The organism is uncultured Brevundimonas sp., from assembly GCF_963974615.1.
Classification (GTDB): domain Bacteria; phylum Pseudomonadota; class Alphaproteobacteria; order Caulobacterales; family Caulobacteraceae; genus Brevundimonas.
In genome coordinates, this window is the sequence record NZ_CAXBDH010000007.1 from 57672 (window position 1) to 158218 (window position 100547).

The following is a 100547-nucleotide window of genomic DNA, read 5'->3' on the forward strand; positions in this document are numbered from 1 at the left end:
CTGGCCGCCGTCGTCTGGGGAATGGTCGGCCCCGAGCCGCGGCTGACCTACGCCCTGATCGCCGCCGTCTCGGTGCTGATCATCGCCTGCCCCTGTGCGCTGGGTCTGGCCACGCCGATCTCGATCATGGTCGGCGTCGGGCGCGGTGCCCAGGCCGGAGTGCTGATCCGCAACGCCGAGGCGCTGGAGCGGTTCGAGAAGGTCGACACCCTGGTACTGGACAAGACCGGTACCCTGACCGAAGGCCAGCCTTCGGTGACGGCAATCCAGCCGGTCGAGGGCTTTGACGAGGTCGAACTGCTACGCCTGTCCGCCAGTCTGGAGCGGGGCAGCGAACACCCCCTCGCCGACGCCATCGTGCGGGCGGCGACGGAGCGGTCCCTGAGCCTGTCCGAAGCCAGCGAGTTCGACAGTCCGGTGGGCCGCGGCGTCACCGGCCTGATCGACGGGCGTCGCGTGGCCCTGGGCAATACCCGCTATCTGGGCGAGCTGGGCATCAACGTCACGACCCTGGAGACCGGGGCCGAGGCCCTGCGGCAGGATGGGGCCACCGCCATCTTCGTGGCCGTCGACGGCAAGGCCGCCGGTGTGCTGGGGATCGCCGACCCCATCAAGGCCACCACCGCCGAGGCGATCATCGCCCTGAAGGCCGCCGGGCTGCGGCTGGTAATGATGACCGGTGACAATCGCACCACCGCCGAGGCCGTCGCGCGCCGACTGGGCATCGACGATGTGCGGGCCGAGGTCCTGCCGCAGGACAAGGCCAGCGTGGTCGAACAGCTGCGGGCCGAGGGCCGGATCGTGGCCATGGCCGGAGACGGGGTCAACGACGCTCCAGCCCTGGCTGCTGCCGATGTCGGTGTGGCCATGGGTGCAGGTTCGGATGTGGCCATCGAGAGCGCTGGCGTCACCCTGTTGAGCGGTGACCTGCAAGGCATCGTCCGCGCCCGACACCTGTCGAAGGCCGTCATGGCCAATATCCGCCAGAACCTGGTGTTTGCCTTCGGCTACAATTCGCTGGGCATCCCGATCGCCGCCGGCCTGCTGTACCCGAGCTTCGGCCTGTTGCTGTCTCCGGCACTGGCGGCGCTGGCCATGTCGCTGTCATCGGTCAGCGTGATCACCAATGCCCTGAGGTTGCGGGCTGTGCGACTGTAAGCCTAGGTTAGAAAGCCGAATCTTCTGCCGGTTTCGTTGGCTGACTGGCCGGGGAGCCAAACAGAACAGGGAAGCATCGTTCTTGAAAACCCACCAAAAATACAAGGCGGACAGCCTGAGCCTTGCCGGAGCCGTCGCCATGGGTACCGGCGTCATGATCGGCGCGGGGATCTTCGCCCTGACCGGTCAGGTGGCAGAGTTCGCCGGTCCCCTGTTTCCGCTGGCGTTCGTCCTCGCGGCGATTGTCAGCGGATTTTCCGCCTACACCTACATCAAGGTATCGAACAAATACCCGTCGGCAGGCGGCATCGCCATGGTGTTGCAGAAGGCCTACGGCCGGTCGGTCATGACCGGGGCCAGCGCCCTGCTGATGACCTTTTCGATGATCATCAGCGAGAGTCTCGTCGCGCGAACCTTCGGCACCTACACCTTGCAGCTTTTCGGCATCGGCGACAGCAGTCTGCTAGTACCGATCCTGGCCGTAAGCCTGATCCTGCTCGCCTTTGTTATCAATCTCGCGGGCAATGCGGTGGTCGGGGGTGTGTCGAAGGTCGCGGCCTTTCTCAAGGTCGGGGGGATCGCGGCCTTTGCCATCGCGGCCCTGTGGGTCAGCGGACTCGTTTTCCGCTCCTCCGTCTCGTCAAGCGGAGGTGTTGAGGTCGCGACGTCAGCGGGCGGGTTTCTGGCCGGCGTCGCGCTCGCCATTCTCGCCTACAAGGGCTTCACCACCATCACCAACAGCGGCGGTGAGGTGAAGGACCCGAAGCGGAATGTCGGCCGGGCCATCATCATTTCCCTCGCCATCTGTTTCGTCATCTACATGCTCGTCGCCCTGGCGGTCGGCTCGGCCCTGACCATCGACCAGATCGTCGCGGCGAAGAACTATGCCCTGGCCGAGGCCGCACGACCGGCGCTCGGTGAAACGGGCATGCGTCTGACGGTGCTGATTGCGATCATCGCGACCGCATCTGGCGTGCTGGCCAGCCTGTTCGCCGTGTCGCGCATGCTGACCATGCTCACCGAGATGCGCCTGATACCGCATAGCCATTTCGGCTTGCCGGGCGAAAACATCCAGCGACACCTGCTGGTTTACACCGCTGCCACAGCCTCGGTGCTGGCCGCCTTCTTCGATCTGAGCCGGATCGCTTCGCTGGGCGTCATCTTCTATCTGGTCATGGACATGGCGGTTCACTGGGGCGTGTTCAGCCGGCTCCGCAAGGACGTGGAGGCCAAGGCGGCCATTCTGTTGACCGCCCTGATCCTGGACGCCTGCGTGCTGGGGGCCTTCATGGTTATGAAGTTTCAGGCCGACCCGATCATCATCGCCATCGCCCTCACCGGCATTGCCGCGATTGTAGCGTTCGAAAAATTCTATCTGGGCAGAACCGCTGAAAGCGGGGACGGCGCAGACTAGGTTCCTCGACTACCGACCTGGGGGGACCACGATGTCCTCATCGCCGTCCTCGCTTCGGGGCTGGACCGGAGCCTCGTCGTCATCAATCAGGATACGTGCGGCGTCGCCCTGGGGATCGTCGTACTGGTTCGATCGCAGCGACCACAGAAAGGCCGCCACGGCCACCAGACCGAGGATCACCGACAACGGTGCCAAAAACAGCAGTATGGTCACCGGCGCGCTCCAACACGAAAGGCGTTCAGGGTCACCACCAGTGACGACCCCGACATGGCCAGAGCGGCGAACAACGGATTGACGAAGCCGAGCATGGCCGCCGGAGCCGCCACCAGATTGTAGAGGGCGGCAAAGGAGAAATTCTCGAGCGCCCGGCGTCGTGCCGAGCGGGCCACGTCAATGGCTTCCACCACCGTCATCAGCAACTCGCCCGACAGCACCAGATCGGCGGCGTTCTGGCTGGCCTCCAGCGCCGTACCGGGCGCGATGGCCGCATGGGCCCGGGCCAGGGCCGCGGTATCATTCAATCCATCACCGACCATCAGCACCTTGCGCCCCCGGGCCGTCAGGGCATCGATGGCCGCGGCCTTGTCCTGCGGCATCAGACCCGCGCGCCAATGGTCGATATCGACAGCTGCGGCGACTGTCGCGACGGCAGGCGCGAGATCACCGGACAGGATCTCCACCGACAGGCCGCGGGCCCGAAGCGCCGCAATGGTCTCGCGGGCGTCCGGCCGGATGACGTCAGTGAACTGGAAACGGACCCGCGGCAGGTTATCGAGGCTGAACCACAGTTCGGTCTCCCCGGCGGGTTGATCTGACGCACCGACAAAACCGGCGCGGCCCAGACGGGCGCGGCGGCCGTCTATCAGCCCCTCGACGCCAAGACCGGGATGTTCGACGACATCGAGGGCGACCGGCCCCTCACCCGCCGCCCGGGCCAAAGCCCGCGCCATCGGATGCGAAGTCGCCCGGGCCAGAGGGGCGGCCATGACGATATCCGCCATCGACGCCCCGGTCAGGGTCGGCCGCCCCAGGGTCAGGACTCCGGTCTTGTCGAACACCACATGGTCGACCTCGGCCAGTCGCTCCAGTGCCGCACCCGACTTGACCAGCACCCCCTTGCGGAACAGTCGCGACGAGGCGGCGATCTGAACCGCCGGAACGGCCAGTCCCAGAGCACAGGGACAGGTGACGATCAGCACCGCAACGGCGCGGATCAGGGCTTCGCGGGGGTCCAGACCAAAGGCCCAGCCGCCGACAAAGGCCGCCAGTGCCGCCGTGTGCACGACCGGCACATAGAGGGCGGCGGCCCGGTCGGCGAGGCGGACATAGCGGGAGCGGCTCTGCGCCCCGGCCTCGACCAGACGGACGATGGCGGCCAGGGTCGAGTCCTCGGATCGGGCCTCGGCCCTGAGAGTCAGCAGACCGACCGTGTTCAGCGCTCCGGCCCGACACAGGGCCCCGACGGCGACGGTTACCGGTGCGGACTCTCCGGTCAGCAGGCTGTTGTCGAGCACAGCCTGTCCGGATTCCAGAATGCCGTCGACGGGAATGCGTTCGCCCGGGCGGATGCGCAGCCGGTCGCCGGGCTGGATCTCGCCCACCGGAACTGATCGCTCCCGGCCAGTGTCGTCGACGACACTGGCCGCGCTCGCCTGATGCGCCAGCAGATCGCCCGCAGCGCTGCGGGCCCGGGCGCGCAGCGTATGATCGAGCCAGCGCCCGATCAGCAACAGGAACAACAGGGAGATCGCCGCATCGAAATAGGCGTCCCGACCGTGCAGCACAGTCTCGGAAAAGCTGATGACCAAGGTCAGGATCACCCCGATCGAGATCGGCACATCCATATTGGCCCGTCCGGCGCGCAATGAACGCCAGGCCGACTTGAAGAACAGCATGCCGGAGAAGACGGCACAGGGGGCCGCCACCGCGCCCGACATCCACATCATCAGGGTCCGCGTCGCCGGGCCCAGTTCCTGACCGAACAGGCCGGCCCAGAGCGGCACTGAGAACATCATGGCGTTCATGGTCCCGAAACCGGCCACCGCCAGGGCCAGGATCAGTTGCCGACCCTCCCGATCATGCGCCAGCCGGGCAGTCCCGGGATCATAAGGGGTCGCCTGATAGCCGAGCCGGTCGACGGCAGCGATGATGCGGCCCGGATCGCCGCTGCCCTCCCGAAAGCCGACGGTCAGCTTGCCGGTGGACAGGTTCAGGCGCGCCGAGGCGACTCCGGGCAGCTCAGCCACGGCCCGTTCGATCTTCGAGATACAGCCGGCGCAGCGCGCGCCCCGCACCAGAAGATCAACGCCAGCATGGCCGTCCTTGTCCCACCGCAGGAAGGCGGTCAGGTCCGGCCCCGCGACCTGGTCGAGGGTCAGGGCCAAAACAACCTCCGGTCGGCAGCAAAGCTATTTCCATCAGAATCGACGGCCTCAACATGAGTGTCCCATGCGCCGGACAGAGATTTCACTGCCGCGACATAGTGGCCCGGAGCCGTCTCGGTGAAGGTTATCGTCTTGCGATCCTGCTCCGTGGCCGGGCGTTGCAGCAGTCCGGTCAGGGACAGGCCGGTCAGGGGTCCGCCATCGCGATCCAGCACACGAACCTCGACACCGTGCGGAGCCGCTTCGGCACTGGCCCGCCATCCCAGCTGTTGCTGGACTCGATGACGTTCCAACGCGGCATTGTAGATCAAACCGTCCTCATAGGGCCGGACCGCCACCTGACCCGGAAACGTCCGGTAGGCCAGCATCAGGAAGCTCGCGTCGACGGCGATCACCAGGGCAAAAAAGGCCGTCACTCCCGCGGCCACGTGCCAGCCCTTGATGGTGAAGGCGGGTGCGGGCGGTTTTTCCAGCGGGCTCATCGTGGATCGTCCCCATAGAAGAAGGCGGTCGGAATGACCTGATGCTCGTCACCGGCCGAGACCTCGAACGATGCGTCCCGACGGCCACTGGCAACCTGATCGACCGGGACGGTGGCCATGACCCGCACAGCAGAAACCCGGTTGGGCTCGACCCGGACCCGTACCGTTGAGGTCCCCGGATTGCCGGGACTTCTGAGACGCACGCCAGGGATGCCGACGAGCCGGATGTCGACCTGCATCGGTTCAAAGGACCGGTTGGCTACCTTCAACGTATAGCCGTTGCGGATGGCCCCGTCGTGCAAGCGGATGAAGGACGGACTGCGATCGCGCAGAGCGTGAACGTCCAGCTCCCTTCGCACACTGAAGCCCCAGATCATCAAGCCTGAGACCACGGCGAGCAGCAGCCCGTAATAGAGGGTGCGGGGGCGTATCAGGCGGTGCTCGGGCTTGCAGCCCGTATTGCGGGCAGCGACCGCCGCATCGGTATCATAAGCGATCAGGCCGCGCGGCCGCCCGACCTTGTCCATGATCTCGTTGCAGGCGTCGATGCACAGACCGCAGTTGATGCATTCGAGTTGGGATCCGTCACGGATGTCGATACCCATCGGACAGACGACTACGCACTGATTGCAGTCGATACAGTCGCCGCGGCCCTCCCAGCTGTCGGTCTTCTTGTGCGGGCTGCGCGGTTCGCCCCGGTCGTAGCGATAGGTGACCTGGAAGGACTGCTCGTCCAGCATCGCCCCCTGGATGCGCGGCCACGGGCACATATAGGTGCAAACCTGCTCGCGCATATGGCCGGCGAAGACATAGGTGGTGAAGGTCAGGATGGCGCACGACACATAGGCCGTCATCGGCCCGGTACCGACCCAGAAGGTGCGGATCAGCGTCGGCGCATCATGGAAATAGAAGATCCACGCCCCGCCCGTGCCGAAAGCCAGGCCCAGCCACACAGCGTGCTTGCCGGCCTTGCGCCACAGTTTGTTGAAGGACAGCGGAGCCGCATCCAGCCGCATACGCGCATTGCGGTCGCCCTCGAACATCCGCTCGACATAGATGTAGAGATCGGTCCAGACCGTCTGGGGGCAGGTGTAGCCACACCACAGACGCCCGAACAGGGCCGTCACCAGAAACAGGACCAGGGCGGCGATGACCAACAGTCCGGTGAGGAAATACACTTCCTGCGGCCACAACTGGATCATGAAAAAGTAGAAGCGACGCCCCGCGAAATCGACCAGCACCGCCTGGTCCGGCAGGTCACCGGGTCGGTCCCAGCGGATCCAGGGCGTGACGTAGTAGATCGTCAGGGTGACGATCAACAAAATCCATTTGATCCAGCGCCACTGGCCGTGAACCAGCTTGGGATAGATCGGTACCCGGGGTTTGTAGAGCCCCCCCACCTTGGCCTTGGCACGCTGCTTTTCGGCGACAGACACCGGCGCGGAGTTGCTCGCGCGAGTGTCCCTCGTCCGGTCGATGATGATGGTCATGGCGGGGTGGTTTCGCCTTCCGCCCCCTCGCCCCCGCCGGCGTTGACGTACAGATAGACGGCCAGGGCCTTGACCACAGCCGGTGAGAAACGATCCTCCCAGGTCGGCATCACACCGTTGCGACCGTTGGTGATCTGTCCACGAATGGCTTCGCGGGTCGAGCCATAGAGCCATTCCCGGTCGGTCAGGTTCGGCACCCCCATGGTGACGTCTCCGGTCCCGCCGGTTCCGTGGCAGACGGCGCAGTTGTCAGCATAGAGCGGCTGCGCGCGGCCGACCGCGGCCCGATCGGCCGTGCGGCCGGACAGGGCGACCACATATTCGGACAGGTCACCGATCTGGGCCCCGCTGAGAATACCGTCGCGTCCAAAAGCCGGCATCAGCGAGATACGGGTGTCGGCATGGGTCGAACGGACTCCGACCCGGATCGTGTGTTCGATCTCGTCGAGCGAACCGCCCCACAGCCACACATCGTCGCGCAGATTGGGATAGCCGGGCGCGCCGCCGCCGCCGACGCCGTGGCAGCTGGCGCAATTGTCACCGAAGACCGAGCCACCGACAGCCAGGGCATAGGCCTGCAGTTCCGGGTCACGCTCGATCTGCTCCAGCGAAGCCGTCTGGAGGACGACCTCCCGCTGACGGCGATCCGCCTGGAGCGCCTGGAGTTCCCGGGCCACCACGGCCCGGTCGGACTGGTTGAGCGTGCCGTGCGTATAGCCGTGCAGCCCCGGCCAGGCCGGCATCAGCACCCAGTAGATCACCGAGAAAACGATCGAGGCATAGAAGGCCCACAGCCACCAGCGCGGCAGCGGATTGTCCAGCTCGCGGATGCCGTCCCACTCATGGCCGGTCGTCTCGACACCGGAATGTTCGTCGCGTTCGGGTTCAGACATCTTCGCCCTCGTCCTGATCCAGAGGGAGTTGTGAGAGGTGCCGGAACTGGTCGCTGTGCCTGGGCCGGAGCGCATAGGCGATCCCGACGATGAAGATCACGGCGAAATACAGGATGCCGAACTGCTGGGCGAAGCGCGCCAAGACTTCGTAGGTGATCCCGCTCATCGCAAATTCTCCGGGTCTTCAGCCTGATAGGTCCGGAAATCGACCATGGTCCCCAGCACCTGCAGATAGGCGATCACTGCATCCAGCTTGGTCAGGCGCTCGGGATTTCCGTCAAAGTCGCCCTGAACGACATTGGCCCCGTAGCGGCGCCTCAGATCCGAGGTCTCGCTGGCATAAGGATCCGCCTGGGCATTGAGGTCGGCCGCCGCGTTGTCGATCTGTTCGGCCGTATAGGGCACGCCGACCACCAGCAGGGCCTGGAGCCGGGCCCGGACCGCGTGCTGGTCCAGATCCTGATCGGCCAGAAAGCGGTAGGGCGGCATGTTCGATTCCGGCACCAGCGAGCGTGGGTCGATCAGGTGCTCGCGATGCCAGTCATTGGAGTATTTGCCGCCGACCCGCGCCAGGTCAGGCCCCGTGCGCTTGGAGCCCCACTGGAACGGGTGATCGTACATACTCTCGGCCGCGAGACTGTAATGACCATAGCGCTCAACTTCATCGCGCAGCGGCCGGATCATCTGCGAATGGCAGCTGTAACAGCCTTCGGAGACGTAGATGTCGCGCCCCATCTGCTCGAGCGGGGTGTAGGGGCGCACACCCTCAACCTCCTCGATCGTGCTCTCGACCCAGAACAGCGGGGCGATCTCGACGATGCCGCCGATCGAGACGGTGATGATGATGCCGATGACCAGCCACAGGGAGTGACGTTCGAACTTCTGGTGATGCTTCCACATGGGCTGATCCTCACTCGGCCGGTTGCAGCTGTGACGGCACGAAGGTCGTCGGCACCGTCTTGTCGCTGCTGGAAGGCATGCGGATGGTTCGCCACAGATTGTAGGACATGATGAGCGTGCCGCTCAGGAACATCAGGCCGCCGACGGTGCGGATGACGTTCTCGATGTGTTTGGCCGCCACGGTCTCGATGAAGCTGTTGGCGAGGAAACCGTCGGGCGTGTACTCGCGCCACATCAGACCCTCCATAATGCCGGAGACCCACATGGCGGTGATGTAGAGAAGGATCCCGGTGGTCGCGATCCAGAAATGCCACTCGACCAGGGCATTGGAATACAGCCGGTCCTTCTTCCACAGCCACGGGACCATGCAGTAGATGGCCCCGAAGCTGATGAAACCGACCCAGCCCAGGGCCCCCGAGTGGACGTGGCCAACGGTCCAGTCGGTGTAGTGGGACAGGGCGTTGACCGTTCGGATGGCCATCAGCGGCCCTTCAAAGGTCGCCATGCCGTAGAAGGCGATGGCCACCACCATCATGCGCACGACCGGATCGGTGCGCAGCTTGTCCCATGCCCCGGACAGGGTCATCAGCCCGTTGATCATCCCGCCCCAGGACGGCATCCACAGCATGATCGAGAAGGTCATGCCCAAGGTCTGGGCCCACTGCGGCAGGGCCGTGTAGTGCAGATGGTGCGGCCCGGCCCAGATGTAGATGAAGATCAGCGACCAGAAATGGACGATCGACAGGCGGTAGGAATAGACCGGCCGACCGACCCGCTTGGGCACGAAATAATACATCATTCCCAGGAAGCCTGCGGTCAGGAAAAAGCCCACGGCGTTGTGACCGTACCACCATTGAACCAGGGCGTCCTGAACGCCGGCAAAGGCGGAATAGCTGCGACTTTCCAGCAGGCCAACCGGCACCGCGGCGTTGTTCACCAGATGCAGGATGGCGATGGTGACGATAAAGGCGAGGTAGAACCAGTTGGCCACATAGATATGCGGCTCCTTGCGCTTCCAGATCGTGCCGAGGAAGACCAGCAGATAGGCGACCCAGACGATGGTCAGCCAGATGTCGACGTACCATTCCGGCTCGGCATATTCGCGCGACTGGGTGATGCCGGCCAGATAGCCGGTGGCGGCCAGAACGATGAACAGCTGATAGCCCCAGAACACGAACCACGGCCAGATCCCGCCCGCCAGGCGGGCTTTACAGGTCCGCTGGACGACCCAGAAGGACGTGCAGATCAGGGCGTTGCCGCCGAAGGCGAAGACCACACCCGAGGTGTGCAGTGGCCGCAGTCGACCGAAATTCAGCCAGCCGGCATCAGGAAAGTAGAACAGGTCCGGCCATGACAGCTGGGAGGCGATCAACACCCCGACTGACATGCCCACCACGCCCCAGAACATGGTGGCGATGACCCCGGCGCGGATCACTCCGTCCTCGTAGCGCGCCGGGTCAGAACGGAACCGGCCATTGCTGACCCCGATCGTCATCGCCGCCAGCCCCAGTACCGAGGCCGCCATCAGGATATAGCCGTGAAAACGGAACGACGGATCGTCCGTAAATCCGGTCGCGAGCAGGGCCACCACCGCGGCGACGCCAAGAAACAGGAAGAGCATGACCACATCGAACGGTGTGTCATCTCCGGATTTGTCTATCGACATAGGTTGCAGTGGTCCCCGAGGTTGAGTGCTGCTCTGACTGCCCGCAGATCGATGGTGGCGCTTTGATCTGGAACAAAGCCGGAGACGAAACGGCGCGAATCGAGCGGAATGGGTCGCGGGTGTCATCCGGTTCCACCGCCGGACTCCGGCGACTGGACGGAATCGTGATATTATTTTAGGCTTCAAACATGTCGCGGACTTCAACCGTCAAGACAGTCGCCGTCGTGGGTGCGGGTCCGGGAGGCCTGTACCTGGCCATCTCGTTGAAACTGCGCGATCCGGCGCTGGAAGTGGTGGTCCACGAGCGCAACCGGCCCGATGACACCTTCGGCTGGGGCGTGGTGTTTTCAGACCAGACACTGGCCAATCTGAAAGCCAATGACCCGGAGACGGCGGCGACCATCGAGGCGGCGTTCGTGCACTGGGACGACATTGACGTCCACGTTCACGGCCGGACCATCCGCTCGGGCGGCCACGGCTTCGCTGGGCTGGGGCGGATGCGGCTGCTCATGCTCCTGCAGGAGCGGGCCCGCTCGCTGGGCGTCGAGCTGCGGTTTGAGTCCGAGGTGGACGATGCCGGGCGGCTCGAGGCCGACATCGTCGTCGCGGCCGACGGGCTCAACAGCCGAATCCGTAATGACCGTGCCAAGGCCTTCGGCGTCGACGTCGACGTGCGCACCAACAAATACATCTGGCTGGGCACGACGCAGACGTTCGAGGCCTTTACCTTCGCCTTCGTCGAGACGCCGCACGGGTGGATCTGGGCCCATGCCTATCAATTCGAGCCGGGCACCTCGACCTTCATTGTCGAATGCAGCGAGACCACCTGGCAGGGTCTCGGCTTCGACACCATGGATCAGGATGAGACCTGCCAAACCGCCGAGACGCTGTTCGCGGACTGGTTGGGTGGACATGCGTTGGTCAGCAACGCCAAACACCTGCGCGGCTCGGCCTGGCTGAATTTCCCGCGGGTCGCCTGTTCACGCTGGCGGGACGGCAAGGTGATCCTGCTGGGGGACGCGGCCCACACGGCCCATTTCTCGATCGGTTCGGGCACCAAGCTGGCTTTCGAGGACGCCATCCGTCTGGCCCACGCCCTGACCGATGAGGGTGATCTGGACACCGCTCTCGACGCCTATGAGGCCGAGCGCCGGATCGAGGTGCTGAAGCTGCAGAGCGCGGCGCGCAATTCCACCGAATGGTTCGAGACCGTGGACCGTTATGTCGACCTCGATCCGCTGCAGTTTACCTACAGCCTGCTGACCCGCAGCCAGAGGGTCAGCCATGAAAATCTGCGGCTGCGGGATACGACCTTCCTGACCGGAGTGGAGCGCTGGTTCGCGGAGGGCGCGGGGGCTCCCGCTTCGACCGCACCGCCCCCGCCGATGTTCGTACCGCTGCGCCTGCGCGGCCTGACCCTGCCCAATCGCGTCGTGGTCTCGCCGATGTGCATGTATTCGGCCGAGGACGGTCTGGTCGGGGATTTCCATCTGGTCCACCTCGGCGGACGCGCGCTGGGCGGGGCCGGTCTGGTGTTCACCGAAATGACCGACGTCTCGGCCGACGCCCGCATCACCCACGGCTGCGCCGGTTTGTACCGGCCCGAACACCGCGATGCCTGGAAGCGGATCGTCGACTTTGTCCATGGCCAGGGCGCGCGCATCGCCATCCAGCTGGCCCACGCCGGACGCAAGGGGTCGGTCGAACGGCCGTGGGGCGACCGCGCCGATCAACCATTGATCGAGAATGGCTGGCCGCTGATTGCCCCCTCGCCCATCGCATGGTCAGAAGGCGATCAGGTCCCGCGCGAGATGACCCGCGACGATATGGACCGGGTTCGCGATGACTTCGTCCGGGCGGTCGGCTGGGCCGTCGAGGCCGGCTTCGACATGGTTGAGCTGCACTGCGCCCACGGCTATCTGCTGTCGTCCTTTCTGACCCCTGTGTCGAACCGGCGGACGGACAATTACGGCGGCTCCGTCGAAAACCGGCTGCGCTTCCCGCTGGAAGTGTTCGCCGCCATGCGCGCGGCCTGGCCCGACGATCGACCCATGTCGGTGCGCCTTTCGGCCACCGACTGGGTCGATCATGGGCTGACGCCCGAGGAGTCGGTCACCATCGCCCGCGCCTTTGCCGACGCCGGTTGCGACCTGATCGACGTGTCTGCCGGGTCGACCACCCCCGAGGGGGAGCCCGTCTACGGCCGCATGTTCCAGACCCCGCTGAGCGACCGAATCCGCAATGAAGCGGGGGTGGTCACCATGGCCGTGGGCAACATCTACGAGACCGATCACGTGAACAGCATTCTCGCCGCCGGGCGCGCCGACCTGTGCGCTCTGGCCCGACCGCATCTGGCCGATCCGAACTGGAGCCTGCGTGCAGCGGCCGAACTCGGCTGGCGCGGTATTCAGCCTCCAGTCCATTACCGGGCCGGGTTCGCCCAGCTGGCGCGGAACCTCGAAAAGCAGCAACAGGCGGGGCCGGTATGACACGGACACTGGAGGGCCGTCATGCAGTGGTGACCGGGGCGGGCTCGGGCATCGGGCGCGCCTGTGCCGAGCGGCTGGCAGAGGCCGGGTGTCACGTGACCTTGATCGGCCGTCATATCGGGCGGCTGGAGGAAAGCTCCGACCGGATCGGCCTGGAGGCCGCCTTTGTGGCCCCCGCCGATGTGACCGACCCGGATGCCCTGGCCGCCGCGATCGAAGCCGGTCGTGACAGGTTCGGCCCCATCGACATTTTGATCAACAACGCCGGCACCGCCACATCCGCACCATTCCTGAAGACGTCCGCCGACGATCTGCGCGCCATGCTGGCCCTCAATCTCGAGGCCCCGGCCGAGGCCGCGCGACTGGTGCTGCCGGGCATGCTGACGCGGCGCTGGGGCCGGATCGTCAATGTCGCCTCGACCGCCGGACTGAAGGGCTACCCCTATGTCTCGGCCTATGTCGCCGCCAAGCATGGGCTGGTCGGCCTGACCCGCGCCGTGGCGCTCGAGGTCGCCGCCAAGGGAGTCACCGTCAACGCCGTCTGCCCCGGTTTTACCGACACCGAACTGGTCGCCCGTTCGGTCGAGGCCATCACCGGCAAGACCGGCCGCACCGGGGACGAGGCCCGTGCCGCCCTGGCCGCCTCCAATCCGCAGGGCCGGCTGATCACCCCCGACGAAGTGGCCCAGACCATCGTCTGGCTGTGCGGAGACGGGGCCTCGGGCGTCAACGGCGTGGCCGTGCCGGTGGCGGGAGGCGAGCTGTGAGGCCGACCGCCGCCCTGCTGCCCGACCGGTTGGGCGGTGCCCCCGACGGCAAGCGGGCACTCCGTCTCTGGCTGCGCCTGCTGACCTGCACCACCACCATTGAACAGACCATTGCCCAACGCCTGCGCGAGACCTTCGACACCACCCTGCCCCGCTTCGATATGCTGGCGGCGCTCGATCGGGCCGGCGATCAGGGCCTGACCATGGGCGAGGCGGCCGGCATGCTGATGGTGTCCAACGGCAACGTCACCGGCCTGGCGGCACGCCTGAAGGCCGATGGCCTGATCGAGTCCCTGCCGGGCCCGGACCGACGCGTACAGCGCATCCGGCTGACACCCACGGGCCGCACCCGCTTCGCCGCCATGGCCGCGGCCCACGAGCACTGGATCGAGTCGCTGTTCGCCGGTCTGGACGACGTCGAGGCCGAAGACCTGACCCATCTGCTGGAGCGCACCAAGCGTTCGCTGCAACCGAACACGGAGCCGACCCCATGAAGGCGCGCGACTACAAGGCCGAACATTTTCTCTGGTCGGTCGATGACGACGGGATCGCCACCCTGACCCTGAACCGGCCAGAGCGGAAAAATCCGCTGACCTTCGACTCCTATGCCGAGATGCGCGACCTGTTCCGCGCCCTCGTCCACGCCCGCGACTGCAAGGTGGTGATCATCACCGGGGCCGGCGGCAATTTCTCGTCGGGCGGCGACGTGCACGAGATCATCGGCCCGCTGACCGAAATGACCATGCCCGCCCTGCTCGACTTCACCCGCATGACCGGCGATCTGGTCAAGGCCATGCGCGGCTGCCCGCAGCCGATCATCGCCGCGCTGGACGGTATCTGCGTCGGGGCCGGGGCGATCATGGCCATGGCCTCCGACATGCGGGTCGCCACGCCGAAGACGAAGACCGCCTTCCTGTTCACCCGCGTCGGCCTGGCCGGCTGCGACATGGGGGCCTGCGCCATCCTGCCCCGCCAGATCGGACAGGGCCGCGCCTCGGAACTGCTGTTCACCGGCCGCATCATGACCGCCGACGAGGGCGAGCGCTGGGGCTTCCACAACCGGCTGGTCGAGTCCGACGCCCTGATCGACGCCGCGCTGGAGTTGGCCCGGTCGCTGGCCCGGGGGCCGACCTTCGCCCACGGCGTCACCAAGACCCAGCTCAACCTCGAATGGGACATGAGCCTCGACGCGGCCATTGAGTCCGAGGCCCAGGCCCAGGCCATCTGCATGCAGACCCAGGACTTCCGCCGTGCCTTCGAGGCCTTCGCGGCCAAGCGTGATCCGGTGTTCGAGGGGAACTGAGCCATGGCTGCCAAAACTGCGCGCGACACCACCTTCCTCGACTGGCCCTTCTTCGACGATCGCCACCGCGCCTTCGCCGCCGATCTCGAGAGCTGGGCCGAAGCCAACGCCGCCACGGTCAATCTGCACGGCGACCATGATCTGGACGGCGACTGTCGGCGCATCCTCAAGGCCTTGGCCGACGGCGGCTGGCTCAAGAACGCCGTGCCCGACGCCAACGGCAAACTGGACGTGCGCACCCTGTGCCTGACGCGCGAGACGCTGGCGCGCCGCTCGGGCCTCGCCGATTTCGTCTTTGCCATGCAGGGGCTGGGCACCGGCCCGATCAGCCTGTTCGGCACCGACGACCAGAAGGCCCGCTGGCTGCCCGGTGTGGCTTCGGGCGAAACCATCGCCGCCTTCGCCCTGTCCGAACCCGAGGCCGGGTCCGACGTCGCCGCCCTGTCGACCAGCGCCCGTCGCGACGGTGACGGCTGGGTGCTGGACGGGACCAAGACCTTCATCTCCAACGGCGGCCTCGCCGACCGCTACACCGTCTTCGCCCGCACCGGCGAAGCGCCCGGGGCCAAGGGGCTCAGCGCGTTCGTCGTCGACGCCGACACGCCCGGCTTCGAAATCGTCGAACGCATCCCGCTGATGGCTCCGCATCCACTGGCGACGATCCGCTTCGACAACTGCCGCGTCGACGGCGACCGGCTGCTGGGCGAGGCCGGTCAGGGCTTCCGCATTGCCATGGCCACGCTGGACGTGTTCCGCTCGACCGTCGCCGCGGCGGCGCTGGGCTTCTCGCGCCGCGCCTTTGATGAGGCCGCCGCCCGCACCACCGCCCGCACCCTGTTCGGCGCGCCGATGAGCGATCTGCAGCTGGTGCAGGCCTCGCTGGCCGAGATGGCGTTGAAGATCGACGCCTCGGCCCTGCTGATCTACCGCGCCGCCTGGCTCAAGGATCAGGGCGCGCCGCGGGTGACGCGCGAAGCCGCCATGGCCAAACTCTACGCCACCGACGAGGCCCAGGCCGTGATCGACGCGGCGGTGCAGTTGTTCGGCGGCCTTGGCGTCGTCTCCGGAAACCCGGTCGAGCGGCTGTATCGCGAGATCCGGGCCCTGCGCATCTATGAGGGGGCCTCGGAGGTGCAGAAGATCGTCATCGCCCGGCAGGCACTGGCGGCGATGGCGGGAGGGAGCTGATGGCCCGCAGCGCGCATCTCGACCGGTTCGTGCTGGACCACCTGCCGCCGCCGGAGCAGCAGCCCGACCTGATCTTCGACCGCCCCGAGCTGGCCTATCCCGAGCGCCTGAACGCCGGCACCGAACTGCTGCGCCGCGCCGTCGCCGCCGCCGGTCCCGAGGCCCGCGCGCTGATCGACCATGATCTCGAGTTTTCATGGGGCCGGGTCGACGCCATCTCCAGCCGGATGGCGCGGGTGCTGGTCGAGGACATGGGTCTGGTCCCCGGCAACCGTGTCCTGCTGCACAGTCCGAACTCCGCCTGGACGGTGCTGGCCTGGTTCGCGATCCTGAAAGCCGGCGGCGTCGTCGTCGCCACCATGCCGATGCTGCGCGCCGCCGAACTGGCCAGCGTCATCGACAAGGCCCGCATCAGCCACGCCCTCGTCTATGAATCCCTCGTCGCGGCGGTGACCGAGGCGCAGGCGACCGCGCCGTCGCTCGTTCAGGTCATGGACTCGGCGGCGCTGCAGAAGGCGGCGCAGTCGCAGCCGGCGGGCATCGGGTTCGACGCGGTCGACACCGCCGCCGACGACCCCGCCCTGATCGCCTTCACCTCCGGCACCACCGGCCAGCCCAAGGGCTGCGTCCACGGGCACCGCGACATCCTCGCCATGGCCGACACCTTCGGCCGCCATATCGTCGGCCTGACCAGCGACGACATCGTCGTCGGCACCCCACCGATCGCCTTCACCTTCGGTCTCGGCGGACTGGTGGTGTTTCCGGCTGCGGTCGGGGCCGCCACCGCCTTCGCCGCAAAGCCGGGTTTCGACACCTTGGCCGAAACCATCGCCCGCCATCGTGCCACCGCCATCTTCACCGCCCCGACCGGCTATCGGGCCCTGATGAAGCTGACGGACATGCATGACCTGTCCTCTCTGGACACCTGCGTCTCGGCCGGTGAGGCCCTGCCCGCTGCCACCTCCGATGCCTGGTTCGACGCCACCGGCGTGCGCATCATCGACGGCATCGGCTCGACCGAGATGATCCACGTCTTCATTTCGGCCAGCGGTGACGCGATCCGCCCCGGTGCCACCGGCAGGCCCGTCCCGGGCTATGAGGCCCGCATCATCGACGCGGACGGCAAACCCCTGCTGGCCGGTGAGACCGGACGGCTGGCGGTGCGCGGCCCCACCGGCTGTCGCTATCTCGATGACGCGCGTCAGGCGGCCTATGTCCAGGACGGCTGGAACCTGACCGGCGATGTCTACCGCCAGGACGACGACGGCTATTTCTGGTTTGTAGCCCGGGCCGACGACATGATCGTCTCGTCCGGCTACAACATCGGCGCGCCCGAGGTGGAGAACGCCCTGCTGACCCACCCTGCCGTGGCCGAGGCCGCCGTGATCGGCGTGCCGGACGAGGAACGCGGCCAGATCATCAAGGCCTTCGTCGTGCTCGACGCTCCACACACGGCATCTGACGCCCTGAAGTGCGAGCTCCAGACCCATGTGAAGAACGTCATCGCCCCCTACAAATACCCCCGCGCCCTCGCCTTCGTGGACGCTCTGCCCAAGACCCAGACCGGCAAGTTGCAACGCTTCCGGCTCAAGGCGGACGCATGACCGGCCAGATCTTCACCTGCGAACGGCGCGTGCGCTTCGCCGACTGCGACGCCGCCGGCATCGTCTTCTTCCCGCGCTATTTCGAGATGCTCAACGGCGTGGTCGAGGACTGGTTCGCGGGGCCACTGGCGACGTCGTTCCGGACCCTGCACACGGACCTGGGTGTCAGCGTGCCGACGGCAGCGATCGAGGCCCGTTTCATCGTCCCGTCGCGGCTGGAAGACGACCTGACCTTCAGCCTTGGCGTGACACGATTGGGCGGGGCCTCGTGCAGCCTGCATCACCGGATTGCGGCGGGGGACGATTTGCGGTTCGAAGCGACCCAGACCCTTGTTTTCGTCGGACGGTCGCTGAAGCCCGAACCCTGGCCCGAGGCGTTGCGTGCCCGGATCACCCCTTATCTGGAGACCACCGCATGAACCGGGTTTTGTTGCCCGAGGGCTGGCCGCGGCCGAAAGGTTATTCCAATGGCATTGTCGCCGAAGGTCGGATGGTGTTCGTCGCCGGCCTGATCGGCTGGACCCCGGACGGAGCCTTTCCAGACGGCGGTTTCGTGGCGCAGTTTCGTCAGACCATCGTCAATACCCTGGCTGTTCTGGCCGAAGCCGGGGCCGGACCCGAACACATGGTGCGGATGACCTGGTACGTTGTCGACAAGCGCGAATATCTGGCCTGTCTGCGTGAAATCGGAGCGGTCTGGCGAGAACTGATCGGACCCCACTATCCGGCCATGGCCGTGGTCGAGGTCGGGGGGCTGATCGAGGACGCGGCGCGCATCGAGATCGAGACCACGGCCGTGATCGGCTGAGCCTCACCGGCGCGGGCGATCGGTCCCGGAACCGACCCGGATCAGGCGGTCGAACGTGCCGTCGCCAGACTGGCATGGGTCGCACCGGCCGCGGCGGCGAGCACGACCTGTCTCTGTCCCGAAAGACCGAAAATCAATACCCCCTTGGTCGAGGCCCGGCGACCACGCAGCAGGGGCTTTATCCAGTGCAGGAAGGAGACATCGCCCTCAAGCGATTTGGGGGCTTCGTAACAGACGCCGCTGATGTTGCGGTCAGCGGCGATGGGAAGATAGTCCGGGTTTTCGGTGTCCCCACGAACCACGACCCGCATGCAATGGGATTTCAGCTCTGTCAGGGCCGCGGCGGCGCTAACCGGGCTGGCCCCCTCGGCATCAGTCAGCTCGCAAAGAATACCGTGTTCAACCTCCAGCCGCATGGAGGCGAGCATGTCGAATATCTCCCGGGCCCGTTCCTGGTTGGTAATGCTCGAACAGGCGATGGGTACGACAAGAATCGGCACCTCGTCGCCGGCCTGTTCAGCCTGAACCCGGTCGATGCTCCGCGCGATGGCACTGATATCAAGCAGATATTTGTCTCGGCTGGACAAACTGCGTCTTTCGCCGGCATCGAGCAATGCGCCGGTCGCCGTCAGCATGACGCGGCTGTTGACCCGCAACCCGATCTTCTGTCCCGTCTTCAGCTGGATCAACGGTTCCAGCGTGCAGGACACACGGGCCGCGCGACCGTCAGAGAGGCAAAATTCCGTCTGACGCTGTGTTGTGTCGGCAGCGCTAAGCTCTGCCTGGCTCGCCGCCTCATCAGCCGCCGCAGGGTTGAGCCGGTCGCCGAGCACGGAGTCATTTTCAATGCGGGTGACGACGTGAACGATCACGTCTTCATCCTCATATTGTTCAAGGAAGTATGCCAACGCCTGGCGAAGACTGTTCAGGCATATCGCCTGACCGATCCGGGGGTCCGTATCCGGCTGGGTCACCATGATGGTGGTGTCTGAAATTCTGACATAAAGCGCGGTCGCGCTCATCTTGCGCAGAAGCAGCTCTTCGAGATGACTGAACACCTCCTCCTGATGAGCCCGCCAGGTTTTTCGGAACCTGGTCGCAATGCCTTCCAGGGAAATGACGCACACCTTCCCCATGGCGATGAGATGTTTGTCACCAGACCTCGTCAGCGTTGAGAGATCATCGTCTGTAATTTCAGAATTCGGCATAGTATCCAGCAAGAAATACTGCGTTCAGTAGCACCCAACCCTATCAATCCGGTCGAATATCAGGATGTTTCATGATGGCTATCAAATGATTTAGCCACCTCTGCTCCGCAGCATTCTGTCTGCGAGCCTGTGCACAAGAGGGCCACATCCGCCCGTCTGCGGGCCCGGACGTGGATTCGCCCCGGCCGGAGATCACCGGACCGAACTACCCTGCGTCTGCCCCGCATCAAACAGCCGCAAACCTGGGCCCGCACCCGCATCAAGATCAAACACCACGCCAAGGGAGCGGAATGCCGTCATCAAGGCGATCACGGTTCTCGTCGTTGCCTCGATGGGCCCCTTGAACCGCTCCAGACGCTTGATCGTTTGAAGACTCAGGCCCGACACTCGTGCGAGTTCGCTCTGCTCAATCCTGGACAAGGCACGCGCAGCACGGATCTGTTCACCGGTAAGAATACTGTAAGACATGATTGAATCCCAACTATCTCAGACTTCATCTCAAGTCTGGATAGTGACCCAATTCGAATAGGAATTATCCCCCGGGTGATACCGGGGGGGTCCCGGGGGATAGTCGGGAGGGAAATCAGAGGCCGGCGCGCAGCGCGATCTGGACCAGCATCGACAGGTTCTCGGCCCCGGTTTTGTTCATTACATTGGCGCGGTATTCTTCAACGGTTCTGTGGCCGATGCCCAGATCGCGCGCGATCATCTTGTTGGAATTGCCGAGGACCAGTCCCTCCAGAACCTCCCTTTCCCGTCCTGATAAGGAATCGATCGCCTGGCGCGCTTGGCGATTCGCAGCGTCCTGATCAGCGTCGCTGGCCTGGCTATCGATCGCCACCCGGATGCAGCGCAGCAACGCGGTGTCTTCGAACGGTTTTTCGAGAAAGTCGATCGCCCCCTTCTTCATGGCCTCAACCGCCAGGGACACGTCACCATGGCCGGTAATGACCACGACCGGATGATTGACCTCCATGGATTTGAGGCAAGCCATCATTTCAAGGCCATCCATGCCGGGCATCCGTACATCGGTGACGATACAACCCGGAGGCAGATCCGGCGCGACAGCCATAAAGGCTTCGGCACTCTGGTATCCCCGCGCCTCCAGACCGGCGCTCACGAGAAGCAGTTGCAGGGAGGCCAGAACGGCCGGATCGTCATCGATCAGGTGCACCACGGGATCAGGCGGCGACAGCGGCATCCCCCCCTCCGAAAACAGGCAGGGTGAATCTGAAGGTCGCCCCCGGTCCTGGTGCCGGATCCAGCCAGATCTTGCCACCATGGGCTTCAACAATGTCCCTGGAAATCGACAGTCCGATTCCAAGCCCCGCCGTCTTGGTCGAGACAAACGGCTGAAGCAACCGATCGACGACTTCAGGTGCGATGCCCGGTCCGTTGTCAGTAATTTTCACCTCGATGAACCCTCCGACCCGACGCGCGACAATCTCCAATTTCTGTCGGCAGTCGACCTCCTCCATCGCCTCAATGGCATTGCGTATGAGATTGACCAGCACCTGTTGAATCTGGATCGGGTCAATAAAAACCGAAACCAGATCAGGCTCAATATCGACATCGAGCCACCCCTCCGCAGCCCCGACTGTGGCCAGTACCACCGCCTCGTCAACCAGGGATTCGACATTGCATTCCCGACGACGGGACTCATTCTTCGCAACGAAATCCCGAAGGCCACTGATGATCCGTCCCGCGCGCCGGGCCTGCTCAGCGGCCCCCCTCAGGGCATCCCCGACCAGTAGCGGATCCTGCGGATGCTGCTGCATCAGGCGCGCCGAGGCCGACACATAGTTGGAAATCGCGATCAGCGGCTGGTTCAGCTCATGAGCCAGGGCAGACGCCATCTGCCCCATCGCCGTCAGCCGGGACATATGAATGAGCTGGGACTGGAGAGCCGTAAGCTTGTGCTGGGCCGCCAGCTCGTCACTGAGGTTTCGGCAGAAACCGGTGAGGAGTTTCTCCTGGTTCGACCGCCTCGGGGACACCGAAAGTTCGACTTCAAAGGTCGATTCATCTTTCTTCTGCCCCAGCGTAATGCGCGGCCGACCAAACCCGTCATGTTCGCCGTCGCGGGCGGCGGACGCCAGACAGGTCTCGATCACCACGCGCGCTTGCGGCGGAAACAACAGCCAGACGGGGCGGTCCCTGATCTCCTCCGCGCGCCAGCCGAACATCGCCTCTGCGGCGGCGCTGAAGAAATGCACCTTTCCCGATACATCAAACAGAAACACCGCCGCCGGGACACTGTCGAGAATGGCCTGCTGCCGTTCATGTAGTCTGGCTGTTTCCTGACGGGATCGATGATAACGATCGGCGACGAACGCGACCCCTCCACAAAACAGCAGGAAAGCGCCGGCACCAATGCCGCCGACCGGCTGGAAGAAGAGCAGGGCCCCAATCAGAATGAAGGCCGTAGCCGCTGCTATCAGGCCAATTCCGAGGGCCCCGAAAAATCCCCTCAGGATCACAATGAAGGCGACAACCGGCACCATCAGCAGGAAGATCATCTTCGGCGAAAAAATCTCCGCAAAGACGAGGCCGATAAAAAGACTGACCAACAGGGCCGTGGCCGCACCGACAAACGGGATGGTGGTCCGGCTGAATCGGTGCCGCCCGCGTTCCGGCAGGTGCGTGCTCAAAACAAAATCCTGTTCGGTCGCGTTGGCGCTTGGGATTTGAGTCTGCACTTTTTATACGCCAGACCAAAGCGGAAGTCATGACCTTGAGGGATAATTTTAACTCCCCTCATGTACAATGCTCCATGCCGAATGTAATATTTACTTGGGTTCAGAGAACTGAACAACAGCTCTGCGATCTGTATTTTAAACGCCAGATTATCAGTGAACTTAACGTGCCGTTCTACTTTCCATGACCATAAAAACCACGGGTAACCTGGTTGCCCGGCTGTGAAATGGTCGCTCGCCCGTGAAGGGCGGACTGTCTCCAGTTCAATCGCGAACGAGAACCCATGCCGCATTCCCTAGCTACCGTCGCTGAAATCCGAATCCTGGTGGTTGATGATTCAGCCGTCGTGCGGGGTCTGATTTCGCGTCAACTCGCCGCCGAAAACGGCATGACCGTCGTCGGGACAGCGGCCAACGGCGAGCTGGCCTTGTCGGAACTGACCCGGAAGCAGGTCGACATCGTGGTGCTCGATATCGAAATGCCGGTGATGGACGGCCTGACCGCACTGAAACAGATCGTTCAGCTGTACCCCAAGATTCGCGTCATCATGGCGTCGACGCTGACACGCCGTAACGCCGAAATCAGCCTGACAGCCTTGAACCTGGGAGCCGCCGACTATGTGGCCAAGCCTGAAAGCGGACTGGGCTCGGCCGAGGAGTTCAAGCGCGAACTGGCCTCGAAGATACGGGCGCTGGCACCGAAACGCAGCGCCTTCGTTCCCCCGGTGGTCACCCCGGCCGGTGCGCCTGCGGGGACGGTCACAGCGGCTCCGATGGCCCGGCCAGCCGGCCCCCTTCCTGCGGTCGGCACCCGACCGATCAAGACCAAGCCGAACATCATCGCCATCGGATCGTCGACCGGTGGACCCCCGGCGTTGATGAAGGTCTTCGAATCCCTGCGCGGGGCCGTCGAACAGCCGATCCTGCTGACCCAGCACATGCCTGCGACCTTCACTGCCCTGCTGGCGGAACAACTGTCCAGAATCGGTGACCGTCCCTGTGCCGAAGGCAAGGACGGTGAGCGGATCCTGCCGGGCCGCTGCTACGTCGCTCCCGGGGGCTGGCATATGGTCGTGGCCCGCGACGGGGCCCACCCCATCCTGCGTCTGAACCAGGAACCGCCCGAGAATTTCTGCCGCCCGGCGGTCGATCCGATGTTCCGCTCTGTCGCCAAGGTCTACGGCTCGGGCGTGCTCGGACTGATCCTGACCGGCATGGGATCCGACGGAGCCCGCGGCTGCGAGGCCGTTGTTCAGGCCGGCGGCCATTTCGTCGTTCAGGACGAGGAATCCAGCGTGGTCTGGGGCATGCCCGGAGCCGCCGCCGCAACCGGCCTTGCCGATCAAATCCTGCCTCTCAATCAAGTCGGACCCTGGGTCCGGCGTATCTCTGGAATGACCTCATGACCGGCCCCGATTTCGACCATTTCTGTCGCCTGATACGGCAACGGTCCGGCCTCGTGGTCACCCCGGAGAAGGCTTATCTGGTAGCCAGCCGGCTGAGTCCGCTCGCGCGCTCTGAAGGTATGGCCAATGTCGAGGCCCTGCTGGCCACGATCCGCAAGAGCTCGCCCGAGGCGTTGATTCAACGCTGCGTGGACGCCATGGCCACCCATGAATCCTATTTCTTCCGCGACGCCACGCCATTTGAACAGCTGGCGGCCAACGTCCTCCCCCCCATGATCGAAGCGCGACAGACCCAGCGCAGCCTCAGAGTCTGGTGTGCCGCCTGCTCCAGCGGCCAGGAGCCCTATTCGGTCGCCATGATCCTGCAGGAAATGGGGCCGCGGCTGGCCGGCTGGAAGCTGGAAGTCCTGGCCACGGACATGTCCGAGCCGATCCTCCAGAAGGCCAGGGAAGGCGTCTATAACGATTTCGAGGTCAAACGTGGCCTGTCGCCAGAACGGCAGGCACGCTGGTTCAAGCCTGTTCCCGACGGCTGGAAGGTGTCGAGCGTCCTGCAACAGATGGTTCAGTTCCGCCCGCACAACCTGCTCCAGGGCACCACCGGCATGGGCATGTTCGACATCATCTTCTGCCGCAATGTGCTGATCTATTTCGACGTCGAACATAAGCGACAGATCCTGGAACAGATCGGCCGCGCCATGCCGTCCGACGGAGCCCTGTTCCTCGGCAGCGCCGAGACCGTTCTGGGGGTCACCACAGCCATTGAGTCGACGCCGGGTGTCCGGGGCCTCTACCGCAAGGCCGGCATCCACATGGCCAAGTCGGCCTGATTACCGGGCCGCGGCCGCAGACGTCCGCAAGACTTCCCGTTCCTGACACACAGGCCGTTCCGGTTTCCGGGACGGCCTGTTTTGTTTGGCCCTGTCAGACGCCGCCGCCGTAGCGGCGACCTCCCCGGCCCCGTCCCTCAGGCAAGCCCTGCAGTCACCCTACCAACCCCCAACACGAGGGTGCTGTGGGGGGCATGCAAGGCGCAGGTCCCGGACGGGAAGAGGCACCCAACCATCCCCGCGATCACCTGCGCGCCCGCTATCCCCCAAACGAAACCGGCCCGGCCCATCTGACGATGGACCGGGCCGGGTCTTGATGGGCTTGAGCCGATCCCCGGGGCGAACCCCGGGGCCGGTGTCGACTAGAGTAGGCCGTCGACCTCGGTGCTCAGGGCTTCGGCCTGGGTGGCCAGTTCGCCCGAAGCGGTCAGCAGCTGGGCCGAGGCGGCGCTGGTCTGTGCCACCCCTTCGTTCAGGCCCTGGATGTTGGAGGACACTTCCTGGGTACTGGCGGCGGCCTCGGTCACATTGGCCGAGATTTCGCCGGTGGCCGCGGACTGTTCTTCAACCGCACTGGCGATGGCGGCGGCGATTTCTGCCACCTTGCCGATGGTGTCGGCGATGCCCTGGATGGCCGAGACCGATGTGCTGGTCGCCGCCTGCATGGCCGAGACTTCCGAGGAAATCTCGTGGGTCGCCTTGGCCGTCTGGTCGCTGAGGCTCTTGACCTCGGAGGCAACGACCGCGAAGCCCTTGCCGGCGTCGCCGGCGCGAGCCGCCTCGATCGTGGCGTTCAGGGCCAGCAGCTTGGTCTGACCGGCGATGTTGTTGATCAGGGTGACCACATTGCCGATCTTCTGCGCTGCCTCGGCGAGGGTCTGGATCGCCGCCCTGGTGGTGTCCGTCTCGCTCACCGCGCGCTGGGTGATGTTGGTCGATTCTGCGACCTGACGTGCGATCTCGGAGATCGAGGCCGACAACTCTTCACCGGCGGCGGACACGGTCTGCACATTGCTGGACGCGACCTGGGCCGCATTGGCGACGGCCGCGGCCTGGGTGGTGGCTTCGGCAGCGGTGCGGGCCATCGACTCTGCGGTCGCCCGCATTTCCGACGAGGCCGAGGAGACGATGTTCGAGATCTCCTTGACCCGCTCGGCGACCTTGCGGGTCAGGGTAATGTCCGAAGCGTACTTCATCACCTTCATCGGCTTGCCGTTGGCATCGTTGATGGGGTTGTAGCTGGCCTGGATCCAGACCTCACGGCCGCCCTTGGCGATACGCTTGTACTGGCGGGCGTCGTGTTCGCCGCGGTTCAGCTTTTCCCAGAAGGCCTTGTATTCCGGTGCGCTGCGTTCAACCGGATCAACGAACATACTGTGGTGCTGCCCCTGGATCTCGTCGAGTGAGTAGCCGAGGGTGGTCAGGAAGTTGGCGTTGGCAGACACGATCGTGCCGTCCATCTGGAACTCGATGACGGCCTGAGCCTTGCTGATCGCGGCCATCTGATTGGCCAGATCCGTGTTCAGCGCGTCAGCCGCGCGGACCTCGGTGACATTGGACCATTCGAGGGAGTTGCCGACGTGCGCGCCAGCCTCGCTCATGGCCGCGTTGACCGACAGGTGGAAGATCACATCACTGATGTGGATGTCCGTCTCGAACGGCAGCTGCGAGGCGTCCCCCGTCAGGCGACGTTGAATAGCCGGGTCCTTCAGGAAGCTGGAGACGCTGGTGCCGACCAGTTTTTCCGGATCGAACTCGGCGCACACGGTCCGGACGGCACCCGCGGTGCCGCGCATCAAATCGTTGACGCTGTCGTTGGCGTAGAGAACGTTCATCTCACGGTCGACCATCATGAAGGCGGTGTTCATGGTGTCGACGGCACCCTGGGTCTTCAGCCCCTCGGCCCGCTCATTGACCATCTTGGTGATGTCAGTGGCATATTTGACCACCTTCATCGGCTTGCCCGCCGTGTCCTTGATCGAGCAGTAACTAGCCTGGATCCACACCTCGCGGCCGTCCTTGGCGATACGCTTGAACTGGCGCGTGAAGGAATCACCCCTGGCCAGTTGATCCCAGAAGGTCCGATATTCCGGCGTGTTCTTTTCAGCCGGATCGACAAACAGGCTGTGATGCTGGCCGCGAACCTCGGCCAGGGTATAGCCCAGCGTGTTCAGAAAATTGTCGTTGGCGTCCAGAATGGTACCGTCCAGCTGGAATTCGATGACCGCCTGCGATGTGCGGATGGCCTCAACCTGCCCGCGGAAATCTTCCAGCATGGCTTCGAAATTCTCGGCGTCGTCTTTAGTGGCGGTGGCGGTCGACATGGTATGTCCTTTTTGGTGTCTGCCGACCCGAGGGGCGGCGGTGATTTGGGCTAATGGGGCGGCGTCAGGCGGCTAGGCTGTTGGATGTACTGGGCGTGAGCGTGAGAACCTGATCGATGTTCAGAACCAGGAGCAGATCGCCCTCGAGGCGGTAGAGTCCGCTGCACACGCTCCGCCACTGGGGCGACAGGGTTGCAGGGCCCGCTTCATGTTCGCTGGGCTCAAGCCACAGGACATCGCCGACGTCATCAACGACCAGGGCATAGAGCTCACCGCCATGCTCGACGATCACGCTCATGGAGCGATCCTCGGGCTCACGCTGGGGCATGCCCAGACGACAGCGCATGTCGATAGCCGTCACGATACGGCCGCGAAGATTGAGCGACCCGGCCACTTCCGGCGGACTGAGCGGGACCCGGTTGATCGGGGTCTCGGCGATGACATCCTGAACCGACAGGACGGGCACGCCGAAGGCCTGCTTCCCGACCTTGATCGAGACAAGCCCTTCGGTTGAGTCGGTGGCGACCAGTGAGTTTTCGGCCCGGATAGTCATGCGGCTCCTCTCATTTCGCCAAGGGCGCCGGAGACGGCGTCCAGAAGGGTGGTTTGATCCACGCCGCCCGGCCCACCGGATCCGCCGGGGGTGACGGTGTTGTGGAAGGCCAGGCTCAGCAGCGGCGTCTTGTGCCAGCTGGATGCGCGGGCGAATGCGGTGGCGAAGCCCTGGGCCTCTTCCGGGCTGGAGGTGTCGGCCATGATCAGGTGGAACTGCTCACCCGAGTCATAGAGGCCGAGCGCCGCCTCGGGATCCGCCGCCACCGTCACCTCATAGCCCGCCTGGGCCAGAAGCGGCCGGAGCAGCAGCTGGGAGAAGGGACTCTGGTCGACCAGCAGCAGACGCCGGCTGCCGGCACCGGGTGCCGACGGTGCAGCCGGAGCCGCGGAGGCTGCCGCTGCGGTCGCAGCGGCGGCCGTAGCCGTAGCCGTGGCCGGGCTTGCAGCAGGGGCGTTCGCCGGATCGGCAAAGGCGGGGGCCCCCTCTTCCTGAAGGGCCTGACGCCAATAGTAGGGCACGTCGATCAGTTCGGTCGCCACGCCGCCGATGATGAGACCGCCCAGGGCACCCGCACCGTTGGCGGCCATGTCCGTCTTCAATACGCTTTCGACGATATCGACGATCTCATTGACCAGCAGACCGACGGCGCGATCCTCGCGGGCGAAGACCAGCAACGGTCGCTTCTCGTCACCCTCCCAGCTGCTGGCCGGTTCGGCGTCGGAGCCGATAATCGGCATCAACTTGCCGCGATACTGGATGACGCTTCGTCCGTCGATCCACTCGATCTGTTCGGCACCGAGCTCCTCGATCCGCGCCACACTGGCCAGCGGCGCAGCCTTGAGACTGTCGTTGGCCGCCCGGAACACCAGAAGGGCGGACAGGGCCTCGCCCTTGGCGGCATCCTCAAGCGCCTCGTCCACCAGACCGGCCGTCCCCTGTCCGGCCCCTGCTTCGGTCGAAACACCCTTCAGGTCGAGGATCAGAATGACGGCCCCATCCCCGAGAATGGTCGCGCCGGAATAGAGCTTCAGATGCCGCAGCACGGTGGCGACCGGCTTGACCACGATTTCCTCGGTGTCGAACACGCGATCGACGATGACCCCGAAGTTGAACGAACCGACACGCGCCACGATGATACAGGTTTCGCCCGAGGGCTCGCCGGCGGGCTCCAGGCCCAACAGGTCCTGCAGCGAAATCAGGGGCAGGAGCCGGTCGCGCAGTCGCAACACCGCGACCCCGTCGATAAACTCGATGGTGCGTCCCGAGCCATCACTGGCGCTGACCAGCTCGACCAGACTGGATTGCGGCATGGCAAACCGCTCGCCGCAACATTCGACGATCAGGGCCGAGACGATGGTCAGCGTCAGGGGGATGCGGATGGTGAAGGTGGTGCCCTGCCCCTCAACGGATGTCAGTTCGATGGCGCCGCCGATCTTTTCGATATTGGTTCGCACCACATCCATGCCGACACCACGCCCTGAAACAGACGTGACTTCGGAAGCGGTGGAGAGACCCGGCAGGAAGATCAGTTGACGGGCCTCAATGTCGGACATCTGCTCGGCCTGGGCCGGCGTGACGATGCCCGAGGCGAGGGCCTTGGCCCGCAGCTTTTCGGCCGGAAGGCCCCGACCGTCGTCGGAAATCTCGATGACGATGGCCCCGCCCTCGTGGCGGGCCTGCAGGGAGATGCGACCGGATTCGCCCTTTCCGGCGGCCAGTCGCTCCTCGGGGGTTTCCAGTCCGTGGTCCGCAGCGTTGCGGATCATGTGCGTCAACGGATCCTTGATCAGCTCCAGAACCTGACGGTCCAGTTCGGTGTCCTGACCGTGCATGCTGAGATCAATGGTCTTGCCCAGATCCTGGGCCAGGTCGCGGACCAGCCGCGGCAGCTTGGCCCACGCCCCGCTGATCGGCTGCATCCGCGTAGTCATCACGCCTTCCTGCAGCTCGCTGGTCACCTGATTCAGGCGATTCAGGGGAGCTGCAAACGCACTCTCCGGCTCGAGGCGAAGGGTCTGGATCAACTGATTCCGGATCAGGACCAGCTCACTGACGACGGTCATCAGGTGTTCCAGCGCATCGACGCTGACCCGGATCGTCTGCGCCGGCCCTGAAGACTCGGTCTCCGCCTTTGCGGAAACGGCGGGAGCGGACGGCGAGGAAGCGGTTACTGGTGCAGGCATGGGGTTTGGCATGGGGTCCGGTACTGGTGTGGGCGAGGAACTCTCGGCCAGGGAAGCGACATCCGCCGCCGGCAGATCGTCCGACAGAACGTCTTCTTCTTCGTGCTCGGCAGCTTCAATCGACGGCTCTTCCGCCGCCACAGCGGGAAGCTGCACAAGCACCCGGAGCCGCTCCAGCGGCGCATCGGCGATGTCGAGCTCGCGCATGGCCACGACGACCATGTTGAAGACAGATTCGATTTGATGATCCGCGATCAAGCCGTCGGTGACATCCGACATGGCTCGCACGAAAGCGTCCGAGGGCTCCGACTTGCGGGCCTGTCCGCAAAGACTGTCGCGTACCGCGGCCTGCAGGCGATCAGGGTCCAGGTGGCCAAACAAGGGCCCGAGGTCACCCTCGGACTGCATCCGCACCAGAATGGATTCCGTGGCTGCGTCCAGGGTCGCATCGCCGCCAAGCTGTTCGATCAGGTTGCGGCCGTCAGCGGCAGGAGCCGCATCCTTGTCCGCCGCCGCCTCGGACGGCGCAGCGGCCTCGACCTCCCCGCCTTCCAGAAACGCCTCCATGCGTGCGATCAGCGCGGAGTCGTCCCCAGCAGGTTCACTGCCGGTCGCCGCGAGCGCGTCAGTAATGGACCGGATCAGGTCGACTGTATCGAGAACGGCCGAAACCGCCGCCGGCGTCACCGCCAGATCACCGTCCCGGAACGCACCCAGTACGTTCTCGGCGGCATGGGCGACATTCTGCAGGCGCGACAATCCCAGAAACCCGCAGGTTCCCTTGATCGTGTGGATCAGACGAAAGATCCCGCCCAGCGTTTCAGGGTCATCCGGCGACTGTTCGAAACGAACCAGCTCGCTGTCCAGAGCCTCAAGCCCCTCGCGCGTTTCCGCGATGAAATCTGTAACCAGGTCGTCCAATTGCCACCCCCGCTCCGGGATATCCGGATCAAACCGGCATGCTTAACGAGGGGGGATGTTCGGTTAATGTGGGTTTAAGATCGAAGAACCGCGAACTTCGAATTAGCTACAAAGTACTCTGGGTTTAAATATAGAACGCCAGGCACAACCAGGAATTGGACTCGACGCCGACTCTAAACTTGTATTTATTATACCTCAGGGACATTTTCGCGCCCCACAGGCGCTTACGGTCGCTAATAATGGAGTCGCCTCTAAAAATAATCGGCGGAATACAGGGAATGCCTGACCGCTAATCGTAACCGCCTTAACCACTACGTTACGGATCACATAGTAAACGGAGGCCCTAACCGAGACCGAAAGAGAGCTGCGATGGCGGTAGACAAATCCATGAACGTGCTCGTCGTTGACGATTACAAGACGATGATTCGCATTGTTCGCAGCTTGCTGGAGCAGCTGGGTTTCAAGAATATAGACGAGGCCCTCGATGGCCCCTCGGCCCTGGAAAAAATTCGCCAGAATGAATACGGCCTGATCCTGTCAGACTGGAACATGGTGCCGATGACCGGCTACGAACTGCTCCAGGCAGTGCGCGCCGACCCTCGCACCAAGGACACGCCCTTCGTCATGGTCACCGCCGAGGTGAAGACGGAAAACGTCGTGGCCGCCCGTCAGGCGGGCGTAAACAACTACATCATCAAACCATTCACGCTCGCGGTGCTGAAGCAGAAGCTGACCGCTGTCCTTGGGGAGCTCTGACGTGGCCGAAAAAGAAGCACATGCGATCGTTCTGACTGTCCGCGGCGAAATCGAACAGGCCGCAGACACTATATTGTCCGCAGCGGAACAGTGCCTGAAGGATGCCGGCGCGGCCCGTGAGGGCGAATCCGGTGCATTCGATCGTCTCGAACAGTCTCTCTGCGCCATCCTCGAGGCCTGCGCCTTCCAGGACATCACCGGTCAGCGATTGACCAAATTGCACACCATGCTCGACACTCTGTCCGTAAAGGGTGTCGACGCCGACCCGCTACTGAACGGACCCGCCCTTTCCGGGGAAGGTCTGGATCAGGGAGCCGCCGACCGTCTCATGGCTACCCGCTAACTCACCGTCAATCGCCGCTTCATCAAGGCAAACACATTGGCTTCCTCTCGAATCGACCTGCGTAAGTCCAAGGTCCTTCTGGTTGATGACAACCCGCAGTCCCTGGAATTGCTGTCACAGATCCTGACCGGGTTCAGGGTTCGTCAGATCACACCTTGCCGGTCCGCCAGCGAGGCCAAGCCCATGCTTGCGCTCGAACGCTTTGATCTGATTCTCATCGATTTCGACATGGAGGAGGAAGACGGTGTCGCCCTGGTCCGCCATATCCGCTCCCAGGACAAAGAGCCTAACTACACGACCCCGATCGTGGTCATGCACGGCTACACGCCCCATCACATGGTCACCAAGGTCCGGGACGCCGGTGCCAATCTGGTGGTGAAAAAGCCCCTGGCTCCCGGCATCCTGCTGAAACGAATCGAATGGGTAGCGAGAAGCCACAGAGACTTCGTCTCCGCACCGAACTTCACCGGCCCTGATCGTCGCTTCAAGGCCGGCGTGGGCTCGGAGCAGGGGGAGGAACGTCGCGCCGACGCCCTGGCCCTGGTTTCCGATCCCGACCGCGCCCTGTCCCAGGACGACATCAGCGCGCTGTTCGGATAGGGCGACGGTATGAGCAAGGTTCACATATTCCGGCCGGTAAATTTTTTGGCAAACATCTTCAAGACGTCCGATGCACCGACGACGGATCAACTGATTGCCGACGCCACCGTGCGCGTCATCAAGATGGAAGATTCAATCCGCACCTTCGTCGCGGAAAAAATCGCGATCATTGAACCATTCGCCGAGGAAACCGACGAAGCGCTGGATGCCGCTCACCAGACCATCGGGACCTCGGCGATGAACATCGCCGAGGTCGCCGGGGCGGCCAGAATGGAGGCCATCGGAGAGATCGCCCGCGGGATCGCGGTCATGGTCGACGGCAAGAAGGCCCGCGACGTCTGGCACACTGAAGCACTGCGTGTGCATATCCGGGCGCTGAAACGACTCGATACGACCGCCAGCGAGACGAGCGACGAGGACAATCTGATCGCCGAAAACCTGCGCCTGATGCGGACTGCAATCGGTCTGCAGCACTAGGAATTTTTGCTCTAGAGCAAGTGCTCTGGTTTCCCCGCTGAATAGACGTCGAACCTGATGTCACACGGGAAATACCCGCGTCTGTTTGACGACCCCATAAGCAAAGCTGCTGTCGATCGAGGCGATCCCCGGGATGGCGTGAATCCGTCGGCGGATGAAATCCTCATAGGCTTCCAGACTATGGGTCAGGACCCGCAGCAGATAGTCATCCCCGCCAGCCAAAAGATAACAATCCAGCACCTCCTCGATACGACCGATCTGCTGCTCGAAAATCCTTACGCCTTCATCCGAATGCCGCTCCAGCCGAATACGGATGAATACGGTGATCGGCAGACCGCAGGCCTTCTGGTCGACCAGGGCGGTATAGCCGGTGATGACCCCTTCCGCCTCAAGGTTGCGTAACCGCCGCAGGCACGGGGACGGCGACAGGTTGACCCGCTCGGCCAGATCCTGATTGCTGAGCCGCCCATCCTTCTGAAGCTCGCGAATGATCTGACGGTCTTTGATGTCCATTTCGCGAGTCCTCAGCAGGATATGCCAATGAATGGCAATCAGAGGGTCAATATCGCAAGAAACTGCGGGTTCAGCTACGGCATAATAGCCGGAGCACAGGAACTCGCCCATGTCCGACCAATCTTCCGGCTTCGCCACCCGCGCCATCCATTTCGGCTATGATCCGCTGGACGAACAGGGGGCCCTGACCCCGCCCCTGCATCTGTCGTCGACCTTTGCCTTCGAAACGGCCGAAGCGGGAGGCGAGATGTTCGCCGGCACCCGCGAGGGGCATTTCTATTCGCGTATCTCCAACCCGACCACCGATCTGCTGGAGCGACGACTGGCCATCCTTGAAGGCGCGGAAGCCGGCGTGGCCACGGCCTCGGGCATGGGGGCGATCACCGCGGTGCTATGGACCTTCCTCAGCCCCGGCGACGAGCTGGTCACCGACACGACGCTTTACGGCTGCACCTTTTCCTTCCTGCGCCATGGCCTGGCCCGCTTCGGGATCACCGTCACCCACGTCGATATGACCGACCTCCAGGCCGTGGCCGCCGCCGTCAGCGCACGAACCCGGATCGTCTATTTCGAGACACCAGCCAACCCCAACATGCAGCTGGTTGATATCGCCGCCGTTTCCGCCATTGCACGCGCGGCCGGAGCCCGCACGGTGGTCGACAATACCTACGCCACGCCGGTCCTGACCCGGCCGATCGAATTGGGAGCCGACATCGTGGTCCATTCAGCGACCAAATATCTGGGCGGTCATGGTGATCTGGTCGGTGGGCTGGCGGCGGGCAGGACCGATGACATGACCCAGGTCCGACTGGTCGGCGTCAAGGATATGACCGGTGCGGTGATGTCGCCGTTCAACGCCTTCCTGGTTCTTCGCGGGCTCAAGACCCTGCAGGTCCGGCTGCAGCGGCACTGCGGTTCAGCCAGGACTCTGGCCGCCTGGCTGGAGGCTCATCCGGCCGTCGCGGCAGTCCATTATCCGGGCCTGGAAAGCTTTCCCCAGCATACCCTCGCCTGCCGACAGATGTCCGACTTCGGCGGCATGATCGCTCTGGAACTGCACGGGGGGATGGCAGCCGGCGTGCGGATGATGAACCGCCTGAAGATGATCCGTCGTGCCGTGTCTCTGGGCGATGCGGAAACCCTGGTTCAGCACCCCGCCAGCATGACCCATTCGACCTATACGCCCGAGGAACGCCTGCTGCACAAAATCTCGGACGGCCTGGTCAGGCTTTCCGTCGGGCTTGAGGAGGAGGAGGACATCATTGCCGACCTCGCCCAGGCTCTCTCCTAGACTTTCCTCTTGACCTTGGCCCCGGCGGTTGCCGTCGAGCGACGATCAGACCGACGCCGTTCGTCCTTCCGCATGCCCCCGTTCAGCATCATCAATTCCAGCCGAACCTCGATCAATCGCTCCTCAAGGGCCCCAAGGGCCAGAACCACGATCGAGGTGCCCATGGCCGCGGCGGCCAGACCCAGACTGATCACGGGCAAGATATCGGCCAGCATGGCACCTGCCAGCAGGATGAGCGCAAACAGGCTGCCGGAGACGGCCAGTCCGTAGGCTCCCAGAAGTTTCATCAGGGACCGCCGTGGTGCCGAGGCATTGATGCGGTTGCCGGATCGCCGACGATCCTTGCCACGTCGCGCCGCTGGCATCCGACGCTCACCGGACCCGGAACCTGCATCCGCCGCTTCGCCTGCTGCATTCACCTCGATAACCATCGTCATCACCCCGTGGAATTCAGTTAATCAGACGTGTGCCGCCCGGATTTGGCCCCACACCATCAGGTACGGGAACATTGGAAGTCTCGTAACTGGCGTTGATATAGAGGGACGGAGTGCCCTTGAGTTCAAGGTATTTCGCCACAATGACCGTCCCGGCCTGTCGAAGAAAAGCCAACATCACTTCCCGCCAATCGAGCCTGGTTGTTCATCGCCGGAAAGAACGATGCGATCATCGATCTGACCGAAGGGGCGGCATCAGCATTAAGTATTTGTCTTAGCGAAATGGTGCGGGCTGCGCCGTGAAGATGGGAGCGGAGGGCGACATGGCCATTATCGTAATCGTCGACGACGACCCAACCATCTGCATGATCGCGACGGAAATGCTCCGCAGCGAAAACTATGCCATCGTCGAGGCCTCCGACGGTGAGGAGGCGCTGGCGGTCATCTCCATCCTGCCGGTCGATCTGGTCATCCTCGACATGCTGATGCCCCACAAGGACGGTCTGGAAACCATCACCGAATTGAAGGCGACCCGGCCCGACGTGAAGATCCTGGCCATTTCTGCGGGCGGCGGCATGGAGATCAGCCTGTTGCTCCGTACCGCCCTTTCCTTGGGAGCTGACGAAGCCCTGTCCAAGCCCCTGAACAAGGAGAGCTTCGTGCACACCGTTGCCCGGATTCTGGGCGAAGGGGTGGGGGTGCCGGTAGCGGACAGGAACAGCAAGAGCGGTAGCTAGAGCGTTCTCCGTTCTGATCGAGTCGACCAAACCCAAGAAAGTAAGCTGGCACCCGCGTGCGGGTAAATTCCAGGTCCAGCGACGGACCGCGGATCAGTGCCCGCGAAGGTCGCGCCAAGTACCGCCGGTGGTGCCCGGCCAAGGTGTCGCATGATAGACGCCACGGGCGATGGCGCGGGCCAGGGTGTCGGCGGCGACGGCCCCGATCCGGGTCACTTCCAACTGACGCATGGCCCCCTCCGGCAGGGTCTGTTTTTCGGTCGAGACAACGAAGACGATGTCACCGTCGAACGGCGCATGCGACGGACGGATGGCCCGTGCCATGCCGTCCTGGGCCATGATAGCCACCCGTTGACACTCGACCCGGGTCAGGGCGACGTCAGTGGCGATACAGGCGATCGTGGTATTCTCACGCGGCCGCGCTGCGACCTTGGCCAGGCCCCAGTCCTCGACCGCAGCCCTGAGACCAGCCGGGCCCAGGCCACCGAATTCGTCACCGATCTCATAGGGCGCGGCCCAGAAGGTCCTGCCCCCCGGCGCCACGACCGAACCGACGCTGTTGACGGCGACGACAGCCCCGACCGTGTAGCCGGCGGTCATGACCGTGGAGGCTGATCCGATGCCGCCCTTCAGCGATCCGGCTCCGGCTCCGTAGCCCGCGCCTGCCGTGCCCAGTTCGAACCGGTCGGCAGCAGCTTCGGCGGCCGTGACAGCCAGATCACGGTACGGCGGTGTCATGCCCCAGTCCTTGGAGCCGCCATTGGCCAGATCATAAAGGCAGACGGTCGGCACGATCGGTGACAGGGGCACGCCGGGGGCCCCGCCCATGCCATAGCCCCGTCCCCGGGCCCCGAGCCAGGCCGTGACACCGTCCCCGGCCCCAAGGCCATAGACCGACCCCCCCGACAGGACGATAGCGTCAACCTGCTGCACCAGGTTTTCCGGCTTCAGTACATCGGTCTCGCGGCTGGCCGGGCCGCCGCCCCGCACATCGACGGCCGCCGTGGCCGGTGTATCAGCGAGAATGACCGTGACCCCGGTACGCACCTCGACAGAATGAGCCTGACCGACCTTGAGGCCGGGTACGTCGGTGATCAGGTTCATGGGGCCGCTGCGTCCACCATCCGGGTGCAGGCTGGATGAGCTCCGGGCCGAGGCTGTTCCGGCAGCGGCAAGGCCACCCATCAGGCCCATTGAGCCGAGCAGGGTTCTACGGTTCATCGGTCGTCTCCACGGAAAGGGGCACGGTGTCAGTCGACAGGGCCGGAGTCAGTCTATCGCGCGACAGCACCGGCGTCGCCGCCAGAAGCGCGCGGGTGCAGGCGTGGGCCGGCGCGGCGAACACCGCTTCGGTCGCACCCGTCTCGACGATCCGACCGGCCTGCATCACCATCAGACGGTCGGTAATGGACCCGACCAGGGTCAGGTCATGGCTGGCGAACAACCAGGACAGCCCCAGCCGTTGCGACAGCTCGGCCAGCAGATCGAGGACCTGGGCCCGGATCGACACGTCGAGCGCCGACACGGCCTCGTCGAGGGCGATGATCGCAGGCCGGGTGATCAGGGCCCGCGCGATAGCGATCCTCTGCCGCTCGCCCCCCGAGAACTCATGCGGATAGCGATCGGCGTCCCGCGAAGTCAGACCGACCTGATCCAGCATTTCCTCGACCCGACGACGCCCTTCGGCGCGATCCGGTCGTTGCTCCAGCAGATGGAAATTCTCGGACACCAGCTGCTCGACCCGCCAGCGGGGATCAAAGCTGCCCGAGGGGTCCTGAAACACCATCTGCACATGCCGCCGCAGACGCTTCAGGTCCGCCCCCGTGGCCCGGGTGAAGTCCTCGCCCATGACCCGCACAGTGCCGGCCCGTGGACGGTGCAGGCCCAGCACCGTGCGCAACAGGGTCGACTTGCCGCAGCCGGACTCGCCGACGAGCCCGACACTCTCGCCCCGACGAACAACGAAGCTGACATTGTCGACGGCGCGGAACGGAGCCGCGCGCCGGAACAGTCGCATGGCCCCCGGATAGTCGCGAACCAGCCCCTCGACCTCAAGGACCGGTTCACCCTCTGCAGGCGCGGCGCGGCGGACCGGCACGTGCATCGCCGCGCCGAGCAGCCGCTGCGACTCGGCATGGGTCATACCGGTGACAATGCGAGAGGCCCGGGCCTGCTCAACGGTCGTGCCCTTGTGCATCACCGCCACCCGGTCGGCGGTCCCGGCGACGACGGCCAGATCATGACTGATCAGGATCAGCCCCATGCCGTCCTCCCGCACCAGACGCTTCAGCAAACTCAGGATCTGGGCCTGGGTGGTGACATCCAGCGCCGTAGTCGGCTCGTCGGCGATCAGCAGGCGTGGCGTCAGGGCGATGGCGATGGCGATGGCGACCCGCTGACGCTGACCTCCGGACAGTTCATGTGGATAGCGATCCAGCGGAAACCGGTCATTAGCCAGGCCTACCCGCTCGAGGGTTCGCCGGGCGATGACCTGGGCTTCGAGCGGCGAGACCTTGCGGTGAATACGGACGGTTTCCGCCACCTGGTCGCCGATGGTCATCAGCGGGTTCAGCGCCGTCATCGGTTCCTGAAAGACCATGCCGATCTGGTCGCCACGGACCAGACGCATGGCCCGGTCGTCGGCATAGGGAACCGGCGTCTCCAGCACATCGACGTCCCCGTTGACCACGGCGCGCGACGGCAGCAGGCCCATGATCGCCAGAGCCGTCATCGACTTGCCCGATCCGGACTCGCCGACCAGGCCCAGCACCTCACCGGGCGCGACCTCGAGCGAGACCGCATTCAGGATCGGCACCTCATCGATCGAGACCCGCAGATCGCGGACGGACAGGACGGTCATCGCCCGCGCTCCCGTCGGACCCGGGGGTCAAGCAGGTCCCGCAGACCGTCGCCAGTCAGGCCCAAACCCAGAACGATGACGACAATGGCCATGCCGGGCCAGACCGCCAGCCAGGGCGCGAAGTCGATCATGGTCTGGGCTTCACTGAGCATCCGGCCCCAGCTGGGCATGGGCGGCTGGGTTCCCAGTCCGACGTAGGACAGCCCCGCCTCGGCAACGATACCGAGGGCGAACTGGATCGCCGCCTGAACCACCAGCAGGCTCATCAGATTGGGCAGGATGTGCTGCACCGAGATACGGGCCCGAGACTTGCCCGCCGTGCGTGCCGCCAGCACATAATCCCGCGACCACAGACTGAGCGCCGCGCCACGACTGACGCGCGCGAACACGGGGATGTTGAAGATACCGATGGCGATGATCGCGTTGACGGCACCGGGTCCGAACACCGCCGTGATCATCACCGCCACCAGCAGGGCCGGAAAGGCGAAGATCAGATCGTTGGCCCGCATCACCGCCTCATCGACGGGGCCGTGTCGCGCCGCCGCCAGCAGACCCAGCGGCACACCGAGGCCGGCCCCGATACCAACGGCAACCAGGGCCACGGCCAGGGAGTTGCGGGATCCAACCATGATCATCGACAGCACGTCACGACCGAAATGATCGGTACCCATCCAGTGGGCTCCCGACGGCGGCTGCAGCCTGTCGGCGATGTGGATCTCCTCGAATCCGTAGGGAGTCCAGACGAACGAAATCAGCGCCGCCGCGAACACCGTCAGGGTCAGGGTCGCGCCGATGATCAACGCCGGCGGCAGTCGCATGGTCGTCAGGGGACGGATCATCAGCGCTGCCCCCGCAGACGCGGATCGACGGCAACATAGGCCAGGTCGATCAGAAAACTGGCCACCACCACCGCCGCGACCAGCACCATCACCGTGCCCTGCACCACGATCAGGTCACGCTGGGTGATAGCCTGAAACACCAGTCGACCCAGTCCGGGCAGGGAGAAGACATTCTCGATGATGATGCCCCCCGCCAGCAGGAAGGGCAGCTGCAGGCCCAGAATGGTCAGCAACGGAATGGTGGCGTTGCGCAGCGCATGTCGCCACAGCGCCTGGGAACGACTGAGTCCCTTGGCCCGGGCGGTGCGCACATAGTCCTCGTTCATCGTCTCCAGCAGCGCCGTGCGCAGGACCCGCGCCAGGATGGCGGCCTGCGGTGCGGCCAGCGCCACGGCGGGCAGAAGCAATGCCTTCAGCGCCGGCCAGACTCCCACTTCCCAGCCGGGAAAGCCCCCCGCGGCAAACCAGCCGAGATTGATCGAGAACAGCAGGATCAGCAGCATGGCGATCCAGAAATTCGGCAGGGCGATTCCGACCTGGGTCACACCGATCAGGGCGGTGTCGACGGGACTGCCGCGACGGCTTGCCGCAATCAGGCCGGTTGGAACCGCGACGATCAGGGACAGAAGGGTGGCCAGCAGGGCCAACGGAGCCGACACCTGCAGTCGCTCGACGATCAGCTGACCGACCGGGACCTGATAGGTGTAGCTGACCCCGAACCGACCGCTGAACAGCTCTCCCATCCAGCTCAGATAACGCTGCAGGGCGGGCCCCTGGAGGCCCATCTGTTCGCGCAGCGCATCGACCGCTTCCGGCGTGGCATTCAGCCCCATCATATAGGCGGCAGGGTCGCCCGGTACGACCTGCAACAGCAGGAAGATGACCACTGTCGCCGCCAGCAGGGTCAACAGATGACCGGCCAGCCGCCGGGCCAGCCAGGCTGTACCGAAGCGGCCGGCGACCAGCAGCAGCAGGCCTGTCGTTCCGGCCAGAACGATCCAGCCCCAGACTCCGGTAGAGCCCCGCTCGGTCGAGGTCGATCCGGTCGTGCCGGCACCACCGGCAAATGACACGCCGGACACCACATTGGCCGCGATCGGCGCATTGACCCAGAGTCCGCTCAGCCCCGCTTTCCAGATGCCGATGCGCGAGGACTGCAGCAGGAAACCGTTGACGGCATCGTCCGTGATCTTGCGTTGCAACACACCCAGCAGGGCCAGACGGGTGGTCTCGTCGGGTGCGCTTTCGACACGCTCGAGCAGGGCGTCGAAGGCCGCATCGTCATACCCGAAATAATAGTCCTTCCGACCATAGATGCCGTAGTCCATCGGCTCGACATGCTCGACGATGGTCAGGTCGAACTGGTGACGTTTGAACACCTGATCCAGCCACTGGGCCCATTCCAGGTTCTCGATCTTCACCCGGATCCCGACCGCGGCCAGCTGGGCCGCCAGCACCTCACCACTGCGCCGGGCATAGGGTCGCGGCGGCAGACGCAGGGTGACACTGAAGCCGTCCGGATAACCGGCTTCGGCCAGCAGGGCCCGGGCCCGGGCCGGGTCGTGCGGATAGCGGCCGGTCAGATCGACATAACCGGGAGACTGACGGGTATAATGACTGCCGATCGGCTCGCCGAAGCCGAACATGGCCCCGTCGATGATCGCCCGCCGGTCGATGGCATGGGCGACGGCCCGCCGCACCCGCAGATCATTAAACGGGGCAACGCGGTTGTTAATACCGAGGATCACCTTGCCCTCGGAAGCCCCGATCATCACCCGAAAGCGCGGGTCGCTGCGAAAACGGGCGACATTCTCGGGAGCCGGATAGTTGGGAAAGGCGTCGATGTCCCCGGCGCTCATCGCGGCGAAGGCGGCGGTCGGGTCGCTGATAAAACGGAACACCACCGTGCGCAGTTGCGGAGCCGGACCCCAGTAGTCCGGATTACGCACCAGTTGCAGGGCACTGCCGCGTTGCCAGCTGTCAAACCGAAACGGTCCTGTGCCGACCGGCTGACTGGCATTGGACGCCGCTGTTTCGGGCCCCACCATGACGGCGTCACCCCAGCCCAGCAGATAGGCCAGGGCCCCGACCGGTCGCTCAAGCGACAGACGCACAGTCAGGGGATCGACCACCGTCACCGCCTTGATCGGCGCGAACAGGGCCTTCTGGGCATTGGCGGAATCAGGTGCGAGAATCCGGTCCAGCGAGAATTTCACATCGTCGGCATCGAAAGCCGTACCGTCATGAAACCGGACTCCCCGGCGCAGGCGGAACAGCCAGATCAGACCGTCGGGAGACACCTCCCACGACTCCGCCAGGGCCGGCGCGACGGTCCCGGCCGCGGTGATCCGGGTCAGACCCTCGAACACATTGCCGTAGACGACCTCGTCGACTGCGGCCGCGGCTCCCGCCGTCGGATCAAGATTGGGCGGTTCCAGCGGCAGGCCGAGCACCAGCCGGTCACGGGGCGCAGCCGGGCTAACCGAAGCCAGGGCCTGACCCGGCACCAACAGCAGCCCGATCATCAGGGCGAGCAGGAACCCGGCAGCCGGAAATCGTCGGATCAGGAGAGTCATCGCCTTCATGCCCGCCCCTTGTGACAGTGAACCGGTCCGGGGGGGAACCGGAAAACGCACAGCCGGGGAGGCCGGCACGAAGCCACCCTCCCCGGCCCGCCCGTCAGTACTGATAGGTCAGGCGCACGCCGTAGGTTCTCGGTCGGCCCGGCTGGGCGATATCGGCGCTGGTGAAGAAATTCCGCGTCAGGTCGTATTCCTCGTCGAACAGATTGCGGACGAAGCCGGTCACGGACCACTGTCCGGCCTCGGGTGACACGGTCAGGCTGGCATTGGCCAGCCAGTAGGCGGGAACGTCGTACCGGACCCCCAGCCACGACGGATAGTCATCGCGATAGCTGTAGTTGGCCTCGGCCGTCAGGGCGAAGCCACGAACCGACCAGTCATAGGCCGCCGAACCGCCGTAGCTGAGCGCCGGGAACGGGATATCCTGACCCGACTTGTCGACGTAGACAGCCGCGCCGGCAGTGCGGGAGGCGGCGACGTCGAGGTCAAAGAACTCGGTATATTTGCCCTGTTTGTAGCTCAGCGACTGGCTGATGCGCAGATCGGGCAGCGGATGCCACACACCTTCCAGTTCGGCACCGTAGATCTCGGACGAGGGCACATTGGCGAAGCGGCCGACCGGACCGTTGGGGCCATAGACCGCGGTCAGGACTTGCTGATCCGTATAGTCGTAGAAATAGGTCGAGCCGTTAATCTGAAGGGACGGAGCCGGATTGGCCTTGAAACCGACCTCCCAGGCCCGCAGGATTTCCGGGCGGAACGGCTGGATCGATGAGCTCTGCCCAGTGTTGTAGGTGGTGAACCCGCCCGACTTGGCTCCTCGGCTGAACGAGCCATAGATCAGCAGATTGTCGCTGGGCGCGTATTCGAGAGCCAGCTTGCCGGTCAGCGGCGTCATTTCGGTCGAGACCGAGGTCGGCGGCAGGGCCACCGCCCCACCAAAGGCGGCACCGAAGCCCTGGAGGTCGCGAGTCTCCTCCTCGTAGCGCAGTCCGCCGATCAGTTTAAGCGTGTCGGTGAGCGCATATTCGGCCTGACCGAACAGGCTGATCGACTCGACCTGCTGGGCATAGGTGACCTGCCCCCAGGTCCCGAAGATGTCGATGAAGTCGGACGAATAGCGCTCGTCCAATTCCTGTTTCGAATAGTAGACGCCGGCGACCCAATTCAGCGGACCGTCAACCGCCGACGCCAGCCGGATTTCCTGAGAAAAGACGCTCACATCGCTTCCGAAAAAGGTGTCGGCCTCGACCGAGGACGAGGAATCCCAGTCCCCGTACTCGCTGCGGTCCAGGGTCTCGTAGCTGGTGATGCCTGTCAGGCTCATGCCGCCGAAATGCAGGACGGCGCTGAGCGAGCTGCCCCATGACGAATTGTCCCGCCCCGGCTTGGCGTTGATGTCCCGGCCGATCTCGGCGGCGAAGCGCGGTGACAGACCCCAACCCGTGGCGGAATGATCGGTGTCGGCCGGAATGGTGACGCTGCCCGGCCCGCCCCGTCGCGTGGTCAGGGGACTGAACAGGTAGAGGGCCTGGTTCTCGGACTTGTCGATCCCGCCGTGGACGTCCAGCGTCAGCGACAGGGCGTCGTTGGCATCAACGGTCAGCAAGCCACGAACAGCGGTGCGGTCCGCATCACCGATCGATTCCCCGGTGTCGCGATTGTGTTGCCAGGCTCCGCCCTGTTCCGTAGAGGCCGCCAGCCGCCCGCGGGCGTGGTCGCCCAGCGGACCCGAGACAAAACCTTCGGCGCGCAGGGCATCAAAACGACCGTACTCGACCATCACTCCGGCTGTCGGAACCGCACTCGGTCTACGGGTGACAAAGTTGATCGCCCCGCCGGTAGTGTTGCGGCCGTACAGGGTCCCCTGGGGGCCCCGCAGAACCTCGACCCGGTCGACGTCAAAGATCAGACCCTGGGTCATGACCGGCACCGGATAGGCGACCTCGTTCACATAGACACCGACCGTCGGCGCGTTGTTCGAGGCATAGTCCTGAAAGCCGACGCCCCGCAGACGGAACTGGGCCGCGCCACCACCGAAGGCCGGTTCGATCTCCAGATTGGGCGTCGCATACTGCAGCTGGTTGATATTGGAGATGCCGCGATCGGTCAGTTCGTCGCCGGACAGCACGCTCAGAGCGATGCCGACGTCCTGCGCCGCCTGCTCACGACGTTGGGCCGTCACGATGACCTCGTCGATGGTCGTAACGGCCTGCCCCTCCGACCGGACCGGGCTGACCTGGGCCATGGCTGTGCCGGCGGTCGTGGCAAGAAGGACGGCAACAGAAGCGCCTGAAATGAAATGCCTCACGGTCACTTTTCTCTCTGGATGGCCTTATCGAAAGGCATTTACTGATGAACACAGGTGAGGCGGTACGCCCTGGCACTGCCCCTGCGGCTGGGGTGATCGGGGTGGCAAGGCCGGCAAGGGCCGGGGACCCGGATCAATTCGACATATTCAGGGAAACCAGACGGTCAGTAGTGACGATCGGTGCCCGGGACAGCCTCGTAAAGATCACCCATCCGGTTGCGAGTTTCGGTGCAGACACCGGCCGCGCCCTTCGGCACCGCAACATTTGTTTAGGCCGGGCCGGACAAAAACTCCATGCCCTCATTGAAAGAGCTCCAAAGCCAGGCGGCGAAATCACCGGCTTCGGGCCCAAACCCCTTCTGCGCCGCAACATAACCGGATGCGCAGGATGGATTCCGGCGCGCGAATATCCAGCAAAACGCCCGGTCGCCATTTCGGCACCGGTCGTACTACAAACGAACCGTGCCGGATGACCTTGCCTGTATGGGGCTCTTGACGCCGGCCATCCGGACCGGAGTGCCCTACCCATGCCGTCGCTGAAACCGTCCTACCCGCTCTATCTCGCCAACCGGGCAATGTCGCCGAACCAGGATCTTGTCGTCACCGACAAGTTCACCGGCAAGCCCGCCACCCGCGTGGCCCTGGCCGATCCCGCCATGATCGATCAGGCCATCACCGCGGCAGTCCGGGCCACCGGACCAATGGCCGCCATGGCGGCCTATGAGCGCCAGGCGGTCCTTACCCATTGCGTGACCCGATTCCAGGAACGGGCCGACGAACTGGCCTATGCCCTGTGCATCGAGGCGGGCAAGCCGATCCGCGACTCGCGTGGTGAGGTCACCCGGCTGATCGACACCTTCCGCATCGCCGCCGAAGAATCGGTGCGCATGACCGGCGAGGTCCAGCCCCTCGACATCTCCGCCCGGGCCAGGGGCTATCAGGGCATGTGGAAGCGGGTGCCGATCGGCCCCTGTTCCTTCATCTCGCCGTTCAACTTCCCGCTCAACCTCGCCGCCCACAAGATCGCCCCGGCCATCGCCGTCGGCTGTCCTTTCGTGATGAAGCCGGCCTCGCGCACCCCACTGGGGGCGATCATCATCGGCGAGATCCTGGCCGAGACCGACCTGCCCGAGGGGGCCTTCTCCATCCTGCCGGCCACCCGTGACGGGGCCGATCTGTTCACCACCGACGACCGGCTCAAACTACTGTCCTTCACCGGCTCGCCCGAGGTGGGCTGGGCCCTCAAGGCCCGCTCCGGCAAGAAGAAGGTGGTGCTGGAACTGGGCGGCAATGCCGCGGTCATCGTCGATCGCGACAGTGATCTGGAAGACGCCGCCGAACGCATCATCTTCGGGGCCTTCTACCAGTCGGGCCAGTCCTGCATCGGGGTCCAGCGCATCCTGATCCACGCCGACATCTATGCCCCGCTGCGCGACCTGCTGGTGTCGAAGGCCCGCGCCCTGGTTGCCGGTGACCCGAGCGAGGAAGCCACCTTCATCGGTCCGATGATCGACGAGACCGAGGCCTCCCGGCTGGAAGGCTGGATCAATGAGGCAATCACCGCGGGCGCGACCCTGCTATGCGGCGGCGACCGCAGCGGGGCCATGCTGCAGGCGACCCTGATGGAAGGCGTGCCGCGCGGCCAGAAGATCCGCGACGAAGAAGCCTTCGGCCCGGTGGCCATCCTGTCGTCCTTCTCCGATTTCGAGGCGGCCCTGGACGAGGTCAACGATTCCCGCTTCGGCCTGCAGGCTGGCATCTTCACCCGCGACATCCACAAGGCCATGGCCGCCTGGGACCGGCTGGAAGTCGGCGGCGTGCTGATCGGCGACGTGCCCAGCTATCGCGTCGACAACATGCCCTACGGCGGGGTCAAGGACTCGGGCCTGGGTCGCGAAGGCGTCAAGTTCGCGATGGAGGACATGACCGAGATCCGCAATCTGGTGATCCGCCACAGGCCGATCTGACCGATCGTCGGGAAGGGGTGAAAAAACCGATTTCGTAATTGCCGCTGACACAGACAGGATCAGGCCGTGTACGAATGGGGCCGTGCCCCTGACTTCCTGGAAAGCCAAAGATGTCGACGCGCCTGCTACTGATCTTTGTTCCGGATGAGGATGTGCAACGCGCCAGGGTCATTGCCGAAAGACACTCGGGTCGAATCTGGGTGCGACCGGCGGAAGGTCGCATGGAGAGCCTGGCTTGCGTCGTTCAGGGTCGCTACGTGGAGCGAATGGTGGACGCCCTTGAGTTGGCACTGGGTCACCGGCCGGGATTTTGCACCATCGTCCTGCCGACCGAGGCCGTCATTCCGCCACTGTATGAAAGCATCGCCACCATCCGGCCACTGAATCCCGAAAAGCGTCCACCCAGCCGGATTGAGGCCTTCTTCAGTCGGGACCGATTGAGTACCGAAGAACTCTACGACGACATTGAGGAAAGCATACGGCTGAGAGCCAGCTTCCTGCTGACGGTTCTGGTTTCGGCCCTGATCGCCGGCCTCGGCATGCGCAGCGGCCAGACTGCAATCGTGATCGGGGCCATGGTCATCGCACCCTTCCTTGGGCCATCGATCGGCATGGCGATGGCAGCGACGATCGGAGACCACGGCCTGGGCCGTCGCGCCTCTCTGGCGCTGGTGATCGGGGCTGTGACCTGTGTGGCCTTCATGACGCTGGTCGGCGGCATCATCAAAATCGACCCGACCGTTCCCGAGCTGCTGAGCCGGACCCGGGTCAGCCCGGCCGACGTCGTTCTGGCCCTCGCCAGCGGCAGCGCCGGGGTCATCGCCTTCAGTCGGGGATCGGCCTCATCGCTGATCGGGGTGATGATCGCCGTCGCCCTGGTCCCGCCGCTGGCGGCGGCCGGCCTACTGTACGGCTCCGGGAACGGTCATCTGAGTCTTGGAGCCCTGATCCTGTTCGCGACCAATCTGGTCTGCATCAATGTCGCGGGTATCCTGACCTTCCTGTTCCAGGGGCTGGCTCCCAGGAGCTGGCGGATGACGGCGGGGACCCTGCTGGTCTGGCTCGCCCTTCTGGCGGTTCTGATAGCCCTGATCCTGCCTCGCTTCCTGCCCTGAGGGGCCGGTCAAAGGTCGCCGACGGGTCGGCGACCGATGGACGACCGTGCCTCAGGCCGGTGCACCCCATCGCTTGAGCGCCGGGCCGATGGTCCCGCCCTGCACCACCACAGAGAACAGCACCACCATATAGGTGGCGGCTACCAGCACGTCCTTCATCGGACTTGGTGGAAGGGACAGGGCCAGCGCGATGGAGATGCCACCGCGCAGTCCGCCCCAGACCATGACCGGAAAGGCTTGTTTGAACGGCAACAGACTGCGCCAGAACAGCAGAGGCACGCCGACGGACAGGCTGCGCGCCAACAGCACCAGAGGGATGGTCAGCAGACCCAGACCCAGCAGGCCCATACGCTCGGCCAGCACGACGGCCTCGAGCCCGATCAACAGGAACAGCACCGCATTCAGAACTTCATCGACCAGCACCCAGAATTTGAGCAGATAGTCGCGGGTGTTGTCGCTCATCGCATAGCTGACGCCGTGGTTGCCGATAACCAGACCGGCCACAGCCATCGCGACCGGGCCGCTGATGTGCAGGGCGTGGGCCAGGGAATAACCGCCCATGACCACCGCGAGAGTGATCAGCACCTCGACCGAATATTCGTCGATGGCCTTCATGGCGCGATAGGCGATCCAGCCCACGGCCAGGCCGAGGGCGGCACCGCCAAGGGCCTCGACCAGGAACATCTCCCCGGCATGAACCAGCGAGAAGGCTTCGCCACTGACCGCCGAGGCCAGCAGGATGGAGAAGACCACCACCCCGACCCCGTCATTGAACAGGCTCTCGCCGGCGACGGTGGCCTGCAGCCTCGGTGGTACCTTGGTTGTCTTCAACACAGCCATCACTGCCACCGGATCGGTCGGACTGATCAGGGCCCCGAACACGAAACACCAGGCCAGCGGCAGTTCGATTCCGATCATACGCGTCAGCAGGGCCAGTCCTCCCCCGACCAGCAGAGTCGAGAGCACAACACCAAAGGTGCTGAGAATGCCGATCTGCCAGCCCCCGCGTTTCAGCTGGGCCAGGTCGACGTGCATGGCTCCGGCGAACAGCAGGAACGACAGCATGCCGTTCATCAGGGTCTCGTGGAAATCGATGTCACCGAGGAATTCACTGACCGATTCCGACAACCGGCTCTGCGGCAGGACAGCGTCTATGGCGATAACGGCGATCGAGGCCAGGGCTCCCATCACCGTCAGGGCCACTGTGGTCGGCAGCTTCAGATAGCGATGATTGAGCCAGCCCAACGTGGCCGAAAGCACGATCAGGATGGCGGCGGCGTCGAACGGTGACAGGGCGCTGATCATGGGGGCTTCCGCAGGCTGGGATGGTCCCGGGCTTGGTACGGGATCGATCTCCCTGAATAGACCGGGCGCAGCGATGCGGCCAAGCCATATCGCCATGCCGGACGGCCGGGGTCCCGACCCGCCCGTCGGAAGAACGCGATCGGGGTTGGACGGCGGGCGGTCGCCTGTCCTAAGGCTGAGATCGCCTGCCATGAAATACATCAGCACCCGGGGCCACACGCCCACCGTCAATTTCGCCGAAGCGATGCTGTCCGGCCTTGCCCCGGACGGCGGCCTTTATGTGCCCGAGGCCTGGCCCGCGGCCGACGCCGCACTGGCCCGGCCCGGGGTGCCCTATGCCGAGGTGGCGCGATCGGTGCTGACCACCTTTGTCGGCAAGGCCCTGCCCGGCGGGGCCGTCGACGTGGCCGTGTCGCGTCTGGTCGAACGCTTCGACCACGAGGCAGTGACGCCACTGGTCCAGCTGGACGACGATCTGTGGCTGCTGGAGCTGTTCCACGGCCCGACCGCGGCCTTCAAGGATCTGGCCATGCAGCTGGCCGCGTCGCTGATGGAGGCGGCGCTGGACCGGACCGGCAGTCGGCTAACCCTGGTTACGGCCACCAGCGGCGACACCGGAGCGGCGGCGGTGCGGGCCTTTGCCGGGGCCGAGCGCATCCGCCTGATCGTGCTGCATCCCGAAGGCCGGGTCTCGCCGGTGCAGCGGCTGCAGATGACGACGGTCGCGGCCGACAACATCACCAATCTGGCGGTGCGCGGCGATTTCGACGACTGCCAGCGGCTGGTGAAGGGGCTGCTGACCGATGAGACGCTACGGGCACAGGGGCCGCTGAGCTCGGTCAATTCGATCAACTGGGCGCGGCTGGCCGGACAGATCCCCTACTATGTGACGGCCGGTGCCGCCCTGGCCGGACCGGCCCCACGCTTCGTCGTGCCGACCGGCAATTTCGGTGACGCCTTCGCCGGCTGGGCCGCGCGCCGCATGGGTGCGAACGTCGGCGGACTGGTGGCGGCGGTGAACAGCAATGACGCCCTGGCCCGGGTGCTGGCCGACGGTACCTACAGCCGTCGCACCACGGTCGAGACCTACAGCGTCAGCATGGACGTCCAGGCCCCGTCCAATTTCGAACGGCTGGTGTTCGAGGCCACGGATCGTGACCCCGACCGCACCCGTACCCTGTTCGAGACCTTCGCCCGCGAGGGCACGGTGACCCTGGACGACGATCTGCAGGCCCGGCTGCGCACCGAAGTCTCGGCCGAGACCGTCAGTGAGGTGGAGACCCGCGCCGAGATCGCCCACGCCTGGTCGGCGTACGGCCAGATCATCTGCCCGCATACGGCTGTGGCCTTGGCGGCGGCGCGGCGACAGGATCCGGCCGGTGGCCCGGTCGTGGCCCTGTCGACGGCCCACCCAGCCAAATTCCCCGCCGTGGTGTCCGGGGCCGTGGGTTTCGAACCCCGCCGGCCGTCGGTGCTGGAAGGACTGGAGGGGTGCCGCGAATACTGTCGGACGGTCGAGCCCGATCTTGACGCGGTATTGAATGCGATCGGTTGAACTCAACCGTGACCTTTGACCAAATTATCCGCGGAACACCTGCCCTCCGTGTCGGCGTTCAGTCGCAGTCCTGAAAGCCGGAGGTCCGGCAGCGCCCGGCCATCTCCTCGGCCCGGGTGATCTGATCGGCGGTCATGGCTGCAGCAACGATATCGCGGGTTTCGGCTGCATCCTGATTTGCCGTCTCCGACAGGAAGGAGTCGGCCAGACGCATCCACATCAGAGCCCGCACCGGGTCATCCTCCACCCCCAGACCACGGACGTACATGAGTCCAAGATTGAACTGCGCCCTGGCATCGCCGTGGATCGCCGCCGCGCGGAACCAGCGGGCCGCGCCGGCGGCGTCCGGCCCCGTACCGAACCCTTCAAGTGTCATGACTCCCAGAGTGTACTGGGCACCGACGTGCCCGCCGTCGGCCGCCAGACGAAGCCAGCGCGCGCCCTCGACGGCGTCACGGGTCACACCACGCCCCTCAAGATAATACAGACCGAGCCTGTACTCGGCCGCCGCATCCCCCTGTTCGGCTGCCCGCTGCAACCAGTGGGCCGCCTCGACATCATCGGGCGCGGCACCCCGACCCGCGGTCAGAAAGGTGGCAAGGTTCATCTGTGAGTCCAGATGGCCCTGGGCAGCGGCGAGCCGAAACCAGCGAACCGCCTCTGCATCATCACGCGCAACGCCACGTCCACTGGCATAGGCGAAGCCGAGATTGTGCCGGGCATCAGCGCGTCCCTGATCCGCCGCCAGACGGAACAATCGCACAGCCTCAACCTCATCGCGGGCGACGCCACGCCCCTCGAAATAGTAGTTCCCAAGGTTGTTCAGGGCGTCGGCATGCCCCTTATCGGCGGCGAACCGGAACCAGCGGGCGGCCTCGACATCATTCCGAGGGATGCCCTGTCCCAAGGCATGGAGCACTCCGACGGAATAGGCCGCATCAACGTCGCCGGCTTCAGCCTCCTCGGTCCAGATCGCAGCAGCCGTCGCGAATTCTCCGCGCTCATAGGCCTCAAGACCGGCGAATGTGGAATCAACGGATTGCGCCATGGCCGGGCCGGGCGACGCCGCGATCAGCAGCGCCACCATCACGCCAGCCAGCATCACCGTACGAAATTTCATGGCCTCGCCCCGGCAGAAGGCTGTTTTACCCTTCACCTCCCGCCAACAGGATCCGCAATCCGTTGGCAGCTGCCTTCGCCCCAGGTCCGGGCCGATCTGTCCAGGCGCGAATAGGCGAATTGCAGCGTCCGGAGATTCACGCTGGTCGAGCGACCCTCGCCGAGGATCCGCACCTCGTCGCCGACCACGACGCAGCGGTTGACCTCAACAAGAGAACAAAGATCCGCTCCCCAGGTCGGCGTTGCCCCCCCATTCAGGCCCTGCCATCGCGCCGGGCTGGTGCTGATCCGGCTGATCGATTCATCATGACGCGCAGGCTGACTGGGGCGCACCGTGGCCGAAGGGTGGGCGCTGTAGAAGGTCTTGTTGCAGCGCAGATAGGTCCAGCCGGATTGGGCCGAAGCCGCGGCGGGACCCAGCCCGGCGGCGAGGACTACGGTGACGATGAGAAGAACTGGACGCTTCATATTCGCTCCTTTGCAGGACCGGACCGCGAACAAGTCCGGCGATCGCTCAAGAAATTGACCAACTACCGCCGATCCTGCAAGGCGCGGAGAGCCGGGTCACCCTGTGAATTTTAACAGCTATTCCGCCGGTGACGTGCCGCTAGCCTGACTGACGACCGGGCCGCTGGCAGGCCCCATTGGAGCCGATGCGCATGATGTCCATGTCCCGAACCCTGACGCTCGCGACCGTTATCGCCACTCTTCTGGGTCTGTCCGGCTGGACCCGGTCGCCGGTCCCGACTGCCGCGTCGGCCCCGGCCGTGGCCCAGGTCTCGTGCAGCGAACTGACCAGCCGGATGAGCGACACCGCCGAACTGGCCCTGGAGATGGACGAGGTCTGCAGTGCCGGAGACAGCGCCGAATGCGGTGAACTGGCCCAGTGGGTGGTGTGCGAGTTCAATCTCAATGTTCCGGACAACACCCAGTGCCGAAACACCCGGATCGTGCGGGACATGACCCAGATCCTGAATGTGGTCGGTGATCATGCCGATCAACTAAACCGGCTGCAGTCGCGTCGCCTGTTCTTCAATGTCGCCGAAGTCAGCGACCGGCAGCGCGCCCGCGTCTGCGCCCAGGCGGGCGCGGCCAACTACTGATCTGTCTGTTCCAACATCACCCTGAAGGAAACCGACCATGAACCGCATGACCATCGTCATCGCCGCAGCCAGCGCCACCCTGCTGGCCCTTTCCGCCGGTACCGCCAGCGCCGAGGTCCGGAATTTCGACCACGTCGGCGATACCCGCACGGAGGCCTGCAGCAAGGCCAAGGGCGCGGCGGAATCGTGGATGCGTGCCGGGACGCGGTACCGGCTCGACCGGTTCGGCGCATGCGAATGCAGCCAGGAGCGGTACTCTGACGGAACACCGGGCATCTGGCGCTGCAATGTTGACGCCTATTACACGCGGCCCCACTGAACACCCCGCGCTACGGATATCGCCCGGATGAGGGCGAGAGGCTGCCACTGACCTCTCCCCGACGCCGCTGTCCCCCTCTCCCCAACCGCGGGAGCGGGGGCCGGTCGTTAGAGGGAAAGCCCGCAGGGGTGCAAGGCGTTGCTGGCGTGACCACGCTCAGCGCCAGTAGTCGAGGCGGCGCAGGAAGGGGACCGGATCCTTGGTCGTGACCAGGGCGTCCGGATTGGCCTGCAGCCGGTCGTGCAGTCGGGTCAGGGTGAAGCGCACCACCGCGCGCGCGCCCTGATCCGGCAAGGCCGCGCGCTCTGCCGAGGTCAGGGGGCGCACCGATTCATAGCCCGCCAGAAAAGCATCGATCGCGGCCGGCACGACGTCCCCCGCCGCATCGAACCCCCAGGCGTTGAGGGCGATGGCCAGGTCGTAGGCCAGGACGTCAACGCAGGCGAAATAGAAGTCGATGACACCGCTGACCACCCCGTCGTCAAACAGGACATTGTCGGGAAAATAGTCGGCGTGGATCGGGCCGGCCGGCAGAGGGGTGGCGGGCCCGACCGCACATGCCAGCTCGGCCTGCAGTCGATCCAGCATGCGCCGGTCGTCCCCGATGGCCAGACCTTCGCAGGCTTCGACCAGCGACTGGCAGGTGGCGGTTCCCATTGGATCGCTCCGCTGTCCCGGATAGTCGGCGGCCGTCAGATGCAGCTGCGCCAGCGCCCGGCCAGCGGCATTCCGGTCCGCGTGATCCGGCGCTCTCAGCCAATCGCCAGTGCGCCAATCAATGATTGATGCGGGGCGTTCGTTCAGACGCCCGATCCAGGCCCCGGCGCGGTCAGCCATGGGCTGCGGGGCCGGATACCCGCGACGCGCCAGATGGTCGGTCAGACCGAGACAGAACGGCAGCGCGTCCTCGCGCGTGCGATGTTCGAACAGCGTCAGGACGAATCGGCCGGTGGCTGTGTCGAGTCGGTAGTTGGTGTTCTCGACTCCCTCGGCGATCGGCGTCAGGGCCTGCAGTTGCCCGAGGTCATAAGTCTGCAGAAAGGTCCGGGCCTGATCATCCGACACCGGCGTGAACACGGCCATAAGGTCAGCCAGCCGTGTAGGACGTCTTGGTCTGGGTGAAGAAGTCGGCGGCGGCAAAGCCCTGTTCGCGGGCCCCGTAGCTGGACTTTTTCGACCCGCCGAACGGGACATGGTAATCGACCCCGGCCGTTGGCAGATTGACCATGGTCATGCCCGAGCGCGACCGGCGCTGGAAGTCGCGAGCGTGCTTCAGCGACTGGGTGACGATGCCGGCCGACAGGCCGAATTCCGTACCATTGGCGATATCCAGGGCCTCCTCATAGGTCTTGACGCGGACGGTCGAGGCGACCGGACCGAACACCTCTTCGGTGTTGATCCGCATATCGGCGGCGGTGTCGGCGATCAGGGTCGGCTGGATGTACCAGCCCGGCTTGTCGAGGTTCAGGCGTTCGCCACCGGTGACGATGCGCCCACCCTGGTCGCGGGCGATGTCGATATAGCGATAGACACCCTCACGCTGGGCCTCGGACACCGCCGGTCCCATCTGGGTTTCAGGGTCGAGGGCGTCGCCGACGCGCAGCGACTTCACCTTCTCGGCCAAGGCGGCGACGAAACGGTCGTGGATGCCGTCCTGCACGATCAGGCGGCTGGAGGCAGTGCAGCGCTGGCCGGTGGCGAAGAAACAGCCGTCGAGGGCGATCTGCACGGCGCGGTCGAAATCGGCGTCGTCCAGCACGATCAGCGGGTTCTTGCCGCCCATCTCCAGCTGGACCCGGGCCTGTCGTTTGACAGCCCCCGACGCCACCCCGGCCCCGACGCCCTGGGAGCCGGTGAAGGAGATGCCGTCCACCTCGGGGTGGTCGACGATGGCCTGGCCGACGCGACCGCGGCCGATCACCATGTTGAGCACCCCGTCGGGCAAACCCGCCTCATGCAGGATGGCCACAAGCGCCTCGGCCGTGGCCGGGGTCGGGCCCGCCGGCTTGATCACTACCGTATTACCGAAGGCCAGGGCCGGGGCCATCTTCCACGCCGGGATGGCGATGGGGAAGTTCCACGGCGTGATAAGGCCATAGACCCCGACAGCCTGACGATAGGTCTGGACCTCAACCCCCGGGCGGGTGGAGGGCAGGTTCTGGCCGTGCAGGCGCAGGGCCTCACCGGCGAAATATTTGAGGATGCGGGCGGCGCGGGCAGTCTCGCCGATGCCTTCAGCCAGGGTCTTGCCCTCCTCGCGCGACAGCAGCCGTCCGACCGCCTCGCGGCGCTCCATCAGCAGGGTGCCAGCCCGGTCCAGCACATCGGAGCGGACCTCGGGCGAGGCCTCCGACCAGGCGGGAAAGGCGGCCCGGGCGGCGGCCACGGCGGCATTGACCTCGCCCTCGCCGCCGTCGGGGACCCGCGCGACGATCTCGCGTGTATCCGAAGGATTGTGGGATTCTGTGGGGCGGTCGGCCGGGACCTGCGCGCCATTGATCCAGTGGCAGAGTTCAAGCGTGTCGGTCATGGCCATATCCTGTGCAGCGAACCGGAACGACGTCACCGACGCCCCGCCCGTGCTTGATAGGATATGTGGCAGACCGGGTCAGCCCGTCAGCGACGGCAATTCGTCATCCGACCGAACCGGCACCACGCCGTTTCGCCTCCTTGCCGCCCCTTGAGACGTCTCCGGACAGAGGTGCAGCCGGCGGTGCGCCTACATCGCAGCGTGGGTCGGACACCGAGCCAGGGCACGAAACGCGGTCGGTGAAACTGCACCGGTGAGGGAACGGCCGACCCAGCTCTGAAGATTGCGCACAGCCGCGACGTCCAGTCCGTCCGAGCGCTCGCCGCCGGCGATACTTTCGGCGAGAACCTCGGCAATCAGGACGGCTTCCATATCGTCCCGGGGCGGGTGCGCGAGAATGACCCGTTCGGCAAAGATAAAGTCGTCGTCCCGGTCCTCACTGCCCGGCTCGGCGACATCAGCCAGCTCGAGCCACAGTTTGGAGGCCATTTTAAAATTCATCAAAGACACAAAACTCTCCCGGAATCGGTCGGAATCTGCCCGACACATATGGAATAAATAAATCGCCCAACGGCTTTCAGCTCTGCCCCTGCCGCACCCATATTTCGTAGCGACGGGCGAACGGAACCTCGGCCGTGCTGGCCAGCAGTGCCAGCAATATGCCGGCACTGGTCAGCCAGATCATCGTCACATAGGCCCAAGTCATGACCGAGGAATCGAACAGGGTGGCAAAATGGGACAGGAAACCCAGAAGGGCGAACGCGGCCGCCCCGCGAATCCACCAGCGCGCATATTTGAGGGACAGGGCGTAGAAACCGGCGAACAGGGCCCCGTCGGCGAGTACGACCAGCCCGTGCACCCGCCCCCAGTATATCTGGTCCACCAGACCACTGAAAACAAAGCCCGCCAGGACGATCAAGACGCCGATCCGCTCGGGCCGGTCGCCGCGCCACCAGACCAGTCCGGCGATGACAAACGTCACCAGCCAGTAGATCGCCTGAGCGCTGGTTTCGACCAAGGGCACCATTTCTAGAGACATGTGGTTGTGGTGTGCTCATGGTTCATTCCCGTCAAGCGACCCGACGGAGGCGTCCAATGGTTTCCGTAAACCCGCTCCCTTCGGTGGGCTTTGTCTCCGGTCCGCTGAGGCTGGCGGTCCAGTCGATCCTCAGGGCGCGGGCGTCCAGCAACATCTGCCGGTGGGCCCGCACGAGCCGCTTTCGCGCCTTGACGATGATGGGCAGGGTCGCCGTGACGTCTGACAGGGCCACCTGTCCGACCACCGCGCTGATGCCATGCTCCATACGCCCGCGAACCATGGCGCAACCGAGGTCGCCCAGGGCCGCGATGGCCAGGTCGACGGCATGTTCCGCCGCATAGAGCCGGTCCGCGAGATCGCGTCCAAATTGATCGTGGTCCATGATCCGATACTCCTTCACCGGACAGGCCGGTTTCGTTGTGTCGGATCAGCGCGCGCCTAAAGCAGACGGTAACCGAACTGCAGGAGAAAAATCAGGATCAGCACGGCTCCAAAAACAGCGAAGGCCCCAATGATGGCCGACGTGATCACGCCCCCTTGTGGCGGAGGCCTGTAGAAACCGGGCGGCTGATCCAGATTTGTTCCGGCACCGACCCGCCCAATCGGCACGGATCCGGTCTCGACCGCCATCGGGGGCGATGCCCATAGGGGGTTTTCCCCTAACTTCAGGCGGGCGGCCCGGCGAGACCCGACCTCAAGCCGGCGCATGGCCTCGGAAATGTGGAGGCTGACCGTTTTGGGCGAGATGCCGAGAGCCCGCGCCATCTCCTTATCGGTCATATTGGCGGACAGCCTGAGGCACTCCTCCTGCCGGGGCGTCAAAAGACTCTGGCCGAGATTGTCGCATGCGGCAGCGGGGGCGGGCGTTACTGCCTCCCCGTCCAGATCAAAGCCATCGGCGCGCTGCAACATCGCACCCAAGTCCTCCCTGCGCCGTTCGTCCCCACCCGGCCTGACAAGCCCCATGGTCGGAAAAACCGCAACGATATCCGCTAAGTGAAACAGCTCCAGCCGTCGCATTCAAGCCTTTCTAGTCCGGACCGTGGCCGTGGGAGTCCGCCGTAGCGGCCCCGGCACTCCAACCTTCTCCATCCGCACCCTCAAACCAGAAGGGTGCCCGTACCCGTTGCCGTCGGCCGACCTCGTTCATCCGCGTATCGTACAGCCGCCCGTTCGCCACCGTATAGGCGATCGAGGTCGTGTTGCGCAGATCATCGAGCGGATTGGCGTCCAGCACCACCATATCGGCCAGCTTGCCGACTTCGAGCGAGCCGATATCCCGGTCCATGCCCAGCGCCCGGGCCCCGTTCAGGGTGCCAAAGCGCAGGGCCTCCATGGGTGTCGAGCCGCCCTGCTCCATCATCCACATCTCCCAGTGCGCGGCCAGACCCTCGCGCTGACCGTGGGCTCCCAGTTCGACATTGACCCCCTCACGAGAGAGCCGGGTGGCCTCGCGGGCCACGGAAATATGGTTCAGCTCATTCTCCGGGACCTGGATCGGCCGGCGGGCACGACTATCGAGAATGCGCCGGGGCACATATTGTTGCAGGCGGGCGTCGTCCCACACCGGTGTGGTCTGGTACCAGTAGTTCTCGCCCCAGCTGCCGCCATAAGCCACGACCAGGGTCGGGGTGTAGGCGACACTGGTCTGCCGCCACAGCTGGTGCACGTCGTCATACAGATGGGCCAAAGGAATCGCGTGTTCGATGGTGGTGTGACCATCCACGACCATCGACATATTGTGCTGGAACAGCGAGCCTCCCTCGGGAACGACCATCATCCCCAGCTCCCGCCCGGCCTCAATGATTTGCTGGCGCTGGTCGCGGCGCGGCTGGTTGTAGCTCTTGACACTGAAGGCGCCGACCGCGCGCATGCGGCGCAGGTTCGACACGGCATCTTCGAGACTGTCGACCTGGGCAGTAAACCCGGTCTGGGCCCCGTAGAGAATGGTGCCGGTCGAGAATATCCGCGGGGCCACAACGCGCCCGGCACGGGCCAGTTCGCTGTGGGCGAATATCTCGCTGGTGTCGTTGGACGGGTCGTGGATCGTCGTTACCCCGAAGGCCAGCGAGGCATAATCGACCCAGCTCTGCTGCGGGATGATCTCATCAGACCCCATCGACCCGTGCCAGTGGGCATCGATCAGGCCGGGAATGATGGTCTTGCCGGTCATGTCAACGACTGTGGCGTCGCCGGGAACCGTGACCGAACCGCGCGGCCCGATGGCTTCGATACGGTTGCCGTTGACGACCACCACCCCGTCCTCGATCACCTGCTCGCCGTTCATGGTAATCAGCCGGGCCCCGGTCAGGACCATGTGGCCCGTGGGGTGATCGGCATCGGCGGTGAAACTGATGTTGATCCCGGCATCAGCCGGCTTGGGCAGTTCGTCAGGCGCGCCGTCGACGAAGGTGAAGGTCTGGTCGAGATCCCGCGAGAACAGCTCGGGTCCAAGCGACCATTGCAGTCGGTGGGAATCACCTGACCAGTGCAGCCATTCTCCGGCGTCGCGGGTCACCCGGGTCTGCGGCAAGGCCTTGCCGGCGGCACTGAGGCTGACCGGGCGGCCGGTGCTGACGAACGGGGTAACATAGGCGTTGAAGCGTTCGGTCCAGGCGATCCAGTGCTCATCAGGCGACAGGACGAATTCGGCCGCATACTGGGACGTCAGATGGGTACGTTCATCATGGCCGGTCAGGTCGACAGACTTGAAGGCCCGGTTCTCGCCATCACGGCCGGTGAAGAAGATGCGGTCATTGCCAGCTCCGAACCGGGGGGTGATGCCATGATCGGTGACCAGGGTCGCCGCCCCACCTGCCGTGGGAATGCGGTAGATGCCCGGATCGCGACTCCACAGGGCGGTGCGCAGATAACCGTCGCTGGACGTGCGATAGACGATGGTCCGGCCGTCCGGCGAAAAGGCCGGTTCCAGATAATGACCGGGCTGCCGCGTCACGACGCGGCCATTTCCGCCTGAGGCCGGCACCACCCGGATGGTGCCGAGATCGGAGTCACTCCAGGTCGTATAGACGATCGAACGGCCGTCCCTCGACCAGGATGGATACAGTTCGAAATGATCGTTTTGGCGCGTCAGACGGCGCGGCGTGCCGGTCGGCAGGTCGCGGATCCACAGATTGCCCAGAGCCTCGAACACAACCTTGCTGCCGTCCGGCGAGGTGGTGGCCCAGCGGATCATCTTCACGTCAAACCGGTCGGGTGCGACCTCGACCGGGAAACGCACAACGTCCTGCACCCGCCGGGTGTCAGCGACGTGGAAGGGGATGTCGGCGACCGCGTGCGAGGCCACGTCCACGCGACGGATATGGCCGCCGGCCCAGAAGACGATGGCGCTGTTGTCCGGGGTCCAGCTGATGGCCGGATAGACGCCGTGAATAGCCCAGGTCTCCTGAAGGTCGCGATCCAGACCGTCATAGATCGGGGTCTCGCGGCCGGACTCCAGGTCCATCACATACAGAACCGACTGGTAGCGAACGCGGCGAATGAAGGCCAGAGAACGGCCGTCCGGCGACGGGGTCGGCCGGATCGAACCACCGGGACCGGAAACGAACTCGCCAACCTCGCCGGTCTGACGATCGAGGCGCTGAATCACATAAATCTGATCGTTCGGGTCCTTGCTGTATTCGAAGGTTTGCCCGGGTGTGGCGTCGTCGCTGAAATAGAGATAGCGGCCGTCCGGCGAAAAGGCCGGCTCACCGGTGTCCTTCTGCTGGGTGCGGCGTTCGGTCAGCTGCACCCCGCCCCCGCCCGAGCGATGATACATCCACATCTCACCGGCCCCGAGCGACCGGCCCGAGGTGAAATGCTTGCGGCCAACGATGAACTCCCCATCCGGCGACCAGTCGGGCTGGGTCAGCAGACGGAAGCTCTCGTCGCTGACCTGGGTCGGATTGGAGCCATCGCGGTTCATCACCCAGAGATTGTCGCCCCCGCCACGATCTGAGGTAAAGGCGATCCGGCGACCGTCCGGCGAGTATTTGGGCTGCATGTCCCAGGCCACGCCGCTGGCGATGACCCGGGCCTCGCCGCCCGCGATCGGCATCACATAGATGTCACCCAGCAGGTCGAAAACGATTTCGCGGCCGTCCGGACTGACATCCAGCGACATCCATGTGCCTTCGGTAACGTCGAGCGGAATGTCGTGCGACGGTCCTGGTGGAGCCTGAACATCCCATTTGGGGGCCTTGTCCGCTTCGGCGACGGCAACCGGATCCGGCGCTGGCGCGGCCGGCGGCACCGGGCCCAGGGCCGGGTCCGGATCCGGTTCAGCGACCGGCTCGGGCGGAGCCTCAACCGGCGCAGGAGTCGGCTGGGGCGGGGGTGTCTGGGCGATGGCCGGAACGGCAAACATCAAAACGGCAACAGACGTCAGCAACCAACGCTTCATGAAACCTACCCCGGAACTCGCGACAGAAAATCGATACCGCCGAACGTAGCGGTTTGGATATCGGTTTGGCGAGGCCGGATGCATATTCCCCGTCAGCTCGATTGCCAGGCCATTGTTCTGCCCCCCGCTTGTCATGTTGCTGGCGCGGCGCAGGACCGGTGCGAGCGGCTGTCCCGCCGAGGATCAGGGTAGGAAAGGCCGTGACCACCGCTGCGGCGAACAGTCCCGGAAAGAACATCGCGAGACTTCCGGACGAGGCCCCCTCTACCCTGGCAGATCGGACTGTGCGCTGTTGCGCCTGTCATATGTGTTTTCCGAAATCGAACACCGACCACCTATACGAGTAAAACATGCGGCACCGTCGCGCGCAGTCGTATGAATGTGGCGCTTGAACCCCAACTCTTGATAGAGATGGCCACCGCTTGAATGTGAAAGTCAGAGTGTCGTCGTGGTTCTTTATCCCGTGATCATGTGTGGGGGAGCAGGAACCCGGCTCTGGCCCGCGTCCCGTCCTTCCAGGCCCAAGCAATTCCTTTCGCTGATGGGCGGCCGGTCACTATTTCAGGAAGCCGTCGCGCGTGTCGCGCCGCTGGTGAGCGACGGGGCCGAACTGATCGTCGTCGGGGGCGTCACCCACCGGCGCTGGATTGTAGAACAGCTCGCTGAAATCGGGGTCACTGCCCAGGTGCTGCTGGAACCCGAAGCGCGGGATTCGGCACCGGCCATGGCCGCCGCCGCGATCTGGGCCCACCGGAGAGACCCTTCGAGCATTGTCGCCTTCGTCGCTTCGGACCATCACATCCCCGACCATGACACTTTTCGGCACGCCCTGCTCCAGGCAACCGCGGGGGCAGGATCCGGACAGATCGTCACCCTCGGGCTAAGGCCCACGGCACCTTCCCCGGCCTATGGTTACATCAAGCCGGGTGGGCGCGGGCTGTCTCCGGTCGCGGCGTTCGTCGAAAAACCGGATGCCGCCACGGCCGCCGCCTATATCGCCGACGGATATCTGTGGAACAGCGGCACTTTCATCGTGTCCACCCGAACCTTCATCGATGAGCTCAAAGCCTGGGCCCCCGAGATCGAGATAGCCGTCAGCGCCTCCATAAGAACCGACGACAGCGCGACAGTGCAGACCCTGTCGGAGAGCTTCGGTCGCGCTCCCCGCATTTCCGTGGACTATGCTGTCATGGAGAAGACCACCCTGGCCTCGGTGCTGGAAGTGGACTTCGCCTGGTCCGACCTCGGGACCTGGGATACGATTTCGGCCACGGGCCAGGCGCATGAGGATCGACATATTCTTGAGGACACGACCGGATGCCTGATCCGCGCACCTGAAGGCATGATTGTCGGCGCATTGGGGCTCAACAATCTGGTGATCATCGCCGAAGCGGATGCCGTTCTGGTGTGCGATCTGGACCGGGCACACGACGTCAAACAGCTGGTCGAACAGATGCGCACCCGGTCGCCCCGGCATCTCGACTTCGCCCGGGATCGGCCCGAAAGCTTGACCCAAGGCGGTGTGCGGTTCGCGGACTGGCTTCGTCTTCGCGCCCTGCCGGTCTGGTCGACTCTCGGCGTGGAGGAAGACGGAATGTTCGCTGAGGCCCTCCTCCTGGACGGGCGGGTGCCGGAACTGCCGCACAGGATCCGGGTTCAGACGCGACAAATTTACGCCTATGCCCAGGCTGGCACGCTCGGTTGGACCGGACCCTGGCGCACCTTGGTGCTGACGGGCCTGACCCGGCTGTACGATAGCTATCTACAGGAGGACGGCCGCGGCCGGGCGCTCGTATCCGCTGCGGGATTGCCCATCGACGGAACGGCGATGCTGTACGACCAGATATTCGTTCTGTTCGCCCTTGCCGCTGCCAAGGCCGCCGGAATCGACGATGAAACGCTTGAACCCAGAGCCATCAAGCTGCGCGATGCGCTGCTGGCAGAGGCTCTTCCAAACGGCGCACTGAAAGAATTCGAACCCCACCCGTATCAGGCCAATGCGCACATGCATCTACTCGAGACCTGTCTGGCCTGGGAGGAGATCAGCGATGATCCGCAATGGGCAAGACTGGCAGACCGCGTGGCGGGATTGGCGCTCGATACCTTCATAGATCCGGACAACGGCTTCCTGCGGGAGTTCTTCAACGCGGATTGGAAGCCGGCCGGCGGTGATGATGGTCATCTTGTTGAACCGGGCCATCAGTTCGAGTGGACATGGCTCCTGTCACGGTATGGTCGCCGACGTGGTGACCAGAGGGCGCTGGCGGCCGCCGCCAGACTCTATACCGCTGGCCGAAGCGGCATTCTCGACGATCCCGAGATTGTTGTCGACGCTCTGAATGACGACGGCTCCATCCGCAGCTCACGAGCCCGACTGTGGCCCCAATCTGAATGGATAAAGGCTGCGCTGATCCTCGCAGAAACGGCGACGCCCGACGATCGGATCCCCCTGCTTGAAGATGCCGCCACGGCGCTGAAGGCATTATGGCTGTACCTTACGCCTGACGGCCTTTGGCACGACAAGCGCCTGGTCGATGGCGGGTTCGTCGATGAACCCGCTCCGGCCACATCTCTCTACCACATCATGGCCGCCTTCCAGCAGTTGACGCTGTCCTGGAAGACAATTGCGCCCGATGAGACAAACGGGCTGGACCTCGGCTGACGGAGCCTTTGGATCGGGCCTGAAGGAAACGGGAGAGCGCTGAAACAGTGTGGCCGCCGGACGGGGTCTGGTATTGTGACGGACTGTGGTGTCACCCTGTCGCAGATCAAGCCCGGAGAGGTCAGACATGAGCGATTCCGAACTCTATCCCGTCCCCGCCGCCTGGGCCGCGCGCGCCCATATGGACCGGACCGGCTATGAGGCGGCCTGCCGCGCTGCGCGCGAGACACCCAACATCTTCTGGGCCCAGCAGGCCAGACGGCTGGACTGGATCACCCCGCCCACGATCATCAAGGACGTCTCATTCAACAAGGAAGACTTCCGTATCCGCTGGTTCGCCGACGGGGTGCTGAACGTGGCCTGGAACTGCGTCGACCGGCATCTGGCCGAACGCGGTGACCAGACCGCCATCCTGTGGGAAGGCGACGATCCGACCAACTCCGGCGGGCTGACCTATCGCGAGCTGCACCACGAAGTCTGCCACATGGCCAATGTGCTCAAGGCCCTGGGCGTGGTGAAGGGGGACCGGGTCACCCTGTATCTGCCGATGATCCCGGCCGCCGCCGTGGCCATGCTGGCCTGCGCCCGCATCGGTGCCGTGCATTCGGTGGTGTTCGGCGGCTTCTCGCCCGAGAGTCTGGCCGGGCGGATCGAGGATTGCGGCTCGAAGCTGGTGATCACCGCCGACGAGGGGCTGCGTGCCGGCAAGCGCATCCCGCTGAAGGCCAATGTCGACGCGGCGCTGGAGAAGGTCGACGTCGACACCGTGCTGGTCCTGACCCACACCCGGGCCGAGGTGCCGATCGTGGCCGGCCGCGACGTGCGCTACGACGACATCCGCCAGACGGTCGGCGACGACTGCCCGTGCGAGCCGATGAACGCCGAAGATCCGCTGTTCATCCTCTATACCTCGGGCTCGACCGGCAAGCCCAAGGGGGTGCTGCACACCACCGGTGGCTATCTGTTCTGGGCCGCCTGGACCCATGAACTGGTGTTCGACTACCGCCCCGGCGAGGTGTTCTGGTGCACGGCCGACGTCGGCTGGGTCACCGGCCACACCTATGTGGTCTACGGGGCCCTGGCCAATGCCGCCACGACCCTGATGTTCGAGGGTGTACCCAACTATCCCGACAACCGCCGTTTCTGGCAGGTGGTCGACAAGCACCAGGTCGAGATCTTCTACACCGCCCCCACGGCCCTGCGCGCCCTGATGCGCGACGGCGACGCCCCGGTGAAGGCGACTTCGCGCAAGAGCCTGCGCCTGCTCGGCACGGTCGGTGAGCCGATCAATCCCGAGGCCTGGCGCTGGTATCATGAGGTCGTCGGCGACGGAAAACTGCCGATCATCGACACCTGGTGGCAGACTGAGACCGGTGGAGCCCTGATCGCCCCCCTGCCCGGGGCGACCGCCCTCAAGCCTGGCTCGGCCACCCTGCCCCTGCCCGGGGTCGAGCTGGAACTGGTCGATGCTGAGGGTCAGGTGCTGGGCGGGGCCGCCAGTGGCAATCTGTGCATCACCGACAGCTGGCCCGGCCAGATGCGCACCGTCTGGGGCGACCACCAGCGCTTCTTCGACACCTATTTTTCAACCTATCCCGGCCGGTATTTCACCGGCGACGGCTGCCGCCGGGATGCGGACGGCTACTACTGGATCACCGGCCGGGTCGACGATGTGATCAATGTCTCGGGCCACAGAATGGGCACGGCCGAGGTCGAGAGCGCCCTGGTGCTGCACCCGCACGTGGCCGAGGCCGCCGTGGTCGGCTTCCCCCACGACATCAAGGGCCAGGGCATCTACGCCTATGTCACCCTGAACGCCGGGGTCGAGCCACACGACGATCTGAAGCGGGCCCTGGTCGCCCACGTGCGTAAAGAGATCGGCCCCATCGCCGCCCCCGACGCCATCCACTGGGCCCCGGGCCTGCCCAAGACCCGCTCGGGCAAGATCATGCGGCGGATATTGCGCAAGATCGCCGAAGGCGAGGTCGACAGCCTGGGGGACACCTCGACCCTGGCGGATCCGGGTGTGGTGGACGAACTGGTGAGGGGGCGGGGGGAAAGGTGAGCGGTTCAGATTGAACCGTTCAGGGCGTGGTCTGTTTCAGAACCCGGTCGATCGCCCGGTGGGTCAGGTCGCGACGGAAATCCGAATAGACTTGACCCGTCTGCGTCAACGTTGCGGGATACCGCAAAGGTCCCGACGAATCCCGTCGCCCCCGAGGCGTTTCCTTCATGTTTGATGACAAGTCGATCCTGATCACCGGCGGCTCCGGCTCCTTCGGCAAGATGTACATCCGGACCATTCTCGCCCGTTACAAGCCCCGCCGGTTGATCGTCTATTCGCGCGACGAGCTGAAACAGTTCGAGATGCAGCATGAGTTCACCGACCCCTGCATGCGGTTCTTTCTGGGCGATGTGCGCGACCGGGAACGGCTGATCCAAGCCACCCGCGGGGTCGATTTCATCATCCACGCGGCGGCGATGAAGCAGGTGCCCGCGGCCGAGTACAATCCGACCGAATGTATCCGCACCAACATCAACGGAGCCGAAAACGTCATCGCCGCCGCCCTGGCCAATGACGTGGACCGGGTCATCGCCCTGTCGACCGACAAGGCCGCCAGTCCGATCAATCTGTACGGCGCGACCAAGCTGGTGTCCGACAAGCTGTTCGTCGCCGCCAACAACATGGCCGGCAGTCACCGCACGCGATTTTCAGTGGTCCGCTACGGCAATGTGGTCGGGTCGCGCGGCTCGGTCCTGCCCTTCTTTCGCAAACTGATCGCCGAGGGCGCGGACTCCCTGCCGATCACCGATCCGCGCATGACGCGCTTCTGGATCACCCTGGATCAGGGCGTTCAGTTCGTGCTGACCAATTTTCAGCGCATGCATGGCGGAGAGATCTTCATACCCAAGATCCCCTCCGTGCGAATCATGGATCTGGCCGAGGCCCTGGCCCCCGGCATGGCCACCCATGTCGTCGGCGTGCGGCCCGGTGAGAAACTGCATGAGACCATGTGCCCGGCGGACGATTCCCACCTGACCTATGATTTCGCCGATCACTATGTGATCGCCCCGACGATCCGGTTCCACAGCCTGGATGTCGACTTCGGCCGCAACGTTCTGGGCGAACAGGGGGCGTTGGTGGAGCCGGGCTTTGAGTACAACTCTGCGACCAATCCCCATTTTCTGACCGTCGAGGAAACCCGCGCGTTCAACGATCAGGCGGCGATTTGACGGCCTGACCCTCCAGCAGTCCCCAGTCCATCGGGGTCCCCCGGGCGGCGTCACGAACCACCTTCCGGCCCAGAAGTTCGTGATAATAGCGCGGGTGCAGACCGTCGCCGGGCCGCACGGAACGCAGGTTCTGCGGCGTCAGGATGTCGCCGGCCTTCACATCCTCAGCGATGAACAGGGAGCGTCCGAAACGGCGATTGACCGCAGCCTGACCCGTCGGATCGAACTGCACAGTCCCGAGCGCCGCCTCGGCCACGCGCAGGGATCTGACCAACCCGGCGAACTCATCGGGCGTGAGTGAGAAACTGGCATCCGGGCCGCCCTGGGCCCGGTCCAGAATGAAATGTTTCTCGACCACCCGCGCGCCCAACGCGACGGCGACGATCGCCACGGCATCGCTGGTGGTGTGATCCGACAGGCCGATCCGGGTGCCGAACCGTTCGGCCATCCGGGGCAGGGTCAGCAGATTGGCGTCCGCCGGGTCAGCCGGATAGGCCGAGGTGCAGGTCAGCAGGGTGATGTCGTCGTTGCCGACTCGACGACAGGCGGCTACGGCCTCTTCGATCTCCGCTAGGCCGGCGATTCCCGTCGAGATGATCATCGGCCGACTCCTGGCCGCCGCATATTCGATCAGCGGAATGTCGACGATCTCGAAGGAGGCGATCTTGTAGATCGGCACGTCCATCGCCGCGAGGAAGTCCACCGCCGTAAAGTCGAATGGCGAGGAGAAGAAGACCAGACCGTTGCGGTGGGCCTCGGCCTGGATCGGCGCATGCCATTCCCACGGCAGGGCGGCCTCGCTGTACAACGCATGCAGGGTGGTGCCGTCCCACAGGGTACCGTCATTAATCCGGAAGCAGGCGGCGTCGGAATCGAGAGTGATGGTGTCGGCGGTATAGGTCTGGACCTTGATCGCATCCGCGCCCGCCGCCGCCGCCGCACGGACGGTCTCGAGGCAGACGTCCAGCGACCCGCCGTGGTTGGCCGACAGTTCGGCGACGATGAAGACACGGTCAGGATAGGCGAAACTCATGCGGGCGGGCCTTCGAATACCGTGTTCATCAGGGCCGGACGGTCGTCGGGCCAATTGTCGCCGAACCGGGCCAGCAGGACGACATCCTGCAATTGATCGTCCTTGCGGGCATGGCGCACAAGCCGACCCTCCTCGACGAAGCCGAAGCGTTTGTGCAGGCGGATGACGGCCGCGTTGAAGGCGAAGACCTCGCAGCACAGCTTGCCAATGCCGATGTCGCCGAAGACCCGGTCCAGGGCCAGCAGCTCCATCGCCGCCCCCGATCCGCGCGGGGCGTCGGCCTCGCCCAGATAGAAGGCCCAGCTGCAACGAGCGTTGTGCCGGTCGATCCCGGTGAACGAAACGAAGCCCAGCGGCCGGTCCTGGTATTCATAGATCAAATAGACGGCGTCCGGGCTGACAAGGCTTACTGCCAGCCAGCGCGCATGTTCCTCGGCACCGATCACATGGTCGCTGTACATGTTTGCCCGAACGCGATCCTGATTGCGCCAGGCCAGCAGCCTGTCGCTGTCAGCGGCGGCGAGCGGACGGAGCCGACAGTCCTGAAAACGCAGGGTCGGGGTTCGTGACATGCGGGGCGCGTCGGTCATGCTGGATCCGGTCCCTGGGCCTGTTGCAGATAATCGAACAAGCGCCGAACCCCCTGCCCGTCAACAAGGGCGGCGCTGCGGGTTGCGATTTCCGCGCGCAGGCCGGGATCGCCCAGTCGCCTGAGGCCCGAGCGGATTCGCGCCTGCCGGTCAGGGCCGTCCCAGCGTCCGGCGTCGACGAAACCACACAGGGGCGGCCAATGGTCAAGATTGGCCTGCTGATTGTCGGCGACGCCGACCAGAATGGTCGGCACGCCGCAACAGGCGAGTTCGAAGGTCGTCGTCCCCGCCGCACTGACGGCCAGATCGGCCTCGAGCATCAGGGCCGCCATGGCGCTGTCGGACAAGCGATGATGGACCGTCACACCCGGCGGTGACGGTCCATCATCGGCACCGCCCCGCACCAGATCAATCCGCGCGTCCGGATATTCCCCGGCAGCCAGCCGCGCAGTCTCGTCACCCAGAGCACGAACATCGCCACCGCCCATGGTCACCAGAATCCGCTCGACCGTCGGTCGCACCTCCGGGCGGCGACTGAGGTTTCCAAATCCTGGCCGCAGTGGTTGCCAGACCGGACCGGTCAGCCATGTGGCACCGTCCGGTCGCAGCGGGGCCGGATCGGGCGCGGGATGGACCACGGTCCCGCGCGGATAGATGTGGCGCTGGAGATCGTCGATGAAGACGATGGCCCCGGCCTGTCGGGCGATCGCCGCCAGCACGGGGGCTCCGGCCTGATAGGAGTCGACGATCACGAGTCCATCCCGGCAATCCGGCAGGGTGTCGGGATCATCCTGCCAGCGGCCCTGGCGGACCTCACCAGTCTCGCCGGCCATCGCCACCGCGAGCGCGTCGCCATCCAGAATCCAGATGACCGCACCCTCGGCCTCGGCCCAATGTCGGGCATAGGCAGTGCAGCGGGCGACGTGACCCAGACCCGGCCCCTGACCACCTTCCGTAAACAGGGTCAGACGGCCGAAGCTCGCCATCAGTCCGGATCCGGGGACTGCGTCATCAGCCGGTGCTTCATCTCGGCCAGTCGCCAGTCCGTCATGGTGTCGATGTCCTGCACCTCGGTTTCGTCGACGACAAAGCTGCCGGCGCGGCCCCCGTAGGCCGGCGTTCGGTTCAGGCAAGATGCGCTGCTCATCCAGTAGAACTGACCGGCGTCATGGAAGGCAGGCTCCAGATCCTGCGACCGGCTGCTGTAGTGTTCGGGTGTCAGCATGGCCGTCCGCCCCGTCGCATCGCGGCGAAGGGCCCGCTGGATCGGTGATCCGTACCGAACCACGGGAAAGACGCTGTCAAAATTACCGGATTCCAACAACTTGTACCCTTGCAACAATCTGGCTGGGGTAACAAACACGGCCGTCGCCATGATGCAGCACACGGCGTCGAAGGTCTGACCTCTTTGCTGAAAGTCGGTCACGACCTCACACAGCACGTCCATCAGGCCGGCATGATCGTTGGCGGTTTCGTCCCGGCGCATGAAGGGAATCTCGGCCCCCGCCGCCTGCGCCACCTCGGCTATGTCAGTGTCGTCGGTGGAAACCATGACGGTGTCGAACAGATCGCTCGCGCGCGCGGCCTGAACCGGCCAGGCCAGCATCGGCCGCCCGGCGAAATCGCGGATGTTCTTTCCCTCGAGCCGCTTGCTGCCGCCCCGGGCCGGAATGACGGCGAGACGCCTCATGCCAGCCCCCTGACGGCGTCGACCACGCGTTCAACGTCCTCATCGGTCATGGCCGGATACAGGGGCAGGCTGAGGCACTGCTCATAATACCGTTCGGTCTCGGGACAGGAGTCCGACGCAACTGCGCAGGTCTGACGGTACCAGGGCTGATGATGAACGGGGATGTAGTGAACCTGGGAACCGACGCCCTGTTCCAGAAGCGCAGCCATCACCTCAGGTCGCGTCCGGCCCATGGCCATAAGGTCGAAGCGGGCGACGAACAGATGCTGGGCCACCTTCCGGTTCCCGGTCGCCGGTGGCAGCGTCAACCAGTCCAGATCGGCGAAGGCCTGACGATAGCGAAGGAAGATCTCGCGCCGCCGTTCGATGAACCGCTCCAGCTTTCGCAGCTGGCTTGATCCCAGGGCGGCCTGAATCTCGGTCATGCGGTAGTTGAAGCCCAGCATCTGCTGTTCATACCACCATGTGCCCGGATTATCGGTCATCAGGGTCGGCTCACGGGTAATCCCGTGTGACCGGAGCATCTGCAGCCGCTCGTACAGGACGGGGTCATTGGTGGTGATCGCGCCGCCCTCGCCGGTGGTGATCGTCTTCACCGGATGAAAGGAGAAGGTGGTGGCGTCCGAGTAACGGCAGTCGCCGACGCGCCCGCCCCCGGAATATTCCGAACCGATCGCGTGCGCCGCATCCTCCACGATCCTGATGTCCCGGTCCGCCGCCATGGCCTGGAAGGCCGGCATATCGGCGGGCAGGCCGGCGAAGTGAACCGGGGCGATAAGGCGGGTGTTCGGGGTCAGGGCCGCCAGGGTTGCCGTCGGCGACAGGTTCAGCGTCTCGGGGTCGATGTCGGCGAACACAGGGTGCAGGCCGACGTAGGCCATAGCGTTCGAGGTCGCCACAAAGGTGTTCGGGCTGGTGATCCCCTCCCCGGCCCCGAGCTTGAGTCCCGCCATACAGATGTGCAACGCGGCCGTGCCGTTGGCGACTGCAACACAGTGTTTGGCTCCGACATAGGCGGCCAGGTCGGCCTCGAACGCCTTGGTCGCCGGGCCCTGGGTCAGAAAGGCCGAGCGCAGTACGGCCAGCACCGCCGCCTCGTCGTCGGCATCGATATGATGTCGCCCATAGGGGATGAAGGATCTAGCCGACATGTTCGCGCGCGACCTCACCGCTCAGGGCCTCGGCGAGCCTGGCCATAACCCCGGTCCACTCACCCATGCCGTCGGCGTGGAAAGCCTGCAGCGACGGATAACAGGGGGCCCGGTCCGTTCCGAATCCGGTCCAGGCGTCCGGGTTGGAAATCATCATCACCCTTGCCCCGCATGCCGCGGCGATATTGGTGGTCGCCGTCGAGGGACCCATGACGATGTCGAGGGCCGTGCAGAGCGCGGCCAGGTCATCGAGATCATCTTTCAGGTCAATGCCCGGCGGCGTCCAGATCTCCAGTCCCGCCGCCCGGGCCGCCTCAAGCTCTGCCGTCGCATCGCCATACTGAAGATTCACATAGTGAGCCCCCGGCACGCTCAGAACAGGTCGCCACAGGTCGAATGGCGAATAGGCGCGCAGTCGCGCGCCTTTCATGTTCAGGCTCTTCCACAGAACCCCGACCTTCAGCCCCGGCCCGAGGCCGGACAACATCCGGTGCCAGTGGGCCACGCGTTCCGGGTCCGGGGTCAGAAAGGCCCGTTTATCCGGGAAAGAGTCAGCGCTGGTCCTGAAGCGACGGAACAGGCTGCCGATCGGTGTCCACAGATCGACCTCCGGGGTGGCCGTCGGCAATTCAACGGCACGAAACAACCGACCGAGATGCAGGCCGGTCTGATGCTTGACGACGTCGGCTGACGGATAGCTGCGCTGGAACAGGGGCACCAGCCGGGCCTGAACCGCCAGGATCATCCGTCCTTTCGGGCCGATCGCCGCCTGCACATCGTCCAGCACATTGGCGAACAGGACCTCGTCGCCCAGCCCCTGCTCGCCGTAGATCAGCACCGCCCGGCCTTCGATGTCGTCTTCCAGTGTCCAGCGCCGCCCATGGGGCTGGAAGGTCACCGCATCCTGCAAGGCGGGGTCGAAGCGGGCCTCATAGCTGTCAAAGCCGTTTCGCAAATCCCCGACCATGAATTGGGTCAGGGCCTTGGCCATCGTCATCGTCGCCACCTCATTGGCGTCCTTGACCCCGACCAGGGCGGTATCGATGTCCGCCAGCGCCAGCGCCGGCTCACCCAGTTGCATCCGCACATTGGCGCGATTGTAGCGGGCCTTGTAGAAGCCGGCATCGAGCCGCAGGGCCTCGTCATAAAAGGGCACGGACTGGGCCGCGTCGCCCCGTTCGCTCAATACCGTGCCGAGCGAATTCCACAGAACCGCCTCTTCCGGACAGACGGCAATCAGATTCCGCAAGACATCGATGGCCTCATCGGAACGGTTCTGGTCGCGCAGGGCGCAGGCGAGGTTGTTGGACGCCTCGACGTTGCCCGGGTTCCGCGACAGGAACCGGGACAGCAGCTTTTCAGCGATCTCCAGATAGCCGAGCCGGTGCGCCAGCCGTCCCAGATCAAAGGCGACCGAAGTGTCGTCATCCAGCAGACGCACGGCCGCCTCATAGGCGGAGAAGGCCTCGGCCAGATTGCCCGTCTTTTCCTGGGCGACAGCCAGAATGTGCCAGGCCAGGCCATTTTTCTCGTCCTTTTCGAGCGCCTTCAGCGTCAGCCGCGTACCTTCAGCGTAGTCTCCGTCCCCGATCGCCTTCAGCGCCGAGCGAAGCATGGCCAGGGAACTGGCCTGGGTCGCAGACTTTCCCGCGCGTTTGGGGTTACTGCGCAGCGGAGGGCGCGACGCCCGGGTCAGCCGGGAAATGGCCTCGGGCGAAGCCGCGTCGCCAACCAGGCTGTCCAGGGTGGGCGGGCTGTGCTCCACGGCGGGCATGATCGGCGGCGCGCTCATGCCCGGACCCTTTGGTATGTCATGGAAATCAGGATCGTCCGAACATGGTTAAGGTTGCCTTTCAGCCGCGAGGGTTGCTGCCGGACGTGACGCCGCGCCTTCGGCCGCATCAGTCATGACGGCGGGCACGGTCGCAACCTCCGGGTTGAACGCCGCGGTAGCGGTCAAGGTGACACAGGTATGCGGAAAATAGAGCCCCCGCCCCGAAGCGGGTTTCCGCCATGAGCGTGAATGGTGATCGCCGCCGTTGCGGGCGAACTGACCAATAACTGACCAATAGAGCAACCAACAAACAGGGCAGAAATCGCATCACAATCGATATGTACCCTCACAACTGGCCCCTTGGTGGAGGATAGCAGTCAACCACCGACGGACGCAGCCTCGACCGGAAGAAAATCCTCCCCGGGCCGGACCGATCAATGTGGCGTCTTTCGACCGGCGGGGCTATCCAAGGCTACAGGGCGCTCATCGCGCCCTTCCTGTCGCAAGGCCCCGGTTTCGAATGTCCAGTCCCGTCCTCGTCACCGGTTCCGCCGGCTTCATCGGCTTTCATACCGCGCAGCGTCTGCTGAACCGGGGCGAGACCGTCGTCGGGCTGGACAATATGAACCCCTATTATGACGTGACCCTGAAAGAAGCCCGGCTGACCCGACTGAAGGCTCATCCGAACTACCGGCACCATCATCTCGACCTCGCCGACCGCGAGGGGATGGCCGCCCTGTTCGCGCAACACCGGCCAGACCGGGTCATCCATGTCGGGGCCCAGGCAGGCATTCGCTACAGCGTTGAAAACCCCGAAACCTATATCGACTCCAACATCGTCGGCTTCCTGACCGTGCTTCAGGGATGTCGCGAGGTCGGGGTCAAACATCTGGTCTTCGCCTCGACCAGCTCGGCCTTCGGGGCCAACGCGGCCCTGCCCTTCTCGGTCAAACAGGGCGTGGCCCACCCGCTGAATGTCTATTCTGCGACCAAGATCGCCAATGAAGGCATGGCCCACGCCTTTGCCCATGTCTTCGGCCTGCCCTGTACGGGACTGCGTTTCTTTACCGTCTATGGCCCGTGGGGCCGCCCGGACATGGCCCTGTTCAAATTCACCCGCGCCATCCTCGAGGGACAACCCATCGACGTCTATGGCGAAGGCCGGATGGAGCGGGATTTCACCTATATCGATGACATCGTCGACGGGGTTGTTTCAGCGCTCGATTCACCGGCGGCCATTGACCCGGACTGGGACGCCGCCCGCCCGGATCCCTCGACCAGCGGCGTCGCCCCGTGGCGGCTGCTCAACCTCGGTGCCGGTCGCCGCGAGAAATTGCATCGCTATATCGAGGTGCTGGAAGAGAAATTGGGCCGAAAGGCGCAGATCAACCTGATGCCCGCCCAGGACGGCGAGATGATCCGCACCGAGGCGGACATCACCGAGACCCGCGCCGCACTCGGCTATGCGCCGTCAACGTCGATCGATACCGGCGTCGGCCATTTCGTCGACTGGTATCGCGACTTCTACAACACCCATTAAGCGCCCCCGGGCCGATGCCGCCGGGCGTGTGCCGGTCTGCTGTCAGCCCGATGTCGTCATCTCAACCGCACAATCAGCATCATCAGCCCCCGGACCGGCGAACAAGCTTGAGCAACCAGCAAGGGCGGTGACGAACAAGGCGAGCGATCTGAATGTTCAGATCATGCTGAAAAGTCGCTGGACAGATGTTGAATCCGGTTGTCACGTGGCGGGTCCGGTACCGAACAGACCTTCGGTCGGGACATGAGGCATGTTTGATGACCACCAATCGATCCGGCCATATCCGGCTCAACTCCCATCCCGGTGCCGGGACGGAGTCGCGGTTTCCGATCGCCTGGGGGGCCGCCACGGCGCGCGAGCGTGGACCGGTGGTCGGCACCGTCAACTCGGGCAGTGATCGCAATGCCATTGGTGCGCACGGCGGAGCCTATTCAGTCTATCGCGCCCTGGCCGTGTCGTCCGGGGCGATGACCGCAAACAACCGGCCGGACCTGACCAATACCGCCCCGACCAATGTCATGGGACCGTTCCCGCAGTGGCAGGACCCGGGCAAAATCGTCTCGCTCGACCCCTGGGGGCATCTGGTCGCCGAGGCCTTCGCGCCGGAGATCGCCGACGGCGTCGATATCCGCCCGACCATCGCCGTGACCCGGGCCCGGCTGCAGCTGGGCGAGATCGGCGAAGCCATCGCCGCGGGTCGTCTGAAGGTCGACGGCAAGATCGTGTTCGAGACCGGCGACGTGGCCGTGACCAAGGCGGCCATTGATCCGGTCTGGTACCTGCCCGGCATCGCCGAACGCTTCGGCGTCAGCGAGACGGCCCTGCGCCGCACCCTGTTTGAACAGACCGGCGGCATGTACGCCGACCTGGTCACCCGGCCCGACATCAAGGTGTTCCTGCCGCCGATCGGGGGCATCACCCTGTATATCTTCGGCGACCCCGAGGCGATCGCCGACCCGCATCGCCGCCTGACCTGCCGCGTCCATGACGAGTGCAACGGCTCGGACGTGTTCGGCTCGGACATCTGCACCTGTCGCCCCTATCTGACCCACGGTATCGAGGAGTGCGTGCGCGAGGCCCAGGCGGGCGGGGCGGGTCTGATCGTCTATAATCGCAAGGAGGGCCGGGCCCTCGGGGAAGTGACCAAATTTCTCGTCTACAACGCCCGCAAGCGCCAGCCGGGCGGCGACCAGGCCGCCACCTATTTCGAGCGCACCGAATGCGTCGCCGGGGTCCAGGACGCCCGCTTCCAGCAGCTGATGCCGGACATATTGCAATGGCTGGGTATCACCCGCATCGACCGGTTCGTGTCGATGTCGGACATGAAATACAACGCCCTGACCGGCTCGGGCATCGAGATCGGCGAGCGTGTGCCGATCCCTGACCATCTGATCCCGCCGGACGCCTCGGTCGAGATGGAGGCCAAGAAGGCGGCCGGTTATTTCACCCCCGACGCGCCGCCGTCGGCCGACGACCTGACCCGTGTGGTGGGCCGCGATCTTGAGCAGTTCTGAAACGGGGCAGGCACACGGCCTGCTGACCCCCGCCGCCGTCCGCGACCGGGCCCATGAGATTCTGGCCATCGGTGTCGCCGGCGGTCTGGAGCACTGGCGCGTCGATCTGGATCGCCTGCCCGCGGTGGCCACAGCCGTCGCCGCGGTGATCCGCGACCAGTATCCGAGCCTGGACGTGCCCTTCCACGCCCGTTGGCGCCATTTCAGCATCGACGGCGTCGACCTGTGGGGGCCGGTCGCAGAGGCCCGCGACTGGCTGGACCCGGCGTCCCGGGCGCGGACCGAGTTCGACCTCGCCATTGTCTCGGTGCTGCTGGACGCCGGCTCCGGACCCGGCTGGGCCTATACCGACAAGCGGACCGGCCGCACCCTGACCCGCTCCGAGGGGCTGGCCATCGCCTCGCTGCGGATGTTCGAGGCCGGGGCCTTCTCCGTCACCGAGGACGATCCCTGGCGGGTCGATGCGGTGGCCCTGACCATGCTGACGGCGGACGATCTGGCTCGGGGTTTCCAGGTCACCGCGAAGAACCCGCTGGTCGGGCTGGAAGGACGCGCGGCCCTGCTGCGGCGTCTGGGTCAGGCCTGTCTGGCCGAGCCGGACCTGTTCGCCCTGGAGGACGAACCCCGTCCGGGCGGGCTGTTCGACGCCATGGTCGATCGCGCCGACGCGTCCGACCGCCTGCCCGCCGCCGCCATTCTCGAGGTGCTGCTGCAGGCCCTGGGGCCGATCTGGCGCGACCGGCTGACCCTGGGCGGGGTCGATCTGGGGGATTGCTGGCGACACCCGGCGATGCAGCGCGATGACGCCACCGACGGCCTGGTGCCGATTCACAAGCTGTCTCAGTGGCTCAGCTATTCGCTGGTCGAACCATTGCAGACGGCGGGAGTCGAAGTCACCGACCTCGACGGGCTGACCGGTCTGGCCGAATACCGCAACGGTGGTTTGTTCATGGACCTGGGCGTGCTGACACTGAAGGACCCCACCGACGCCGACAAGCCGTGGCCGGTGTCCGACCCGCTGGTGGTCGGCTGGCGCGCCATGACGGTGGCCCTGCTGGACAGGGTCGCGCCGCTGGTGCGGGCCGAGCTGGGCGTCACCGCCGAACAGATGCCGCTGGCCAGTGTGCTGGAGGGCGGGACCTGGGCGACCGGACGACGCGTGGCGGCCGAGCGACGCGAGGGCGGCGGACCGCCCCTGATCATTCTCTCTGACGGGACTGTATTCTGATGACCGGATTTTCGATGGACGGCGTCACCGTCGTCACCCATCCGCTGGTGCGCCACAAGCTGTCGATCATGCGGATCAAGGACACCTCGACCACGCGCTTTCGCCAGCTTCTGCGCGAGATCTCGACCCTGCTCTGCTACGAGGTCACCCACGATCTGCCGCTGGAGGACTACCCGGTCGAGACACCGGTCGGCCCGACCAGCGGTCAACGTATCGCCGGCAAGAAGCTGGTCTTCGTGCCGATCCTGCGCGCCGGGCTCGGGCTGGTCGAGGGGATGCTGGACCTGGTGCCCTCGGCCCGGGTCGGCCATGTCGGCCTGTACCGCGAGCCCGAGACCCTCGATGCCGTCGAATACTATTTCCGTGCGCCCGATGACGTGGCCGACCGCCTGTGCGTGGTGATCGACCCGATGCTGGCCACCGGCAATACGGCGGTCGCCGCCATCGACCGGCTCAAGGAGCGGGGCGTGACCAATCTACGCTTCGTCTGTCTCGTGGCCTCACCGGAGGGCCTGGAGCGTTTGCGCGCCTATCACCCGGACGTGCCGATCTGGGCCGCCGCCGTCGATGAGCGGCTGAATGAACACGGCTATATCGTGCCCGGACTGGGCGATGCGGGCGACAGGTTGTTCGGCACCCGCTAGGGCCGGGCCATGTCGCACGCCCTCAAGGGCGGCAATCAGGAAATCGCCGCCAAACGGGCCTCCGACCAGCCGCTGATCCCCTGAACCCCGACCGATCCTAGCTGTCGACCGGCCGCACGTTGTCCCCGGAGTCGCGGTCGATCCAGCGATTGTAAGGATCCACCCCGCCGAAGGTCGGCCTGGTCGCCGTTACGAACCGGAAGGTCTGGACGCCGCTGCGCACGAAGCGGCGCTGCATCAGCACCACCTTGCTGCTGTCAAAGCCGGCCTTGCCCGGCTCGGCCGAAAACATCCCGATGTCGATGCTTTCGTTGAGCGGGGCGGCGGTCTCCTCGCCCTGACCGTCTGCGTAGAGCTTGCGCGCCTCCACCGTCAGGGTCACGTCCCAGCGACCGTCGGGCCGTTCCGTTGCCGTGAAGGCCGTGGTCTTGAGGTCATAGAGGGTGATCTTCTCGAACAGGTCGGTGATCAGGTCCTGTTTGTCAGCGGGGGCCTCGGCGCGCAGTGCCGCCACCAGATCCAGCGACCGCGGGTAGGGGGCCGACTTGAAGGCGTACTGGTCGATCAATCTGCGCAGAGCCCGGTTCACGGCCGCCTCGCCGATCTGGTCGCGCAGCAGATACATGACCATTCCGCCCTTCCGGTAGTGAATGTACTGCTGGTTCTCGACCCGCATCAGCGGCAGCTCCTCCAGCCGCTCGGTGCCGCGCGAGCGCAGATAGCGATCCAGTTCGAACTTGAGGAATTTCCGGATCTGATCCGGGCCGTACATCTTCTCCATCACCATCAGGGCCGAATACTGGGCCAGGGTTTCAGACAGGAGGGTCGAGCCCTGCTGGGCTGATCCGATCACCTGATGCGCCCACCATTGGTGCGCGAATTCGTGGGCCCCGACATAGGTCACGTAGTCGACCTTGGTCGGGTCCGAGAGGTCGGCGATGAAGCCGAGACCTTCGCTCCAGGCAAAGGTGTTCGGAAAGGACTGGGCGAAGCCAGCGTAGTCCGGGAACTCCACGATCCGGGCCTGACGGAACTGATAGGGACTGAAATTGGCCTGGAAATAGTCGAGCGAATTCTCCAGCGCCGTCAGCATTCTCGGGACGTTCCGGTCATGTTGCGGGTCATGATAGATTTCGAAATTCACCCCGTTGTGCACCTTGCGGGTGACCTCGTAGCGGGCCGATTGCACCGAGAAGAACATCAGGATCGGAGACTCGGTGACGAAGCGCGCCGTGCGGCGGTCGCCGTTGGTCACGTCTGACACCCGATAACCCGGGGCCACGGGCGTCTGGTCGGCGTCGGTCGTCACCGTGATGTCGGCATTGACCCAGTCCGCCCCGATATAGTTCTTCGCCTGGGCCGAAGTGTCTTCCAGCTTCGGCATACGCAGCTCGGCCGGCAGACCGTGTTTGCGTCGCTTGGCCCGGTCCTGCAGCAGGCTGCCACGATCCATGCCGATGGACGGCGCGAACTGGCGATTGACGGCGAAGGTGCCGTTGTCGACCAGCCGGGTGGTGTTGCCGCTGTTGAGGAAGCCCTTCTGTTCCATCACGGTCTCGAAGGTGACGGTGCGTTTCTCGCCCGGCTGCATCGGGATGGCGAAGCGATAGATGCGGTACTCGAATTCCGGCCAGTCCCGGTTGGGCGTCGCGCCCTGGACGTCCAGCCGGACCATCTCGAGTTCCTCGGTCCAGCGTAGATGAATTTCGCTCAGCGGCGCGTCGGTCTGGTTCTCGATCACATAGGTGCCGTGCGTGACCAGCCGCGGGGTATGCGGGTGAAGGTCCAACACCAGCTTGACGTCGGTCACCGCCGGCTGCGGCGTGTCCTCGAACCCGAGCAGGGTCTTTTCGTAATTGACCAGTTCGAGCTCTTGCGCGTCCTGCGACTTGTAGTCGTTCCAGACATTGGTGTTGATGAAGATGAAGGCCCCGAGGCCGGCGAACGCCGCCAGGGCCCCGCCGCCGATCAGACCCGCAGGCCCGGCCAGTCGTCGCGGCAACCGCCGCAGGCGCGGCCACAACCGAGTCTCGGTTCCCCGCCGCCACAGGCCGTAGGTGATGACCATCAGCACCACGGCGAAGGCGGACCAGTAGGCATTGCCCCAGGCGGCGAAGCCGGCGAAATCTCCGGTGCCGTTCATGTCCGACAGGAGCACGGTCACCCCGTCGCCATAACGATACAGCATGTGGTCGAAGCCGAGATTACCCAGCACCATGGTCGAAATCAGATAGACCACCATGATGGCCCAACCGACGAATTTGTTGGGCGAAAGAGCCTGAACGAAGATGGCCAGAACGGCCAGCAGCGTAAAGCCGACGGTCCCCGGCCAGACGTACCAGAACAGGTATTTGCCGAACTCATAGTCGGTGTAGCCCTTGAGGGTCTGGACCACGATACCGGCGAGCACGCCGATCAGAAGGGTCGAGATCAGGACCAGGGTCAGGGCCAGGGCCTTGGGGATCAAAAAGGTCCAGTCCGGCGTCGAGGTCGCGTCGATGATCTCATGAACCTTGCGGTCGCGATCACGCCAGACCAGTTCACCGGAGTAGTAGATGGCGACGATGACCGAGATCAGGCCAAAGGCCCCGGTCAGGGCCGTGATCACCACCCGCGTCACCAGCAGGACCGGCGTGCCGAACATCTCGCCCGTGAACAGCAGGGTGATCACCCCCAGGGCCAGGGCCAGCACAACCAGCACCAGATAGGCAGGGCTGCGGAAGATCAGCGCCATTTCAAACGCGGTCCGCGACAGTAACTGGGTCAGCCCGCTGCGGAAACCATAGGTTGGGGTCGGCAACCGGCCGGTCGGATGGTCGGCCAGGCTTTCCGTCTCGACGAGGGCCCGCAGTTTGTCGGCCTTGCCGGCCTTGGCCCCGCGAATCGACGGCCGGTACAGCCAATAGGCGGCCGCCAGGACCAGGAGCGCGACACCGGACCATATCAGCCGGCTGTACAGAAGCACCCCCTCCAGCGGGGCGTTCAACGCGTTCTTCTCGGCGGCGGTCCAGTACTGGGTCACCAGCCCGTAAGCCTGAGCGCCGAACGGTTCGGCCCAGGCCATGACGTCGCGCAGTTCCGGCTTCACACTGGAGACCGCGTCGGAGGCCAGATACAGGATGAAGACAGCGACGACCCCGACATAGGTGGCCATCATTGACCGGGTCACCGTCGCCAGGGCGAAGAACAGGGCCGAGGTCAGCAGCAGCCCCGGCAGGGCCAGCACCACATAGGCATAGACGTAATCGCCCGGTCGGAAGGCCCCGAGGGTTTCCGGATCCACCCACGGCATCAGGGTACCGAGCAGATTGCCCAGTCCGACGCTGGTGAAACACAGGGCCACGGCGGCGAATGCCCCCAGGAACCGCCCGTAGAGATAGTCGAATTTGGACACACGGGTGGCCTGGATCAGGGGCCCAAAGCCGGTCGAGGTGTCGCGCGCCACCACATTGGCCACGATCGCCGTCGCGGCCAGCATGAAGAAAATGGTGAAGATCAGATGGGCCTGGGCCAGGGCATAGGGCGCGTTCTTGTGAATATTGCCCCCGCCGCCGAGACTGATGTTTTCGCTGGCCACTGCGCCGAAGGCCAGCAGGCCGAAGACAATGGCGATGACCCAGAAGGCGGGCTGACGCAGCTGGTAGCGGAATTCGAAGGCGGCGATCTTTGCAAACATGCGCCGGGCCTCAGGCTGCGAGACGCGCGGTGTTGACCGACGCCATATAGACGTCTTCCAGCCCGCCCGGGACCGGCTCGAACCCGTCGCCGGGCGCTGTATCGGACAGCACGTGAATCACGGTCTTGCCGGTGAACAACCGGGTCGCGATGACGTTGTAGCGGGCCTTGTGATCCTCCAGCGCATCCCTGGCGATCAGCTTGCGCCAGACCCGGCCGTCGAGACTCTGCATCAACTCGACCGGAGCCCCCTGCAGCTGGATTTTGCCGCCGGCCAGCACAGCCATGCGCGGGCACAGGTCTGAAACGTCCTCGACGATATGGGTCGACAGGATGATGACGACATTCTCGCCGATCTCGGCCAGCAGGTTGAGGAAACGGTTGCGCTCTTCCGGATCCAGACCGGCGGTCGGCTCGTCGACGATGATCAATTCAGGATTGCCGATCAGGGCCTGGGCGATACCGAAGCGCTGCCGCATGCCGCCCGAGAATCCGGCCAGGGCCTTCTTGCGCACCGACCACAGATTGGTCTGGTTCAGCAGGGACTCGATGGTCGCCTTGCGCTCGTGGCCGTCGGCGATGCCCTTCAGCACCGCCATATGGTTCAGCATGTCGTAGCACGACACCCGCGGATAGACGCCGAAATCCTGGGGAAGATAGCCCAGCACCCGCCGCAACTTGTCCGGCGCGCTGATCACATCGATGTCGCCGAACTGGATGGTGCCCGAGGTCGGGGTCTGCAGGGTGGCGATCGACCGCATCAGGGTCGATTTGCCGGCTCCGTTCGGACCCAGCAGGCCGAACATGCCCTTGGGTACAGTCAGGCTGACATCATCCAGGGCGCGCGTTCCGTTGCCGTAAACGTGCGTCAGGTTCTTGATGGTCAGCATGTCGTCCCCCCGAAAATCGAGCGGCACCCTCCCGCGTAAGAACCGCAGGGGCAAGTTACAGCTGGGAAAGGTTCAACCTGAGGGCTGAAATTCAGTTCTCGGCAGCCCGCGACAGCCGGTATCGATGTCCCGACGGATCAGTGCCCGTCCACTGGTCCACGGTGTCCTGCGAGAAGCGCATCAGCACCGCGCCCGCTGCATCGACGAGCGCGAATCCACCGGTCACTTCACGCCACCGCACCGCGCCCGCGGTGGCCTTGAGGTCGCAGCGTTCCAGATGAATTCCGTGACCGTCGCCGAGGGGGCGACGCTGCAGGGCGATCAGACAGTCCCCGGTCGCGTCGCCGTCGACGGGCTGGATGCGCCAGTATCCGATCACGTCCTCGACCCCGACGACCTGGCTGGACTTCGGCATGGCCGCCTCTCTGGACTGACAGGCCCCGGCGGGCACCGCGATGGCAAGCGACAGGAGCGCGGCCGCAACCGGCATCGGAAGGCTGATCATCGATCTCTCCGCTTCGCCCCGCGCCATACGACGCCGTCGCAGCCGGAATCTCAAGCGTCGCCGGACACGGTCTGCACAACAGCCGGCACGGTTCCGGACACCGGACCTCCCCAGAATCGCCTATCTCGCGGCGCATCATGACGATACAGTAGCCCCCTGTCCGCCGTGCAGAAGTCGCCAGAAACGCCGCGTGTTCAAGAACCTGCTTCCCAGCCGCCCGGGTACCGAACCTCTCGCCGAGGCGCTTGTCGCCTGCCGCACCCATTTCGTCTGGGCGGCGATCTTCAGCGCCCTGGTCAATCTGCTCTACCTGACCCCGACCCTGTACATGCTGCAGATCTATGACCGGGTGGTCCCGACCGGTGGCCTGACGACCCTGGTGCTGGTCACGGTGGCCGCCGTGTTCGCCCTGGCCACTCTGGCGGGGCTGGACTGGCTGCGGACGCGACTGTTGTTGCGGGCCGGCCTGCGGCTCGACCGACTGCTGGCGGGTCGGGTGCTGGCCCGGGTGGTCGACCTGCAGACCAAGGCCCCCAACACCCAGGCCCTGCGCGAATTCGACAATGTCCGCGGTGTGCTGGGCGGGCCGGGCATGCTGGCCGTGCTGGATGCGCCGTGGACGCCGATCTATCTGGGAGCCTGTTTCCTGCTGCACCCGGCGTTGGGGGCCCTGACCCTGGTCGGCGGCATCCTGCTGTTCGGTCTGGCCTGGCTTAACGAGCGCGACAGCCGCCCGCGTCTGAACCGGGCGATCCAGTCGACCAACGCCGCCTATGCCGCCCAGGAGAACATCGCCGGCCAGACCGAGGTAGTGCGCGCCCTCGGCATGCGCCAGGCCAGCATCAACCGTCAGATCGAACAGCGCCGTGAGGCCACGGGCCAGCATGCCGACGCCCAGTTCTCGGGCGGGCGGTATTCCGGCCTGATCAAATTCCTGCGTCTGACCCTGCAGTCCCTGGCGCTGGGCCTGGCCGCCTTCCTGGCCGTCCGGGGGCAGATCTCCACCGGGTCGATCATCGCCGCCTCGGTGCTGTTGAGCCGCGCGGTGGCCCCGGTCGAGCTGATGGTCGGGGCCTGGCCCGGTCTGATCCAGGCCCGCGCCAGCTGGAAGAACCTCAATGACCTGTTCGTCGGCACCGCCGCGCGGGATCAGCCCCGCACGGCCCTGCCCGCGCCGGCCGGGGCCCTGTCGGTCGAGGGCATCACCGTGCGCTTTCCCGATACCGAGGCCCCGCAGCTGCGCGCGGCCTCGTTCAAACTGGCTCCCGGCCAGACCCTGGGCGTGGTCGGAGCCAGTGGCTCGGGCAAGACCACCCTGGCGCGGGTCATCGCCGGTGCCCTGACCCCGACGGCGGGGACGGTGCGTCTGGACGGGGCCGAATACGACGCTCGCGATGGCGACGAGCTGGCGCGTCACATCGGCTACCTGCCACAGGTGCCCAGCCTGTTCGCCGGGACCATCAAGGACAATATCTCGCGCTTCGCCGCCGCATCCGGAACCAGGACCGAAGCGATCGATGCCGGAGCCGTCGCCGCCGCCGTCGCCGCCGGGGCACATGAGATGATCCTGCGGTTGCCGCACGGCTACGACACGGTGCTGGGCCCCTTCGGCCATGGCCTGTCGGCCGGTCAGGCCCAGCGCGTGGCCCTGGCGCGCGCCCTGTATGGCGACCCGGTACTGCTGGTGCTGGACGAGCCCAATTCCAACCTCGACCAGGAAGGGGAGTCAGCCCTGATGGCCGCCGTTCTCGCCGCCGCCGCGCGCGGTGCCGCCGTGGTCATCATCGCCCATCGTGCCGGGGTGCTGGCCCGGGTCGACCGGTTGCTGATGCTGCGTGACGGCGCGGTGCAGCTGGAAGGACCGCGCGAGGAGGTGCTGGAGACCATGCGTGGAACCCGCACGCCTGCGGAGGCCGGACGATGACCGAACCCGCCGTCCCGCCGCTGGAGATCGTCGCCGCGCCGCCGCCCGTAACCCCCACGCCGGTTCCCGATACGCCGCGTCTCGAACTGATGATCGGTGGCGTCATCATCGCCGCCTTCTTCGTGCTCTTCCTGGGCTGGGCGGCGTTCGCACCGCTGGACGCCGGGGCCTATGCCCAGGGTCAGGTCGCCGTCTCGGGCAACCGCCAGGCCGTCCAGCATCGCGAAGGCGGGGTGGTCAGTGCCCTGCATGTGGCCGAAGGCGACACCGTGCGTCAGGGTCAGGTGCTGGTCGAGGTCTCGAGCGGCGAGCTGGTCGCCAATGAGCGCGGCCTGACCGGTCAGGTCCTGGCCCTGCTGGCCCAGCGGGCCCGTCTGATCGCCGAGCGCGACCGGTCGCGGTCGATTGCCACACCGTCCGAATTCGCCGACCTGCCGCCGGCCGACCAGGCCCTGGCCGGAGAGGCCCTGCGATTGCAACGGCTGCAGTTCGGGGCCCGCCGCAGCGGCCGCTCGACCGAGAGCGGCGTACTGCAGCAGCGGATCGAGCAGCTCAATCAGCAGATGGCGGGCCTGCAGCGCCAGATCGAATCCAACATCGAGCAACGGCGATTGATCGAAGAAGAGCTGGAGGGCATCCGTGCCTTGGCGGCACAGGGTTATGCACCCATGACCCGGGTGCGGGCGCTGGAACGCACCGAAGCGGCGCTGGACGGGGATCTGGGCTCGCTGCGGGCCCAGGTGGCGCGGGCCCGCGAGCAGATCGGAGAGACCCGGCTGCAGATGCTGTCAGTCTCGACTGGCCTGAATGAGGATGTGGCCGAACAACTGCGCACCATCGAGGTGCAGCTGAATGACCTGCGGCCGCGGCTGGCCGAATTCCGCGCCCAGATCGCTCGCAACCAGATCCGCGCCCCGGTCTCGGGCCAGGTCATGGGTTTGACCATCTTCACGCCGGGCGGTGTGATCCAGCCGGGCCAGACCCTTATGGATATCGTCCCCGCCGACGCCTCGCAGATCATCGTCGCCCGGGTCAGCCCGACCGACGTCGACAATCTGAAGATCGGCCAGGAGACCGAGGTCAAATTCCCCGGCCTGCGCGAGGGCAATCCACCGATCGTGCATGGACGGGTGACGCGCATCTCGGGCGACAGCTTCACCGATGATACCAGTGGCAACCGCTATTTCCGGGCCGAGATCGTGGTCCCCCCCGCCGAACTGGACCGGCTGGGTCGACTGGGCCGCACCATCCGCCCCGGCAGCCCGGTCGAGGTCGTGGTGCTGCTGCGCAAGCGTACGGCCCTGGGCTATCTGGTCGAGCCGCTGATCAACAACCTGTGGCGCTCGGGCAGCGAACAGTAGGCGGCGGTCGAGGCCTCAGCTCTGCATCTTGGCCCGGGTGCGGAAGCCGTGCAGCAGCGGTTCGGTATAGCCGCTGGGCTGGCTGACCCCCTCGAACACCAGGGCGCGGGCAGCCTGAAAGGCGAGACTGTTGTCCGGATCCGGCGCCATCGGCCGGTACAGCGGATCGCCGGCGTTCTGGGCATCGACCCGGGCCGCCATCCGCCGCAGCGCCGCCTCGACCTGTTCGGCGGTGCAGACCCCGTGCAGCAGCCAGTTGGTCATGTGCTGGGACGAGATGCGCAGGGTGGCGCGATCCTCCATCAGACCCACGTCGTGGATGTCGGGCACCTTGGAACAGCCGACGCCCTGATCGATCCAGCGCACCACATAGCCGAGGATGCCCTGGGCGTTGTTGTCCAGCTCGTCGGTGATGTCCTGGTCCGACCAGTTGGCACCGGCGGCCAGGGGCGGGGTCAACAGGTCGGCAAGGCCGGGCACGGGACCTCGCGCCACCTCGGCCTGACGGGCGAAGACGTCGACCGCATGATAATGCAGCGCATGCAGGGTCGCCGCCGTCGGTGACGGGGTCCAGGCGGTGTTGGCCCCGGTCATCGGATGACCGATCTTCTGGTCCAGCATCTCGGCCATACGGTCGGGCGCGGCCCACATGCCCTTGCCGATCTGGGCCCGGCCGGACAGGCCGCAGGCCAGGCCGATGGCGACGTTGCGCGCCTCATAGGCCGTGATCCAGGCGCTGGTCTTCATCGCCGCCTTGCGCACCACCGGACCGGCCTGCATGGCCGTGTGGATCTCGTCGCCGGTGCGGTCGAGGAAGCCGGTGTTGATGAAGGCGATCCGGCCCTTCACCGCATGGATACAGGCGGCCAGATTGGCCGAGGTGCGGCGTTCCTCGTCCATGACCCCGACCTTGATCGTGTGCCGCGTCAGACCCAGCAGGTCCTCGACCGCGTCGAACAGCCGGTCGGTGAAGGCGCATTCCTCCGGCCCGTGCATCTTGGGTTTGACGATATAGACCGAACCGGCGCGGCTGTTGCGGAACCGGCCCAGACCCCGGATGTCGTACAGGGCGATCAGGCTGGTCATGATGGCGTCGAGGATGCCCTCGGGAGCGTCTGTCCCGTCCGCCAGCCGCACGGCCGGGGTGGTCATCAGATGACCGACGTTGCGCACGAACAGCAGGGCACGCCCCGGCAGGGTCAGGGACGACCCGTCCGGCGCGGTGAACTCCCGATCGGGCTCAAGCGTCCGGGTCAGGCTGGAGCCGCCCTTGTCGAACCGGGCCGACAGCTCGCCGGTCATCAGGCCCAGCCAGTTGCGATAGGCGGCGACCTTGTCTGCTGCATCCACCGCCGCGATCGAGTCCTCCAGATCGACGATGGTCGACAAGGCCGATTCCAGCACCACATCGGCCATTCCGGCCGAATCGGTCGCGCCGATCGCATGGCCCCGGTCGATGATCAGTTCGATATGCAGGCCGTTGTGGCGCAGCAGGACGGCGGTCGGGGCATCGGCCGCGCCGGCATAGCCGACGAACTGTTCGGCCCGGGCCAGGGCCGGGGACAGGACACCTTCAATCACGCGCCAGCCGGCGACGTCCGCATGCGACCCGACCGCCAGCGGCACGACCTCGTCGAGGAAGGTCCGGGCCCGGGCCACCACCCGCGCGCCACGCGCCGGGTCATAGGGACCCGGCTGTGGTCGGTCGCCCAGGGCATCGGTGCCGTACAGGGCGTCATACAGGCTGCCCCAGCGGGCATTGGCGGCGTTCAGCAGGAAGCGGGCGTTCAGCACCGGCACCACCAGCTGCGGTCCGGCCATGCGGGCAATCTCGTCATCGACCCGGGCGGTGGCGATGGTGAAGGGCGCGGGTTCCGCCACCAGATAGCCGATCTCGCGCAGGAAGGTCTCGGTAGCAGCGGCCTCATGGGGCTGGCTGGCGCGCGCCCGGTGCCAGTCGTCGATCCGGGCCTGAAGGTCCTGACGCGCCGTCAGCAGCCGGCGGTTCTCGGGGACGAAACGGGCGAAGATCGCGGCGACCCCGGTCCAGAAGGCATCGGCGGGCAGATCCAGCCCGGGGAGGACCTCGTCCTCGATCAGGGCGATCAATTCAGGCGCGACTTCCAGGTCGGCACGGGTTTCAAAAGCGGTCATCAGCAGCGTCTCCGACGGCGATGCGGCGACACATCAGGGGCTCGGCCGTAACATCCTGTGATCACGCAGGGGAAGTCGACCCCTCACGCGACAGAATTCGTGCGGCATAGGGGCCCAGGACCGGACCGCTGTCATCATTGACGGACTCGATCGTCGTCCAACCCGGGCCCGGAACCCAGTCGACAGCCATGCCGGTGGGATTGAAGACGCACAGCAGCCGGTCCTCGCCTGTCCCGCGTTCGAAGGCGACCAGGACGTCGGGGGCGTCGGTGATCATCCGCAGGGCCCCGGTCTGCAGGGCCGGCCGACTCCGGCGCAGGGCCACCAGCCGCCGGGTCAGGGCCAGGGTCGACTGCGGATCAGTCTCCTGCACCGCGACCGCCAGCGGCAGATGTCGCGCATCGACCGGCAGCCAGGGCTCGACGGTCGAGAACCCGCCCCAGGGAGCCGCATCGCGCCACGGCATCGGCGTGCGGGCCCCGTCGCGACCCAGGGTCTTCGGCCAGTTGGCGATGGCTTCGGGATCGACCAGCCGGTCGAACGGGACCTCGGCCTGGGGCAGGCCCAGCTCCTCGCCCTGATACAGGAAGACGGTACCGCGCAGGCTGACCAGCAGCAGCAGATTCAGGGCCGCCATGGCCGCGCGATCTGACTCCGGGGCCCAGCGGGATACCGCTCGTGGCGCGTCATGGTTGGAGAAGGCCCAGGCTGGCCAACCCTCCCCCGGCGCGCCGGGCCACTGGCCCAGAGCGGCCGCGACCAGCTTGGGAGTCAGATGCGGCGCATAGAGAAAGTCAAAGCCGTAGGCCGTATCCAGCCGGCCTGACCCGCGGGTCAGGGTGCGCTGCTCTTCAACCGCATTGTCGCCGGCCACCTCCGCCACAGTGAAGCGTCCACCATAGCGGTCCGTCACCGCCCGAATCCGCTCCACGAACGGCACGATCCCCGGCTGGGACTGGTTGTGCAGCTTGAGTTGAAAGTCGAACGGCCGGGACCGCGGTCCTGGCGGCGCGGGCGGATTGTCGGTCAGGGCCGGGTCGTGCGGGGCAAACGTCAGCGCATCGAGGCGGAAGCCGTCGACGCCCCGGTCCAGCCAGAAGCGCGCCACCGCCAGCAGGGCGTCCTGCACCACCGGCAGATCGAGGTTCAGCTGCGGCTGTTCGGCCAGGAAATTGTGCAGATAGTACTGGCCGCGCCGCGCGTCCCAGGTCCAGGCCGGGCCACCGAACACCGACTGCCAGTTCGAGGGCGGGGTGCCGTCCGGTTTGGCATCGGCCCATACATACCAGTCGGCCCGGGCATTGGTGCGGTCAGCGCGGCTCTCGGCGAACCAGGCATGCTGGTCCGAGGTGTGGCAATAGACCTGGTCGATGATGACCTTCAGCCCCAGACCGTGGGCCCGGGCGATCAGGGCATCGAAATCCGCGAGCGTGCCGAACAGCGGATCGACGCCGCAATAGTCGGCGACGTCATAGCCGAAATCCTTCATCGGCGACGGGAAGAAGGGCGACAGCCAGACCGCATCGACGCCGAGCGAAGCGACATGATCCAGATGAGCCATCACGCCCGGCAGGTCGCCGACGCCGTCACCGTTGCTGTCGGCGAAACTGCGCGGATAGATCTGGTAGATGACCCAGCCACGCCAGTCGTCGCTCAGGCTCATGTCCGCGCTCCGTGATCCCGTGTCCCCTTGTTCTAGACCGGGTCCGTCCGGCTTGTCCCGGGGCGATGTCGGACGATGAAGACAAGCGCGCCGACAGCGGCCATGATCGGCACATGAAACTTCCCTCACCAGTCCGCATTGCCCGGCTGCATACGGCCCTGCTGACCGGTCTGGTCGTTGTGGTCCTGGTTACCGTCCTGAGCCCGCAATCGCTGCGCTGGCCGTTGCGAATAGCTTTTGGCTGGGATGCGGCGGTGATCGTCTATCTGACAATCAATGCCCTGCGGTTGATACAGACCCGGTCGACGGACCAGATCCGCCGCCGCGCCGCCGCGCTGGACGACGCCGGTCATGCCGTACTGCCCCTGAGCCTGCTGGCGGCCACCGCAAGTGTGGCCATCGTCATCGGCGAGGCCGCCAGGGCTCCGCATGCAGCGGCAGTGGGCACGGCGATCCTGTCCCTGGCTACGGTGGGACTGTCGTGGACCTTCGTCCATCTGATCTTTGCCCAGCACTATGCCCACGGCTTCTACGGCCCGGCAGAGACCGGCAAGGGGGACGCAGGCGGGCTGGACTTCCCCGGCGAGACCGAGCCGGACTACTGGGACTTCATCCATTTCGCCCTGATCATCGGCGTGGCCTGCCAGACCGCTGACATCAAGATCACCAGCCGCCGCCTGCGCCGTATCTCGACCGTGCACAGCGCCGTGGCCTTCGTTTTCAACACGGTGATCCTGGCCCTCGGCGTCAATTTCGCCATCAGCCTGATGAGTGGCGGCTGAGCCTGCGCCTTGACTTCGCCGCAGTTGTCGCCCATTTGCGCTGCGTCGCACAATTGCGATTACCGGTGCGCTCCAGCGCGTGTGGGTCTTCCTCCCTTACGAAGACCTGACTGTAGCAGCGGCCGGCCCTCAAGATTCATTCGCTGCCCGGACACGCGGGGCGGCGCCCGATCCACCCCGCCGGCCTCATCCAGAGGCTCGTTCGGGACTGGCGGTGCGCGGCCTTTTCGGCGTTGAGCCATGGCTGTTGCGCGTCGCCGCACGCGAAAGAAACCGTTTTGACCACCCCTAATTTTGACTCCTTCGGCCTCAACAAGGCGCTGCTTCAGGCGCTGGCGACCGAGGGCTACACCACCCCGACCCCGATTCAGGCCCAGGCCATTCCCGACGTGATGCTGGGCAAGGACCTGCTGGGCATCGCCCAGACCGGTACCGGCAAGACCGCCGCCTTCGCCCTGCCGATCCTGCATCGGTTGGCGGAGAACCGCGTCGCCCCCCTGCCGCGCACCACGCGCTGCCTGATCCTGTCGCCGACGCGTGAACTGGCCAGCCAGATCGCCGAGAGCTTCAAGACCTATGGCAAGCATCTGGGCTTCAAGGTCGCCGTCGTCTTCGGTGGCGTGAAATACGGCCCGCAGGAACGCGCCATCCAGGCCGGTCTCGACGTTCTGGTCGCCACCCCCGGCCGTCTGCTGGACCATATGCAACAGAAGACCCTGGACCTGTCCTCGACCGAGATCTTCGTGCTCGACGAGGCCGACCAGATGCTGGACCTCGGCTTCGTCAAGCCGATCCGCCAGATCGTCAGCCGCATCCCGACCAAACGCCAGAACCTGTTCTTCTCGGCCACGATGCCGAACGAAATCGGCAAGCTGGCCGGTGAGCTGCTCAAGGATCCGGTCAAGGTGTCGGTGACGCCCCAGGCCACCACGGTGCAGCGCATCAACCAGTCGATCATCCACGTCGAACAGGGCCGCAAGCGCGCCCTGCTGACCGAGATGTTCGCCGATGACAATTTCACCCGCTGCCTGGTGTTCACCAAGACCAAGCACGGGGCCGACAAGGTCGCCGCCTATCTGGAAGCCGGTGGCGTCCAGGCCGGGGCCATCCACGGCAACAAGAGCCAGCCCCAGCGCGAACGCACCCTGGCCGCCTTCAAGGCCGGCAAGCTGCGCGTTCTGGTCGCCACCGACATCGCCGCCCGCGGCATCGACGTCGACGGCGTCTCGCATGTCGTCAACTTCGAACTGCCCTTCGTGCCGGAAGCCTATGTGCACCGCATCGGCCGGACGGCCCGCGCCGGAGCCGACGGCTCGGCCATCAGCTTTGTCGCCGGTGACGAGATGAAGCTGCTGCGCGACATCGAGAGGCTCACCCGCCAGAAGATCCCGGCCACCGACCGTCGCAACGACAAGTCTCTGGGCCTGCTGGACCAGTCGATCATGGCGGCTGGCGTCGGCACCAAGGCGACCATGCCTGACCGCGAGGATCGTCCGCGTGGCGAAGGCCGTGGCCGCGGCCGCAATCCGCACCGCGACGGCGTCCGGCCGGAAGGTGGCGGTCAGCCGCATCGCCAGCGCAAGCCGGCCCCGGGCCGCGACGCCCGTCCGGCCCCCGAGCGTCCGGCCTTCGATCCGATGGCGCGCGAGCGTCCGCGCTCGACCGGCAACAACGACCCGCGCGCGGCCGAGACCAAGCCCGCCGGTGAAATCAAGCGCCGTCCGCGCAGCCGCCGTCCGTCCAACGGCGGCAAGGGCTACGTCGCCCGCGGCTAGAACAGATCAGGACGGCGGCGGGGATACCCGCCGCCGTCAGATCGCCACGAGCAGCGTCAAGGTTCTGTGCTATAATCGGTGTTAGCGTCGTTCCATCCGGAACACCTCCCCCGCGCTACCCGCCTGTCTTGAGACCCGCCGATGTACGAAACACCCGAACTCGATTCCGACACCCATTTACGCTCCGGCATCATCCGACTTCATGATGCGGAAGGGTTCGAGGGCATGCGCAAGGCCGGGCGTCTGGTGGCCGAGGCGCTCGACATGATCACCCCCTTCGTCCAGCCCGGTGTCACCACCGGCGAGCTCGACGACCGGATGCGTGAGTTCACCCTCGACCACGGGGCCCTGCCCGCCTGCCTCGGCTACAAGGGCTATACCCGCACCGTCTGCACCTCGATCAACCACGTCGTCTGCCACGGCATTCCCGGTGACAAGGTTCTGAAGGCCGGCGACATCGTCAACATCGACCACACCGTCATCATCGACGGCTGGCACGGCGATTCCAGCCGCATGTATCCGGTCGGCGAGATCAACGCCCGCGCCCGCAAGCTGATCGACGTCACCTATGAGGGCATCGAACTGGGTCTGGCCCAGGTCAAGCCGGGCAATACCTTCGGCGACATCGGCTATGCCATCCAGCGCCACGTCGAGGCCGCGCGGATGAGCGTGGTGCGCGACTTCTGCGGCCACGGCATCGGCCGGCTGTTCCACGACAATCCCAACGTCCTGCACTACGGCCGCCGCGGCGAGGGCGCGACGCTGAAGCCGGGCATGTTCTTCACCATCGAGCCGATGGTGAACCTGGGCAAGCCGGCGGTGAAGGTGCTGTCCGACGGCTGGACCGCCGTGACCCGCGACAAGTCGCTGTCGGCCCAGTGCGAGCACAGCATCGGCGTCACCGAGACCGGGCTGGAGATCTTCAGCGCCAGTCCGACCGGCATCTTCCGGCCGAAATTCGACTGAGCCCGCTGGACGTTCGCCTTCTGTTCTGACATCGTCTCCGCGCTTGAACCGGAGGCCGCCATGTCCAGCGTGCTGCCCTTTCCGATTACCGCCCCTCGGGCCCCGCGCGCGGCACCCAAGGGTCCCGGCACGCCCAAACCCCATCATACCGGCCATCGCGAGCGTTTGCGCCAACGAGCGCGCGGGGCGGGCCTCCAACACCTGCCCGACTATGAGTTACTGGAACTGTTCCTGTTTCGCAGCCAGCCGCGCGGCGACGTCAAGCCGGTCGCCAAGGCTCTGCTGGCCCGGTTCGGCTCACTGGCGGCGGTGCTGGCGGCTCCGGTCGAGGACCTGCTGACGGTCAAGACCGAAGACAGCCGCGGTCAACACAAAGGCATCGGGGGAGAGACCGCCCTCGATCTGGCCGCCCTGCACGAAGTGGCCCGCCGCATCGCCCGCGAGGAACCGGCGAAGCGGCCGGTGATCTCGTCCTGGACCGCCCTTCTGGCCTATGTGCGCCTGGCCCTGCAGCACGAGCCGCGCGAGCAGTTCCGGGCCCTGTATCTGGACAACCGCAACCAGCTGATCCTCGACGAAATCCAGAACCGGGGCACGGTGGATCATGCGCCGGTCTATCCACGCGAAGTGGTGCGCCGCGCGCTGGAGCTGTCGGCCAAGGCCATGATCCTCGTCCACAACCACCCGTCGGGCGACCCGACCCCGTCGCGGGCCGATATCGAGATGACCCGCCAGGTCGTCGCCGCCGCACGGACGCTTGGACTGGAGGTCCACGACCATCTGGTGGTCGGTCGGGAGGGCGTAGCCAGTTTCAAACAATTGGGGCTGATGTGAGCGGGCCGACCCGGAGTCCGCGGTGACCGGACCCCGGATATTTCATGCGCATGAAAATGCGCCTGCCATTATAGACTCTCAAGACTTATAGGCGCACAATCGTACGTATGAAGAGGCCGTCTTCACGATGCTGGAGGTCAATCGCGCCAAGATCGTTCGGCGTCTCTCGAAGGAGGGATGGACGAACGAAGGCGGCAAAAAACATGATGCCTATACCCACCCTGACTTCTATTTTCCGGCTATCGTGCCAAGGCATAAGGACCTCTCATCGGGCGTCGCCAGGGACATTGCGAGGGTAGCTGGCTGGTAGCCCGCCGCCATTTGTCATCTCAGGGGAAGACGGGGTCTTCCCGTCATCAGAGATCCAGTCATGAGCCGCTATACAGTTTTGATCGATGGAAAGGCCGGGGCCTACGGGGTCATTTTTCCCGATCTTCCAGGCTGCACCGCCATGGGCAAAACGATCGATGAGGCGCTCAACAACGCCATCGAGTCCCTGCGGCAGTGGGTCGAAATCGTGAGCGCCAAAGGCAAGCCAGTGCCAGATCCTCGGTCGCCAGACGCTATCCGGGCCGATGAGCGGTTCGCGGAGGACTTTGCGGCCGGCGCTACGCTTGGCAGCGTGACTCTTGTTCGAAAGCTTGGAAGGACCGTGAAGGCCAATCTGTCCCTCGACTCCGGCATTCTCGCGGAGATCGACGCGACGGCGGGCCGATTGGGAATTTCCAGGTCCGCCATGGTCGAAAGATTGGCTGAGAAAAGACTTCCTGAATTTACCTGACAGGCATGCGCGCCTTCTGCCGCCGCGGGCATCCGGCATCGCCCCTCAAGGCGGTCGGGTCCGGTCTGTCCTGGCGGGAACGTGGCCCGTTTCAAACAACCGGACTAATATACCCCCGTCCCGCTTGACCGGAATCCCGCCGATGACCGTGCTCGTCACTGAACGCATGACCCTGTCCCCGGTCGCCGTCACGGATTTCGACGATCTGTGCGGACTGTTCCGTGACCCGGACTTCACCCGGCACATCTTCGGGCGCGGACTGGATGCGGAGGAGGTCTGGTTCCGCACCCTGCGCGATATCGGCCACTGGCAGGCCTTGGGGCACGGCAATTGGGCGGCGCGACTGAAGGCCGGCGGCGAGCTGGTCGGGACCTTCGGCGTACTGGACTATCGCCGCGAACTGGTGCCGCCGTTCGATGCCCCCGAGCTGGGCTGGGGCGTGGCTCCGCGCTTCCAGGGTCAGGGGCTGGCCGGCGAGGCGCTGGGTGCGGCCCTGGCCTGGGTCGACGACGAGCTGAACGCGTCGCGTACCGTCTGCATGATCTCGTCGGACAACACCGCCTCAATGAAGCTGGCCGAGCGCGTCGGCTACCGTCCCTATGCCGAGGGGGCCTACAAGGGGTCGACCGTGCAACTGCTGGAACGACGCGCGACCTGACCCCGAACGTAGCGCGGTATTAAGGTTTACAGTTGATGATCGCGGCCGAATATCCGGAGTTCCTGTCGTCCATGCCGATGCCTCTCGACACCCTGCGAGCCCATCTGGCCGAAGCCTTTCCTGACGCCGAAATTGCGATCGAGGATCTGGCCGGTGACGGTGACCACTATCGCGCCCGGATCGTGTCCGCCGCCTTCGCCGGCATGAGCCGCGTCCGCCAGCATCAGCTCGTCTATGCCGCCCTCAAGGGCAAGATGGGCGGGGAGCTGCATGCGCTGGCGCTTGAGACTGCCACACCTGCGACGGGGACCCCGTCATGAGATACCGCCCGTTCGGTCCGTCCGGAGCCACTGTTTCTGCCGTGACCCTCAGCCTGGGCACGAAGAGCATCGCCAAGGGGGCCGAGGCCGCCTGCGAACTGATCTATTCGGCTCTCGAAGCCGGCATCAACAGCTATCATCTCGAGACCGCCGACCCGGTGCTGGCAGAAGTCATCGGCCATGCCCTGAAGCATATCGACCGCAAGCTGGTCTATGTCAGCCTGTCCCTGGGTCGCGGTGACGGCCGGCAGGGGACCAGTCGCGACTTCTCCGCCGACGGCATGACGGAATCGATCGACCGGGTTCTGGGCGCGTCCCGGCTCGGCTGGGTCGACGTCGTGCTGCTGGACGAACCCGCCGACGATGAATTGCCGCAAGCCTCGCTGAATGCGCTCAAGGCCCTGCGCGCGACCGGCCGGGTGCGATTCCTCGGTATTTCCGGCGAAGGCTCGGTGATGGACGCCTATGTCTCGACCGGGGCGTTCGACGTCATGGCCACGCCGTTCCACCTGAATTCCAGCTGGCAGGTGCGCTCGCGCCTTCGCGCCGCCCGCGAACAGGATATGGCCGTGTTCGCCTACGGCTATTTTCCGTCCAACCTCGACACCGAAAAGAAGGCGTCGATGCTCGAACAGCCGGTCAAGAAAGGCCTGTTCGGTCTCGCCAAAAAAACGGGCCGGCCCAAGCATGATCCCCTGGCCGGGGTCGGCACCTTCGCCTTCCTGCATCGCACGCCCAACTGGACCGCCGAGGCCATCTGCCTGGCCTCCGGACTGACCGATCCGGTGACCTCCAGTATCCTGATCGAGGCGAACGACGCCGAACGGCTGAACACCCTGGCGCTGATCCCGGATCGTGACATGCCGCCGGGACTGGCGGCCCAGATCGAGATGGCCCGGGTCGCCGGTGCGGGCGGGGCGGCCGACTGATCCGTTCCATGCCCTGGCATTCAATCCGGGTCATGATGGCGCATGCCCTTGACCCCCGGGGCTGGCATCCCTAGCTGACGGGCCTCAGTGAAAGGCCATTCCGTGACTGAACAAACGACCGCGACCCCGACTGACCCCGTCCAGGCCTTTATCGCCCAGACCGTGGCGGACAATGCCGTAGTGCTGTTCATGAAGGGTACCCCGGACGAGCCACGCTGTGGCTTCTCCTCTCTGGCGGTACAGATCCTCGATCATCTCTCGGCCCCGTTCGTCGGCGTCGATGTATTGCAGGACGCCGGGCTGCGCGACGGCATCAAGGCCTTCACCGACTGGCCGACCATTCCCCAGCTGTATGTGAAGGGCGAATTCGTCGGCGGCTCGGACATCATTCGGGAAATGTTCGAGGCCGGAGAGCTTCAGTCCCTGATGACCGAAAAAGGCGTGGTTCTGGACGCAGTCTGATGGCGCGCGCCCCGCTCGTGCCGCGCACGGATCGCGAGATCTTCACGGTGCCGCTGGACATCCTGCCCGGGCACATCGACGAGAACGGCCACGTCAACAACGTCGTCTATGTCGGCTGGCTTCAGGAGGTCGGCACGGCCCACTGGAATGCCCGGTTTTCAGCTGCGGACCGGGCCCGCTGGTCCTGGGTCGCCCTGAGGCACGAGGTCGACTATCTGCGCGGCCTGCAGCCGGACTCCACCGCCGTGGCCCGCACATGGGTCGGTGATCCGCAAGGCGCACGCTTCAACCGTTATGTCCGGATCGAGGACGGCGAGGGCCGCCTCTGTGCCCAGGGCATCTCTGAATGGTGCCTGGTCGAGGCGGCGACGCTGCGGCCGACCCGGATTCCGGCGACTATGCTTGGAGCGTTCCAGCGATAACGGCAGATCGCAGGTCCTGAATGTGGGCGCGGAATGCAAGACGCCGCCATTGCAAAGCCAGGATGAGATAGTCGTCACGCACCTCCCGCGGGAGGTCTTCGTCCGCCCGCTGTTCCAGCTCCACCGCCTTGGCCAGGCACTGCGCGACCGTGAACATCGCTCTTCCAACTGCGATGCATGGGATTGGTTCCCGGCACATGCCGGGGGCTCTGGTCGAATACATGCTGCAGGCGCAACGAATGAGTGCTAGAATCGTTTGAATGGTGCCCGGTCAAGGATCGAGGCTGCGTTTCTTTGCCGATAATCTGAGACGGGGAAGGCTTTCGTTTCGCGAGTCTCCGGTAACTATTTGGAGGGCTGGTTTTGACCGCCCCCACACCACTACACCCCGACGGTCCTCTCAGCCTGGCCCTGGCCGTGGTCGATTCATCGACCGCGCCTCTGATCCTGCTGGACGGCGAGCTGAATGTCATCGCCGCCAGCGCCTCCTTCTTCACCGCCTTCAAGATCGATCCGGCGGGTGCCACAGGGGAGCCCTTCCTTCACCTCGGCGACGGCGAGTGGAACCTGCCCCGGCTGCGGTCCCTGCTGACCGCCACCCTGTCCGGCGCGGCCGACGTCAACGCCTATGAGATGGACCTGAAGAGTGAGCGTCTGGAGGGTGTCCGCTGCCTGATGCTAAACGCCCATCTGCTCGCCTATGGCGACGGAGCCGACGTCCGTCTGCTGCTGGGCATGTCGGACATCACCGATGCCAGGGCCAGCGAGAAGCTCAAGGACGACCTGCTGCGCGAAAAGGCCATCCTGCTGCAGGAGGTCCAGCACCGCGTCGCCAACAGCCTGCAGATCATCGCCAGCGTCATCCTGCAAAGCGCCCGCAAATCCCATTCCGACGAAACCCGAACCTCTCTGACGGACGCCCACAGCCGGGTCATGTCCGTCGCCGCCCTGCAACAGCAGCTGGCGGCCTCGCGCCTTGGCGAAGTCGTGCTGAAACCGTATTTCGACCAGCTGTGTGTCAGCGTCGCCGCCTCGATGATCCGCGATCACAGTCAGCTGTCTCTGCACGTCGACTGTGACGATAGCTCGGTCGACGCCAGCATATCGATCAGCCTCGGCCTGATCGTCACCGAACTGGTCATCAACTCGCTGAAACACGCCTATCCCGGCGGTCGCCGCGGCCGGATCACCGTCAGCTATCAGAGCCATGGCCCGAACTGGACCCTGGCCATCGCCGACGATGGCGTGGGCATGCCGACGGACGCCGCCAGCAACACCCCGGGTCTGGGCACCAGCATCGTCGAGGCCCTGGCCAATCAGCTGAAGGCCCGCGTCAAGGTCACCGCCGGCCACCCCGGCACCACCGTGTCGGTCGTTCACACCCGGATCAACGCCGTCGATGCGACCGCAGCCACGAGCGGTCAGGCCGTCTGATCTCAGGTCAGCGGCACCTGGTAGAGGTTTTCGACCGAAAATCGCGACCCGGGAGCCAGCCCCAGTTCCTCAAACGTCCAGCGCAGCTCGACCCCCTCGGGCACGATGGCCTTGCACAGGTCCGGCCGGGTCCGCGTCAGGGTGAGATTGGCCGGCGTGCCCTCGGCCACCGAGACGGCGAAATCCGCCGCCGTGGTGCAGCCGCTGGAGTGGACCCGAACGATCAGGGCCCCGTCGGCGAACCGGACCGCGCGCAGGGTTTCCGGGGCCGTGGACGTGGTTACGGCATGGTCGGCGTTCAGTCGCACCATGACCGTCTCGCCCGAGTCATCGGCATAGATCAGACAGCCGGACAACAGCGGCGCGCACGCCGCCGCCACAAGCAGGGCCCGCACTATTTATCCGTGTCCGCCGGGGCCGTCTGGACCACCCGGGTCACCGGCTTGTCAGTGGCGATGATGATGCAGCCCGACAGCAGCGGGGCCGTGACGGCGAGGATGAGCACGAGGCGAAGCATGGGAAGTCCCTTCAGAAAAAAGCTTCACCCTAGATGCCCGCCCCCCTGTAGCTTGACACGTGAATAATCGGACAGGCTGTGCGGCCGCTCAGGTCTGCGGCATCTGGTAGGGGTTTTCGATCATGACACGGGCACCCGGCCGCAGGCCCATCTCCTCGAAGGACCAAAGATATTCGACGCCGCCGGCGACCGGCTGCAGGCAGGTGTCCTCACGGAGTCTGCGCAGAACGATGGTCGCGGTGCGGCGGCCCTGACGCACCACGGGAAGCAGGTCCTCACGCGCGGTACAGCCGTTCGAACTGACCCGGAACACCACCTGGTCATGAACCACGGCGGCGGCATGAACGGGCTCCAGCATGCCCGGCATCGGCACGACCTCGGCCGGCTGGGACGACCCGACCGCCAGCCAGTCCTGAAGCGTCCCGCACCCGGACAGCAGCCCCCCTGCCACGGCCAGCATCGCCAGCCCCCTGATCCCGGTTGAGCTCATGCCCGCCCCCTTCCAAGCTTCCCTGGAGCGAAATCGGTTGAGTTGGACGCAGTCCAACTCGGCTCAGATTTCGCT

At 65.2% G+C, this 100547-nt stretch carries 89 protein-coding genes (1 of these 89 only partly in view); 43 read left to right on the forward strand and 46 right to left on the reverse strand.

From position 1 onward, the window contains the following. Positions 1-1158 carry the final stretch of a heavy metal translocating P-type ATPase gene (locus AAC050_RS06140; RefSeq protein WP_339914185.1) on the forward strand. The gene continues 1200 nt to the left of window position 1, outside the view, so only the last 1158 of its 2358 coding nucleotides appear in the window; its start codon lies beyond the left edge, outside the window; it ends in the stop codon at positions 1156-1158. Between the two features lie 82 nt (positions 1159-1240). Next, positions 1241-2572 (forward strand): APC family permease, encoded by a 1332-nt coding sequence (locus AAC050_RS06145; RefSeq protein WP_339914186.1) that lies wholly within the window; start codon positions 1241-1243, stop codon positions 2570-2572. Positions 2573-2581: 9 nt separating this feature from the next. On the opposite strand, the gene ccoS is transcribed toward AAC050_RS06145, so the two are convergent. Genes ccoS through ccoN form a run of 8 tightly spaced genes read right to left on the reverse strand, consistent with a single transcriptional unit; the run spans position 2582 to position 10342 of the window. Further along, entirely contained in the window at positions 2582-2785 is a 204-nt protein-coding gene (gene ccoS / locus AAC050_RS06150) for a cbb3-type cytochrome oxidase assembly protein CcoS (RefSeq protein WP_339914187.1), read from the reverse strand. After that, positions 2782-4956, reverse strand: coding sequence for a heavy metal translocating P-type ATPase (locus tag AAC050_RS06155; RefSeq protein WP_339914188.1), 2175 nt, complete (start codon positions 4954-4956; stop codon positions 2782-2784). Before AAC050_RS06155 ends, ccoS begins: the two co-directional genes overlap by 4 nt. Further along, positions 4947-5438 (reverse strand): FixH family protein, encoded by a 492-nt coding sequence (locus AAC050_RS06160; protein WP_339914189.1) that lies wholly within the window; start codon positions 5436-5438, stop codon positions 4947-4949. The genes AAC050_RS06155 and AAC050_RS06160 overlap by 10 nt, the downstream gene beginning before the upstream one ends. Beyond that, positions 5435-6928: a cytochrome c oxidase accessory protein CcoG gene (ccoG, locus tag AAC050_RS06165; protein ID WP_339914190.1), complete on the reverse strand. Its 1494-nt coding sequence runs from the start codon at positions 6926-6928 to the stop codon at positions 5435-5437. The genes AAC050_RS06160 and ccoG overlap by 4 nt, the downstream gene beginning before the upstream one ends. After that, entirely contained in the window at positions 6925-7821 is an 897-nt protein-coding gene (ccoP, locus tag AAC050_RS06170) for a cytochrome-c oxidase, cbb3-type subunit III (RefSeq protein WP_339914191.1), read from the reverse strand. Before ccoP ends, ccoG begins: the two co-directional genes overlap by 4 nt. Further along, the gene (locus AAC050_RS06175; protein WP_339914192.1) at positions 7814-7987 is read right to left on the reverse strand and encodes a cbb3-type cytochrome c oxidase subunit 3; all 174 of its coding nucleotides are present in this window, start codon (positions 7985-7987) and stop codon (positions 7814-7816) included. The genes ccoP and AAC050_RS06175 overlap by 8 nt, the downstream gene beginning before the upstream one ends. Next, the gene (ccoO, locus tag AAC050_RS06180) at positions 7984-8721 is read right to left on the reverse strand and encodes a cytochrome-c oxidase, cbb3-type subunit II (RefSeq protein ID WP_339914193.1); all 738 of its coding nucleotides are present in this window, start codon (positions 8719-8721) and stop codon (positions 7984-7986) included. The genes AAC050_RS06175 and ccoO overlap by 4 nt, the downstream gene beginning before the upstream one ends. Before the next feature lie 10 nt (positions 8722-8731). Continuing rightward, a complete protein-coding gene (gene ccoN / locus AAC050_RS06185) occupies positions 8732-10342 on the reverse strand; it encodes a cytochrome-c oxidase, cbb3-type subunit I (protein ID WP_339914270.1) in 1611 nt (536 codons plus the stop codon). Positions 10343-10575: 233 nt separating this feature from the next. Between ccoN and AAC050_RS06190 the strand changes: the two genes are divergently transcribed. The 8 genes from AAC050_RS06190 to AAC050_RS06225 are packed head-to-tail and all read left to right on the forward strand — an operon-like array spanning position 10576 to position 18546. After that, positions 10576-12876 carry a bifunctional salicylyl-CoA 5-hydroxylase/oxidoreductase gene (locus AAC050_RS06190; RefSeq protein ID WP_339914194.1) on the forward strand — a complete coding sequence of 767 codons (2301 nt, stop codon included), beginning with the start codon at positions 10576-10578 and terminating at the stop codon, positions 12874-12876. Next, positions 12873-13643: an SDR family oxidoreductase gene (locus AAC050_RS06195; RefSeq protein WP_339914195.1), complete on the forward strand. Its 771-nt coding sequence runs from the start codon at positions 12873-12875 to the stop codon at positions 13641-13643. Before AAC050_RS06190 ends, AAC050_RS06195 begins: the two co-directional genes overlap by 4 nt. Then, entirely contained in the window at positions 13640-14137 is a 498-nt protein-coding gene (locus AAC050_RS06200; RefSeq protein ID WP_339914196.1) for a MarR family transcriptional regulator, read from the forward strand. Before AAC050_RS06195 ends, AAC050_RS06200 begins: the two co-directional genes overlap by 4 nt. Continuing rightward, positions 14134-14946, forward strand: a complete 813-nt coding sequence (locus AAC050_RS06205; protein ID WP_339914197.1) for an enoyl-CoA hydratase family protein — start codon at positions 14134-14136, stop codon at positions 14944-14946. The genes AAC050_RS06200 and AAC050_RS06205 overlap by 4 nt, the downstream gene beginning before the upstream one ends. A 3-nt stretch (positions 14947-14949) precedes the next feature. After that, positions 14950-16134 carry an acyl-CoA dehydrogenase family protein gene (locus AAC050_RS06210; protein WP_339914198.1) on the forward strand — a complete coding sequence of 395 codons (1185 nt, stop codon included), beginning with the start codon at positions 14950-14952 and terminating at the stop codon, positions 16132-16134. After that, positions 16134-17738 (forward strand): AMP-binding protein, encoded by a 1605-nt coding sequence (locus AAC050_RS06215; RefSeq protein ID WP_339914199.1) that lies wholly within the window; start codon positions 16134-16136, stop codon positions 17736-17738. Before AAC050_RS06210 ends, AAC050_RS06215 begins: the two co-directional genes overlap by 1 nt. Next, positions 17735-18157: a thioesterase family protein gene (locus tag AAC050_RS06220; protein ID WP_339914200.1), complete on the forward strand. Its 423-nt coding sequence runs from the start codon at positions 17735-17737 to the stop codon at positions 18155-18157. Before AAC050_RS06215 ends, AAC050_RS06220 begins: the two co-directional genes overlap by 4 nt. Then, positions 18154-18546 carry a RidA family protein gene (locus AAC050_RS06225; RefSeq protein ID WP_339914201.1) on the forward strand — a complete coding sequence of 131 codons (393 nt, stop codon included), beginning with the start codon at positions 18154-18156 and terminating at the stop codon, positions 18544-18546. The genes AAC050_RS06220 and AAC050_RS06225 overlap by 4 nt, the downstream gene beginning before the upstream one ends. Positions 18547-18587: 41 nt before the next feature. Here the strand turns inward: AAC050_RS06225 and AAC050_RS06230 are convergent, their stop codons facing one another. The 4 genes from AAC050_RS06230 to AAC050_RS06245 all read right to left on the reverse strand — a co-directional run bounded on the left by AAC050_RS06230 (position 18588) and on the right by AAC050_RS06245 (position 22453). Beyond that, positions 18588-19754 carry a hypothetical protein gene (locus AAC050_RS06230; RefSeq protein ID WP_339914202.1) on the reverse strand — a complete coding sequence of 389 codons (1167 nt, stop codon included), beginning with the start codon at positions 19752-19754 and terminating at the stop codon, positions 18588-18590. 192 nt (positions 19755-19946) lie between these two features. Then, positions 19947-20222 carry a helix-turn-helix transcriptional regulator gene (locus tag AAC050_RS06235; RefSeq protein WP_339914203.1) on the reverse strand — a complete coding sequence of 92 codons (276 nt, stop codon included), beginning with the start codon at positions 20220-20222 and terminating at the stop codon, positions 19947-19949. 115 nt (positions 20223-20337) lie between these two features. Beyond that, on the reverse strand, positions 20338-20928 hold the full coding sequence (locus AAC050_RS06240; RefSeq protein ID WP_339914204.1) for a response regulator: 591 nt from the start codon (positions 20926-20928) through the stop codon (positions 20338-20340). A 7-nt stretch (positions 20929-20935) separates the two neighbouring features. Further along, the gene (locus AAC050_RS06245; protein WP_339914205.1) at positions 20936-22453 is read right to left on the reverse strand and encodes an ATP-binding protein; all 1518 of its coding nucleotides are present in this window, start codon (positions 22451-22453) and stop codon (positions 20936-20938) included. A gap of 281 nt (positions 22454-22734) precedes the next feature. Between AAC050_RS06245 and AAC050_RS06250 the strand changes: the two genes are divergently transcribed. Then, complete coding sequence (locus tag AAC050_RS06250; RefSeq protein WP_339914206.1) at positions 22735-23856, forward strand: chemotaxis response regulator protein-glutamate methylesterase; 1122 nt, start codon at positions 22735-22737, stop codon at positions 23854-23856. Then, the gene (locus AAC050_RS06255) at positions 23853-24686 is read left to right on the forward strand and encodes a protein-glutamate O-methyltransferase CheR (RefSeq protein WP_339914207.1); all 834 of its coding nucleotides are present in this window, start codon (positions 23853-23855) and stop codon (positions 24684-24686) included. Before AAC050_RS06250 ends, AAC050_RS06255 begins: the two co-directional genes overlap by 4 nt. 362 nt (positions 24687-25048) lie before the next feature. On the opposite strand, the gene AAC050_RS06260 is transcribed toward AAC050_RS06255, so the two are convergent. The 3 genes from AAC050_RS06260 to AAC050_RS06270 form a co-directional block, all read right to left on the reverse strand. Next, complete coding sequence (locus tag AAC050_RS06260; protein ID WP_339914208.1) at positions 25049-27010, reverse strand: PAS domain S-box protein; 1962 nt, start codon at positions 27008-27010, stop codon at positions 25049-25051. A 64-nt stretch (positions 27011-27074) separates the two neighbouring features. Then, on the reverse strand, positions 27075-27563 hold the full coding sequence (locus AAC050_RS06265) for a chemotaxis protein CheW (protein WP_339914209.1): 489 nt from the start codon (positions 27561-27563) through the stop codon (positions 27075-27077). Then, entirely contained in the window at positions 27560-30670 is a 3111-nt protein-coding gene (locus AAC050_RS06270) for a hybrid sensor histidine kinase/response regulator (RefSeq protein ID WP_339914210.1), read from the reverse strand. Before AAC050_RS06270 ends, AAC050_RS06265 begins: the two co-directional genes overlap by 4 nt. Positions 30671-31039: 369 nt before the next feature. On the opposite strand from AAC050_RS06270, the gene AAC050_RS06275 reads away from it, so the two are divergent. Genes AAC050_RS06275 through AAC050_RS06290 form a run of 4 tightly spaced genes read left to right on the forward strand, consistent with a single transcriptional unit; the run spans position 31040 to position 32846 of the window. Further along, the gene (locus AAC050_RS06275; RefSeq protein ID WP_339914211.1) at positions 31040-31426 is read left to right on the forward strand and encodes a response regulator; all 387 of its coding nucleotides are present in this window, start codon (positions 31040-31042) and stop codon (positions 31424-31426) included. A gap of 1 nt (position 31427) precedes the next feature. Beyond that, entirely contained in the window at positions 31428-31769 is a 342-nt protein-coding gene (locus tag AAC050_RS06280) for a hypothetical protein (protein ID WP_339914212.1), read from the forward strand. Positions 31770-31805: 36 nt separating this feature from the next. Next, a complete protein-coding gene (locus tag AAC050_RS06285; protein ID WP_339914213.1) occupies positions 31806-32369 on the forward strand; it encodes a response regulator in 564 nt (187 codons plus the stop codon). A 9-nt stretch (positions 32370-32378) separates the two neighbouring features. Further along, positions 32379-32846: a hypothetical protein gene (locus AAC050_RS06290; protein ID WP_339914214.1), complete on the forward strand. Its 468-nt coding sequence runs from the start codon at positions 32379-32381 to the stop codon at positions 32844-32846. Positions 32847-32906: 60 nt separating this feature from the next. On the opposite strand, the gene AAC050_RS06295 is transcribed toward AAC050_RS06290, so the two are convergent. Continuing rightward, positions 32907-33359, reverse strand: a complete 453-nt coding sequence (locus tag AAC050_RS06295; RefSeq protein ID WP_339914215.1) for an Lrp/AsnC family transcriptional regulator — start codon at positions 33357-33359, stop codon at positions 32907-32909. Positions 33360-33468: 109 nt separating this feature from the next. On the opposite strand from AAC050_RS06295, the gene AAC050_RS06300 reads away from it, so the two are divergent. Further along, positions 33469-34650, forward strand: a complete 1182-nt coding sequence (locus AAC050_RS06300; RefSeq protein WP_339914216.1) for a methionine gamma-lyase — start codon at positions 33469-33471, stop codon at positions 34648-34650. Here AAC050_RS06300 and AAC050_RS06305 read toward each other — a convergent pair. Then, complete coding sequence (locus tag AAC050_RS06305) at positions 34647-34937, reverse strand: hypothetical protein (protein WP_339914217.1); 291 nt, start codon at positions 34935-34937, stop codon at positions 34647-34649. The two genes, AAC050_RS06300 and AAC050_RS06305, sit on opposite strands and share 4 nt — an antisense overlap. Positions 34938-35407: 470 nt before the next feature. Between AAC050_RS06305 and AAC050_RS06310 the strand changes: the two genes are divergently transcribed. Next, complete coding sequence (locus AAC050_RS06310; RefSeq protein WP_339914218.1) at positions 35408-35821, forward strand: response regulator; 414 nt, start codon at positions 35408-35410, stop codon at positions 35819-35821. A 93-nt stretch (positions 35822-35914) separates the two neighbouring features. On the opposite strand, the gene AAC050_RS06315 is transcribed toward AAC050_RS06310, so the two are convergent. The 5 genes from AAC050_RS06315 to AAC050_RS06335 form a co-directional block, all read right to left on the reverse strand. Beyond that, the gene (locus AAC050_RS06315) at positions 35915-37042 is read right to left on the reverse strand and encodes a P1 family peptidase (protein WP_339914219.1); all 1128 of its coding nucleotides are present in this window, start codon (positions 37040-37042) and stop codon (positions 35915-35917) included. Further along, positions 37032-38681 (reverse strand): dipeptide ABC transporter ATP-binding protein, encoded by a 1650-nt coding sequence (locus tag AAC050_RS06320; RefSeq protein ID WP_339914220.1) that lies wholly within the window; start codon positions 38679-38681, stop codon positions 37032-37034. The genes AAC050_RS06315 and AAC050_RS06320 overlap by 11 nt, the downstream gene beginning before the upstream one ends. Then, positions 38678-39520 (reverse strand): ABC transporter permease, encoded by an 843-nt coding sequence (locus AAC050_RS06325; RefSeq protein ID WP_339914221.1) that lies wholly within the window; start codon positions 39518-39520, stop codon positions 38678-38680. The genes AAC050_RS06320 and AAC050_RS06325 overlap by 4 nt, the downstream gene beginning before the upstream one ends. Beyond that, entirely contained in the window at positions 39520-42096 is a 2577-nt protein-coding gene (locus AAC050_RS06330) for an ABC transporter substrate-binding protein (protein WP_339914222.1), read from the reverse strand. The genes AAC050_RS06325 and AAC050_RS06330 overlap by 1 nt, the downstream gene beginning before the upstream one ends. 103 nt (positions 42097-42199) lie before the next feature. Then, positions 42200-44419 carry a TonB-dependent receptor gene (locus AAC050_RS06335; RefSeq protein ID WP_339914223.1) on the reverse strand — a complete coding sequence of 740 codons (2220 nt, stop codon included), beginning with the start codon at positions 44417-44419 and terminating at the stop codon, positions 42200-42202. Between the two features lie 521 nt (positions 44420-44940). Here AAC050_RS06335 and AAC050_RS06340 point away from each other — a divergent pair. After that, positions 44941-46380: an aldehyde dehydrogenase family protein gene (locus tag AAC050_RS06340; RefSeq protein WP_339914224.1), complete on the forward strand. Its 1440-nt coding sequence runs from the start codon at positions 44941-44943 to the stop codon at positions 46378-46380. 266 nt (positions 46381-46646) lie between these two features. Then, positions 46647-47495, forward strand: a complete 849-nt coding sequence (locus tag AAC050_RS06345; RefSeq protein WP_339914225.1) for a TIGR00341 family protein — start codon at positions 46647-46649, stop codon at positions 47493-47495. 51 nt (positions 47496-47546) lie between these two features. Here the strand turns inward: AAC050_RS06345 and AAC050_RS06350 are convergent, their stop codons facing one another. Then, positions 47547-48800: a sodium:proton antiporter gene (locus AAC050_RS06350; RefSeq protein ID WP_339914226.1), complete on the reverse strand. Its 1254-nt coding sequence runs from the start codon at positions 48798-48800 to the stop codon at positions 47547-47549. A gap of 190 nt (positions 48801-48990) precedes the next feature. Between AAC050_RS06350 and thrC the strand changes: the two genes are divergently transcribed. After that, a complete protein-coding gene (thrC, locus tag AAC050_RS06355) occupies positions 48991-50355 on the forward strand; it encodes a threonine synthase (RefSeq protein ID WP_339914227.1) in 1365 nt (454 codons plus the stop codon). A 58-nt stretch (positions 50356-50413) separates the two neighbouring features. Here thrC and AAC050_RS06360 read toward each other — a convergent pair whose 3' ends face one another. After that, a complete protein-coding gene (locus tag AAC050_RS06360) occupies positions 50414-51475 on the reverse strand; it encodes an SEL1-like repeat protein (RefSeq protein ID WP_339914228.1) in 1062 nt (353 codons plus the stop codon). Between the two features lie 32 nt (positions 51476-51507). After that, positions 51508-51942: a hypothetical protein gene (locus AAC050_RS06365; RefSeq protein WP_339914229.1), complete on the reverse strand. Its 435-nt coding sequence runs from the start codon at positions 51940-51942 to the stop codon at positions 51508-51510. 191 nt (positions 51943-52133) lie between these two features. Here AAC050_RS06365 and AAC050_RS06370 point away from each other — a divergent pair, with 191 nt between their 5' ends. Further along, a complete protein-coding gene (locus AAC050_RS06370; RefSeq protein WP_339914230.1) occupies positions 52134-52577 on the forward strand; it encodes a hypothetical protein in 444 nt (147 codons plus the stop codon). Between the two features lie 37 nt (positions 52578-52614). Continuing rightward, positions 52615-52896 carry a hypothetical protein gene (locus AAC050_RS06375; protein WP_339914231.1) on the forward strand — a complete coding sequence of 94 codons (282 nt, stop codon included), beginning with the start codon at positions 52615-52617 and terminating at the stop codon, positions 52894-52896. Between the two features lie 156 nt (positions 52897-53052). Here AAC050_RS06375 and AAC050_RS06380 read toward each other — a convergent pair whose 3' ends face one another. From AAC050_RS06380 to AAC050_RS06410, 7 genes are all read right to left on the reverse strand, one after another. Continuing rightward, on the reverse strand, positions 53053-53979 hold the full coding sequence (locus AAC050_RS06380) for a homoserine kinase (protein WP_339914232.1): 927 nt from the start codon (positions 53977-53979) through the stop codon (positions 53053-53055). A gap of 4 nt (positions 53980-53983) precedes the next feature. Next, positions 53984-55426 (reverse strand): aldehyde dehydrogenase family protein, encoded by a 1443-nt coding sequence (locus tag AAC050_RS06385; protein ID WP_339914233.1) that lies wholly within the window; start codon positions 55424-55426, stop codon positions 53984-53986. 189 nt (positions 55427-55615) lie between these two features. Further along, positions 55616-55927, reverse strand: coding sequence for a hypothetical protein (locus AAC050_RS06390; protein ID WP_339914234.1), 312 nt, complete (start codon positions 55925-55927; stop codon positions 55616-55618). A 76-nt stretch (positions 55928-56003) separates the two neighbouring features. Continuing rightward, a complete protein-coding gene (locus AAC050_RS06395) occupies positions 56004-56444 on the reverse strand; it encodes a hypothetical protein (protein WP_339914235.1) in 441 nt (146 codons plus the stop codon). 52 nt (positions 56445-56496) lie between these two features. Then, positions 56497-56847 (reverse strand): hypothetical protein, encoded by a 351-nt coding sequence (locus tag AAC050_RS06400; protein WP_339914236.1) that lies wholly within the window; start codon positions 56845-56847, stop codon positions 56497-56499. A gap of 56 nt (positions 56848-56903) precedes the next feature. After that, positions 56904-57485: a helix-turn-helix domain-containing protein gene (locus tag AAC050_RS06405; protein WP_339914237.1), complete on the reverse strand. Its 582-nt coding sequence runs from the start codon at positions 57483-57485 to the stop codon at positions 56904-56906. A 10-nt stretch (positions 57486-57495) separates the two neighbouring features. After that, positions 57496-60870, reverse strand: coding sequence for an amidohydrolase family protein (locus AAC050_RS06410; protein ID WP_339914238.1), 3375 nt, complete (start codon positions 60868-60870; stop codon positions 57496-57498). Positions 60871-61339: 469 nt separating this feature from the next. Here AAC050_RS06410 and AAC050_RS06415 point away from each other — a divergent pair, with 469 nt between their 5' ends. The 3 genes from AAC050_RS06415 to pseB all read left to right on the forward strand — a co-directional run bounded on the left by AAC050_RS06415 (position 61340) and on the right by pseB (position 66766). After that, positions 61340-63532, forward strand: a complete 2193-nt coding sequence (locus tag AAC050_RS06415) for an AGE family epimerase/isomerase (RefSeq protein ID WP_339914271.1) — start codon at positions 61340-61342, stop codon at positions 63530-63532. A 127-nt stretch (positions 63533-63659) separates the two neighbouring features. Further along, positions 63660-65597, forward strand: a complete 1938-nt coding sequence (gene acs, locus AAC050_RS06420) for an acetate--CoA ligase (RefSeq protein WP_339914239.1) — start codon at positions 63660-63662, stop codon at positions 65595-65597. 167 nt (positions 65598-65764) lie between these two features. Continuing rightward, positions 65765-66766 carry a UDP-N-acetylglucosamine 4,6-dehydratase (inverting) gene (gene pseB, locus AAC050_RS06425; RefSeq protein WP_339914240.1) on the forward strand — a complete coding sequence of 334 codons (1002 nt, stop codon included), beginning with the start codon at positions 65765-65767 and terminating at the stop codon, positions 66764-66766. Here the strand turns inward: pseB and pseI are convergent. The 6 genes from pseI to AAC050_RS06455 are packed head-to-tail and all read right to left on the reverse strand — an operon-like array spanning position 66744 to position 73022. Next, positions 66744-67799: a pseudaminic acid synthase gene (gene pseI, locus AAC050_RS06430; protein ID WP_339914241.1), complete on the reverse strand. Its 1056-nt coding sequence runs from the start codon at positions 67797-67799 to the stop codon at positions 66744-66746. The genes pseB and pseI overlap by 23 nt on opposite strands. Further along, complete coding sequence (gene pseH, locus AAC050_RS06435) at positions 67796-68389, reverse strand: UDP-4-amino-4,6-dideoxy-N-acetyl-beta-L-altrosamine N-acetyltransferase (RefSeq protein WP_339914242.1); 594 nt, start codon at positions 68387-68389, stop codon at positions 67796-67798. Before pseH ends, pseI begins: the two co-directional genes overlap by 4 nt. Further along, a complete protein-coding gene (locus AAC050_RS06440; protein WP_339914243.1) occupies positions 68386-69375 on the reverse strand; it encodes a hypothetical protein in 990 nt (329 codons plus the stop codon). The genes pseH and AAC050_RS06440 overlap by 4 nt, the downstream gene beginning before the upstream one ends. Continuing rightward, the gene (pseF, locus tag AAC050_RS06445) at positions 69375-70079 is read right to left on the reverse strand and encodes a pseudaminic acid cytidylyltransferase (RefSeq protein WP_339914244.1); all 705 of its coding nucleotides are present in this window, start codon (positions 70077-70079) and stop codon (positions 69375-69377) included. Before pseF ends, AAC050_RS06440 begins: the two co-directional genes overlap by 1 nt. Continuing rightward, positions 70076-71230 (reverse strand): UDP-4-amino-4,6-dideoxy-N-acetyl-beta-L-altrosamine transaminase, encoded by a 1155-nt coding sequence (gene pseC, locus AAC050_RS06450; RefSeq protein WP_339914245.1) that lies wholly within the window; start codon positions 71228-71230, stop codon positions 70076-70078. Before pseC ends, pseF begins: the two co-directional genes overlap by 4 nt. Beyond that, positions 71220-73022, reverse strand: coding sequence for a tetratricopeptide repeat protein (locus AAC050_RS06455; RefSeq protein WP_339914246.1), 1803 nt, complete (start codon positions 73020-73022; stop codon positions 71220-71222). The genes pseC and AAC050_RS06455 overlap by 11 nt, the downstream gene beginning before the upstream one ends. Positions 73023-73524: 502 nt before the next feature. Between AAC050_RS06455 and AAC050_RS06460 the strand changes: the two genes are divergently transcribed. From AAC050_RS06460 to upp, 4 genes are all read left to right on the forward strand, one after another. Next, positions 73525-74544: an NAD-dependent epimerase/dehydratase family protein gene (locus AAC050_RS06460; RefSeq protein ID WP_339914247.1), complete on the forward strand. Its 1020-nt coding sequence runs from the start codon at positions 73525-73527 to the stop codon at positions 74542-74544. Between the two features lie 257 nt (positions 74545-74801). Continuing rightward, the gene (locus AAC050_RS06465) at positions 74802-76058 is read left to right on the forward strand and encodes a GTP cyclohydrolase II (RefSeq protein WP_339914248.1); all 1257 of its coding nucleotides are present in this window, start codon (positions 74802-74804) and stop codon (positions 76056-76058) included. Then, complete coding sequence (locus AAC050_RS06470) at positions 76045-77286, forward strand: URC4/urg3 family protein (RefSeq protein ID WP_339914249.1); 1242 nt, start codon at positions 76045-76047, stop codon at positions 77284-77286. Before AAC050_RS06465 ends, AAC050_RS06470 begins: the two co-directional genes overlap by 14 nt. A gap of 14 nt (positions 77287-77300) precedes the next feature. Beyond that, entirely contained in the window at positions 77301-77930 is a 630-nt protein-coding gene (gene upp, locus AAC050_RS06475; protein ID WP_339914272.1) for a uracil phosphoribosyltransferase, read from the forward strand. A gap of 97 nt (positions 77931-78027) precedes the next feature. Here the strand turns inward: upp and AAC050_RS06480 are convergent, their stop codons facing one another. From AAC050_RS06480 to AAC050_RS06490, 3 genes are all read right to left on the reverse strand, one after another. Then, positions 78028-81606: a M1 family aminopeptidase gene (locus tag AAC050_RS06480; protein ID WP_339914250.1), complete on the reverse strand. Its 3579-nt coding sequence runs from the start codon at positions 81604-81606 to the stop codon at positions 78028-78030. 10 nt (positions 81607-81616) lie between these two features. Continuing rightward, positions 81617-82495 carry an ABC transporter ATP-binding protein gene (locus tag AAC050_RS06485; RefSeq protein ID WP_339914251.1) on the reverse strand — a complete coding sequence of 293 codons (879 nt, stop codon included), beginning with the start codon at positions 82493-82495 and terminating at the stop codon, positions 81617-81619. Between the two features lie 91 nt (positions 82496-82586). Further along, a complete protein-coding gene (locus tag AAC050_RS06490) occupies positions 82587-83000 on the reverse strand; it encodes an AprI/Inh family metalloprotease inhibitor (protein WP_339914252.1) in 414 nt (137 codons plus the stop codon). Between the two features lie 190 nt (positions 83001-83190). Between AAC050_RS06490 and AAC050_RS06495 the strand changes: the two genes are divergently transcribed. Together AAC050_RS06495 and AAC050_RS06500 are read left to right on the forward strand one after the other, a co-directional pair. Beyond that, positions 83191-84924 carry a type I secretion system permease/ATPase gene (locus AAC050_RS06495; RefSeq protein WP_339914253.1) on the forward strand — a complete coding sequence of 578 codons (1734 nt, stop codon included), beginning with the start codon at positions 83191-83193 and terminating at the stop codon, positions 84922-84924. Further along, the gene (locus AAC050_RS06500; protein ID WP_339914254.1) at positions 84921-86285 is read left to right on the forward strand and encodes an HlyD family type I secretion periplasmic adaptor subunit; all 1365 of its coding nucleotides are present in this window, start codon (positions 84921-84923) and stop codon (positions 86283-86285) included. The genes AAC050_RS06495 and AAC050_RS06500 overlap by 4 nt, the downstream gene beginning before the upstream one ends. Positions 86286-86300: 15 nt before the next feature. On the opposite strand, the gene AAC050_RS06505 is transcribed toward AAC050_RS06500, so the two are convergent. Together AAC050_RS06505 and AAC050_RS06510 are read right to left on the reverse strand one after the other, a co-directional pair. Next, positions 86301-88439: a malate synthase G gene (locus AAC050_RS06505; protein ID WP_339914255.1), complete on the reverse strand. Its 2139-nt coding sequence runs from the start codon at positions 88437-88439 to the stop codon at positions 86301-86303. Between the two features lie 61 nt (positions 88440-88500). After that, positions 88501-90102 (reverse strand): alpha-amylase family glycosyl hydrolase, encoded by a 1602-nt coding sequence (locus AAC050_RS06510; RefSeq protein ID WP_339914256.1) that lies wholly within the window; start codon positions 90100-90102, stop codon positions 88501-88503. 113 nt (positions 90103-90215) lie between these two features. Between AAC050_RS06510 and AAC050_RS06515 the strand changes: the two genes are divergently transcribed. From AAC050_RS06515 to AAC050_RS06565, 11 genes are all read left to right on the forward strand, one after another. After that, positions 90216-90884, forward strand: a complete 669-nt coding sequence (locus tag AAC050_RS06515) for a DUF1345 domain-containing protein (protein WP_339914257.1) — start codon at positions 90216-90218, stop codon at positions 90882-90884. A gap of 278 nt (positions 90885-91162) precedes the next feature. Further along, the gene (locus AAC050_RS06520; protein WP_339914258.1) at positions 91163-92659 is read left to right on the forward strand and encodes a DEAD/DEAH box helicase; all 1497 of its coding nucleotides are present in this window, start codon (positions 91163-91165) and stop codon (positions 92657-92659) included. A 141-nt stretch (positions 92660-92800) separates the two neighbouring features. Further along, entirely contained in the window at positions 92801-93625 is an 825-nt protein-coding gene (gene map, locus AAC050_RS06525; protein WP_339914259.1) for a type I methionyl aminopeptidase, read from the forward strand. A 60-nt stretch (positions 93626-93685) separates the two neighbouring features. Then, complete coding sequence (gene radC / locus AAC050_RS06530; protein WP_339914260.1) at positions 93686-94459, forward strand: DNA repair protein RadC; 774 nt, start codon at positions 93686-93688, stop codon at positions 94457-94459. A 370-nt stretch (positions 94460-94829) separates the two neighbouring features. Continuing rightward, complete coding sequence (locus tag AAC050_RS06535; RefSeq protein ID WP_339914261.1) at positions 94830-95240, forward strand: type II toxin-antitoxin system HicB family antitoxin; 411 nt, start codon at positions 94830-94832, stop codon at positions 95238-95240. Positions 95241-95382: 142 nt separating this feature from the next. Then, positions 95383-95898, forward strand: coding sequence for a GNAT family protein (locus tag AAC050_RS06540; protein WP_339914262.1), 516 nt, complete (start codon positions 95383-95385; stop codon positions 95896-95898). Between the two features lie 71 nt (positions 95899-95969). After that, positions 95970-96218 (forward strand): BolA family transcriptional regulator, encoded by a 249-nt coding sequence (locus AAC050_RS06545; RefSeq protein ID WP_339914273.1) that lies wholly within the window; start codon positions 95970-95972, stop codon positions 96216-96218. Further along, positions 96215-97147, forward strand: coding sequence for an aldo/keto reductase (locus tag AAC050_RS06550; protein WP_339914263.1), 933 nt, complete (start codon positions 96215-96217; stop codon positions 97145-97147). Before AAC050_RS06545 ends, AAC050_RS06550 begins: the two co-directional genes overlap by 4 nt. 102 nt (positions 97148-97249) lie before the next feature. Further along, positions 97250-97609, forward strand: coding sequence for a Grx4 family monothiol glutaredoxin (grxD, locus tag AAC050_RS06555; protein ID WP_339914264.1), 360 nt, complete (start codon positions 97250-97252; stop codon positions 97607-97609). Continuing rightward, on the forward strand, positions 97609-98031 hold the full coding sequence (locus AAC050_RS06560) for a thioesterase family protein (protein ID WP_339914265.1): 423 nt from the start codon (positions 97609-97611) through the stop codon (positions 98029-98031). The genes grxD and AAC050_RS06560 overlap by 1 nt, the downstream gene beginning before the upstream one ends. 363 nt (positions 98032-98394) lie before the next feature. After that, positions 98395-99465: a sensor histidine kinase gene (locus AAC050_RS06565; RefSeq protein WP_339914266.1), complete on the forward strand. Its 1071-nt coding sequence runs from the start codon at positions 98395-98397 to the stop codon at positions 99463-99465. A gap of 2 nt (positions 99466-99467) precedes the next feature. Here the strand turns inward: AAC050_RS06565 and AAC050_RS06570 are convergent, their stop codons facing one another. The 3 genes from AAC050_RS06570 to AAC050_RS06580 all read right to left on the reverse strand — a co-directional run bounded on the left by AAC050_RS06570 (position 99468) and on the right by AAC050_RS06580 (position 100472). Continuing rightward, positions 99468-99860, reverse strand: coding sequence for a hypothetical protein (locus tag AAC050_RS06570; protein ID WP_339914267.1), 393 nt, complete (start codon positions 99858-99860; stop codon positions 99468-99470). Then, positions 99860-99982, reverse strand: a complete 123-nt coding sequence (locus AAC050_RS06575) for a hypothetical protein (RefSeq protein WP_339914268.1) — start codon at positions 99980-99982, stop codon at positions 99860-99862. The genes AAC050_RS06570 and AAC050_RS06575 overlap by 1 nt, the downstream gene beginning before the upstream one ends. 88 nt (positions 99983-100070) lie before the next feature. Continuing rightward, positions 100071-100472 carry a hypothetical protein gene (locus tag AAC050_RS06580; protein WP_339914269.1) on the reverse strand — a complete coding sequence of 134 codons (402 nt, stop codon included), beginning with the start codon at positions 100470-100472 and terminating at the stop codon, positions 100071-100073. Positions 100473-100547 lie beyond the last annotated feature (75 nt).

Excerpts from the sequence above, each read along its gene's own strand:
- AAC050_RS06160 (WP_339914189.1), bottom strand. The coding sequence starts at position 5,438 with ATGAGCCCGCTGGAAAAACCGCCCGCACCCGCCTTCACCATCAAGGGC.
- ccoG (WP_339914190.1), bottom strand. The coding sequence starts at position 6,928 with ATGACCATCATCATCGACCGGACGAGGGACACTCGCGCGAGCAACTCC.
- ccoP (WP_339914191.1), bottom strand. The coding sequence starts at position 7,821 with ATGTCTGAACCCGAACGCGACGAACATTCCGGTGTCGAGACGACCGGC.
- AAC050_RS06175 (WP_339914192.1), bottom strand. The coding sequence starts at position 7,987 with ATGAGCGGGATCACCTACGAAGTCTTGGCGCGCTTCGCCCAGCAGTTC.
- ccoO (WP_339914193.1), bottom strand. The coding sequence starts at position 8,721 with ATGTGGAAGCATCACCAGAAGTTCGAACGTCACTCCCTGTGGCTGGTC.
- ccoN (WP_339914270.1), bottom strand. The coding sequence starts at position 10,342 with ATGCTCTTCCTGTTTCTTGGCGTCGCCGCGGTGGTGGCCCTGCTCGCG.
- AAC050_RS06190 (WP_339914194.1), top strand. The coding sequence starts at position 10,576 with ATGTCGCGGACTTCAACCGTCAAGACAGTCGCCGTCGTGGGTGCGGGT.
- AAC050_RS06195 (WP_339914195.1), top strand. The coding sequence starts at position 12,873 with ATGACACGGACACTGGAGGGCCGTCATGCAGTGGTGACCGGGGCGGGC.
- AAC050_RS06205 (WP_339914197.1), top strand. The coding sequence starts at position 14,134 with ATGAAGGCGCGCGACTACAAGGCCGAACATTTTCTCTGGTCGGTCGAT.
- AAC050_RS06210 (WP_339914198.1), top strand. The coding sequence starts at position 14,950 with ATGGCTGCCAAAACTGCGCGCGACACCACCTTCCTCGACTGGCCCTTC.
- AAC050_RS06215 (WP_339914199.1), top strand. The coding sequence starts at position 16,134 with ATGGCCCGCAGCGCGCATCTCGACCGGTTCGTGCTGGACCACCTGCCG.
- AAC050_RS06220 (WP_339914200.1), top strand. The coding sequence starts at position 17,735 with ATGACCGGCCAGATCTTCACCTGCGAACGGCGCGTGCGCTTCGCCGAC.
- AAC050_RS06225 (WP_339914201.1), top strand. The coding sequence starts at position 18,154 with ATGAACCGGGTTTTGTTGCCCGAGGGCTGGCCGCGGCCGAAAGGTTAT.
- AAC050_RS06230 (WP_339914202.1), bottom strand. The coding sequence starts at position 19,754 with ATGCCGAATTCTGAAATTACAGACGATGATCTCTCAACGCTGACGAGG.
- AAC050_RS06235 (WP_339914203.1), bottom strand. The coding sequence starts at position 20,222 with ATGTCTTACAGTATTCTTACCGGTGAACAGATCCGTGCTGCGCGTGCC.
- AAC050_RS06250 (WP_339914206.1), top strand. The coding sequence starts at position 22,735 with ATGCCGCATTCCCTAGCTACCGTCGCTGAAATCCGAATCCTGGTGGTT.
- AAC050_RS06255 (WP_339914207.1), top strand. The coding sequence starts at position 23,853 with ATGACCGGCCCCGATTTCGACCATTTCTGTCGCCTGATACGGCAACGG.
- AAC050_RS06260 (WP_339914208.1), bottom strand. The coding sequence starts at position 27,010 with ATGTCGACCGCCACCGCCACTAAAGACGACGCCGAGAATTTCGAAGCC.
- AAC050_RS06265 (WP_339914209.1), bottom strand. The coding sequence starts at position 27,563 with ATGACTATCCGGGCCGAAAACTCACTGGTCGCCACCGACTCAACCGAA.
- AAC050_RS06275 (WP_339914211.1), top strand. The coding sequence starts at position 31,040 with ATGGCGGTAGACAAATCCATGAACGTGCTCGTCGTTGACGATTACAAG.
- AAC050_RS06290 (WP_339914214.1), top strand. The coding sequence starts at position 32,379 with ATGAGCAAGGTTCACATATTCCGGCCGGTAAATTTTTTGGCAAACATC.
- AAC050_RS06295 (WP_339914215.1), bottom strand. The coding sequence starts at position 33,359 with ATGGACATCAAAGACCGTCAGATCATTCGCGAGCTTCAGAAGGATGGG.
- AAC050_RS06300 (WP_339914216.1), top strand. The coding sequence starts at position 33,469 with ATGTCCGACCAATCTTCCGGCTTCGCCACCCGCGCCATCCATTTCGGC.
- AAC050_RS06305 (WP_339914217.1), bottom strand. The coding sequence starts at position 34,937 with ATGAAACTTCTGGGAGCCTACGGACTGGCCGTCTCCGGCAGCCTGTTT.
- AAC050_RS06310 (WP_339914218.1), top strand. The coding sequence starts at position 35,408 with ATGGCCATTATCGTAATCGTCGACGACGACCCAACCATCTGCATGATC.
- AAC050_RS06315 (WP_339914219.1), bottom strand. The coding sequence starts at position 37,042 with ATGAACCGTAGAACCCTGCTCGGCTCAATGGGCCTGATGGGTGGCCTT.
- AAC050_RS06320 (WP_339914220.1), bottom strand. The coding sequence starts at position 38,681 with ATGACCGTCCTGTCCGTCCGCGATCTGCGGGTCTCGATCGATGAGGTG.
- AAC050_RS06325 (WP_339914221.1), bottom strand. The coding sequence starts at position 39,520 with ATGATCCGTCCCCTGACGACCATGCGACTGCCGCCGGCGTTGATCATC.
- AAC050_RS06330 (WP_339914222.1), bottom strand. The coding sequence starts at position 42,096 with ATGACTCTCCTGATCCGACGATTTCCGGCTGCCGGGTTCCTGCTCGCC.
- AAC050_RS06340 (WP_339914224.1), top strand. The coding sequence starts at position 44,941 with ATGCCGTCGCTGAAACCGTCCTACCCGCTCTATCTCGCCAACCGGGCA.
- AAC050_RS06345 (WP_339914225.1), top strand. The coding sequence starts at position 46,647 with ATGGTGGACGCCCTTGAGTTGGCACTGGGTCACCGGCCGGGATTTTGC.
- AAC050_RS06350 (WP_339914226.1), bottom strand. The coding sequence starts at position 48,800 with ATGATCAGCGCCCTGTCACCGTTCGACGCCGCCGCCATCCTGATCGTG.
- thrC (WP_339914227.1), top strand. The coding sequence starts at position 48,991 with ATGAAATACATCAGCACCCGGGGCCACACGCCCACCGTCAATTTCGCC.
- AAC050_RS06360 (WP_339914228.1), bottom strand. The coding sequence starts at position 51,475 with ATGAAATTTCGTACGGTGATGCTGGCTGGCGTGATGGTGGCGCTGCTG.
- AAC050_RS06365 (WP_339914229.1), bottom strand. The coding sequence starts at position 51,942 with ATGAAGCGTCCAGTTCTTCTCATCGTCACCGTAGTCCTCGCCGCCGGG.
- AAC050_RS06370 (WP_339914230.1), top strand. The coding sequence starts at position 52,134 with ATGATGTCCATGTCCCGAACCCTGACGCTCGCGACCGTTATCGCCACT.
- AAC050_RS06375 (WP_339914231.1), top strand. The coding sequence starts at position 52,615 with ATGAACCGCATGACCATCGTCATCGCCGCAGCCAGCGCCACCCTGCTG.
- AAC050_RS06380 (WP_339914232.1), bottom strand. The coding sequence starts at position 53,979 with ATGGCCGTGTTCACGCCGGTGTCGGATGATCAGGCCCGGACCTTTCTG.
- AAC050_RS06385 (WP_339914233.1), bottom strand. The coding sequence starts at position 55,426 with ATGACCGACACGCTTGAACTCTGCCACTGGATCAATGGCGCGCAGGTC.
- AAC050_RS06390 (WP_339914234.1), bottom strand. The coding sequence starts at position 55,927 with ATGAATTTTAAAATGGCCTCCAAACTGTGGCTCGAGCTGGCTGATGTC.
- AAC050_RS06400 (WP_339914236.1), bottom strand. The coding sequence starts at position 56,847 with ATGGACCACGATCAATTTGGACGCGATCTCGCGGACCGGCTCTATGCG.
- AAC050_RS06405 (WP_339914237.1), bottom strand. The coding sequence starts at position 57,485 with ATGCGACGGCTGGAGCTGTTTCACTTAGCGGATATCGTTGCGGTTTTT.
- AAC050_RS06410 (WP_339914238.1), bottom strand. The coding sequence starts at position 60,870 with ATGAAGCGTTGGTTGCTGACGTCTGTTGCCGTTTTGATGTTTGCCGTT.
- AAC050_RS06415 (WP_339914271.1), top strand. The coding sequence starts at position 61,340 with ATGTGTGGGGGAGCAGGAACCCGGCTCTGGCCCGCGTCCCGTCCTTCC.
- acs (WP_339914239.1), top strand. The coding sequence starts at position 63,660 with ATGAGCGATTCCGAACTCTATCCCGTCCCCGCCGCCTGGGCCGCGCGC.
- pseB (WP_339914240.1), top strand. The coding sequence starts at position 65,765 with ATGTTTGATGACAAGTCGATCCTGATCACCGGCGGCTCCGGCTCCTTC.
- pseI (WP_339914241.1), bottom strand. The coding sequence starts at position 67,799 with ATGAGTTTCGCCTATCCTGACCGTGTCTTCATCGTCGCCGAACTGTCG.
- pseH (WP_339914242.1), bottom strand. The coding sequence starts at position 68,389 with ATGACCGACGCGCCCCGCATGTCACGAACCCCGACCCTGCGTTTTCAG.
- AAC050_RS06440 (WP_339914243.1), bottom strand. The coding sequence starts at position 69,375 with ATGGCGAGCTTCGGCCGTCTGACCCTGTTTACGGAAGGTGGTCAGGGG.
- pseF (WP_339914244.1), bottom strand. The coding sequence starts at position 70,079 with ATGAGGCGTCTCGCCGTCATTCCGGCCCGGGGCGGCAGCAAGCGGCTC.
- pseC (WP_339914245.1), bottom strand. The coding sequence starts at position 71,230 with ATGTCGGCTAGATCCTTCATCCCCTATGGGCGACATCATATCGATGCC.
- AAC050_RS06455 (WP_339914246.1), bottom strand. The coding sequence starts at position 73,022 with ATGAGCGCGCCGCCGATCATGCCCGCCGTGGAGCACAGCCCGCCCACC.
- AAC050_RS06460 (WP_339914247.1), top strand. The coding sequence starts at position 73,525 with ATGTCCAGTCCCGTCCTCGTCACCGGTTCCGCCGGCTTCATCGGCTTT.
- AAC050_RS06465 (WP_339914248.1), top strand. The coding sequence starts at position 74,802 with ATGACCACCAATCGATCCGGCCATATCCGGCTCAACTCCCATCCCGGT.
- upp (WP_339914272.1), top strand. The coding sequence starts at position 77,301 with ATGGACGGCGTCACCGTCGTCACCCATCCGCTGGTGCGCCACAAGCTG.
- AAC050_RS06480 (WP_339914250.1), bottom strand. The coding sequence starts at position 81,606 with ATGTTTGCAAAGATCGCCGCCTTCGAATTCCGCTACCAGCTGCGTCAG.
- AAC050_RS06485 (WP_339914251.1), bottom strand. The coding sequence starts at position 82,495 with ATGCTGACCATCAAGAACCTGACGCACGTTTACGGCAACGGAACGCGC.
- AAC050_RS06490 (WP_339914252.1), bottom strand. The coding sequence starts at position 83,000 with ATGATCAGCCTTCCGATGCCGGTTGCGGCCGCGCTCCTGTCGCTTGCC.
- AAC050_RS06500 (WP_339914254.1), top strand. The coding sequence starts at position 84,921 with ATGACCGAACCCGCCGTCCCGCCGCTGGAGATCGTCGCCGCGCCGCCG.
- AAC050_RS06505 (WP_339914255.1), bottom strand. The coding sequence starts at position 88,439 with ATGACCGCTTTTGAAACCCGTGCCGACCTGGAAGTCGCGCCTGAATTG.
- AAC050_RS06510 (WP_339914256.1), bottom strand. The coding sequence starts at position 90,102 with ATGAGCCTGAGCGACGACTGGCGTGGCTGGGTCATCTACCAGATCTAT.
- AAC050_RS06515 (WP_339914257.1), top strand. The coding sequence starts at position 90,216 with ATGAAACTTCCCTCACCAGTCCGCATTGCCCGGCTGCATACGGCCCTG.
- map (WP_339914259.1), top strand. The coding sequence starts at position 92,801 with ATGTACGAAACACCCGAACTCGATTCCGACACCCATTTACGCTCCGGC.
- radC (WP_339914260.1), top strand. The coding sequence starts at position 93,686 with ATGTCCAGCGTGCTGCCCTTTCCGATTACCGCCCCTCGGGCCCCGCGC.
- AAC050_RS06535 (WP_339914261.1), top strand. The coding sequence starts at position 94,830 with ATGAGCCGCTATACAGTTTTGATCGATGGAAAGGCCGGGGCCTACGGG.
- AAC050_RS06540 (WP_339914262.1), top strand. The coding sequence starts at position 95,383 with ATGACCGTGCTCGTCACTGAACGCATGACCCTGTCCCCGGTCGCCGTC.
- AAC050_RS06545 (WP_339914273.1), top strand. The coding sequence starts at position 95,970 with ATGCCGATGCCTCTCGACACCCTGCGAGCCCATCTGGCCGAAGCCTTT.
- AAC050_RS06550 (WP_339914263.1), top strand. The coding sequence starts at position 96,215 with ATGAGATACCGCCCGTTCGGTCCGTCCGGAGCCACTGTTTCTGCCGTG.
- AAC050_RS06560 (WP_339914265.1), top strand. The coding sequence starts at position 97,609 with ATGGCGCGCGCCCCGCTCGTGCCGCGCACGGATCGCGAGATCTTCACG.
- AAC050_RS06575 (WP_339914268.1), bottom strand. The coding sequence starts at position 99,982 with ATGCTTCGCCTCGTGCTCATCCTCGCCGTCACGGCCCCGCTGCTGTCG.
- AAC050_RS06580 (WP_339914269.1), bottom strand. The coding sequence starts at position 100,472 with ATGAGCTCAACCGGGATCAGGGGGCTGGCGATGCTGGCCGTGGCAGGG.